The sequence below is a fragment of the Halomonas alimentaria genome, from assembly GCF_009902005.1.
Taxonomy (GTDB): Bacteria; Pseudomonadota; Gammaproteobacteria; order Pseudomonadales; family Halomonadaceae; genus Halomonas; species Halomonas alimentaria.
In genome coordinates, this window is record NZ_WUTT01000001.1 from 2,110,626 (window position 1) to 2,220,670 (window position 110,045).

At 65.4% G+C, this 110,045-nt stretch carries 109 protein-coding genes, 4 tRNA genes and 1 pseudogene (2 of these 114 cut by a window edge); 68 read left to right on the forward strand and 46 right to left on the reverse strand.

Annotation, left to right across the window (positions count from 1 at the left end; all coding sequences use genetic code 11):
* Positions 1–1,717: the 3' portion of a polysaccharide biosynthesis protein gene (locus GRB96_RS09955; protein ID WP_161431996.1), read on the forward strand. 257 nt of this gene lie to the left of the window's left edge; only the last 1,717 of its 1,974 coding nucleotides appear in the window; its start codon lies beyond the left edge, outside the window; its stop codon occupies positions 1,715–1,717.
* A 65-nt stretch (positions 1,718–1,782) separates the two neighbouring features.
* Here GRB96_RS09955 and GRB96_RS09960 read toward each other — a convergent pair whose 3' ends face one another.
* From GRB96_RS09960 to pilB, 5 genes are all read right to left on the reverse strand, one after another.
* Positions 1,783–2,637: a prepilin peptidase gene (locus GRB96_RS09960; RefSeq protein ID WP_161431997.1), complete on the reverse strand. Its 855-nt coding sequence runs from the start codon at positions 2,635–2,637 to the stop codon at positions 1,783–1,785.
* A gap of 71 nt (positions 2,638–2,708) precedes the next feature.
* Positions 2,709–2,900 carry a DUF2283 domain-containing protein gene (locus GRB96_RS09965; protein WP_089681197.1) on the reverse strand — a complete coding sequence of 64 codons (192 nt, stop codon included), beginning with the start codon at positions 2,898–2,900 and terminating at the stop codon, positions 2,709–2,711.
* A 2-nt stretch (positions 2,901–2,902) separates the two neighbouring features.
* Positions 2,903–3,163: a DUF4258 domain-containing protein gene (locus tag GRB96_RS09970; protein WP_240894151.1), complete on the reverse strand. Its 261-nt coding sequence runs from the start codon at positions 3,161–3,163 to the stop codon at positions 2,903–2,905.
* A 3-nt stretch (positions 3,164–3,166) separates the two neighbouring features.
* A complete protein-coding gene (locus tag GRB96_RS09975; RefSeq protein WP_161431998.1) occupies positions 3,167–4,402 on the reverse strand; it encodes a type II secretion system F family protein in 1,236 nt (411 codons plus the stop codon).
* Between the two features lie 174 nt (positions 4,403–4,576).
* Complete coding sequence (gene pilB, locus GRB96_RS09980) at positions 4,577–6,346, reverse strand: type IV-A pilus assembly ATPase PilB (protein WP_161431999.1); 1,770 nt, start codon at positions 6,344–6,346, stop codon at positions 4,577–4,579.
* 429 nt (positions 6,347–6,775) lie between these two features.
* On the opposite strand from pilB, the gene GRB96_RS15765 reads away from it, so the two are divergent.
* Positions 6,776–7,273, forward strand: coding sequence for a pilin (locus GRB96_RS15765; RefSeq protein WP_276608740.1), 498 nt, complete (start codon positions 6,776–6,778; stop codon positions 7,271–7,273).
* A gap of 109 nt (positions 7,274–7,382) precedes the next feature.
* Here the strand turns inward: GRB96_RS15765 and GRB96_RS09990 are convergent, their stop codons facing one another.
* Complete coding sequence (locus GRB96_RS09990; protein ID WP_161432000.1) at positions 7,383–9,116, reverse strand: PglL family O-oligosaccharyltransferase; 1,734 nt, start codon at positions 9,114–9,116, stop codon at positions 7,383–7,385.
* A 248-nt stretch (positions 9,117–9,364) separates the two neighbouring features.
* On the opposite strand from GRB96_RS09990, the gene GRB96_RS09995 reads away from it, so the two are divergent.
* The 4 genes from GRB96_RS09995 (at position 9,365) to GRB96_RS10010 (ending at position 11,821) form a co-directional block, all read left to right on the forward strand.
* Positions 9,365–9,820 carry a phasin family protein gene (locus tag GRB96_RS09995; RefSeq protein ID WP_161432001.1) on the forward strand — a complete coding sequence of 152 codons (456 nt, stop codon included), beginning with the start codon at positions 9,365–9,367 and terminating at the stop codon, positions 9,818–9,820.
* A 238-nt stretch (positions 9,821–10,058) separates the two neighbouring features.
* Positions 10,059–11,261: an ISL3 family transposase gene (locus GRB96_RS10000; protein WP_205743519.1), complete on the forward strand. Its 1,203-nt coding sequence runs from the start codon at positions 10,059–10,061 to the stop codon at positions 11,259–11,261.
* Between the two features lie 82 nt (positions 11,262–11,343).
* Positions 11,344–11,580 carry a DUF4160 domain-containing protein gene (locus GRB96_RS10005; protein ID WP_161432002.1) on the forward strand — a complete coding sequence of 79 codons (237 nt, stop codon included), beginning with the start codon at positions 11,344–11,346 and terminating at the stop codon, positions 11,578–11,580.
* The gene (locus GRB96_RS10010; RefSeq protein WP_161432003.1) at positions 11,561–11,821 is read left to right on the forward strand and encodes a DUF2442 domain-containing protein; all 261 of its coding nucleotides are present in this window, start codon (positions 11,561–11,563) and stop codon (positions 11,819–11,821) included. Before GRB96_RS10005 ends, GRB96_RS10010 begins: the two co-directional genes overlap by 20 nt.
* Before the next feature lie 32 nt (positions 11,822–11,853).
* On the opposite strand, the gene GRB96_RS10015 is transcribed toward GRB96_RS10010, so the two are convergent.
* The 4 genes and pseudogenes from GRB96_RS10015 to GRB96_RS10030 all read right to left on the reverse strand — a co-directional run bounded on the left by GRB96_RS10015 (position 11,854) and on the right by GRB96_RS10030 (position 13,635).
* On the reverse strand, positions 11,854–12,558 hold the full coding sequence (locus tag GRB96_RS10015) for a transposase (protein ID WP_161432004.1): 705 nt from the start codon (positions 12,556–12,558) through the stop codon (positions 11,854–11,856).
* Between the two features lie 138 nt (positions 12,559–12,696).
* Positions 12,697–13,011: an addiction module antidote protein gene (locus tag GRB96_RS10020; RefSeq protein ID WP_161432005.1), complete on the reverse strand. Its 315-nt coding sequence runs from the start codon at positions 13,009–13,011 to the stop codon at positions 12,697–12,699.
* Between the two features lie 4 nt (positions 13,012–13,015).
* A pseudogene (locus GRB96_RS10025) lies at positions 13,016–13,258 on the reverse strand (type II toxin-antitoxin system RelE/ParE family toxin); the annotation flags it as partial.
* Positions 13,259–13,347: 89 nt separating this feature from the next.
* Positions 13,348–13,635, reverse strand: a complete 288-nt coding sequence (locus GRB96_RS10030; protein WP_161432006.1) for a transposase — start codon at positions 13,633–13,635, stop codon at positions 13,348–13,350.
* Between the two features lie 164 nt (positions 13,636–13,799).
* Here GRB96_RS10030 and GRB96_RS10035 point away from each other — a divergent pair, with 164 nt between their 5' ends.
* The 6 genes from GRB96_RS10035 (at position 13,800) to GRB96_RS10060 (ending at position 17,510) form a co-directional block, all read left to right on the forward strand.
* Entirely contained in the window at positions 13,800–15,245 is a 1,446-nt protein-coding gene (locus GRB96_RS10035) for an MBL fold metallo-hydrolase RNA specificity domain-containing protein (protein WP_161432007.1), read from the forward strand.
* 207 nt (positions 15,246–15,452) lie between these two features.
* Positions 15,453–15,863 carry an SRPBCC family protein gene (locus GRB96_RS10040; RefSeq protein ID WP_161432008.1) on the forward strand — a complete coding sequence of 137 codons (411 nt, stop codon included), beginning with the start codon at positions 15,453–15,455 and terminating at the stop codon, positions 15,861–15,863.
* 97 nt (positions 15,864–15,960) lie between these two features.
* Positions 15,961–16,431 (forward strand): large conductance mechanosensitive channel protein MscL, encoded by a 471-nt coding sequence (gene mscL, locus GRB96_RS10045; protein ID WP_161432009.1) that lies wholly within the window; start codon positions 15,961–15,963, stop codon positions 16,429–16,431.
* Between the two features lie 189 nt (positions 16,432–16,620).
* A complete protein-coding gene (locus tag GRB96_RS10050) occupies positions 16,621–16,878 on the forward strand; it encodes a type II toxin-antitoxin system RelB/DinJ family antitoxin (RefSeq protein WP_161432010.1) in 258 nt (85 codons plus the stop codon).
* Positions 16,878–17,150, forward strand: coding sequence for a type II toxin-antitoxin system YafQ family toxin (locus GRB96_RS10055; protein WP_161432011.1), 273 nt, complete (start codon positions 16,878–16,880; stop codon positions 17,148–17,150). The genes GRB96_RS10050 and GRB96_RS10055 overlap by 1 nt, the downstream gene beginning before the upstream one ends.
* 213 nt (positions 17,151–17,363) lie before the next feature.
* On the forward strand, positions 17,364–17,510 hold the full coding sequence (locus GRB96_RS10060) for a hypothetical protein (protein WP_161432012.1): 147 nt from the start codon (positions 17,364–17,366) through the stop codon (positions 17,508–17,510).
* Between the two features lie 17 nt (positions 17,511–17,527).
* Here GRB96_RS10060 and GRB96_RS10065 read toward each other — a convergent pair whose 3' ends face one another.
* The 7 genes from GRB96_RS10065 to mntA form a co-directional block, all read right to left on the reverse strand.
* Positions 17,528–17,812, reverse strand: a complete 285-nt coding sequence (locus GRB96_RS10065; RefSeq protein ID WP_161432013.1) for a type II toxin-antitoxin system RelE/ParE family toxin — start codon at positions 17,810–17,812, stop codon at positions 17,528–17,530.
* Positions 17,802–18,050 carry a type II toxin-antitoxin system Phd/YefM family antitoxin gene (locus tag GRB96_RS10070; RefSeq protein ID WP_161432014.1) on the reverse strand — a complete coding sequence of 83 codons (249 nt, stop codon included), beginning with the start codon at positions 18,048–18,050 and terminating at the stop codon, positions 17,802–17,804. Before GRB96_RS10070 ends, GRB96_RS10065 begins: the two co-directional genes overlap by 11 nt.
* An 89-nt stretch (positions 18,051–18,139) precedes the next feature.
* The gene (locus tag GRB96_RS10075) at positions 18,140–19,033 is read right to left on the reverse strand and encodes a DNA replication terminus site-binding protein (protein WP_161432015.1); all 894 of its coding nucleotides are present in this window, start codon (positions 19,031–19,033) and stop codon (positions 18,140–18,142) included.
* A gap of 2 nt (positions 19,034–19,035) precedes the next feature.
* Positions 19,036–19,266: a DNA gyrase inhibitor YacG gene (gene yacG / locus GRB96_RS10080; RefSeq protein ID WP_161432016.1), complete on the reverse strand. Its 231-nt coding sequence runs from the start codon at positions 19,264–19,266 to the stop codon at positions 19,036–19,038.
* A gap of 65 nt (positions 19,267–19,331) precedes the next feature.
* Entirely contained in the window at positions 19,332–19,952 is a 621-nt protein-coding gene (gene coaE, locus GRB96_RS10085) for a dephospho-CoA kinase (protein WP_161433078.1), read from the reverse strand.
* 23 nt (positions 19,953–19,975) lie between these two features.
* The gene (gene hepT, locus GRB96_RS10090; RefSeq protein WP_161432017.1) at positions 19,976–20,386 is read right to left on the reverse strand and encodes a type VII toxin-antitoxin system HepT family RNase toxin; all 411 of its coding nucleotides are present in this window, start codon (positions 20,384–20,386) and stop codon (positions 19,976–19,978) included.
* The gene (mntA, locus tag GRB96_RS10095; protein ID WP_161432018.1) at positions 20,376–20,786 is read right to left on the reverse strand and encodes a type VII toxin-antitoxin system MntA family adenylyltransferase antitoxin; all 411 of its coding nucleotides are present in this window, start codon (positions 20,784–20,786) and stop codon (positions 20,376–20,378) included. Before mntA ends, hepT begins: the two co-directional genes overlap by 11 nt.
* A gap of 121 nt (positions 20,787–20,907) precedes the next feature.
* On the opposite strand from mntA, the gene GRB96_RS10100 reads away from it, so the two are divergent.
* On the forward strand, positions 20,908–23,322 hold the full coding sequence (locus GRB96_RS10100) for a Lon protease family protein (protein WP_161432019.1): 2,415 nt from the start codon (positions 20,908–20,910) through the stop codon (positions 23,320–23,322).
* 34 nt (positions 23,323–23,356) lie between these two features.
* Entirely contained in the window at positions 23,357–24,136 is a 780-nt protein-coding gene (locus tag GRB96_RS10105) for a universal stress protein (protein ID WP_205743520.1), read from the forward strand.
* 2 nt (positions 24,137–24,138) lie between these two features.
* Here GRB96_RS10105 and GRB96_RS10110 read toward each other — a convergent pair whose 3' ends face one another.
* Positions 24,139–24,585, reverse strand: a complete 447-nt coding sequence (locus GRB96_RS10110; RefSeq protein ID WP_161432021.1) for a CopD family protein — start codon at positions 24,583–24,585, stop codon at positions 24,139–24,141.
* Positions 24,586–24,963: 378 nt separating this feature from the next.
* On the opposite strand from GRB96_RS10110, the gene GRB96_RS10115 reads away from it, so the two are divergent.
* The 3 genes from GRB96_RS10115 to GRB96_RS10125 all read left to right on the forward strand — a co-directional run bounded on the left by GRB96_RS10115 (position 24,964) and on the right by GRB96_RS10125 (position 26,657).
* On the forward strand, positions 24,964–25,545 hold the full coding sequence (locus tag GRB96_RS10115) for a YqhA family protein (protein ID WP_161432022.1): 582 nt from the start codon (positions 24,964–24,966) through the stop codon (positions 25,543–25,545).
* 53 nt (positions 25,546–25,598) lie between these two features.
* Positions 25,599–26,063, forward strand: a complete 465-nt coding sequence (locus tag GRB96_RS10120) for a hypothetical protein (protein ID WP_161432023.1) — start codon at positions 25,599–25,601, stop codon at positions 26,061–26,063.
* A gap of 120 nt (positions 26,064–26,183) precedes the next feature.
* Positions 26,184–26,657 carry a TerB family tellurite resistance protein gene (locus tag GRB96_RS10125; RefSeq protein ID WP_161432024.1) on the forward strand — a complete coding sequence of 158 codons (474 nt, stop codon included), beginning with the start codon at positions 26,184–26,186 and terminating at the stop codon, positions 26,655–26,657.
* A gap of 136 nt (positions 26,658–26,793) precedes the next feature.
* Here GRB96_RS10125 and nadS read toward each other — a convergent pair whose 3' ends face one another.
* Positions 26,794–27,078 carry a NadS family protein gene (gene nadS / locus GRB96_RS10130; protein WP_161432025.1) on the reverse strand — a complete coding sequence of 95 codons (285 nt, stop codon included), beginning with the start codon at positions 27,076–27,078 and terminating at the stop codon, positions 26,794–26,796.
* A 324-nt stretch (positions 27,079–27,402) separates the two neighbouring features.
* On the opposite strand from nadS, the gene aptA reads away from it, so the two are divergent.
* Both aptA and GRB96_RS10140 read left to right on the forward strand, forming a co-directional pair.
* Entirely contained in the window at positions 27,403–28,683 is a 1,281-nt protein-coding gene (aptA, locus tag GRB96_RS10135; RefSeq protein WP_240894256.1) for an omega-aminotransferase AptA, read from the forward strand.
* Between the two features lie 226 nt (positions 28,684–28,909).
* Positions 28,910–30,154 carry an NAD(P)/FAD-dependent oxidoreductase gene (locus GRB96_RS10140; RefSeq protein ID WP_161432027.1) on the forward strand — a complete coding sequence of 415 codons (1,245 nt, stop codon included), beginning with the start codon at positions 28,910–28,912 and terminating at the stop codon, positions 30,152–30,154.
* A 33-nt stretch (positions 30,155–30,187) separates the two neighbouring features.
* On the opposite strand, the gene GRB96_RS10145 is transcribed toward GRB96_RS10140, so the two are convergent.
* The gene (locus GRB96_RS10145; RefSeq protein WP_161432028.1) at positions 30,188–30,607 is read right to left on the reverse strand and encodes a hypothetical protein; all 420 of its coding nucleotides are present in this window, start codon (positions 30,605–30,607) and stop codon (positions 30,188–30,190) included.
* Between the two features lie 257 nt (positions 30,608–30,864).
* Entirely contained in the window at positions 30,865–31,773 is a 909-nt protein-coding gene (locus GRB96_RS10150) for a DMT family transporter (protein WP_161432029.1), read from the reverse strand.
* A 126-nt stretch (positions 31,774–31,899) separates the two neighbouring features.
* Here GRB96_RS10150 and pyrC point away from each other — a divergent pair, with 126 nt between their 5' ends.
* Positions 31,900–32,940 (forward strand): dihydroorotase, encoded by a 1,041-nt coding sequence (pyrC, locus tag GRB96_RS10155; RefSeq protein ID WP_161432030.1) that lies wholly within the window; start codon positions 31,900–31,902, stop codon positions 32,938–32,940.
* 168 nt (positions 32,941–33,108) lie between these two features.
* Here the strand turns inward: pyrC and GRB96_RS10160 are convergent, their stop codons facing one another.
* From GRB96_RS10160 to folD, 4 genes are all read right to left on the reverse strand, one after another.
* Positions 33,109–34,035: an alpha/beta hydrolase gene (locus GRB96_RS10160; protein WP_205743521.1), complete on the reverse strand. Its 927-nt coding sequence runs from the start codon at positions 34,033–34,035 to the stop codon at positions 33,109–33,111.
* Positions 34,036–34,066: 31 nt separating this feature from the next.
* Entirely contained in the window at positions 34,067–34,801 is a 735-nt protein-coding gene (mtnN, locus tag GRB96_RS10165) for a 5'-methylthioadenosine/S-adenosylhomocysteine nucleosidase (RefSeq protein WP_161432031.1), read from the reverse strand.
* On the reverse strand, positions 34,798–35,262 hold the full coding sequence (locus tag GRB96_RS10170; protein WP_161432032.1) for an S-ribosylhomocysteine lyase: 465 nt from the start codon (positions 35,260–35,262) through the stop codon (positions 34,798–34,800). Before GRB96_RS10170 ends, mtnN begins: the two co-directional genes overlap by 4 nt.
* A gap of 66 nt (positions 35,263–35,328) precedes the next feature.
* Positions 35,329–36,186: a bifunctional methylenetetrahydrofolate dehydrogenase/methenyltetrahydrofolate cyclohydrolase FolD gene (folD, locus tag GRB96_RS10175; RefSeq protein ID WP_161432033.1), complete on the reverse strand. Its 858-nt coding sequence runs from the start codon at positions 36,184–36,186 to the stop codon at positions 35,329–35,331.
* Between the two features lie 192 nt (positions 36,187–36,378).
* Here folD and GRB96_RS10180 point away from each other — a divergent pair.
* The 10 genes from GRB96_RS10180 to GRB96_RS10225 all read left to right on the forward strand — a co-directional run bounded on the left by GRB96_RS10180 (position 36,379) and on the right by GRB96_RS10225 (position 46,567).
* Positions 36,379–36,455: transfer RNA gene (locus tag GRB96_RS10180), tRNA-Pro, on the forward strand.
* 68 nt (positions 36,456–36,523) lie between these two features.
* A tRNA-Arg gene (locus GRB96_RS10185) sits at positions 36,524–36,600 on the forward strand.
* 45 nt (positions 36,601–36,645) lie between these two features.
* Positions 36,646–36,720: transfer RNA gene (locus GRB96_RS10190), tRNA-His, on the forward strand.
* Positions 36,721–37,078: 358 nt separating this feature from the next.
* A complete protein-coding gene (gene tig / locus GRB96_RS10195) occupies positions 37,079–38,443 on the forward strand; it encodes a trigger factor (protein ID WP_161432034.1) in 1,365 nt (454 codons plus the stop codon).
* A gap of 80 nt (positions 38,444–38,523) precedes the next feature.
* Positions 38,524–39,144 carry an ATP-dependent Clp endopeptidase proteolytic subunit ClpP gene (gene clpP / locus GRB96_RS10200; RefSeq protein WP_161432035.1) on the forward strand — a complete coding sequence of 207 codons (621 nt, stop codon included), beginning with the start codon at positions 38,524–38,526 and terminating at the stop codon, positions 39,142–39,144.
* 109 nt (positions 39,145–39,253) lie between these two features.
* On the forward strand, positions 39,254–40,534 hold the full coding sequence (gene clpX / locus GRB96_RS10205) for an ATP-dependent Clp protease ATP-binding subunit ClpX (RefSeq protein WP_161432036.1): 1,281 nt from the start codon (positions 39,254–39,256) through the stop codon (positions 40,532–40,534).
* A 168-nt stretch (positions 40,535–40,702) separates the two neighbouring features.
* Positions 40,703–43,108, forward strand: coding sequence for an endopeptidase La (gene lon, locus GRB96_RS10210; protein WP_161432037.1), 2,406 nt, complete (start codon positions 40,703–40,705; stop codon positions 43,106–43,108).
* Between the two features lie 177 nt (positions 43,109–43,285).
* Positions 43,286–43,558: an HU family DNA-binding protein gene (locus GRB96_RS10215; RefSeq protein ID WP_027962884.1), complete on the forward strand. Its 273-nt coding sequence runs from the start codon at positions 43,286–43,288 to the stop codon at positions 43,556–43,558.
* Between the two features lie 160 nt (positions 43,559–43,718).
* Positions 43,719–45,536 (forward strand): SurA N-terminal domain-containing protein, encoded by a 1,818-nt coding sequence (locus GRB96_RS10220; protein WP_161432038.1) that lies wholly within the window; start codon positions 43,719–43,721, stop codon positions 45,534–45,536.
* Positions 45,533–46,567, forward strand: coding sequence for a GTP-binding protein (locus GRB96_RS10225; RefSeq protein ID WP_161432039.1), 1,035 nt, complete (start codon positions 45,533–45,535; stop codon positions 46,565–46,567). Before GRB96_RS10220 ends, GRB96_RS10225 begins: the two co-directional genes overlap by 4 nt.
* Here the strand turns inward: GRB96_RS10225 and GRB96_RS10230 are convergent.
* Together GRB96_RS10230 and GRB96_RS10235 are read right to left on the reverse strand one after the other, a co-directional pair.
* Entirely contained in the window at positions 46,559–47,320 is a 762-nt protein-coding gene (locus GRB96_RS10230; protein ID WP_161432040.1) for a UDP-2,3-diacylglucosamine diphosphatase, read from the reverse strand. The genes GRB96_RS10225 and GRB96_RS10230 overlap by 9 nt on opposite strands.
* 79 nt (positions 47,321–47,399) lie before the next feature.
* A complete protein-coding gene (locus GRB96_RS10235; RefSeq protein WP_161432041.1) occupies positions 47,400–47,897 on the reverse strand; it encodes a peptidylprolyl isomerase in 498 nt (165 codons plus the stop codon).
* A gap of 306 nt (positions 47,898–48,203) precedes the next feature.
* Between GRB96_RS10235 and GRB96_RS10240 the strand changes: the two genes are divergently transcribed.
* The 8 genes from GRB96_RS10240 to GRB96_RS10275 all read left to right on the forward strand — a co-directional run bounded on the left by GRB96_RS10240 (position 48,204) and on the right by GRB96_RS10275 (position 61,434).
* A complete protein-coding gene (locus tag GRB96_RS10240; protein ID WP_161432042.1) occupies positions 48,204–49,916 on the forward strand; it encodes a glutamine--tRNA ligase/YqeY domain fusion protein in 1,713 nt (570 codons plus the stop codon).
* Between the two features lies 1 nt (position 49,917).
* Entirely contained in the window at positions 49,918–51,315 is a 1,398-nt protein-coding gene (gene cysS, locus GRB96_RS10245) for a cysteine--tRNA ligase (protein ID WP_161432043.1), read from the forward strand.
* Positions 51,316–51,521: 206 nt separating this feature from the next.
* Positions 51,522–52,877 (forward strand): type II toxin-antitoxin system HipA family toxin, encoded by a 1,356-nt coding sequence (locus tag GRB96_RS10250; RefSeq protein WP_338074027.1) that lies wholly within the window; start codon positions 51,522–51,524, stop codon positions 52,875–52,877.
* Positions 52,874–53,179, forward strand: coding sequence for a helix-turn-helix domain-containing protein (locus tag GRB96_RS10255; RefSeq protein WP_161432044.1), 306 nt, complete (start codon positions 52,874–52,876; stop codon positions 53,177–53,179). Before GRB96_RS10250 ends, GRB96_RS10255 begins: the two co-directional genes overlap by 4 nt.
* 12 nt (positions 53,180–53,191) lie before the next feature.
* On the forward strand, positions 53,192–54,736 hold the full coding sequence (locus GRB96_RS10260; RefSeq protein ID WP_161432045.1) for a TIGR02677 family protein: 1,545 nt from the start codon (positions 53,192–53,194) through the stop codon (positions 54,734–54,736).
* Positions 54,724–56,016: a TIGR02678 family protein gene (locus GRB96_RS10265; protein ID WP_161432046.1), complete on the forward strand. Its 1,293-nt coding sequence runs from the start codon at positions 54,724–54,726 to the stop codon at positions 56,014–56,016. The genes GRB96_RS10260 and GRB96_RS10265 overlap by 13 nt, the downstream gene beginning before the upstream one ends.
* A gap of 13 nt (positions 56,017–56,029) precedes the next feature.
* The gene (locus tag GRB96_RS10270) at positions 56,030–60,184 is read left to right on the forward strand and encodes a TIGR02680 family protein (RefSeq protein ID WP_205743522.1); all 4,155 of its coding nucleotides are present in this window, start codon (positions 56,030–56,032) and stop codon (positions 60,182–60,184) included.
* Positions 60,184–61,434: a TIGR02679 family protein gene (locus tag GRB96_RS10275; protein WP_161432048.1), complete on the forward strand. Its 1,251-nt coding sequence runs from the start codon at positions 60,184–60,186 to the stop codon at positions 61,432–61,434. Before GRB96_RS10270 ends, GRB96_RS10275 begins: the two co-directional genes overlap by 1 nt.
* Here GRB96_RS10275 and GRB96_RS10280 read toward each other — a convergent pair.
* Positions 61,419–62,396: a DUF1853 family protein gene (locus GRB96_RS10280; RefSeq protein WP_161432049.1), complete on the reverse strand. Its 978-nt coding sequence runs from the start codon at positions 62,394–62,396 to the stop codon at positions 61,419–61,421. The genes GRB96_RS10275 and GRB96_RS10280 overlap by 16 nt on opposite strands.
* Before the next feature lie 97 nt (positions 62,397–62,493).
* Here GRB96_RS10280 and osmF point away from each other — a divergent pair, with 97 nt between their 5' ends.
* The 11 genes from osmF (at position 62,494) to GRB96_RS10335 (ending at position 74,110) form a co-directional block, all read left to right on the forward strand.
* The gene (osmF, locus tag GRB96_RS10285; protein ID WP_161432050.1) at positions 62,494–63,405 is read left to right on the forward strand and encodes a glycine betaine ABC transporter substrate-binding protein OsmF; all 912 of its coding nucleotides are present in this window, start codon (positions 62,494–62,496) and stop codon (positions 63,403–63,405) included.
* A gap of 7 nt (positions 63,406–63,412) precedes the next feature.
* Entirely contained in the window at positions 63,413–64,591 is a 1,179-nt protein-coding gene (locus GRB96_RS10290) for an ABC transporter permease (protein ID WP_240894258.1), read from the forward strand.
* Positions 64,588–65,544 carry an ABC transporter ATP-binding protein gene (locus tag GRB96_RS10295; protein WP_161432052.1) on the forward strand — a complete coding sequence of 319 codons (957 nt, stop codon included), beginning with the start codon at positions 64,588–64,590 and terminating at the stop codon, positions 65,542–65,544. Before GRB96_RS10290 ends, GRB96_RS10295 begins: the two co-directional genes overlap by 4 nt.
* Positions 65,545–65,546: 2 nt before the next feature.
* A complete protein-coding gene (locus tag GRB96_RS10300; RefSeq protein WP_161433081.1) occupies positions 65,547–66,272 on the forward strand; it encodes an ABC transporter permease in 726 nt (241 codons plus the stop codon).
* Positions 66,273–66,437: 165 nt separating this feature from the next.
* Complete coding sequence (locus GRB96_RS10305) at positions 66,438–67,649, forward strand: thiamine pyrophosphate-dependent dehydrogenase E1 component subunit alpha (protein ID WP_161432053.1); 1,212 nt, start codon at positions 66,438–66,440, stop codon at positions 67,647–67,649.
* Between the two features lies 1 nt (position 67,650).
* Entirely contained in the window at positions 67,651–68,628 is a 978-nt protein-coding gene (locus tag GRB96_RS10310; protein WP_161432054.1) for an alpha-ketoacid dehydrogenase subunit beta, read from the forward strand.
* Positions 68,629–68,665: 37 nt separating this feature from the next.
* Positions 68,666–70,309 (forward strand): dihydrolipoyllysine-residue acetyltransferase, encoded by a 1,644-nt coding sequence (locus GRB96_RS10315; protein WP_161432055.1) that lies wholly within the window; start codon positions 68,666–68,668, stop codon positions 70,307–70,309.
* 5 nt (positions 70,310–70,314) lie between these two features.
* Positions 70,315–72,138: a protein kinase domain-containing protein gene (locus GRB96_RS10320; RefSeq protein WP_161432056.1), complete on the forward strand. Its 1,824-nt coding sequence runs from the start codon at positions 70,315–70,317 to the stop codon at positions 72,136–72,138.
* Positions 72,139–72,218: 80 nt separating this feature from the next.
* Positions 72,219–72,611 carry an antitoxin Xre-like helix-turn-helix domain-containing protein gene (locus GRB96_RS10325; protein WP_338074055.1) on the forward strand — a complete coding sequence of 131 codons (393 nt, stop codon included), beginning with the start codon at positions 72,219–72,221 and terminating at the stop codon, positions 72,609–72,611.
* A complete protein-coding gene (locus GRB96_RS10330) occupies positions 72,605–73,297 on the forward strand; it encodes an RES family NAD+ phosphorylase (RefSeq protein ID WP_338074029.1) in 693 nt (230 codons plus the stop codon). The genes GRB96_RS10325 and GRB96_RS10330 overlap by 7 nt, the downstream gene beginning before the upstream one ends.
* A 12-nt stretch (positions 73,298–73,309) precedes the next feature.
* Complete coding sequence (locus GRB96_RS10335; RefSeq protein WP_161432058.1) at positions 73,310–74,110, forward strand: hypothetical protein; 801 nt, start codon at positions 73,310–73,312, stop codon at positions 74,108–74,110.
* Positions 74,111–74,124: 14 nt separating this feature from the next.
* On the opposite strand, the gene GRB96_RS10340 is transcribed toward GRB96_RS10335, so the two are convergent.
* The 4 genes from GRB96_RS10340 to GRB96_RS10355 all read right to left on the reverse strand — a co-directional run bounded on the left by GRB96_RS10340 (position 74,125) and on the right by GRB96_RS10355 (position 77,610).
* Complete coding sequence (locus GRB96_RS10340; RefSeq protein ID WP_161432059.1) at positions 74,125–74,661, reverse strand: winged helix DNA-binding protein; 537 nt, start codon at positions 74,659–74,661, stop codon at positions 74,125–74,127.
* Positions 74,662–74,663: 2 nt separating this feature from the next.
* Entirely contained in the window at positions 74,664–75,959 is a 1,296-nt protein-coding gene (locus tag GRB96_RS10345; RefSeq protein WP_161432060.1) for a TRAP transporter large permease, read from the reverse strand.
* A 16-nt stretch (positions 75,960–75,975) separates the two neighbouring features.
* Positions 75,976–76,527: a TRAP transporter small permease gene (locus GRB96_RS10350; protein WP_161432061.1), complete on the reverse strand. Its 552-nt coding sequence runs from the start codon at positions 76,525–76,527 to the stop codon at positions 75,976–75,978.
* A gap of 78 nt (positions 76,528–76,605) precedes the next feature.
* On the reverse strand, positions 76,606–77,610 hold the full coding sequence (locus GRB96_RS10355) for a TRAP transporter substrate-binding protein (protein ID WP_161432062.1): 1,005 nt from the start codon (positions 77,608–77,610) through the stop codon (positions 76,606–76,608).
* A gap of 201 nt (positions 77,611–77,811) precedes the next feature.
* Between GRB96_RS10355 and GRB96_RS10360 the strand changes: the two genes are divergently transcribed.
* The 3 genes from GRB96_RS10360 to GRB96_RS10370 are packed head-to-tail and all read left to right on the forward strand — an operon-like array spanning position 77,812 to position 80,245.
* Positions 77,812–78,573, forward strand: coding sequence for a 5-oxoprolinase subunit PxpA (locus tag GRB96_RS10360; protein ID WP_161432063.1), 762 nt, complete (start codon positions 77,812–77,814; stop codon positions 78,571–78,573).
* Complete coding sequence (gene pxpB / locus GRB96_RS10365; RefSeq protein WP_240894153.1) at positions 78,570–79,304, forward strand: 5-oxoprolinase subunit PxpB; 735 nt, start codon at positions 78,570–78,572, stop codon at positions 79,302–79,304. Before GRB96_RS10360 ends, pxpB begins: the two co-directional genes overlap by 4 nt.
* Entirely contained in the window at positions 79,301–80,245 is a 945-nt protein-coding gene (locus tag GRB96_RS10370) for a 5-oxoprolinase subunit C family protein (RefSeq protein WP_205743523.1), read from the forward strand. Before pxpB ends, GRB96_RS10370 begins: the two co-directional genes overlap by 4 nt.
* Positions 80,246–80,251: 6 nt before the next feature.
* Here GRB96_RS10370 and GRB96_RS10375 read toward each other — a convergent pair whose 3' ends face one another.
* Positions 80,252–80,464 carry a ribbon-helix-helix protein, CopG family gene (locus tag GRB96_RS10375; protein WP_161432064.1) on the reverse strand — a complete coding sequence of 71 codons (213 nt, stop codon included), beginning with the start codon at positions 80,462–80,464 and terminating at the stop codon, positions 80,252–80,254.
* A gap of 171 nt (positions 80,465–80,635) precedes the next feature.
* Between GRB96_RS10375 and sugE the strand changes: the two genes are divergently transcribed.
* On the forward strand, positions 80,636–80,950 hold the full coding sequence (gene sugE / locus GRB96_RS10380; protein WP_161432065.1) for a quaternary ammonium compound efflux SMR transporter SugE: 315 nt from the start codon (positions 80,636–80,638) through the stop codon (positions 80,948–80,950).
* A 14-nt stretch (positions 80,951–80,964) separates the two neighbouring features.
* On the opposite strand, the gene csiR is transcribed toward sugE, so the two are convergent.
* A complete protein-coding gene (gene csiR, locus GRB96_RS10385) occupies positions 80,965–81,669 on the reverse strand; it encodes a DNA-binding transcriptional regulator CsiR (RefSeq protein WP_161432066.1) in 705 nt (234 codons plus the stop codon).
* A gap of 63 nt (positions 81,670–81,732) precedes the next feature.
* Positions 81,733–83,481 (reverse strand): SulP family inorganic anion transporter, encoded by a 1,749-nt coding sequence (locus tag GRB96_RS10390; protein ID WP_161432067.1) that lies wholly within the window; start codon positions 83,479–83,481, stop codon positions 81,733–81,735.
* Between the two features lie 129 nt (positions 83,482–83,610).
* On the opposite strand from GRB96_RS10390, the gene GRB96_RS10395 reads away from it, so the two are divergent.
* The gene (locus tag GRB96_RS10395; RefSeq protein WP_161432068.1) at positions 83,611–84,885 is read left to right on the forward strand and encodes an O-acetylhomoserine aminocarboxypropyltransferase/cysteine synthase family protein; all 1,275 of its coding nucleotides are present in this window, start codon (positions 83,611–83,613) and stop codon (positions 84,883–84,885) included.
* Between the two features lie 156 nt (positions 84,886–85,041).
* Here GRB96_RS10395 and rarD read toward each other — a convergent pair whose 3' ends face one another.
* Complete coding sequence (gene rarD / locus GRB96_RS10400) at positions 85,042–85,944, reverse strand: EamA family transporter RarD (protein ID WP_161432069.1); 903 nt, start codon at positions 85,942–85,944, stop codon at positions 85,042–85,044.
* Between the two features lie 129 nt (positions 85,945–86,073).
* Between rarD and GRB96_RS10405 the strand changes: the two genes are divergently transcribed.
* Both GRB96_RS10405 and GRB96_RS10410 read left to right on the forward strand, forming a co-directional pair.
* Complete coding sequence (locus GRB96_RS10405; RefSeq protein ID WP_161432070.1) at positions 86,074–86,889, forward strand: amidohydrolase; 816 nt, start codon at positions 86,074–86,076, stop codon at positions 86,887–86,889.
* A complete protein-coding gene (locus GRB96_RS10410) occupies positions 86,889–87,587 on the forward strand; it encodes a pseudouridine synthase (RefSeq protein WP_161432071.1) in 699 nt (232 codons plus the stop codon). The genes GRB96_RS10405 and GRB96_RS10410 overlap by 1 nt, the downstream gene beginning before the upstream one ends.
* Here the strand turns inward: GRB96_RS10410 and GRB96_RS10415 are convergent.
* From GRB96_RS10415 to gloB, 7 genes are all read right to left on the reverse strand, one after another.
* Positions 87,584–89,356, reverse strand: a complete 1,773-nt coding sequence (locus GRB96_RS10415) for a sensor domain-containing diguanylate cyclase (protein WP_161432072.1) — start codon at positions 89,354–89,356, stop codon at positions 87,584–87,586. The genes GRB96_RS10410 and GRB96_RS10415 overlap by 4 nt on opposite strands.
* Before the next feature lie 79 nt (positions 89,357–89,435).
* Positions 89,436–91,022 (reverse strand): ABC transporter ATP-binding protein, encoded by a 1,587-nt coding sequence (locus GRB96_RS10420; RefSeq protein ID WP_161432073.1) that lies wholly within the window; start codon positions 91,020–91,022, stop codon positions 89,436–89,438.
* Positions 91,015–92,082, reverse strand: a complete 1,068-nt coding sequence (locus GRB96_RS10425; protein WP_161432074.1) for an ABC transporter permease — start codon at positions 92,080–92,082, stop codon at positions 91,015–91,017. Before GRB96_RS10425 ends, GRB96_RS10420 begins: the two co-directional genes overlap by 8 nt.
* Before the next feature lie 4 nt (positions 92,083–92,086).
* Positions 92,087–93,160, reverse strand: coding sequence for a microcin C ABC transporter permease YejB (locus GRB96_RS10430; RefSeq protein WP_161432075.1), 1,074 nt, complete (start codon positions 93,158–93,160; stop codon positions 92,087–92,089).
* Positions 93,161–93,208: 48 nt separating this feature from the next.
* A complete protein-coding gene (locus GRB96_RS10435; RefSeq protein ID WP_161432076.1) occupies positions 93,209–95,086 on the reverse strand; it encodes an extracellular solute-binding protein in 1,878 nt (625 codons plus the stop codon).
* A gap of 142 nt (positions 95,087–95,228) precedes the next feature.
* A complete protein-coding gene (locus GRB96_RS10440) occupies positions 95,229–96,422 on the reverse strand; it encodes a transglycosylase SLT domain-containing protein (RefSeq protein ID WP_161432077.1) in 1,194 nt (397 codons plus the stop codon).
* Positions 96,423–96,495: 73 nt separating this feature from the next.
* The gene (gloB, locus tag GRB96_RS10445) at positions 96,496–97,263 is read right to left on the reverse strand and encodes a hydroxyacylglutathione hydrolase (protein ID WP_161432078.1); all 768 of its coding nucleotides are present in this window, start codon (positions 97,261–97,263) and stop codon (positions 96,496–96,498) included.
* A 68-nt stretch (positions 97,264–97,331) separates the two neighbouring features.
* Here gloB and GRB96_RS10450 point away from each other — a divergent pair, with 68 nt between their 5' ends.
* The 3 genes from GRB96_RS10450 to nudC are packed head-to-tail and all read left to right on the forward strand — an operon-like array spanning position 97,332 to position 99,682.
* On the forward strand, positions 97,332–98,132 hold the full coding sequence (locus GRB96_RS10450) for a class I SAM-dependent methyltransferase (RefSeq protein ID WP_161432079.1): 801 nt from the start codon (positions 97,332–97,334) through the stop codon (positions 98,130–98,132).
* A gap of 39 nt (positions 98,133–98,171) precedes the next feature.
* Positions 98,172–98,912 (forward strand): DNA polymerase III subunit epsilon, encoded by a 741-nt coding sequence (gene dnaQ, locus GRB96_RS10455; protein WP_161432080.1) that lies wholly within the window; start codon positions 98,172–98,174, stop codon positions 98,910–98,912.
* On the forward strand, positions 98,912–99,682 hold the full coding sequence (nudC, locus tag GRB96_RS10460) for an NAD(+) diphosphatase (RefSeq protein ID WP_161432081.1): 771 nt from the start codon (positions 98,912–98,914) through the stop codon (positions 99,680–99,682). Before dnaQ ends, nudC begins: the two co-directional genes overlap by 1 nt.
* 46 nt (positions 99,683–99,728) lie before the next feature.
* Here the strand turns inward: nudC and GRB96_RS10465 are convergent, their stop codons facing one another.
* Positions 99,729–100,040, reverse strand: a complete 312-nt coding sequence (locus tag GRB96_RS10465; RefSeq protein WP_161432082.1) for an SCP2 sterol-binding domain-containing protein — start codon at positions 100,038–100,040, stop codon at positions 99,729–99,731.
* 142 nt (positions 100,041–100,182) lie between these two features.
* On the opposite strand from GRB96_RS10465, the gene sohB reads away from it, so the two are divergent.
* On the forward strand, positions 100,183–101,223 hold the full coding sequence (gene sohB, locus GRB96_RS10470) for a protease SohB (RefSeq protein WP_161432083.1): 1,041 nt from the start codon (positions 100,183–100,185) through the stop codon (positions 101,221–101,223).
* 33 nt (positions 101,224–101,256) lie between these two features.
* Here sohB and GRB96_RS10475 read toward each other — a convergent pair whose 3' ends face one another.
* Positions 101,257–101,583, reverse strand: coding sequence for an ArsR/SmtB family transcription factor (locus GRB96_RS10475; protein ID WP_161432084.1), 327 nt, complete (start codon positions 101,581–101,583; stop codon positions 101,257–101,259).
* 254 nt (positions 101,584–101,837) lie between these two features.
* Here GRB96_RS10475 and GRB96_RS10480 point away from each other — a divergent pair, with 254 nt between their 5' ends.
* From GRB96_RS10480 to GRB96_RS10490, 3 genes are all read left to right on the forward strand, one after another.
* Positions 101,838–103,769, forward strand: a complete 1,932-nt coding sequence (locus tag GRB96_RS10480) for a propionyl-CoA synthetase (protein WP_276608760.1) — start codon at positions 101,838–101,840, stop codon at positions 103,767–103,769.
* A gap of 224 nt (positions 103,770–103,993) precedes the next feature.
* Positions 103,994–104,677, forward strand: a complete 684-nt coding sequence (locus tag GRB96_RS10485; protein ID WP_161432086.1) for a 7-cyano-7-deazaguanine/7-aminomethyl-7-deazaguanine transporter — start codon at positions 103,994–103,996, stop codon at positions 104,675–104,677.
* Positions 104,678–104,712: 35 nt separating this feature from the next.
* Positions 104,713–105,501: an alpha/beta fold hydrolase gene (locus tag GRB96_RS10490; RefSeq protein WP_161432087.1), complete on the forward strand. Its 789-nt coding sequence runs from the start codon at positions 104,713–104,715 to the stop codon at positions 105,499–105,501.
* Between the two features lie 3 nt (positions 105,502–105,504).
* Here GRB96_RS10490 and GRB96_RS10495 read toward each other — a convergent pair whose 3' ends face one another.
* Positions 105,505–106,698 (reverse strand): ABC transporter substrate-binding protein, encoded by a 1,194-nt coding sequence (locus GRB96_RS10495; protein WP_161432088.1) that lies wholly within the window; start codon positions 106,696–106,698, stop codon positions 105,505–105,507.
* A gap of 146 nt (positions 106,699–106,844) precedes the next feature.
* Between GRB96_RS10495 and GRB96_RS10500 the strand changes: the two genes are divergently transcribed.
* From GRB96_RS10500 to GRB96_RS10520, 5 genes are all read left to right on the forward strand, one after another.
* On the forward strand, positions 106,845–108,551 hold the full coding sequence (locus tag GRB96_RS10500) for a potassium/proton antiporter (RefSeq protein ID WP_161432089.1): 1,707 nt from the start codon (positions 106,845–106,847) through the stop codon (positions 108,549–108,551).
* Positions 108,552–108,625: 74 nt separating this feature from the next.
* A tRNA-Ser gene (locus tag GRB96_RS10505) sits at positions 108,626–108,715 on the forward strand.
* Positions 108,716–108,810: 95 nt separating this feature from the next.
* Positions 108,811–109,368, forward strand: a complete 558-nt coding sequence (locus GRB96_RS10510) for a YaeQ family protein (protein WP_161432090.1) — start codon at positions 108,811–108,813, stop codon at positions 109,366–109,368.
* 105 nt (positions 109,369–109,473) lie between these two features.
* Complete coding sequence (locus tag GRB96_RS10515) at positions 109,474–109,929, forward strand: NUDIX hydrolase (RefSeq protein WP_161432091.1); 456 nt, start codon at positions 109,474–109,476, stop codon at positions 109,927–109,929.
* A gap of 109 nt (positions 109,930–110,038) precedes the next feature.
* Positions 110,039–110,045 carry the start of a Bax inhibitor-1/YccA family protein gene (locus GRB96_RS10520; RefSeq protein WP_161432092.1) on the forward strand. 668 nt of this gene lie beyond the right edge of the window, so only the first 7 of its 675 coding nucleotides appear in the window; the start codon lies at positions 110,039–110,041; its stop codon lies beyond the right edge, outside the window.

Genomic DNA, 110,045 nt, shown 5'->3' on the forward strand with positions numbered 1-110,045 from the left:
GTCGCTGTGGGCGGTGGTCAAGGGTTCGCTGCTCATGGCGGTGCTGATGTGGGCGGCGGCATACTTCTATGGCTGGGAAAGCTTCCCGCGCTCGGTCCCGATCAACTTCGCCCTGGTCACCCTGGTGTATGTGGGTGGCACCCGCCTGCTGGTGCGCAGCTACTACCAGTGGCTGATCAAGCACTACATCAAGAAGGAGTCGGTGGCCATCTACGGCGCCGGCGGGGCCGGGCACCAGCTGGCCATGGCGCTCTCCAGCGGGCACGAGTACTATGTCGCTGCCTTCCTGGATGACTCCCCGGCGCTGTGGCAGAGCATCATCAAGGGCGTGAAGGTGCATAACCCGGCCCATTTTAAGGACGTGGCCGCAGAGCTGGGCATCACGCGCGTGCTGCTGGCCATGCCCTCTGCCAGCAAGGCCCAGCGCAAGCAGGCGCTGGATCAGTTGGTCGACCTGCCGGTGCACGTGCAAACGGTGCCCTCCATGCCGGAGATCGTCGCCGGGGAGGCCAGCATGGATCAGCTGCAAGAGGTGGAGCTTGAGGACCTGCTGGGCCGCGACCCGGTGCCACCGCGGCGGGAGTTGGTCGATGCCAGCGTGCGTGGCAAGGTGGTGATGGTTACTGGTGCCGGTGGCTCCATCGGCAGCGAGATGTGTCGCCAGGTGATGCGTGGCGGGCCCAGCGCGCTGATCCTGTTCGAGGTCTGCGAGTACGGCCTGTACGCCATCGAGCACGAGCTCGAGGCCATGCGTATCGAGATGGGCGCCAGTTTCCCCCTCGTCGCGCTGCTCGGCAACGTGTGCGATCGCAACCGGGTGGAAGCAGCCATCCGCCACTATGGGGTTCAGACCCTCTACCACGCCGCCGCCTACAAGCACGTGCCCATCGTCGAGAACAACGTACTGGAGGGCGTGCGCAACAACGTGCACGGCACCCGGGTGGTGGCGGAGAGCGCCGCCCGGCTTGGCGTGGAGCGCTGCGTGCTGATCTCCACCGACAAGGCGGTGCGCCCCACCAACGTGATGGGCGCCACCAAGCGCATGGCCGAGTTGGTGCTGCAGGACCTGGCCAGCTGCTATGCGTTGAAGGAGGGCCACCGCACCATCTTCAGCATGGTGCGCTTCGGCAATGTGCTGGGTTCCAGCGGCTCGGTGGTGCCGCTGTTCCGCCGCCAGCTGGAGCAGGGCGGGCCGCTTACTGTCACCCATCCAGAGATCACCCGCTTCTTCATGACCATTCCCGAGGCGGCACTGCTGGTCATCCAGGCCGGCTCCATGGCGGAAGGCGGCGATGTGTTCGTGCTGGACATGGGCGATTCGGTGAAGATCGTCGACCTGGCTAGGCGCATGATCCAGCTCACCGGCCTGGAGGTGAAGGACGAGGAGAACCCCGATGGCGACATCGAGGTGATGTTCAGCGGCCTGCGCCCCGGCGAGAAGCTCTATGAGGAGCTGCTGATCGGCGACAGCGTGGTCGGCACCCAGCACCCCAAGATCCTGCGCGCCCACGAGGAGGTGCTCCCGCATCGAGAGCTGGTGGCGTTGCTGGAGGAGTTACGTGAGGCAGAGCGAGAGTTGGATAGCAGTCGCGCCTGTGCTGTGCTCAAGCGTGGTGTGAGCGGCTTCGCGCATAGCGGAGATATGGTGGATCTGTTGCCGAATGGGTGTGGGAAGTCAGGCAACACCATTGTGGAGGTGATCGCGGCGAGGCATTGAGCTGCTGGCTTTCTTGATGATCAGAAGCCGCCGTCTCGAGAGATCGAGGCGGCGGCTTCGTTGTTTTACAGCAGAAAAAACCGCCCATACATCGCCATCAGCGGCTCGCCACCCAGCAGGGTGATCCAGCCGGCGAGTGCCAGGTAGGGGCCGAAGGGCATGGGGGCGCCGCGCAGCTTGGGCACGGCGAGCTGGATCAGGATGCCGAGCACCGCGCCGACGCCGGCGGAGAGGATCAGCAGTAGCGGCAGGTATTGCCAGCCCATCCAGGCGCCCAGGGCGGCGAGCAGCTTGAAGTCGCCGTAGCCCATGCCCTCCTTGCCGGTGATCAGCTTGAAGGCCCAGTAGAAGCTCCATAGCACCAGGTACCCGGCCATGGCGCCGATCACCGCGCTTTCCAGCATCAGCGGCTGGAAGAGTAGCTGGTAGAGAAGGCCCGCCCACAAGAGCGGCAGGGTGAGGGAATCCGGCAGTAGCTGGGTGCGCAGGTCGATCACCGCCATGGCCAGCAGCGAGAGGCACGCCCCGAGGATAAACAGCCCCTGCCAGGTGGCGCCGAACAGCACCGCCACGGCGAACGCCAGGGCACCGCCGGCCAGCTCCACCAGCGGATACTGGGGGCTGATGCGGGCATGGCAGTTGGCGCAGCGCCCGCGGCGCTTCAGCCAGCCGAGCACCGGGATGTTGTCGTGCCAGGCGATCGGGTGCTCGCAACTCGGGCACATGGAACGCGGGGTAACCAGGTTGAAGGGTTCGTGGTGCTCCTCGGGCAGCTCCAGCGCCTCGCGCGCCTCGGCCCGCCAGCCGCGCATCAGCATCACCGGCAGGCGGGCGATCACCACGTTGAGGAAGCTGCCGAGGCAGAGGCCGATGAAGGCGGTGAGGGGATAGAGGAGGGAAGGGGGGAGGTCGAGCACCAAGGCTTCCTTAGGCAGATCGCCGATAAATCGGGCTCCCACAGTGTCGGCCTATGGTGCCCGGTGAAGAATTGTCAGGCCGCTTCGCTCTTGAGCAACGGCCAGGCGCCCTGCTTGGAAGCCTCCAGAATCACGACCTCGACGATGGAGCCATCCTCGGCATAGCTGATATGGGTGTTCCAGTCCTGCGAGGCTTCCCGGACGATGGGCTTATCGGCCAGGTGCAGCACCAGAATATCGTCGGCTTCGTCGTAGGTGGTACGCATGGTCATGGCTCCCACTGGAAGTGATGCATCACGGTCTTCACGATCAGTCTATCTTCGATAATCACCGCAGCACAGACCAGGTTGTCGTTCCGGCCCGGAAATGTCTTGGCGATCCACATCCGGAACTCGTCTTTGGATCGGATCGTGCCATGCTCAAGCAGATCGAGTAACTGATCCTGGTTGATATACCGCTCTGCCATGCGCTCGGCGGCGTGGCGAGTCACATGGACTGGTAGCCCGAAACGTTGGGAGAACATCTCCATGCCTCAAATCACGCTTCCCAGCTCGAAGATCGGCAGGTACATGGAGATCACCAGGCCGCCGACGAGTACGCCGAGCACCACGATGATAAACGGCTCCAGCAGCGAGGTGAGGGTGTCAACCATGTTATCGACCTCTTCCTCGTAGTAGTCGGCGACGCGGTTGAGCATGGCGTCCAGGGAGCCTGCTTCCTCGCCAATGCCGACCATCTGCACCGCCAGAGGCGGGAACTGTTCGGTCATGCGCATGGCGAAGGCGAGCTGCTGGCCGGTTGCGACGTCCTCGCGGATCTGGCCCACGGCACGCTCGTAGACCTTGTTGCCGGTGGCGCCGGCGGCGGTGTCCAGGGCCTCCACCAGTGGCACGCCGGCGCCGAAGGTGGTGGCCAGGGTGCGCGAGTAGCGCGCCACGGCGGACTTGTCCAGGATCTGGCCGATCACCGGGATCTTCAGCGACCAGGCGTGCATGCGGTAGGCAAAGCTCTCGGATCGCTTCACCCCGGTGCGGATAAAGAAGATGAAGGCCGCGATGCCGACAATGAACCACCACCAGTAGGCCTGGGCGAACTCCGACAGCGAGATGGTCATGCGGGTCATGGCTGGCAGTTCGGCGCCGAAGCCGTGGAACAGGCTCTCGAACTGCGGCACCACCTTGATCAGCAGCAGAGCGGTAACGCCAATACCTACCGCGATAACCGCGGCGGGATACCACAGCGCCTTCTTTACCCGCGACTTGAGCGACTCCACCTTCTCCTTGTAGGTGGCCACGCGTTCGAGCATTCGATCCAGCGAGCCGGACTGCTCACCGGCCGCCACCAGGTTGCAGAACAGCTTGTCGAAGTGCTGCGGATGGCGCTGCATCGCCTCGGAGAAGCTGGCGCCGGCGCCCACGTCGTTCATCAGCTCCTGTACCAGGGCGCTCATGGCGGGTTTCTTCATGCTCTCCGCCACTACCTGAAAGGCCTGCAGGATCGGCACGCCGGCACGGATCATGGTGGCCATCTGGCGGGCGAACAGCATGATGTCGCGGGGCTTGATCTTGCCCATGCCGCCGCCGATCCCTCCCTTGCGGCGTACGTTCTTGACGATGATGTTCTGGCCGCCGAGGATCCGCTCGACCTCCTGCTTCTGGGCGGCGATGATCTCGCCGCCCACCTTGCGCCCGCCGGGGCCCTTGCCGGTCCAGTTCCAGCGGTAGAGCTTGGTCTTCTGGTTAGACCTGAGTTTGGTTGCCGTGGCCATGGTGTGTTCCCTGTTCCTTGCGAATGCTGTTGTTGGAGCCCGATTATTGTGGGAGCCCGGTTATTGTGGGAGCCCGATTTATCGGCGATAGCGGCGTTGCCCAGGCCTGCGGCCTCCATCGTCGAGGCGTCGAACCGGCAGAATCTGCGCTCCTACAGTGGCTTTCTCTCAGCGTTAATCCTTCGTCACCCTGAACACTTCCGCCAGGCTGGTCACGCCCTGCATCGCCTTGAGCAGGGCGCTGCGGCGCAGGTCCGGGTGGCCTTCCTCGCGGGCCTGGGTGTCGAAATCCATGGAGTTGCCGTTGCGCATGATCAGCTGGCTCATGGCGTTGCTGATCGGTACCACCTCGTAGATACCCACGCGGCCCTTGAAGCCCTTGGTGCAGTGCTTGCAGCCCACCGGTTCGAAGATGGTGGCGTCAGCGATCTCCTCGGGCGTGAAGCCCTGTTGCTCCAATACCTCGTGGGGAATATCCGCGGGCTGCTTGCAGTGCTTGCATAGCCGTCGCGCCAGGCGCTGGGCGATGATCAGGCTCACGGAGCTGGCGATATTGAATGGCGCCAGGCCCATGTTGGCGAGACGCGTGAGCGTTTCTGCCGCCGAGTTGGTGTGCACGGTGGAGAGCACCAGGTGGCCGGTCTGGGAGGCCTTCACGGCGATCTCGGCGGTCTCCAGGTCACGGATCTCACCCACCATCACCACATCCGGATCCTGCCGCAAGAAGGCGCGCAGGGCGCTGGCGAAGTCGAGCCCGATCTTGGGCAGCACGTTGACCTGATTGACCCCGGGCACCTTGATCTCCACCGGGTCCTCGGCGGTGCAGATGTTGCGCTCCACCTCGTTCAAGATATTGATGCCGGTATAGAGCGTTACCGTCTTGCCGCTGCCGGTGGGGCCCGTGACCAGGATCATACCCTGAGGCTGGTCCAACACCGTCTCGTACATCGCCTTTTGCTCGGGGGTGAAGCCGAGCTGCTCGATGCCGATCTGCGCCGAAGTGGGGTCGAGGATACGAAGCACCACCTTCTCGCCGTATACCGTGGGCAGCGAGTTGACGCGGAAGTCGATGGAGCGCGACTTGGAGAGGCGCAGCTTGATGGCGCCGTCCTGTGGCAGGCGGCGTTCTGAGATGTCGAGGCGCGACATCACCTTGAGGCGCGCGGCGATGCGGGTGCGCATGGCGAAGGGCGGATGAGCCACGTCGTGGAGCATGCCGTCGATGCGAAAACGCACCCGGTAGCTGGTCTCGTAGGGCTCGAAGTGGATATCCGAGGCACCGCGGTTGATGGCGTCGAGCAGGATCTTGTTGACGAATTTGATGATCGGCGCGTCTTCCCGGGCCGACTGTGCGTCGGCATGGATATCCACCTCGCCGCTGCCATCCTCGTCGCCATAGCCCAGCTCGCCGATGGCGTCGTCCACGCCCTTGAGCGAGTCGAGCATGCTCTTCTCGCTATTGGCGAGATAGCCCTCCAGCACCGGCACCAACTGGTCCACCGGGGCGAGGATCCCCTCCGGCGTCAGGCCCGTGGCGAACTGCAGCTCGTCGAGCTGTGCCAGGGTGGAGGGGTAGGGCACCGCCACGGTGAGGCGGTGGCCGTGCTGGATCAGCGGCAGCACCTTTAGCTTACGCAGGATCTTCTCGGGGAAGCGCTCGGCCTTGGGCAGCGTCTCCGCGCGGATGGCGTCCAGGTCCATGATCGGCAGGCCATACTCCCAAGCCGCGGTCAGCGTGGCCTGGCGGGCTGAGACCAACCCGGTATCGATCACATGCTCCAGCAGCGACACCTCGCTCTCCCGAGCCTCCTCCTCGGCGCGCACCGCTGCGGCGTGGGTGAGCCGCCCATCCGCCACCAGCCGCCGCGCCAGGCCGCGCAGCCCACTGGTTTCGGGCTCGGCGGCGTGCAGTGAAGCATTGGGTGGGGAGCGGTAGTCGTTCATGGCGTCTCGCTGTGGCGATGAAAGGCGTTCAGTGCCTTGTGTAAAAGGCTGGCTATCCCCTGGGGAGCCCGATGTGTCTGTGGGAGCCCGATTTATCGGCGATCAAGGCTGACAAATGCCATGTCGGCATCACAATATGCCCCATTCTAGCCCCTCGCCGCCCCCGCGCCCACCCACATGCCCCAAGGCGAACCACGCGAATTCAACCCTGTCCGCCGGCCCGTCTTCTGCCCAGCACAAAATATTGATCCCGCACAGGAAGAAAATCGCCTCTCGGGCTACCCTTCACCTTGCAAGAGGGCGGTTCGTAACTTAATGTAATCTTAGGTGCCGGATCATGGGTGCCGAGCGTGTGAATCGGGCGGCTCGCCGCCCACTGCAACCCGAAGGGCCTTCGGGCCGGACGGACAGGAGCAAAGGGGCAAGACGATGAAAAAACATGAGATGCTGAAAACGAAGCGCAGTCAGGGTGGTTTTACCCTGATAGAATTGATGATCGTGGTGGCGATTGTTGGTATTTTGGCGGCAATTGCAATCCCTCGATATCAGGATTATGTTACTCGTTCTCAAGTTACTGAAGGATTAAACCTAGCTGGGCCTGCAAAGATAGCCATTGCTGAATTTTTTCAGACTGGCGGGACGTCAGCATCTCTAAGTAATCCAGCAACAGCAAATGATATTGTTGGTTACAGTGGGGCGGTTAGCAAATACGTTCAGAGTATAACAGTAGGTGTGGATGCTGCTGCCTCCGATCCCATAATTACCATTCTTTATGATAACCCTCCAGCTGATGGAATGGGTTCTGGAACCGGTGATAAGACCTTGATTCTTACTGGTCTTGAAAGGAATGGTGCATTTGACTGGGAATGTACGCAGGGTGCGAACTCTGATAATGACTCCGCTGTTCCCTCTGAGTGTAGGAACTAGAGTATCAGGTGTTAAATCTTGCGCTATAATAAGCAGCAGCTGACATTAATGTCGGCTGCTGCTTTATTTTTTAGAAGTGGTTGGCCGTGCTGGTGGGGTTTATTTTCTGCTAATTTTTTATGCTGTGAGTTTCACGAGAGCCTGGGAAAAGGTGATGTGATTGCTTTAAAAATTTCTCGAAGCTTTGTGTTTTCCCGAGGAGGTTGGAGGAAATAATAATGTTTATATATAGTTCATGATTGGGGTAAGTCTTTCTTGCCTTTTCTGCCCAAATAAAGTAGTCTTCCATGAGTTCATGAATTCTCATTTCAGATGCGGCATGAAATTGTTGTGACATTGCAATTGATTCAAGTGTGTGTCCTATTCCGAAGGGGTTGATTATTTTTGTTAGCACATTGAATTCTTGCCCTTGAGTTTCAATATAGGTCTTAGTCTGCCAGAGGGTATGTAAGTGCGTTCCCATAAAAACTCCCAGCGCCACCGGTATCAGTCCTCCCCCTAGCCGAACTCCAAACGTATACTTGTTCTCCTTTTTCTTCTCCCTCGAGCACCTATTTTCTGCCATTCCCATTAGCATCAAAAACACCAACCAATGTGCCTGACTATGGTAGAAGGGCAGTTCCAGCATGTTGTGAATGATCAATGGCAACATAAGTGCCACCAGTAGAAGCTTTTCCCCATTCGGCCCCTTGGTCACCAACCGCCAAAGCATCCAACTACCGAAACCAATCAGCCCCAGCAGCGGCAGTAGCCCGCCCTCGATGCCCCAGTAGAGCAATTCGTTATGCGGATGGGCGTAGGTCTGTGTGATGATGGGATCGACGATCTCCGGCTGGTTGCGTGGCAGGGCGGCGCGCCAGTCGGCGAAGCTGTGCAGGAAGTCATGCTGAAAGCGGCCATAGCCCCAGCCGGTCAGTGGCTCCTCCAGAATCATCTTCAGGCTATGCAGGTAGACCGGGATGCGCTCGCCGCCACCCTGTTCCAGCTTGCGGGCCACTGCGCCGCCACCTTCCGTTGTCAGCATGAATAGCACAGCGGCGATCGCGGTGCCGGCGAGCAGGGCGCCACTCCATTGCAGGAATCGACGACGATCCTGATGCCACAGGTAGCCCATCACCAGCGGCACGGCGATCAGAGTGCCCAGAAAGCCACTGCGCGAGGCGATGGTAAGCAGCAGGAAGGGAATAAACAGCGGTGCGAGCAGGGTAATGCCGCGTTGGACGTTGCTGCGTGCCTCGGCAAACAACCAGGCGGAGATTACTAACCCCGTTGCCAGGAAGCTCGCCATCACGTTGACCTGCTGGAAGACACCATACGGCCGGCCGGTCTCGACGGGGTAGCCCAGCCAGTTGCCCGGTTCCAGCACGAAGTGCTGCACATAGCCGAAGGCTGTCTCCAGTAGCACGCCGGAGAGGATCGCCATGCCGATCCACCACCAGTCGCGGCGGGTGAGCTGCAACTGGGCGATGCCCAGCAGTAGGATGGCCCCGGCGGTAACCGTCAGCATGCGGGGCAGGGCGATCAACGAGGCCTCGTTCCAGCTCCACAGGAAGGGAAGCCATAGCGCCAGAAGCAGCAGCCCCAGCCCCTTGTGGAAGGCGCTGAAGCGGATTACCCCGCGGCTCGCCGGCCACATGGCGATGGCCATCATCACCCCGAAGCCCATCCATACCGCGGCGTTGTGGGGCATGCGCAGCCCGGTGCCGCCCAGGTTGGGGAAGGTGACGTGCAACAGCACGGTAAAGGTGAAGAAGGCGGTGATGATAAACGCCTTGCGCAGGCGCGGGTTGGGTGCCTGGTCATCAGGCGCGGAGTGGTTCAAGGCCTCATCGGCGGCATGCATGGCGGTTCCCTGACATGAAGGACTTGGAGCTGTAGCGATTTGTAACTGGTAGTGTCACGTTTGCAGGCGTCGAGCGCAATCGGGGACAGACCCTGATCGCAATCGGGGACAGACCCTGATTGTCGCTGCGGGTTCTGCCGGGCAGCCGATGTTGCACTGCACAATCATGGGTGCTATTGTTGCGTTGCAGCAGAGCGGGGCCTTCATCCTGAGATCCCGTTCCCATCAGCCAGAACCGGGAGTTCACCATGACCAACGCCTTCAACTTCGATTCCAAGCAATTCGACACCGCTCAGCTCGAGTCGCTGTTCTTCGCCCCGGCCCGCGCCTATGCCGCGCTGTCCATCGACCTGACCGAGAAGCTGGTCAACGCCCAGCTCGAGGCCACCAAGGCCTACACCGACACCAGCCTGGCGCAGCTGCGCAACCTGGTGGAAGTGAAAGACGCCGAGGGCCTCAAGAGCTACCTGGAAGGCCAGCAGCAGGTCGCCAAGGAGCTGACCGAGCGCCTGAAGGGCGACGCCGAGAAGGTCGTGGCCCTGCAGCAGGAGTTCGTGCAGGAGAGCCAGAAGCTGACCGAGAGCAGCGTCAAGCAGGTGCAGGAATCTGCCAAGCAGGTCACCGAGTCTGCCGCCAGCGCCACCAGCAAGGCCGCCAAGGAAGCCGCCCCGGCTGCCAAGGCCAAGACTGCCGCCCAGGCGTAAGTCTCCGGCCCGCACTGCGGGCTGATAGAGCTGGAAGACCCCAACAGGCCGCCGATCATATGATCGGCGGCCTGTTGTGTTTTTGGGTCTTAATCGGGGACAGACCCCAATTTCTGGTTCTTCGCAGACTGGCGTGAAAGCGAAGCAATCTTAGGAAAAGGCGGGGATAGAGAAACGGCGGTAAATCCGAGTAAGCTGATATTCGCCAAAACGTCAGCCTACGGATACCGCCGTTGCCATGGATGCTACCCCGCTCTGCCTATTCTGGAAAGGTTTCACCGTCGCTCACCACGCATTTCTGGATGAGCAAACGCTACGCCTCACGCTGGCCCCTGATGACAGGGTCCCTCCCGTCTGCAGCGGCTGTGACCACGCCTGCTTCCTCGTTCATGACGTGCACCATCGTCGCGTCCGTGAGGCACCGTTGCTGATTTACCGGGTGGAGCTGGAGGTGCCGGTGCGTCGCCTGCGCTGTCCCGTCTGTGGCCCAACACGCGAACGCATTGACTGGTTGCCGGGCCGCTCACCGGTGACCACGACGCTGCGGCAGTGGGTGGAGCGTCTGGTGACGTTGCTGCCGATCCGGCATGTCGCCGATTTGGTCGGCCTGCACTGGCATACCGTCAAGACCATCGACAAGAAGCGCCTGCAGCGTGACTTGCCGGCGCCGGATCCGACCCGGTTGCGGCGCCTGATGATGGACGAGTTCGCCCTGCACAAGGGGCACCGCTACGCCACGGTGATCGCCTGTGCTGACACCCAGCAGGTGGTGTGGGTCGGCGAAGGCCGCTCCCGCGAGGCGATCCGGCCGTTCTTCGAATGGCTGGGCGAGGCGCGTGAACAGATCGAGGCGGTCGCCATGGACATGAACGCCTCCTTCGATCTCGAAGTGAAAGCCCAGTGTCCCAATGCCGAGGTGGTCTACGATCGCTTCCATGTGGTGGCCAAGTACGGGCGCGAGGTGATGGACCGGGTGCGCGTCGATCAGGCCAATCAGCTACGCGACGACAAGGCGGCCCGCAAGGTTATCAAGGGCAGCCGCTGGCTGCTGCTACGCAACCAGGACAACCTCAAGCCGGAGCAGGCGGTGAAGCTGGAAGAGCTGCTGGCCGCCAATGCCTCACTGACCAAGGTTTATCTGCTCAAGGACCAGCTCAAGACACTGTGGTTTGCCGAGGACGAGGCGACGGCACGCAGCGGTTGGCAAGAGTGGGCCGGTATGGCGTTGAGCAGCGGCATCGACGCCCTGATCCGCTTCACCCGGAAGCTGGAACCCTACCTGGACGGTATCGTCTCCAGTGCTCGCCACCGGCTGAACACCAGCGTGCTCGAGGGCATGAACAACCGGATCAAGGTCATCAAAAGGATGGCCTATGGGTACCGCGACACGGAATACTTCTTCCTGAAGATCCGTGCCGCGTTTCCCGGCAAAATGCGATGAACCCAATTTCTCACCATGCCGTCGTTTGGCGTATGAAGGATCCGCTATGCTTGAGTAGCTTGGGCTTTTCTGGGGAGTGGTGATGCCAACCGTCCTGCGCTGTGATGGCTACAGGTTCTATTTCTACAGCCATGAGCCCGATGAACCGCCCCATGTACATGTCGACCACGGCAGTGCGACGGCCAAGGTATGGCTGCATGATGCGGTGGTTGCGCGTAATATTGGATTTTCTGCCAAGGAGCTCGGTCGGATACAGCGGATGGTCCGTGAGCGTGAGCAAGAATTGCGGGAGGCATGGCATGCATTCTTTGGTATCTGACAACGACCTGCGAGTCATGAGCGTGCAAATCGATGATAATCGTCTCACCGTCGAACTGATGGATGGTAGAGCGATCTCCGTGCCACTGGCCTGGTTCCCGCGGCTCTGCTCGGCGACTCCAGCGCAACGTAACAACTGGGAGCTTGCTGGCGGTGGTTACGGCATCCATTGGCCCGACCTTGATGAGGATCTAAGCACCGAGGGCCTGCTGAAGGGCGCCAGGGCACCTCATCCTGCCTAATCGGCATGCCTAATCGGGGACAGACCCCCATTTCAGTCGACATCCGGTGGCGGCTTGGGCTTGCGGCCGGGCGTTCCCGGTACGGTGCGGCGTCCCAGCAGCTCGGCGACCTGTTGCTGGAAGTGCGTTGTGCCCAGCACCAGGCCGCTGTGGGTGACCCGACGGATCTCGTCGATCCGGTCTTTCGCCAGCTGACCACGAAACAGCTCGCGGTAGGCCTGACGCCGCGCGGCGGAGGAGGCGCCCAGGTCGTGCAGGGCAGCATGTGGCGTGACGATGGGGTCGGGGCTGCCCTGGGCGTTGGCGGCGTAGCTCGACCAGCGGTAGTCGGCAGGATGGGCCACCATGCCGGCCCGCACCGGGTTGAGCTCGATATAGGCATGGCAGGTCAGCAGGTAGCGGAATTCTCCCACCAGGCATGAGCGGAAACGACCCTCGAAGAGCGCGCCGGTACGCCGATAGCGGCGGTTGAAGCGTTGTGCATAGACCTGGCCGAGGCGTTTCATCATGGCGCTGATGGCTTGCGGGTCGCCCCGTGGCGTGGCCAGCAGATGGACGTGGTTGGTCATCAGCACGTAGGCGTGGATGGCGATGCCGTTGTCGTGGCTAGCCTCCTCGAGCAGCTGCAGGTAGGCCAGGCAGTCTTCGGGGTCGGCGAAGCAGACGCTGCGGTTGTGGCCCCGCTGGATCAGATGCAGCGGGGTGCCGGGAAGCAGCAGGCGGGCGCGACGGGTCATGGCGTTGCTCGTGACGGCGGCGGTTGCTGTCAGCGTCGACCATGCAGGGGACGATGGCCGTCAGTGAAAATCGACGGTAGCTGGGTTAATCGGGGACAGACCCCCATTTCCCTTTTCCCTCTTCGCACGCTGCCCAAATCAGCTTGGGGTATGTGGCCGAGAGAGTGGTTCGATGGCCAGTCGCAGCCCCAGGGCATTAGCGACCTTGCTGATGGTAGAGAAAGCGGGGTTGCCTTCCCCGGAGAGCGCCTTGTAAAGCCCTTCCCGGCTCATGCCGACTTGCTTGGCCAACTGGCTCATGTTGCGGGCGCGGGCGATATCGCCCAGCGCGGCGGCGAGAAGAGCAGGGTCGTTCTCTTCCATCACCGCTTCCAGATAGGCGGCGATTTCCTCCTCGGTCTGGAGGTACTCGGCAGTGTCGTAGTGGGTGAATGTCACGTGTTGAGTCCCCATGGGATCACTCCTTCCATTGCGCGGCAATGATTTTGGCCTGTTCGATGTCACGTGGCTGGGTGCTTTTGTCGCCCCCACAGAGTAACACCACGACCACTGGGCCTCTGGCCAGGTAGTAGACGCGGTAGCCCGGGCCGAGAGGAATACGCAATTCCGATATGCCTTCGCCTACTGGCTTTACGTCGCCAGGGTTGCCCAGACTGAGCCGCCTGAGGCGGGCGGCAATCTTGGTACGTGCTCGCGTATCACGGAGGCTCCGTAGTCATTGATCAAAGACATCGGTCTTTATGAGCTCGATCATATGTCAACTGTAGTTGGCATGTTTATGGGTGTCAACTACAGTTTACACATGGTCGGTAATCTCGGTACGGTACCTAATCGGGGACAGCCCCCCATTTCGCTGATGGCTTGCGGGTCGCCCCGTGGCGTGGCCAGCAGATGGACGTGGTTGGTCATCAGCACGTAGGCGTGGATGGCGATGCCGTTGTCGTGGCTGGCCTCCTCGAGCAGCTGCAGGTAGGCCAGGCAGTCTTCGGGGTCGGCGAAGCAGACGCTGCGGTTGTGGTCCCGCTGGATCAGATGCAGCGGGGTGCCGGGAAGCAGCAGACGGGCGCGACGGGTCATGGCGTTGCTCGTGACGGCGGCGGTTGCTGTCAGCGTCGACCATGAAAGGGGCGATGGCCGTCAGTGAGAGTCGACGGTAGCTGTAGGTGATTCGCTAATCGGGGTCCGTCCCCGGTTTTCAACGCCTACACTGTCGGTAACTCACCGGCAGGGAGGCCTCGTGCATGTCTGGTTATTCTCAGCTTTCCCCTCATCCTTCCCACCATCTTTCTCACCATGGCGGCGCCAGCGGGGTGACCGGCAGCTGCCATCGCCTGCAGATCAGTGACGACCGTGCGCTGCTGGTAGACTGCGGGCTCTTCCAGGGCCAGGATGCCGACCACGTCGACAGCTTCGAGCAGCTCAAGGTGAGCTTCCCGGTCGATGACGTGCTGGCGCTGGTGGTGACCCATGTGCATATCGACCATATCGGCCGGCTGCCCTACCTGCTGGCGGCGGGGTATCGCGGGCCGATCCTCTGCTCGGTGCCATCGGCGCGGCTGCTGCCACTGGTGATCGAGGATGCGCTGAAGATCGGCTTCACCCGCGACCGGGCGTTGATCGAGCGCTTCCTGGCCGAGGTGGCGGGGCGGCTGGTGGCGCTTCCCTACCGGGAGTGGCACACCCTGGTGGACGATGCGCGCCACCGGGTGCGAGTCAAGCTCAAGCGCGCCGGGCATATCCTGGGTTCCTGCTATGTGGAGGTGGATGTGCTCGACCGGCAGCGCGGCGATACCCAGCGCACGCTGTTCTCCGGCGACCTGGGCGCGCCCTATGCGCCGCTGCTCTCGGCGCCAGAGCCGCCCTGGGGCTGCGACAGCCTGGTGCTGGAGAGCACCTACGGCGATCGCCGCCACGAGGATCGCCGCCACCGCCGCGGGCGGCTCAAGGCGGCCATCGATCAGGCGCTGGAGAATGGCGGTACGGTGGTGATCCCGGCGTTCAGCATCGGCCGCACCCAGGAGCTGCTTTATGAACTGGAGGCGCTGATCCATCAGGCGGGCAGCCGACGCTTGCGGGAGCTGGAAATCATCGTCGATTCGCCCCTGGCGGCGCGCTTCACCGAGGTTTATCGCGAGCTCAAGCCGTGGTGGGACGCCGAGGCCCACGCCCGGCTGCGGGCGGGGCGCCATCCGCTCAGCTTCGAGAATCTTTATACCGTTAGCTCCCACGAGGAACACGAGCGGACTGTGGCCTATCTGGCCGAGAGCCATCGCCCGGCGGTGGTGATCGCAGCCAGTGGCATGGTGAGTGGCGGGCGGGTGGTCAACTACCTCAAACGCATGCTGGGTGACCCGCGTCACTGTGTGCTGTTTACCGGCTACCAGGGCACCGGCACGCCGGGGCGCGATATCCTGCGTTACGGGCCGCGCGGCGGCTGGGTGGCACTCGACGGCGAGCGCATCGATATTCGCGCCAGGGTGGAGACGGTCTCGGGCTACTCGGCCCACGCCGATCAGCACGACCTGCTCAACTTCGTGCGCCGTATGCGCCGCCCGCCGCGGCATATCCGCCTGGTGCATGGCGAGCGCCACGCCCAGCAGGCGTTGCGCGAGGTGCTGCTGGCCTGGGCGGCAGAGCAAGGGCATGTGATGGAGGTGACGCTGGGAGTGGAGCTTGGCGATGGCTGAAATTCCAACAAGGCAATGGCAGTTACCGTGTCGCCCTTTGTGGGAGCGCAGATTCTGCGCGATGGCTGATCGCCGATAAATCGGGCTCCCACAATACCCTTGGCTCTCTGCGATAGACCTGGATTTACCCAACCCGGGTTTTCCCAATATCGGGGCTAGCTGCGATACTCTGCCGCTGAGCCCGATCACCGTTGCAGGGAGCACGCCATGGCCACCATTGAACACTCCACGATCCTCGCGGCGCCACCGGGGCGGGTCTTCGCGTTGCTGGAGCGGGTGGAGGACTTCGCCGACTACTCTGACCTGATCCACAGCATCGAGGCGCTGGGCGAGGATCGCTACCGCTGGCACGTGCATGCCGTGGGGCGCGACTGGCACTTCGACGTGGAGATCACCGAGCGGCGCGCGCCGGAGGCGCTGGCCTGGGCCTCGCTGGACGGCGTGGAGAATCAGGGGCGTTATCGCTTGCGGCCGGTGGAGGGCGGCACCGAGGTCAACCTGACCCTGACCTACAAGCTGCGCAACAAGCTGCTCGAGAAGGCGGTGAACAAGGCCGCCACGCCGCTGGTTGGCCGGGTAAGCCGGCAGATTCTGGAAAGGGTGGCGGAGAGGTTGTAAGAGCACCCAGCATCTTTCGAACTATACTCAACCTGCCTGGCTTGTCGGCACCGTCGCAGGGGCGGCGGGATGGCCGCATCCACAGGGAGGGCGACAGATGTTCAAGGAGTTCAAGGAGTTTGCCGTACGCGGCAATGTGGTCGACATGGCGGTGGGTATCATCATCGGTGGGGCCTTCGGCACTATTGTCACCAGTCTGGTGAATGATGTGCTGATGCCGCCGATTGGCCTGCTGATGGGCGGGGTCGACTTTTCCAATATCTTCCTGGTGCTGAAGGGCGAGGGGCCCTATGCCACCCCGGTGGATGCCGCCGCCGACGGCGCGGTGACCCTGAATATCGGGCTGTTCGTCAATAACGTGATCAGCTTCCTGATCGTCGCGTTTGCTGTGTTCCTGCTGGTGAAGGGCATCAATCGCCTGCGCCGCCAGGAGGCTGTGGCGCCAACCGAACCGGCGGCGCCACCCGAGGATATCCTGCTGCTGCGCCAGATCCGCGACAGCCTGGTCGAGCGGGGCGATAACAGCCCGGGGGAGCCTGTCGACCCGGCCCCCACGAAGATGGGCTGAATCAGTCGTTGTGAGATCGGGGCCGGCGCCATGCCGGCCCCGCGCTTTTGTGGGCTATCGATCACCCCGTGTGGGATGAAAACAAAGTGTCATCCTTGAAAATAGAGAGTCATCCTCCGGTGATGACAAGGTTGCGTAGCCCAGCTATAATGTAGCTACATCGTAGCTACGCAAGAAAAGGAGAGAATCATGAGTGCTGATACCGTGGTTCGAGCCCGCATCGACAGTGAAACCAAAGAGCGCGCCACCGCCGCCCTGGAGGCCATGGGTCTGTCCGTGTCCGACGCCATCCGCCTACTGATGCTGCGGATCGCCGACGAAAAGCGCCTGCCGTTTGCCGTGCAGGTGCCGAACGCCACCACGGCCAAGGCTCTGGAAGATCTGGAAGCCGGCAAGGGCAAGCGCTTTGATAGCGCGGATGCACTGTTCGATGACTTGGGCATCTGATGCTGACCCCAGTCCGTTCCAGCCAGTTCAAACGCGATGTGAAGCGGGTCCAGAAGCGCGGCAAGGACATGAACAAGCTGCGGTGCTTGCTGGGCCTGCTGCTCAAGCAAGCTCCCTTGCCAGATACCTACCAGGATCACCCGTTACGGGGGAACCGGAAGGGCTATCGAGATGCCCACATCGAACCCGATTGGTTGCTGCTGTATCGCGTAGAGGGCGACGAGTTGCATTTGGCTCGTACTGGTAGCCACGCTGATCTCTTCCGCGAGTAGGCAAGGCAAGAGAGGATGATACTTTACCTTGCTGACATGACGGCTCCTTACCATAAATCAAAGGGTTATACACCATCATAGGATGATATTCTTTTTTCATCCCACACCCCGGACAGATGTGCAAATTCTATTAGCCGGCTATCTAGCTGGTTGGCGGTGGCGGGACTATGATAATGCCTGAGGAGGCCGCGGGCTTCCCTTGAGGATAAGATCATGATCAAGGCGCTGTTCTGGTGTTTCCTGGTGCTGTTCTCGCAGCTGTGGCTGCTGCGCTGGGTCGATGGGCGGGTGCTGGGGATGCAGTTCGGTGACAAGGTAGAGCGGGAAGAACTGCCGGAAGAGGTGCGGCCGGAGGGCTGACGTCCTGGTGGTTGTTGCTACTGTCGTCTGGCGGCCTTGAGATAGACGCTGTTTCGGTCCCGCTTGCCGACGGCGATGACCAGCACGACCAGTTCGCTGCCACGTACCTCATAGACAAGCCGGAAGCCCGCGCTGCGTAGCTTGATCTTGTAGCGGTTCTGGCTGCCAGACAGGCGAGAGGCGGGGATGGTGGGAGACTCGATGATGGCCTGGAGCTTCTTCTTGAACTGCTCACGGACGCTGGCATCGAGATTGTGCCACTCCTTCAGCGCCTCGGCGCGAAAGCGCAGTTCATAGCTCACCCATTGTCACCTTGATCTCCGGCTGGTCCCGCCGCTCGTCAGCAATGCGGTTGAGCTCGGCATCTTCGAGCTTCTCCAACAGCTCTTCGTAGACCGCGGCCGGAATGCAATAGAAGGCGGGCTCATTGCGGTTCAGCACGGCTACGGGGAAGCCTTCTCCGGCTGCCACGGTGGCCATGGGGTTCTTCTTCAATTCCGAGATGCTGGCGGTTGTGGTTGCCAGGATATGGTGGGGCATGAGGAACCCTCCTTGTTTGCTTACGCAACTCATTCTAGACCTGTTACAAGTCTTTTAACAGGTCTTTTGGGGGTCTGTCCCCGATTAACTCAGCGGTACCGGTAGACCCTCAGGCTGGGCAGGAAGGCCTCGTCCTCAAGGCGTTCGTCACGGCGGCGGGCGCGGGTGCGTGCCTCGGGGGGCTGCAGCGGCGGGAGGTTGTGGTCGGGCAGACGGCCGTCGGGGGTGGGGATAAACAGCGGCAGGGCGACATTCATGGCGCGGCGGGTGCGGCCGTCGTCGAGGGGCTCTCGATAGAAGAGGTTGGCGCGCATCAGTGGCGCCTGACGCTGCACCTGGGCCAGAGGCTCGCCGCTGGGCAGGCCCGCCAGCTTGCGCAGTTGTATGCGGATATGCGGTGCGTCGCTGTCGAGGGCCAGCAGCTTCTGTTCGGCCTCGGCCACCGTGAGCTTCTTGATCGAGCGCCCGCTCGAATACCAGGCCAGGCGCACCCGGGCCAGTGGCGCCTCGCTTGCCGGGATGGCCCGCCAGCACTGCTTGAGGTGCACTCGGGCGAGCCCCTCGCCGCGCAGGTGGTCGTGCAGGGCGGGGTGGCGGAAGGGGAGCACTGCCTTGGCCTCGGGAATCAGCGCCGGCACCTGGTCGCGAATCTTGGCGGTCAGGGCGGCGAACTCGGCCTTGGCCGTGTTGGCAGCCGCCACGGCCTCCATCACGCTCTCACTCGCCGCCACCAGACCGATATGCGCGCGTGTGGCGCGGCCGTCCTGACCATCCTGATACCAGACATCCTGCAGTGCCCCGCGCAGCCACTCCTCGGCACGGGAGTGTTCGACCGGCTCGGGCTCGCCGAAGATCCAGCAGGCGCCGGGGGCACTGGCATACGCTTCGGCGACCTCGGCGGTGCGCTCGATCAGGGCGTCGAAGACCGCCTCCAACTCGGCGAGCAGGCGGTACTCCGGCGGCTGGATGTGGGGCGCCGTCATTCTTATTGCTCGTCCTGGAAGGCGCGCTCGGCGCGCATGATCATCTCGTCGATCTCGGTCTCGTCCATGGCCGGCTCACCGGCGATGCGGTGGCTGCCATCGGCCCAGGCGCCGAGATCGATCAGCCGGCAGCGCTCGCTGCAGAAGGGGCGGTAGGGGTTGTCCTCGCGCCATTCGACCTTCTTGCGGCACTGGGGGCAGGCGACTTCCAGGGGGCGGTTTGAATCGGTCATGGGGCTCCGGGGGGTGGTTCAGTGTAAGTGTCAGTAGGCGCTGAGGTGGCTTGTGGGAGCTGAATTTATTCGCGATGGGGGGTGAGGGCCAGCTCACGGTACTGCCGATCCAGCTCGGCGACCTGGCGGCGCATCTCGGTTTCGCTGCCGCCATTATCCAGCACGTCGTCGGCGCGGGCCAGGCGTTCGGCGCGGGGCATCTGGGCGGCGACGATGGCGCGTGCCTGGGCGGCGTCGACGTCATCGCGGGCGGCGGTGCGCTCGATCTGCAGCGCCTCGGGGACGTCGATCACCAGGGCGCGGTCGGCCATCTGATACTGGCCGGACTCGAACAGCAGCGGCGAGACCAGCAGCACGTAGGGTGCTCCGCCGGCAGCGAGGCGCTCGAGATGGGCGATCAACCGCTCGCGGATGCGCGGGTGGGTGACCGACTCCAGCCAGCGCCGTTCGTTTTCGCTCTCATCCTTGAACACGATCTCGCGCAGCGCCCGGCGGTCGAGGCTGCCGTCTGCGTTAAGTACCCCGCTGCCGAACCGCTCGGCGATCTCGGCCAGGGCCGGCTCGCCGGGCTCGACCACCTCGCGGGCGACGTCGTCGGCGTCCACCCAAGGCGCACCCAACGCCTCGAAGGCGCGTGCCACGGTGGACTTGCCCGAGGCGATGCCGCCGGTCAGGCCGATGATCAGGGCCATGCTGAATCTCCTTCTGGCTAGGCCAGCTCGATCAGGCGTCGAGCGTAGGCCAGCAGGTCGTCGGTATGTTTTTCGATAATGGCGACCACAATTGGGATCTGCACCGCCTGGTAATCGTGAACGGCGATATTGCGAAAGCCGGTCATCTGTTTCATGGCAGTGGCCAGGCTTCCATCGATGACTTTCTCACGCGCCAGGATGTCGAAGACATCCCTGGCGCCCTGGGGCAGCCCCAGCCGGTGTGTTCGTATCAGCCGGTTGCCGGCATCTATGGTGGCTTCACAGGCCCGTTGCAGGTTCAGGATGGCGGCGTCCTGACGGGTCAGGTCATCCAGAAAAGTCTCAGGATCCTTGGCGTACTCCTCCCGAGCACGTGCCACGCAACGTTCGATGGTGGCTGCCTTGTTCAACAGGACGTCATCGGCCATGCACACTGCCTCGTTGCTTGATGTCATCGATCAGTCCCCGCCGCTGGATGGCGAGGTCCCAGTATTCGCTCTGCACCATCAGCTCGAACTCGTCGGCTTCTGACCCGCATGACCAGAGCCGTCTACCCTCGCTCATCACCTGCTGCTGGAGCACCGTAGAGGCCTGCCGCAGGTCGATCAGGTCGACTTCGCATTGCAGACGCTCGGCGAGCTCACCGGCCAGCGCCCAACGCCGGGCGGCACTCAGCGGCTTGGGCAGCAGGATGGCGATGTCTGCGTCGCTCTGTTCGGTTGCATGTCCCGTGGCCTGGCTGCCGAACAGATAGATTGCCTGCAGCTCGGGCAGGGCCTCTCTCAGGTACTCGATGCTGGTGGTGAGATGGATGGATGCCTGGGGCATGCCTGTCTCCTGGGCTTGTGCCATGACTTCAGTCTAACACCTTGACCTGGGTGCTGGCGGCAAGCCCGCTCCTGCTCCATGGTTGTTCTATCAGCCATGGATGTTGGAACAGGAGAGGATGATGGTCGAGCCGCTTGGCGTGACGCAGGTGTTTCAGGCGTGTTCGGAGGAGGCGTTCACTTTCGAGGTCTCGAGCGAACTGGAGTCGCTGGATCTGCTGGCCGGCCACGAGCGGGCCCGTGAGGCGCTGGCCTTCGGCACGGCGATCCGCAGCGACGGCTTCAACCTGTTCGTGCTCGGCCAGCCGGGGCACGGCAAGCACAACCTGGTGGGGCGCTACCTGAACGAGCGCTCCAGCAACGACCCGTCGCCGCCGGACTGGTGCTACCTCTACAACTTCGAGGACCCCTCGGTACCGCTCTACCTGCAGCTGCCCCCGGGGCTGGGCCGCCAGCTGCGCGGTGATATCGAGGCGCTGACCGATGAACTGCGCGGGGCGATCCCGGCGGTGTTCGAGAGCGACGAGTACCAGAATCGCCTGCAGGAGATGAAGCAGGCCATGGGCGAGCGCCAGCGTGATGCCATCGAGGCGATCCGCCGCGAGGCTCGCGAGCAGGGCGTGCTGCTGCTTTCCACTCCCAACGGCTTCACCTTCGCCCCCGCCGATGGCGACAACGACAAGATGATGTCGCCCCAGGAGTACGAGAAACTGCCCAAGGAGGAGCGCGAGCGCATCGAGCATACGGTGGAGATCCTGCAGCGCAAGCTGACCCAGACGATCCGTCGCATGCCCCGCCTTGCCAAGGAGCTGCGTGAGCAGGTCCAGCAGCTCAACGAGGAGGTGCTGCAGAGCGCCATCGGAGCGCCGCTGGCGGAGCTGGAGGAGCGCTATGCGGACGAGGAGGGCGTCATCGCCCATCTGACGGCAATCCGCGAGGCGATCCTGCAGCACGCCGAGGCCTTTACCGCCGATGACCCCGAGATACCGCCGGAGGCGATCTTCAGTCGGTTCTACATCAACCTTCTGGTCGACAACGCCGATACCCAGGGCGCCCCGGTGATCTATCAGGACCTGCCGGGCCACCAGCACCTGGTGGGGCGCATCGAGCACCATGTGCACAATGGCACCCTGCTTACCGACTTCTCTCTCATCCGCGCCGGGGCGCTGCATCGTGCCAACGGCGGCTATCTGGTGCTGGATATCCGCGGGCTGCTGACCCAGCCCGGCGCCTGGGAGACCCTCAAGCGGGTCCTGCATGCCGGCGAGATTCGCACTGAGTCGCTGGAGCAGGCCTACGGGCTGATCAGTACCGTGAGCCTGGAGCCCCAGCCGATCCCTCTGGACGTCAAGATCGTGCTGCTCGGCGAGCGGCTCCTCTACTACCTGCTCTGCGAACACGACCCGGAGTTCCTGGAGCTGTTCAAGGTGCAGGTGGACCTGGAGGATGAGCTCGAGCGCAACGAGGAGAGCCTCGCCCTCTATGCACGGATGATCGCCACCCTGGCCCGGGAGGCGGCGCTTGCGCCGCTGGATCGTAGCGGCGTGGCGGCCACCATCGAGCGCGCCAGCCGGCTGGCCGACGATCAGCAGCGCCTGACCGCACGCCATCGCGACCTGCATGACCTGCTGATGGAGGCCGATCACTGGGCCACCGTGGCGGGTTCCAGCGTGATCCAGCGCGAGCATGTGGAGAAGGCGGTGGCCCAACAGCTGTGGCGGGCCGGGCGTATCCGCGAGCGCAGCCATGAGCAGATCACCCGCGGCACCCATATGATCGCCACCGAGGGGCGTGTGGTGGGGCAGGTCAACGGCCTCTCGGTGCTGGCATTGGGCGACTTCGCCTTCGGCCAGCCCACCCGAATCACCGCCACCGCGCGGCCCGGCAGCGGCCAGGTGGTGGATATCGAGCGCGAGGCGCGCCTGGGAGGGCGCATCCACTCCAAGGCGGTGATGATCCTGTCGCGCTACCTGGCCGGTCGCTATGCCCGGGAGGCACCGCTGTCGCTGTCGGCGAGCCTCGCCTTCGAGCAGTCCTACGGCGGCATCGAGGGCGACAGCGCCTCGGTGGCCGAGGTGTGTGTGCTGGTCTCGGCTATCACCCGGGTGGGGCTCGACCAGGCCTTCGCGGTCACCGGCTCCATAAACCAGCACGGCGAGGTGCAGGCGGTGGGCGGCGTCAACGAGAAGATCGAGGGTTTCTTCGATGTCTGCCGCGCACGCGGCGAGCTGAACGGCCAGGCGGTGATCCTGCCGGCCACCAACGTCGAGCACCTGATGCTCAAGCGCGAGGTGCGCAAGGCGATGGCGGCGGGCACGTTTCGAATCTACGCGGTGCGCCACGTGGATGAGGCGCTCGCCCTGCTCACCGGCGAGACACTTGGCGAGGCCGACGCGGAGGGCAACTTCCCGGCGGAGAGCCTAAACGGTCGGGTCCAGGCGCGCCTGGCGGCCTTCCAGGCCGTGGTCAAGGCCGCCTCCAGTGATGGCGAGGAAGGTGCCGCCGACGGCGGCGAGGAGGGCGGCGATGCCTCGTGAAGTGATGCCTCGTGAAACGATGCCTCGTGAAACGATGCCCCATGAATCGAAAGCCCCGCTGGAGCAGGCGGTAGGTACCGAGGCGCTACGCGTACTGGCACTGCTGGATGACTCCCGCCAGGGGCTGGCGGCGCTGCAGGCCGCGGCGGCCCTGGCCGAGCAGGTGCGTGCCGAGCTGGTGGCGCTGTTTGTCGAGGACCTGGACCTGCTGCACTGTGCCGCCTTCCCGTTCTCCCGGGAGGTGGGCGCCAGCAGCGGCGTGGCGCGACCGCTCAGCCTGGAGCTTATGGAGTCGAGTCTGACCCGGCAGGTGCACCGGGTGGAGCGGGCGCTGCATCAGGCCGCGGCGGGCAGGGAGCTGCGCCATCGACTGCAGGTCAGCCGGGGGCAGGTGGCAAGCGAGGCCCTGGCCGAGGCGTCGCCCGGCGATGTGCTGGTACTGGGCAAGGCGGGCCTGTCGGCGCGTTGGGGCAGCCGGCTGGGCTCCACCAGCCGACGGCTGATCCTGGAAGCGCCCTGCACGGTGATCATCTGGGATGAGCGCCACCCGCCGGAACCGGGGCCGCTACGTTACTTTCGCGGCGAAGCGCCGGTGCTGCCCTGGGGTGAGACGCCGGAGGAGGCGGTGCGCCGCCATCCGTTGTTCCTGGGCCGCGAGGAGCTGGCTTCCATGGACGCGCCGACGCTGGAACGCTTCCTGGCCCGCGCCCGCCGCGGCGCTCTGGCCATCACGCGTAAGCGCCTTGTTGCGCTGCTCGAACAGGATGCCGACCTGCTGGCCCGCATCCCGGTGCCCATCGTGGTAGTGCCGTGAGCTTACATTCCCCAGCTGACCCGGAACGATAGCCCGGTGGCCACGAAGGCCACCGAGAGCAGGGTGACCGCGGCGATATGCCAGCCCATCAGCGGCAGGGTGGCGGGAGAGAGCCTGGGGATGACCCGGAAGCGGGCATGAGCGGCGACCAGGGCGGTGAGCAGAAGAAGCAGCAGCTTGATGCGGATAAGGTGGGCGATGGGGCCGGCGTCCAGGTCGAACCACAGCGAAAGCGAAGGCACCTTCTGCCAGGCCAGCCACAGCCCGGTCACGATCTGCACCAGCAGCGCTGGCATGCCGAGTTTCTCGTAGCCCTGCTCGAACCAGTGCAGCGAGGCGACGTCGCGGCCCTTCAATACCCGGGGCAGGATGGTGAAGGCGAGCACCAGGTGGCCACCGGTCCAGATGGTGGCGCCGAGCAGGTGCAGAAGCAGCAGGGTGGCGGTCATGTCGCCCTCCTTTGGCGAGAATGATTTTCGCTTATTCTACGGGATCGTTGTCGCCCGGCTATCTCTCCAAGGGGGTAGGAAGACCTTGGGTGAGCCCGGTGCTGTGGGAGCCCGGTGTTGTGGGAGCCCGGTGTTGTGGGAGCCCGATTTATCGGCGATTGGAAGCCCCCGTCATCGCGAATAAATTCAGCTCCCACAGGGGGAGTCCATCTCGTGTGGGAGCCCGGTTTACAGGGGGAGCCTGATTTATCGGCGATTAGCGTTGTGGGAGCCCGATTTATCGGCGATTGGAAGCCTCCGCCATCGCGAATAAATTCAGCTCCCACAAAGCACCTCAGCACCATCAGAAACCTGGATTAGACCAACGACGGAGTTGCCATGACCACGCCATCGAACACACCCCCGGAGCCCCGGGACAATAACTCGCTCCAGGCGAAGAGCGGCCGCTACGAACGCATCTTCGAGCGCTTCCTGTGGAACAGCCGACTGCTGGTGATGCTGGCGGTGGTGCCGAGCCTGCTGGGGGCGCTGGTGCTGTTCATCATCGGTACCCTGGATATCCTCAAGCTCACGGTGACCGCCGCGACCTATTACCTGGTCGGCGGGCAGCCCGATATCCACGAGACGGTGGTGCCGAGCGTGGTGATGGCGGTGGACATCTACCTGGTGGCTATCGTGCTGCTGATATTCGGCCTGGGGGTGTATCGGCTATTCGTGTCGCCGATCGAGCCGGCCGAGTCGCACCCGGCCTCGAACCCCTTCAATGTCTCGTCCTTCGACGAGCTCAAGGACAAGATCGCCCGGGTGGTGATCCTGGCGGTGATTATCGAGTTCTTTCGCGCGGTGGTGGATATCACCTTCGAGACACCGCTGGATGCCATCTACCTGGCGCTCTCTGTGCTGGCCCTGGCCGGAGCCCTCTACCTGATGAGTCGCGCTCACAAGCACCATCGGGAGTAGGCTCGCCGACGCTATGGCACAATACTCCTTTTGATGTTCGACAAGGATCGCCAATGGCGTATGTGCTGGTGATGGGCGGTCTCGCCCTCTCGGTAAGCTTCACCTTGGGCTGGGCGCTATGGCGTCTGGGCCGTGCTGCCTTGGGCTGGTTGGGCGGTGGCCCCGCGGCGGGCAAATCGAAGGTCAAGCCGCGAGCCCGCAAGCCTGCGGTGAGGAAGCCGGCCGCCAGCAAGGCGGCGACCCCGCGTAAGACGAGCACCCGGCAGTCGGCCAAGACGCCCAGCGAGCCCTGGGCACTCACCCGCTGGCTGGCGGCGCGTCACTCCCTTTTACCCCTGGCCAGCCTGGCACTGATGCTCTATGCCCTGGGGCGTGTCGTGGTGTTCGGCCTTCAGCACCGTCCGGTGGAAGCGCCGGCATCATTCCCCCAGGTTGTCGACGTGGTGGGCTGGACGGCGGCGGCGCTGCTGGGCCTGGCGCTGCTCTCCCTGCTGGCACGCTGGCGTTGCCGCGATTAACCCTTCGCCCCCCTGGGTCAGCCTCCCTCCTAGGTGGGGTCAGAGGGCTGTCCCCCAAAGGCTGGCGAACCCGAGGGCGGCTGGCGAGTCTCACGCTGAACCGACCATAAGGAGAACCCTGTGTTAGCCAATATCCAGCGATTCTTTCAGGAGATGCTCGCCGAGGGGGAGGGTGGTGCCGGTCGCGAGGCGCCGAGCCTGGAGCTTGCCGCGGCGGCACTGCTCTGTGAGGTGATGCGCGCCGACTACGAGGTGACGCCGGAGGAGCTCGACACCCTGCGGGCTCAGCTGCGCGACCATCTGCGGGTCAGTGATGAGGCCCTTGACGAGCTGATGATCCTGGCCCAGGAGGAGGTCGACGGCGCCGTGGATCACTACCAGTTCGTCTCCCTGATCAAGGAGCACTATGACTACGACAGGCGCTGTGAGCTGGTGCGCATGATGTGGGCCCTGGCGCTGGCCGACGGTGAGCAGCATCACCTGGAGGAGCACCGCATCCGCCAGCTGGCCGATCTGCTGCACGTCAGTCATGGCGACTTCATCCGCACCAAGCTGCAGGTACAGGAGCAGGGTGGGGTCTCGGCAGGCGGTTAAGCTGGCTCCTCAGCATCTCTGTGCTGTCGAGTGGAGAAAGGCATTCTGTCCGGACATCATCATTTATCGATGGTGACTGAAAGGCGTGCCATGTCCCGCACTGGGAATCTAGAGCATGGCGTGCATTTTGGATAAGTCAGTGGGAAGCCAGATCGTTGAAGAGTGCCGGGTTGTCGCGAAGCGTCGCTAGCACCTTGGCCGCCAGGCCTGTGGGGTTACGGCGCTTGGTTTCCCAGCTTCTGATGGTGTCGACGCTAGTGCCCATGGCGCTGGCAAACTCGGCCTGAGAGACATGCAACTGGGCCCTGATGGCCTTCACGTCGGCGACCTCATGGCGCGTGACGCGGCTGGCTTGGGTCCGGCCCTGCTTGATGTCGACGGCTTCCTGCAGCGATGTCTGGAGTTCGTCAAAGATGCTCATTCTGAAGGCCGATGTGTTGATATATGTACAAAGTACATCTTTCGGCCGTATATGTCGATCATGCTCCATCTCTCACGGCGTCATGGGGCGTTATGCCGTAACTTCGATAAAGAGATAGCTCATGCTCGTCTTCAGCCAGAGGGTGCGACGAGGAAGTCCCGCTGTTATGTTTTATTTAACACTCAGGATGAGCCATGCTAGAGGGACAACAAGACGTTTCTCCGAGGAGCCTTCGCTATGCTGGAAACCCGTTCCGCCCGTCAGGACGCGGCGCATGACCACTCGACCCGCGCCGAGCATGCCGCGATCAACCGCCACTTCTGGATGCCGTTCAGCGCCAACCGCGACTTTCATGCCAATCCGCGGCTGATCACCGGTGCCGAGGGGCGCTATTTCATCGACGATAGCGGCCGCCGGCTGTTCGACTCCCTCTCGGGGTTGTGGACCTGCGGCGCCGGCCACAATCGCGAGGAGATCCAGCAGGCCGTGGCCCGCCAGCTCGGCACACTCGACTATGCTCCGGGCTTCCAGGTGGCGCATCCGCTGGCGTTCCAACTGGCCGAGAAGATCGCCGAGATCACGCCGCCGGGACTGGATCATGTGTTCTTCACCGACTCCGGCTCCGAGTCGGCGGATACCGCGGTGAAGATGGCCAAGGCCTACTGGCGTGCCAGGGGGCGCCCCGAGAAGACCCGCCTGATCGGTCGCGCCAAGGGCTATCACGGCGTGAACGTGGGTGGCACCAGCCTGGGTGGCATCGGCGGCAACCGCAAGCACTATGGCCAGCTGATGGAGGTCAGCCATCTGCCGCACACCCTGCAGCCGCAGCTCGCCTTTACCCGTGGCCAGGCCGAGAGCGGTGCCGAGCTTGCCGATGCGCTGCTCGAGCATATCGCCCTACATGACGCCTCCAATGTCGCTGCGGTGATTGTCGAGCCGATGTCCGGTTCCGCCGGGGTGATCGTGCCGCCCAAAGGGTATCTCGAGCGGCTACGCGAGATCTGCACTGCCCACGACATCCTGCTGATCTTCGACGAGGTGATCACTGCCTTCGGTCGCAGCGGGGCGCGCACCGGTGCCGAGGCCTTCGGCGTGGTGCCCGACATGATGACCATCGCCAAGCAGCTCACCAACGGCGCGGTGCCCATGGGCGCGGTGATCGCCTCAACCGAGATCTACGACACCTTCATGCACGCCGGCGGCCCCGAGCACGCCATCGAGTTCCCCCACGGCTACACCTACAGTGCCCACCCGGTGGCCTGCGCCGCCGGCCTGGCGGCACTCGAGCTGTTCGAGCGCGAGGACTTCCCCGCCCAGGTACGTGCCATCGCCCCGGCGTTCGAGGCGAAGCTGCATGCGCTGAAGGGGCGTTCCCATGTGGTGGATATCCGCAACCACGGCCTGGCCGGGGCTATCCAGCTCGCTCCGCGCGACGGGGACCCGACGATTCGCCCCCGCGATGCTCACCTGGCGTTGTGGGAGGCGGGTTTCTATGTCCGCTACGGCGGCGACACCCTGCAGTTCGGCCCGCCCTTCGCCAGCACCGAGGCTGAATTGGAGCGGTTGTTCGATGCGGTGGCCACGGTGCTGGACTCGATAGACTAAGGTTTTCCCTCTTTCTGGGTAATCCATCTAGAGAATGGGTTTAAAACGGGATTAAATCATGTCATGCGAGATCTCTTTGGCATCCTGACCTGCTGGTGCAACGTTATGATGCGCTGAGTGTTCAGCCACCGTGTCGTCGGTCGACCGGGTGGCGCTTGAGCGTCTATCGTTGAGTCAGGCCTCGCCGCAGGGTGAGGCCTGTGTCCTTTTCCAGGAGGTGTTGGTGATGTCTCGTGAAATCGTGGTTCTGGGTGCCGGCATGGTCGGCGTATCGGTGGCCTGGCATCTGGTGCGCCAGGGCCATTCGGTGACGCTGGTGGATCGCCGCGAGCCCGGTCGCGAGACCTCGTTCGGCAATGCCGGCATCATCCAGCGCGAGGCGGTGCGCCCCTATGCGTTCCCGCGCGATCTCGGCACCCTGATGCGGGTGCTGCCCAACCGCGAGGTGGATATTCGCTATCGCCCTGCGGGCATGGTTGGGGCGGCGAGCCCGCTGCTGCAGTACTGGATCAACTCTGGCAAGTCCCGCTACGCGAAGATCGTGCCGGAGTACGCCTCGTTGATCATGCGCTGCCTGGAGACCCATGCCCCGATGGTCGAGGCCGCCGGTGCCGACCATCTGGTGCGTCGTGACGGCTGGTTGGAGCTCTATCACACCCAGAAGGCCTTCGATGAGCGTATCGCCGAGGCGCGCGAGAACCGCGAGCGCTTCGGCGTGGAATTCGAGGTGCTCGACGCCGCCGGCCTGTATGCCAAGGAGCCGCACCTGAAAAAGGGGTTGGTGGGTGCCATCCACTGGATCCAGCCGTGGACGGTGGCGGATCCCGGCGCCCTGGTGCAGGCCTATGCCGAGCACTTCCAGCAGCAGGGCGGCCGCTTTGTGCAGGCCGAGGTCAGGGGTGTCGAGAAGGGCGGCAAGGGCTGGAAGGTGACCACCGACGGCGAGACGCTGGAGTCCGAGCAACTGGTGGTTGCCATGGGGCCCTGGAGCGACAAGCTGCTTTCGCGCCTGGGCATCTCGGTGCCGCTGTTCGTCAAGCGCGGCTACCACATGCACTACGCCAGCGCCGACGAGAATGCCCACCTCAACCACTGGATCATGGATGCCGAGACCGGCTTCCTGCTCGAGCCGATGCGGGCGGGCATTCGCCTGACCACCGGGGCGGAGCTGGCCGACCTGGATGCGCCGCCCAGGTTTAAGCAGCTCAAGGCGGCGGAGCAGGCCGCCAGGAAGATCTATCCGCTGGGTGATCGTCGCGACCCGGAGCCCTGGAAGGGCGCGCGCCCCTGCTTGCCCGACATGAAGCCGATCATCGGCCCGGCGCCCGGGCAGGAGGGGATGTGGCTGGCCTTCGGCCATGGCCACCAGGGCTTCACCCTGGGTCCGGTGACTGGACTGCTCCTGAGCCAGATGATGGCGGGTGAGACGCCCGAGGTGGATATGGCGCCGTTCAGTGCCACGCGCTTCTGAAACGCCTTCGAGACATGGGTGCCGCGGGGTGTGCTAGGCCTTGCGGCGCTGCTTGACCTGGTGGGTGCCCAGCTTGACCAGCATTGTGACAATGAATACCAGCCAGCCGGCGGTGGCTACCACGTTGAAGAGCAGCAGTTTCTGAACGCCACTCAGGGGCGTGAAGATCAGTTCGAAGGTGACCCCGAACAGGAAGGCGATGAACAGCGGCAGCGCCAGGATGTGCATCCACATCTCGGTGCGCCGCTTTCTGACGTGATAGCGCCGCAGCAATACCCGCGTCGGCCGGTGCACGAAGGTGACCAGTACGGTGGTGCCGAGCAGCAGCAGGGCTGCCAGGGTCGGCTCCAGGTTGCCCAGCTGGGCCGACAGGCTGATCGACCAGTAGACGACCAGCCACATCAGGCCGGCCAGGGTGGCGGCCAGATCGGCATAGTGGCGAACCTTGGGCATCGTCTCTCCCTCGTGAAGCTGGCCCTCGTCAAATCTGGCGGCATGATACGGGATTTTGTCGCCGGCTGGCGAGTTATGGCCGCCTTTTGTGGGAGCCCAGATTCTGGGCGATGGCGCCTTTTGTGGGAGCCCAGATTCTGGGCGATGGCGCCGTCAGGCGCCTGGCGGAGTTGCTGAGGCCTCTTCGATCGCCGATGAATCGGGCTCCCACAACACCGTGCTCCCACAAGGTAACTTCGGCGCCTCAAAGGCTGTCCCTATTTTCGGTAGTCCCCGGCAGTACGCAGCACCAGCTTCCTTACCCAGTACCAGCGATTGATCAGTAGAGCGGCGAAGATCAGTGAGCAGCCGGCGAGCTGCAACAGACTCATTGTCTCGCCGTACCAGGCGGCGGCCAGCAGCACTGTCCATACTGCCTCGAGCATCAGGATGACGGCGGCGTGGCTCGGCGTGGTCAGGCCCTGGGCGTAGACCTGCAGGAAGAAGCGCAGGGTACTGGCGAGCAGCACGCTGGCCGCCAGCCAGCCCAGGGTGACGCCGCCGATACGCGCAGGCCAGGGTTCGATCAGCGCCGAGACCAGACCCAGCAGGATGCCGACCACCGTGAGCTGGATGGCGGTGAGCGGCAGGGCGGGAAGGTGGCGCACCACTCGGGTATTGACGTTGATCAGCAGCGAGAACAGCACGGCGGAGGTGGCGATCAACCACTGGCTGGGCTCCAGGCGCAGGCCGGCATTGAGCGAGAGCAGGGCGAAGCCGGCCAGGGCGATGGGCAGCGCGATCCAGGTGGTGCGCGGCGGGCGGTCGCCGAATAGTAACTTCGCCACGATCGGTACCAGCAAGATGCCCAGGCTGTTGATGAAGGCGCTCTCGCCGAGGTGGTTCGAGTGGTAGAGCCCCATGATCCAGAAGCTCAGGGCGCCGCTGAACAGCAGGCCGACACCGGCGCCGGCGGCGAAGTCCCGGGCGGAGAGGCGGCGCAGGGCCGGCAGGGCGAACAGCGCCAGCAGCAGCCCGGCCAGCAGGAAGCGCGTGCCGATGAACAGCAGCGGCGGCATGCCGTCCAGCGCCTCCTTGGAGAAGATCCAGCCGGCGGCGGCGAGCAGGGTGACGGTGAGTAGCAGCAGGTCGGCCCGCAGCGGGCTGCGTTCGAGGGAGTCGGCCATGGAAGTCCCGGTGGTCAAGCGAAGCCCATAGGTTAGCAGACTAGCGGCCATCGGGCTCTGCCTCGCCAGGCAGCATTGGGTATACTGGCGCCACGCCGATTTGAACCCGCCAACACAGGATCCGCCGTGACTACCCTGACCCTGACTCGCCCCGACGACTGGCATCTCCATCTGCGCGACGACCAGGCGCTGGCCGCCGTGGTCGAGGCCTCCGCTCGCCAGATGGGCCGTGCCATCATCATGCCCAACCTGAAGCCGCCGGTGACCACCACCGAGCAGGCCCTGGCCTATCGCGAGCGGATCCTGGCGGCGCTGCCCGAGGGGAGCCGCTTTCAGCCGCTGATGACGCTCTACCTCACCGACAACACGCCCGCCGAGGAGATCGAACGTGCCCATGCCAGTGGCCTGGTGCAGGCGGTGAAGCTCTATCCCGCCGGCGCCACCACCAACTCCGACTCCGGGGTCACCGATATCACCCTGTGTGACGATGCCATTGCTGCCATGGAGCGCCTGGGTATTCCGCTGCTGATGCATGGCGAGGTCACCGATGCCGAGATCGATATCTTCGATCGCGAGGCGGTGTTCATCGAGCAGGTGCTCAAGCCGCTACTGGAGCGACACCCGGCCCTCAAGGTGGTGTTCGAGCATATCACCACCGCCGAGGCAGCCGATTTCGTCGCCGCGGCGCCGGCCAACGTGGGCGCCACCATCACCGCCCACCACCTGCTGTTCAACCGTAACCACATGCTGGTCGGCGGCATCCGGCCGCACTACTACTGCCTGCCGATCCTCAAGCGCGAGCGGCACCGCCAGGCGCTGCTGGCCGCGGCCACCTCGGGCAGCCCGAAGTTCTTCCTGGGTACCGACAGCGCGCCCCACGCCCAGGGCGACAAGGAGAGCGCCTGCGGCTGTGCGGGTGCCTATACCGCGCCGGCGGCGATCGAGTACTACGCCACGGCCTTCGAGCAGGCCGGTGCCATCGAGCGTCTGGAGGGCTTCGCCAGCCACCATGGCCCGGACTTCTACGGCCTGCCGCGCAACAGCGATACCGTCACCCTGGTCCGCGAGCCCTGGCAACTGCCCGAGTCGCTGCCCTATGCCGGTGGTGCCCGCATCGTGCCGCTGATGGCCGGCGAGACGCTGGAGTGGAAGCTGGCCGGCGAATAGGCAGCCCGTTACCTCCTCTATTGGCGGTAAGCAGGGCTACCACGAGAGGTAGTTTCTGTTGGCGGCAGTCCCTGGGGCTGCCGCGAGCAACGGTAATGCACCGCATGAGTTGCTTTTGATCGATTCAAGCAACACCTGTGGTGCTTTTGAGTTCGTCAGACGAATCGTCTAGCGACCTGGGTGACTAACCTGGCGCTTCAGGAAGTCGAGGCCGGCCTCGATGGCACTGCCACGGGTAAGGAAACTGAGGAAGTGGCCGCGACCGTGCTGGAGGAAGAGCTCGGCTTCACCGCCCTGGGCCCTCAGCGCCTGGTAGAAGTCGGTGGCATGATCCACCGGGACCAGGCGGTCCCAGGTGCCGTGGAACAGGAAGAAGGGCGGCGGCTTGCTCTGGATCTGTCTGGCCGGGGAGGCAAGCCGATACTGCTCGGGCACCTCGGCGCGGGTGCCCCCCAGAAACTGCACTACCAGCTTGCCATCATCGAATTTGAACAGGTCGGTGGGTGTGCCGCCCGCGACGACAGCCGCCAGCCGGGTGTGGTCGCCTCCGTGGGGCTTGGCCAACGGGCCGTGGCTGCCGGCCAGGGCGAGCAGGCTTACCAGGTGCGCCCCCGAGGAGAAGCCGACCCCGACGATGCGATCGGTATCCACGCGCCACGCCTCGGCGTTGGCATGCAGCCAGGCCATGGCCTGCTGGAGGTCGTGCAGCTGGGCGGGGAAGCGGTAGTCGGGGGCGAAGCGGTGCTCGATATTCAGCGTGACGAAGCCGCGCCGGGTAAGGGCCTCGGCGATCTCTTCCATGTCGTCCGGCGTGCGATTCCGCCAGCCGCCGCCGTGAACCAGCAGGGCGGCCGGGCGTAGGTTGTCGCTTTCGCCCCGGGGCAGGCGCACCCGCGCACTGAGCGGCTCCGGCCAGTCGTCGGGGGTGTAGCGCCGCTCACCCAGGTCGCGAAACTCGCCCAGTTCGGTGTTCGGCTGGGCGGTGTCGCGGGCGACCAACTCGTGACCGTCGCTTCCCAGGTGGGTGTTGGCACAGCCGGCGAGGCCCAGGCTGGCCAGCAGCAGGGCGCCTCGCCACCAGGTCGTGGCTGCCATCACCACAGGCGCCCGCCGCCGCGCCATCGCCTCAGGCGCCCGCCACTGCAGTCTCACGCTTTCGATCGGCCAGGCGAGCCACCATCGCCTCGATCATCTTCGAGGAGTGCAGGGCGGCCTTCTCCAGGAACTGCTCGAAGGAGAGGTGGTTGTCGCCGCCGCCGGCGATATCGGAGAGGGCGCGGATCACCACGAAGGGGCAGTCGTAGAGATGACAGGTCTGGGCGATGGCCGCGGCCTCCATCTCGGCGGCGAGCATGGTGGGGAAGCGCTGGCGGGTCTGGGCCACCAGGTTGGGGCAGGCCATGAACACATCGCCGGTGGCGATCAGCCCCTCGACCACATTGACCTCGCCCAGCGCCTCGACACACTCCCGGGCCAGGTGGACCAGGCGCTCGTCGGGCAGGTAGGCCGCGGGCATGTCGGGGACCTGGCCGTGCTCGTAGCCGAACACTACGGCGTCGACGTCATGGTGTCGCACCTCGCTGGAGACGACGATATCGCCGATCGCAAGCCCCGCGCCGAAGCCACCGGCGGAGCCGGTGTTGATGATCGCCTCGGGCTTGTACATGTCGAGCAGCAGGGTGGTACCGACGGCGGCATTCACCTTGCCGATGCCCGACTGCAGGATCACCACCTCGACGCCATGCAGCAGGCCGCTATGGAAGGTGTTGCCGACATGGGTGTGGGTCTCGCGCCCCTCGAGCAGGGAGGCGAGCCGTGCCACCTCCTGGCTCATGGCGCCGATGATGCCGATGCGCTTCATGCGAAGACCTGGCTCCACTCGTCGCGCTTGGCCAGGAAGCCACGCGCGATCTGTTTGGCGCCTTCCAGGCTGTGGCTGGCGGCCCAGCCGCACTGCATCTCGTTGCAGGCCGGGACTTCGCTGGCCTCGAGCACGTCCTTGAGGGTCTTCTCGACCAGCTCGAGCACACCGTCGTAGTCGTCGTGGTTAAGCATCGCCCAGTAGAAGCCGGTCTGGCAGCCCATGGGGCTGATGTCGACGACCTTGTCTGTGTGGTTGCGCGACATTTCTGCCATCAGGTGCTCCAGGGAGTGCAGGCCGGGCATCTCCATATGATCTTGGTTGGGCTGGCAGATGCGCATGTCGTACTTGTGGATGGTGTCGCCGTGCTCGCCGGTCTTGACGTCGGCCAGGCGCACGTAGGGAGCCTTCACCTTGGTGTGGTCGAGGTTGAAGCTTTCGACGTTCATCTTGTCGCTCATGAAATCCTCATTCTGCTGTGGGGTCAGACCCCTAAGTGTGCTTTGGGGTCTGACCCTTGGGGAAAATTAGCTGGCGTCGTGGAGGTCGGCGGCCTGCAGGGTGTTCTCCAGCAGGCTGGCCACGGTCATGGGGCCGACGCCGCCGGGGACGGGGGTGATCCAGGCGGCACGCTTCGCGGCGGCCTCGAAGTCGACATCGCCGATCAGGCGGCCGTCCTCCTGGCGGTTGATGCCCACGTCGATGACGATGGCGCCCTCCTTGACCCACTCCCCCTTGACCAGGCCGGGCTTGCCCACCGCCACGATCAGGACATCGGCACGGCGCACATGTTCCTCGAGGTTGCGCGTGAAGCGGTGACAGACGGTGGTGGTGCAACCGGCGATCATCAGCTCCAGGGACATGGGGCGGCCGACAATATTGGAGGCACCGACCACGGTGGCGTCCAGGCCGCGGATCGCCAGGCCGGTCTCCTCGAACAGCGTCATCACGCCCTTGGGCGTGCAGGGGCGCAGCAGTGGCAGGCGCTGGGCCAGGCGGCCCAGGTTGTAGGGGTGGAAGCCGTCCACGTCCTTGTCCGGGCGGATGCGCTCGAGGAGGGGGCGGGCATCGAGTTGCTCGGGCAGCGGCAGCTGGACCAGGATGCCATCCACGGCCGGGTCGGCGTTGAGGCGGTCGATCAGCGCCTCGAGCTCGCTCTGGGTGGTATCGGCGGGCAGCTGGTGACGAAACGATTCGATACCGGCCTCGACACAGGCGTTGTGCTTGTTGCGCACATAGACCGCGGAGGCGGGGTCCTCTCCGACCAGTATGACGGCAAGGCCCGGCGCTCGCCCTCCGGCCTCGCGGCGAGCCTGCACCTGGCGGGCGACCTGCTGGCGAACACGGGCGGCTATGGCTTTGCCATCGATCAGTTGCGCGGTCATCGAGGATCCTCTGGGTGGCTGGAAGGGGTGGCTGAAAAAGCAGAGGCGTGATTTTCGCATGCCGAGGCCTCGAAACAAAGCGGGCGATACCGGCAGCTGGCACGTATTTACTTGACCGGGCGGGAAAGTCACGTAGAATACGCAGCGCTCGACGAGGCCTCTGCGGCGGCGTCCAGCCCGCTTGATCGCCGGCGGAGTGTAGCGCAGCCTGGTAGCGCGCCTGCTTTGGGAGCAGGATGTCGGGGGTTCGAATCCCTCCACTCCGACCACAACTTCTTGAATGTCTTGCGGTTTTTTGACATCGAGGGTTGCGGCGAGGCGACCTGGAACGTAGAATGCGCCCATAGCTCAATTGGATAGAGCAACGGCCTTCTAAGCCGTAGGCTGCAGGTTCGAGTCCTGCTGGGCGCGCCAACCGGGTGCGGTAGCAGGAAGTCGATACGAGCAACTGTCGATGTGGTGGATGTAGCTCAGTGGTAGAGCCCCGGATTGTGGCTCCGGTGGTCGTGGGTTCGATCCCCATCATCCACCCCACGCCTTGACTCCTCTGCAAGACCCTCCGAACGTGCTCCAGCGTAATACCCCACAGATAGATAGCCTTCGACAGACACTCTCCATGAGAGCGTCAGATCAGCGTGGCTGGCTCGTATCCAACTCATATCCTCAAGTCGCATCCTCCAGTCGCTCTCTTGTTCGGTTCATGGTCCGCAGCACCCGGTCGCCCTGTCGTCGGCGATTTTTGGCGTGGATGCGTCGCCGAGCCTTGTAATCTCTCGTGTCGCCCCCATTTCTCTCGCCATGGCGCTTGCCAGTGCCGGGTGGGATTCATAAAATCCCCCCTTTGAATTTCCATTCACGCAACACGATGCCCCCAGTCGGTAGAGGACATTTCATGCAAGTTTCCGTCGATACGACCTCCCAGATCGAACGCCGCATCACGGTTCAAGTGCCGGCCGCCGAGATCGATGAGGCCGTCAACGCCCGTCTTAAGGATGCCGCCAAGAACGTTCGTATGGACGGTTTTCGTCGGGGCAAGGTGCCGATGTCGGTGATTCGTCAGCGCTACGGCAGCGACGTGCGCAACGAGGTGGTGGGCGAGGTGATGCGTGAGCGCTACGTGCGCGCCATCTCCGAGAACGAGCTCAATCCGGCCGGCTTCCCGCAGATCGAGCCCACCGTCAACGAGGCGGGCAAGGATCTGGAGTTCGTGGCGACCCTGGAGGTCTACCCGGAGGTCGAGCTGGCCCCCATCGAGGGCACCGAGGTCGAGCGTCCCGTGGTCGAGGTGACCGAGGCCGACGTCGACGAGATGATCGACACCCTGCGCAAGCAGAACGCTGCCTGGGACGAGGTCGAGCGTGCCGCCGAGGATGGCGACCAGCTGACCATCGACTTCCAGGGCTTCCTGGGAGAAGAGCCCTTCGAGGGCGGCAGCGCCGAGGGTCACGACCTGGTGATCGGTTCCGGCAGCTTCATCCCCGGTTTCGAGGAGCAGCTGATCGGTGCCCAGGCGGGCGAAGAGAAGGAGATCAAGGTCACCTTCCCCGAGGACTACCAGGCCGAGAACCTGGCCGGTCAGGAAGCGACCTTCAAGGTCACGGTCCATACGGTGAAGGGCAAGACCCTGCCCGAGGTGGATGCCGAGTTCGTCCAGAAGTTTGGCGTCGAGGACGGTGATCTCGACAAGTTCCGCACCGAGGTCAAGAAGAACATGACCCGCGAGGCGAGCCAGGCCGTCGACAACCGTGTCAAGCAGCAGGTGCTGACCGCGCTGCAGAAGGCCAACGAGATTCCGGTGCCCCAGGCGCTGGTTCAGCAGGAGACCGATGGCCTCAAGCGTCAGGCGGCCCAGCAGTTCGGCCTGGGCGAGGACTTCGACGTCTCCCAGCTGCCCAACGAGCTGTTCGAGGAGCAGGCCCGTAGCCGCGTCGAGGTGGGTCTGCTGCTGGCCGAGGTGATCAAGTCCAACGAGCTGGAGGCCAGCGACGACGAGATCCGCGCCAAGGTCCAGGAGCTCGCCGAGCAGTATCAGGAGCCCGAGCAGGTAGTCGAGCACTACATGGGCAACGACCAGCTCAAGACCCAGGTCAAGTCCGCTATCCTCGAAGAGAAGGCCGTGGACGTGCTGCTGGCCCAGGCCACCGTCAAGGACGTCGAGATGTCCTACCAGGACGTGCTGGCAGCGGCCCAGCAGCAGGAAGAGGCCGACGAGGAAGAGGGCAGCGAGGAGGCCGGCGAGCAAGAGCGCCAGGCCTGATCGATGTCCTCGCGCCCCGGTTCATGCCGGGGCGCCGCTTCTCTTCGCTTCCATTCATCGGATGCAAGGACAACACGCAGATGAGCAACGAGTTCGATATCCAGAATGCCGGCGGCCTGGTGCCCATGGTGGTCGAGCAGAGCGCGCGCGGCGAGCGTGCCTACGACATCTATTCCCGCCTGCTCAAGGAGCGTGTGATCTTCCTGGTGGGTCCGGTGGAAGACTACATGGCCAACCTGGTGGTGGCGCAGCTGTTGTTCCTGGAGTCCGAGAACCCGGACAAGGACATCCATCTGTACATCAACTCGCCGGGTGGCTCGGTTACGGCGGGCATGTCGATCTACGACACCATGCAGTTCGTCAAGCCCGACGTCTCCACCGTGTGCATCGGCCAGGCGGCGAGCATGGGTGCGCTGCTGCTGGCCGGCGGCACGGCGGGCAAGCGCTTCTGCCTGCCCAACTCGCGGATGATGATCCACCAGCCGCTGGGTGGCTACCAGGGCCAGGCCTCGGACATCGAGATCCACACCCGTGAGATCCTCGGTATCCGCGACAAGCTCAACCGCATCCTGGCGCAGCATACCGGTCAGGACATCGAGACCATCGCCCGGGATACCGACCGCGATAACTTCATGGACGGCAACCAGGCCGCGGAGTATGGCCTGATCGACGCCGTGCTGGATAAGCGGCCCACATCCTGATAGCGTGATTTGCATTACACGCTGAATGTTCCCGGCGGTGCAGTCCGCCGTTGTGAGCTCGGTGGCGCCGGCCCTGGCGGGTGCCACCAACATGAAAAGAGGTAAGCGAATGGCCGACGGCAAAGGCAAGGACGACGGTGGCAAGCTGCTCTACTGCTCGTTCTGCGGCAAGAATCAGAACGAGGTGCGCAAGCTCATTGCCGGCCCGTCCGTCTATATCTGTGATGAGTGTGTCGACCTCTGCAATGACATCATTCGCGAGGAGGTGCTCGATGCCGATGCCGAGAGCGACGACGAGCGTCTGCCGACGCCTCGCGAGATCCGTCACACCCTCGATGATTATGTGATCGGCCAGGACCGCGCCAAGATGGTGCTGTCCGTTGCGGTCTACAACCACTACAAGCGCCTGAGCTCCGACGTGAAGAAAGACGACGTCGAGCTGGGCAAGTCGAACATCCTGCTGATCGGCCCCACCGGCAGCGGCAAGACGCTGCTCGCCGAGACCATGGCGCGGCTGCTCAATGTGCCGTTCACCATTGCCGATGCCACTACGCTGACCGAGGCCGGCTACGTGGGCGAGGATGTCGAGAACATCATCCAGAAGCTGCTGCAGAAGTGCGACTACGATGTGGAGAAGGCCGAGCGCGGCATCGTCTACATCGACGAGATCGACAAGATCTCGCGCAAGTCGGACAACCCCTCCATCACCCGTGACGTCTCGGGGGAGGGCGTGCAGCAGGCGCTGCTGAAGCTGATCGAGGGCACCACCGCCTCGGTGCCGCCCCAGGGGGGCCGCAAGCATCCGCAGCAGGAGTTCCTGCAGGTTCACACCGGCAACATCCTGTTCATCGTCGGCGGTGCCTTCGCCGGTCTCGACAAGGTGATCCGCGACCGCGCCGAGAAGGGCGGTATCGGCTTCAATGCCGAGGTCAAGAGCAAGGATGACAGCAAGCCGGTGGGCGATATCCTGGCCACCGTGGAGCCCGAGGACCTGGTCAAGTTCGGCCTGATTCCGGAGTTCGTCGGTCGTCTGCCGGTGATCGCCACCCTGACCGAGCTCACCGAGGATGCGCTGATCGAGATCCTCACCGAGCCCAAGAACTCGTTGATCAAGCAGTACGCCAAGCTGTTCGAGATGGAAGGCGTCGAACTCGAGTTCCGCGACGACGCCCTGCGGGCGGTGGCCGGCAAGGCCATGGCGCGTAAGACCGGCGCCCGCGGCCTGCGCTCGATCCTCGAGTCGGTGCTGCTCGACACCATGTACGAGATTCCCTCGCTGGAGGGCGTCAGCAAGGTGGTGATCGACGCCTCGGTGATCGGCGGCGAGAGCGAACCGCTGTTGATCTATTCGCAGCAGCAGGAAGCCGCCAGCGACGGTACCGACGGCTGATCGATCGGGAACCATCCCACGGGAGCGCCCTGTCTCCATCGCCGGCCCGGCCGGCTGGAGTCGCGGCAGCTCCCGTTTTTTTTGCCCTCTCGGCTCCTGCCTTGCAAAGTCACCCGGTCGCCCCCATTCCATGGGGCATCCCTTCGTTTTCTTTGAGGTACGTCTGCGATGCAGCAGAACGCTGATCAGACCCTGAGTCTGCCCCTTTTGCCGCTGCGGGACGTGGTCGTCTACCCGCAGATGGTCATTCCCCTGTTCGTGGGTCGCGAGAAGTCGATCCAGGCGCTCGACGCCGCCATGAGTGCCGACAAGAGAGTGCTGCTGGTTGCCCAGCGCGAGGCCAGCAAGGACGATCCCGACCGCGACGACCTCTTCGCCATCGGCACCGTGGCCGAGATCATGCAGCTACTCAAGCTCCCCGACGGCACCGTCAAGGTGCTGATCGAGGGCGTGTCGCGCGCCGATGTCGGCGAGCTGCAGGCCGGTGAGGAGTACACCAGCGCCGAGGCGTTGCTGCGCGAGAGCGTGCCGCTCACCGAGCGCGAGCAGGAGGCGCTGGTGCGCGTGCTGCTCAACCAGTTCGAGCAGTACGTCAAGATGTCGAAGAAGGTGCCCAACGAGGTGCTCAATTCGCTCTCCGGCATCGAGGACCCCAGCCGCCTGGTGGACACCATCTGCGCGCACCTGTCGCTGAAGATCGACGACAAGCAGCAGCTGCTGGAGATGGACAAGGTCCGCGATCGCATCGAGCACCTGATGGCGCTGATCGAGTCCGAAATCGACCTGCTGCAGGTGGAAAAGCGCATCCGCTCGCGGGTCAAGGACCAGATGGAGAAGTCCCAGCGCGAGTACTATCTCAACGAGCAGATGAAGGCCATCCAGAAGGAGATGGGCGAGCTCGAGAACTTGCCCAACGAGGCCGAGAAGTACGAGCAGGCCATCGAGGAGTCCGGCATGCCCAAGGAGGCCCGTGAGAAGGCCGTCCAGGAGCTGGGCAAGCTGAAGATGATGTCGCCGAACTCCGCCGAGGCCACCGTGGTGCGCTCCTACCTGGACTGGCTGGTGTCGGTGCCCTGGAAGAAGCGCACCCGGGTCAAGCATGACCTGGTCCATGCCCAGAAGGTGCTGGACGAGGACCACTATGGCCTCGACGAGGTCAAGGCGCGCATCCTCGAGTACCTGGCGGTGCACAAGCGGGTCAAGAAGCTCAAGGGGCCGGTGCTCTGCCTGGTGGGCCCGCCCGGGGTGGGCAAGACCTCGCTGGGCAAGTCCATCGCCCGGGCCACCAACCGCAAGTACGTGCGCCTGGCGCTGGGCGGGGTGCGTGACGAGTCCGAGATCCGCGGTCACCGGCGTACCTACATCGGTTCGCTGCCCGGCAAGATCGTGCAGCGCATGTCCCGCGCCGGGGTCAGGAACCCGCTGTTCCTGCTCGACGAGGTCGACAAGATCGGCATGGATCACCGCGGCGACCCCGCCTCGGCGCTGCTCGAGGTGCTCGATCCGGAGCAGAACGATACCTTCAGCGACCACTATCTGGAGCTGGACTACGACCTCTCCGAGACGCTGTTCATCTGCACCGCCAACTCCATGAACATCCCCGGCCCGCTGCTCGACCGCATGGAGGTGATTCGCCTGCCCGGCTACACCGAGGACGAGAAGCTGGCCATCGCCAAGCGCTACCTGGCGCCCAAGCAGCTCAAGGCCAACGGTTTCAAGGAGGAGGAGCTGGCATTCTCCGACGAGGCGCTGCTCGAGCTGATTCGCTACTACAGCCGCGAGGCCGGGGTGCGCGAGCTGGAGCGCCAGATCGCCAAGGTGTGTCGCAAGGTGCTTCGCGTGCGCCTCGAGAAGGAGAGCCAGGAGGGCGCCCAGGCACCCATGCTGCTGGCCGCCGCGGATATCGAGGAGTATGCTGGGGTGCGCCGCTACAGCTACGGCCTGGCCGACCAGGAGGATCAAGTCGGTCGCGTGACCGGGCTGGCCTGGACCTCGGTGGGGGGCGAGCTGCTCAACATCGAGTCGGTGGTGACTCCGGGCAAGGGGCGCGTCAACAAGACCGGCTCGCTGGGCGACGTGATGAAGGAATCGGTGAGTGCTGCCCACACCGTGGTTCGCGCCCGAGCGCTCTCCCTGGGCATCGACCCCGAGCGCTTCGAGAAGGAAGACTTGCATATCCACGTGCCGGAGGGCGCCACGCCCAAGGATGGTCCCAGCGCGGGTATCGCCATGGTCACCGCCATGGTCTCAGCCTACACCGGCCGCCCGGTGCGCTGCGATGTGGCCATGACCGGCGAGGTCAATCTGCGCGGCGAAGTGATGCCCATCGGCGGCCTGAAGGAGAAATTGCTGGCCGCCAGGCGCGGTGGTATAAAGACCGTGCTGGTGCCCGAGGAAAACCGCCGGGACCTCAAGGAGGTACCGGATAATATCAAGGAGGCTCTGGATATCAGGCCGGTACGCTGGATCGACGAGGTGCTTGAGGTGGCTTTAGCTAAAAGGAATGAGGAATCCGAGGGGGAATCCCGTTCCGAAGATGCCGCTTCAGCGCAGTCAATGATCAGCACGCATTGAGGTCAATTTCCCCACCATTATTCTGCTCAAAGCCCGATATGGTGGGGCTCTGCCCCGAATGTTGCTTGACAGCGCTTTCTCCGCATTGCTATAAATTACCTTATGCTGTGATCGTGTTTGTCGGTTGAAACACCGGCTCGATTGGAGCCAATTTCCGAAAAAGTCAAGGGGTGAAGTGTGAACAAGTCTGAGCTGATCGAAGCCATCGCCGCGTCTGCCGATATTCCCAAGGCTTCCGCCGCGCGTGCTCTGGATGCCATGGTGGATTCCGTGACCGATAGCCTCAAGAAAGGCGACAGTGTTTCCCTCGTCGGTTTCGGTACCTTCCATGTGAAGGAGCGTGCCGCTCGTACCGGTCGCAACCCTCAGACCGGCCAGCCGATCGAGATCAAGGCGGCCAAGGTGCCCGGTTTCAAGGCCGGCAAGGCGCTGAAGGATTCCGTCAACTGATCCTGCGTCGACCCGAGATGCGCGCCGCCCGCGCCGCTGATGGTTGACCGCTGATGGTTGATTGATACAGGCGCATCGCCCCCGGCGGTGCGCCTGTCTTCGTTTACCGACCCCAATCCCTGATAGCTATTCATTTCGAGGCAACACTTCCGAGGCCAGCATGCTGCAAAGTATTCGAGACCGCTCCCGAAGCTGGGGAGCCAAGATCATCGTCGGGGCAGTGGTCGTGACCATGGCGCTGTTCGGCGTTGAATCGCTGGTAGGCCTGTTCGGCAACAGCGGTGATGAGGTCGCCGAGGTCAACGGTGAACCGATCATGCGCCAGGAGCTCGAGCTCTCCGTCCAGCGGGCCATCCGCAGCGGCCAGGTCCCCCCGGAGCAGGAGCGCGCGCTGCGTGGCCAGATGCTCGACGAGCTGATCACCGACAAGGTGCTGAACCAGTATGCCGATGAGGGCGGTTTGCACCTCTCCGAGGAGCAGCTCGACCAGATCATTGTCTCGCTGCCCGAGTTCCAGGATCAGGAGGGACGCTTCGACAGCGAGCTGTTCCGCAACCGCCTGGCCAGTGCTGGCTATACGCCGGTGGGCTTCCGCGACCAGCTGCGCCGCGACATGAAGCAGCAGCAGCTGCAGCAGGGGCTGGCATTCAGCGACTTTACCCTGGAGAGTGAAGAGCAGCGCCTGGCCGAACTGCAGCGCCAGACACGGACCTTCCGCCATGCGACCCTGGATGCCGGATCGCTGGAGGAGGAGATCGTCCCCTCCGAGGCGGCCATCGAGGCGTATTATGCGGATCATCGGGATGACTTCCGCCGGCCCGAGCAGGTGCGCCTGAGCTACGTGGTGCTCGACCGCCAGGCGATGGCCGAACAGGTGGAGGTCGACGAGGAGGCGCTGCGCGACGCCTGGCGCGAGCAGACCGCCGACGCCGATCGCCGTCTTTCGCACATCATGCTGACCTTCGGTGATGAGCGTACCCGCGAGGAGGCGATGGCCGAGCTGGAAGAGGTCCAGGCGCGCCTCGCCGAGGGCGAGTCCTTCGCCGACCTGGCCGCTCGGGTGTCCGATGACACCGTCTCCGCGGAGCAAGGGGGCGATCTGGGCGTGGTCAGTCGTGGCTTCTTCGGTGTGGCCTTCGACGAAGCCGCCTTCTCTCTGGATGAGGGGGAAGTCTCGGAGATCGTCGAAACCGACAACGGCCTGCACCTGCTGACCGTGACCGCGCTTGAGCGTGAGTCGTTCGAGTCGAGGCGTGATGAGCTGCGCCGTGAGCTGGCCCTCAGCCGAGTTTCCGGCGAGTTCAACGACAGGGCACAGCAGCTGATCGACGAGAGCTTCGCCGCCGATGACCTGCAGGGTGTCGCCGAGGATCTGGGGCTCGAGCTGCAGACCAGCGACTGGGTTTCCCGCGACGACGCCGAAGGCGTGCTCTCCGAGCCAGGCGTGATGTCCCAGGCGTTCAGCGCCGACGTGCTCGAGGAGGGCTACAACAGCGAGGTGATCGAGCTGGACAACGATCGCCGTATGGTTCTTCGCGTGGCAGAACACCGTGAGGCGACCACGCTGCCGTTGGCTGAGGTGCGCGACGAGGTTGCCGCCGAGGTCGAGAGGGAGATGCGTCGTGATGCGCTGCGTGCCCGGGCCGATGAGCTGGTTGCCGCCCTGCGTGACGGCGATTCGGTCGACCTCGATTGGCAGCAGGCCGAGGAGGTCAGCCGTCAGCAGAGCCAGGGACTGTCGCGCACGCTGGTGGACGCGGCCTTCCGGGTGCCGGCCCCCGAGGGTGATGCCCCGACCTATGGCGCGGTGGTCGATGGCGATCGCGCCGTGATCATCGCCCTTCAGTCGGTGGGTGAAGGCGAGGTCGACGAGCAGGTCGAGCAGTTCGTCTCCTCCATGGCCGAGCGCCTGCGGGCCCAGGCCGCCATCCAGGGGCTGATCGAGCATCTGCGCAGCGAGGCCGAGATCAAGCGGTGAAGGATATCCCCGTCCACCTGATCACCGGCTTTCTGGGCAGCGGCAAGAGCACGCTCATCCATCACCTGATCGACCAGAAGCCTGCCGGGGAGCGCTGGGCGGTGCTGGTGAACGAGTTCGGCCAGGTGGGCATCGACCAGGCGATGTTCGATGAGCGGGATGACCTGGTGGTCAAGGGGCTTCCTGGCGGCTGCCTCTGCTGCCAGCTGGCCTTCGTGATGCAGGCGACCCTGGTCAACCTGCTCCATCGCTATCGGCCGGACCGGCTGATCATCGAGCCCTCGGGGCTGGGTCATCCGGCGGGGCTGCTTGAGGTACTTCGCGGGGAAGCCTTTGACGACGTGCTGGCGGTTCAGGACATCATCACCGTGCTGGATCCGCGCCGCCTCGACGACCCTCGCTCCCGTGAACACGAGACCTTCCGTGACCAGCTGGCCATCGCGGATGCCGTGGCGCTGACCATGGTCGACCTGGCAACGCCCAGCCAGCGCGCCGCCGCCGAGGCCCTGCTGGCCGAGAGCTGGCCGGCCAAGAAGTGGGTACGACCGGCCTCCCATGGCGAGCTGCCTCTGGCACTGCTGCTGGAGGGGGCGGGTGGAAGCCGAGTGCCATCCCGGTCGTCACCCGACAGCGAGGCGCATCGCCAGTTGCGCGAAGTGGCAGGCCCCAGTCTTGTGCTGGAGGGATTCGGCGAAGCCACGCCGACGCCTGGGCAGCCCGTGCGTCAGCAAGGTGAATCGCTGGGCTATGCCACCCTGGGATGGCGCTGGCAACCGGAGGATCGCTTCGACCTGGATCGCATCACGGCGCTGCTCTGCGAGTTGCCGGTGCGGCTGCGGATCAAGGGGGTACTGCATACCGATGCCGGCTGGAAGCGCTACAACCGTGCCGATGGCACGGTGAGCCTGGAAGAGGCCGGCTGGCGACAGGATTCCCGGCTGGAGATCATCGGTGAGGCGGGTAGCCTGCCAGAGGCGGCGGCCCTGGAGGCCCGTCTTGCTGCCTGCCGACTTGCGCCGCCTTCACTCTAGGGGAATCTCGCGCAACTCCGGCTCCCCATCACCGCTGACCACGATCTCCCACCCCTTGTCGGGCTGCCAGTCGCCCAGCACGAAGCGCTGCGCGGGCTGACCATCTACCTCGAGTTCATGCACCGCCGGGCGGTGGGTGTGGCCATGGATCAGGGTGGTGACGCCGTGCTCGGCCATCACCTTCACCACCTCCTCGGGCGTTACATCCATGATGTCCTCGGCCTTGTTGGAGTTGGCCTCACCGGACTGGGCACGCAGCTGGCTGGCCAGGGCAACGCGCTGGTCGATGGGCATCGACAGCACCTGCTGCTGCCACAGCGGATGGCGGGCCTGGGTGCGGAAGGCCTGGTAGGCCTCGTCCCGCGTGCACAGGCTGTCGCCATGCATCAGCAGCACGGGCTTGCCGCCCAGCTCGACCACGCTGGGATCCTCCAGCAGGGTGGCGCCGGCCTCGCGGGCGAAGCGCTCACCCAGCAGGAAGTCGCGGTTGCCATGCATCAGGAAGATCTCGGTACCGTACTCGGCCAGGCGCTTGAGCGCACGGGCGATACGCGCCGCCAGGTCGGCATTGCCGCTGGGGTCAACGCCGGCGAGGTCCAGCAGGTCATCGCCGATCCACGCCTCGAAGAAGTCACCGAGGATATAGAGGGCATCGCTGCCGCAGGCGCGCTCCTCCAGCCAGCGCAGGAAGCCCTCGGTGATCTCGGGGGCGCCGGGGTGAAGGTGCAGGTCGGAAATCAGCAGGGTGGCCATGGTGATGGGTTCCCGGGTCGTGCGTCGCAAGGCAAGACGCCCGCACGGGGCGGGCGCCAGATGGGGCGGGGCAGGTGGATCAATCTTCCTTGACGTAGGCCTTCTCGATGATCACATCCTGGGCCGGCACGTCGGCGTGCATGCCGCGGCGGGTGGTCTCGACATTCTTGATCTTCTCGACCACGTCCATGCCGTCGACCACGCGTCCGAACACGCAGTAGCCCCAGCCCTGGATGGACTTGCCGCTGTGGTTGAGGAAGGTGTTGTCGGCGACGTTGATGAAGAACTGGGCGGTGGCGGAGTGCGGATCCTGAGTGCGCGCCATGGCCAGGGTGCCCTTCTCGTTGGCCAGGCCGTTGTCGGCCTCATTCTCGATCGGGTCACGGGCGGGCTTCTGGTTGAAGTCCTCGTCGAAGCCGCCGCCCTGGACCATGAAGCCCTCGATCACGCGGTGGAAGAGGGTGCCGTCGTAGAAGCCATCGCGCACATACTGTTCGAAGTTGGCGGCGGTCTTGGGGGCCTTCTCGTAGTCGAGCTCGACGCTGATGTCACCGTAGGTGGTCTGCAGAACGATCATGGCTAAGTTCCTGTGTGCTAAAGGGGCTTCGCCTTGGCGTTGCCCATGGACGTGGCGCTATAATAACGGTTTTGCTTCCATGCGCGAAGCGAGTCCGCTCGAACCGGAGCTGATCGTGATGGCCTGCTAGTGAGGGGCGCCGGGGACAAGCCGAAGAGGAGGTCCTACGCCAGGGATGGCGTCGGTAGCGCCCAGGGATGGGTTCACAGCGCCTCCTCGCAGGCTTGTCGCCGGATCAGCCCCGAGCGGTTCAGGCTCAACATCACCGATCCGCCCCCTCCCAAACCAGAGGCTGTTCTTCTCAACATGTCCACCGAAACCACCAGCGCCCCGAATTTCATCCGCAATCAGATTCGCGAGGAGCTCGAGGCCGGGCGTACCGGCAAGATCGTGACCCGCTTCCCGCCGGAGCCCAACGGCTTCCTGCATATCGGGCACGCCAAGTCGATCTGTCTCAACTTCGGGCTGGCCGAGCAGTTCGGTGGCGACTGTCATCTGCGCTTCGATGACACCAACCCGGCCAAGGAGGAGCAGGCCTATATCGATGCCATCAAGGAGGACGTCAGCTGGCTGGGCTTCGAGTGGGCAGGGGAGGTGCGCTTCGCCTCCGGCTACTTCGACCAGCTCTACGCCTGGGCCCAGCACCTGATCCGCGAGGGCAAGGCCTATGTCGACGACCTCTCGCCGGACGAGATCCGCGAATACCGCGGCACCCTGACCGAGCCGGGTCGCCCGAGCCCCTATCGCAAGCGTAGCCCCGAGGAGAACCTCGACCTGCTGGAGCGCATGCGCACCGGCGAGTTTGCCGAGGGCGAGAAGGTGCTGCGGGCGAAGATCGACATGGCCTCGCCCAATATCAACCTGCGCGACCCGATCCTCTACCGCATTCGCCATGCCACGCACCACCAGACCGGCGACAAGTGGAAGATCTATCCCTCCTACGACTTCACCCATGGGCAGTCCGACGCCATCGAGGGGATCACCCACTCCATCTGCACCCTGGAGTTCGAGGATCACCGCCCGCTCTACGAGTGGTTCCTCGACAACCTGCCGGTGCCCTGCAAGCCGCGACAGATCGAGTTCGCGCGGCTCAACCTCAACTACACCCTGACCTCCAAGCGCAAGCTCAAGCTGCTGGTGGACGAGGGCATCGTGGATGGCTGGGACGATCCGCGCCTGCCGACCATCTCCGGGATGCGTCGCCGCGGCTATACGCCGGCGTCGATCCGCAAGTTCTGCGAGATGATCGGGGTGACCCGCGCCGACGGCGGCCTGGTGGATATCGCCATGCTCTACCACGCTATCCGCGCCGACCTCGAGGACAATGCGCCGCGGGCCATGGCCGTGCTCAAGCCGCTCAAGGTGGTGCTGACCAACGTCCCGGAAGGCCACGAGGAGACCTACGAGGTCCCCGGCCATCCGGCGCGCGAGGACATGGCCGTACGTAAGGTGCCCTTCACCCGCGAGATCTATATCGATCGCGACGACTTCATGGAGGAGCCGCCCAAGAAGTTCTTCCGCCTGGCGCCGGGCAAGGAGGTGCGGCTGCGCAACTCCTACGTGATCCGCTGCGACGAGGTGGTCAAGGACGACGCCGGCGAGATCACCGAGCTGCGCTGCTCCGTGGACTTCGACACCCTGGGCAAGAACCCGGAAGGGCGCAAGGTCAAGGGCGTGATCCACTGGGTCAGTGCCGAGCACGGGGTGCCCATGGAGGTACGCCTCTATGACAACCTCTTCCTCGAGGAGCAACCGGACAAGGACAAGGACGCCGACTTCCTGGAGCACCTCAACCCCGAGTCGCTGGTGGTCTGCCAGGCCGTGGGTGAACCCAGCCTGGCCGAGGTCGACCCCGAGAGCCGCTTCCAGTTCGAGCGCGTGGGCTACTTCTGTGCCGACCGCCACGCCTGCCGTGATGGCAAGCTGGTGTTCAACCGCACCGTGGGGCTGAAGGACACCTGGGCCAAGGTTCAGAAGAAGGAAGCCCAGAAGAACGTCCAGGACAAGCAGAAGGGCTGACATGCAGATCTACAACACGCTGACCCGTCGCAAGGAACCCTTCACGCCGATCGAGCCGGGCAAGGTGCGCATGTATGTCTGCGGCATGACGGTCTACGACTACTGCCACCTGGGCCATGCCCGGGTGATGGTGGCCTTCGACGTCATTACCCGCTATCTGCGCCACCGCGGCTATGACGTCACCTATGTGCGCAACGTCACCGATATCGACGACAAGATCCTGCGCCGGGCCGACGAGAACGGCGAGACGATCTCGTCGCTCACCGAGCGCATGATCGAGGCGATGCACGAGGACGAGGCGCGCCTTTCCGTGCTGCCGCCGGATCACGAGCCGCGGGCCACCCGGCATATCGACGATATCCTCGCCATGATCGAGACGCTGATCAGTAAGGGGTACGCCTATGCGGCGGACAACGGCGACGTCTACTTCCGGGTACGCCGCTTCGAGGGCTACGGCAAGCTCAACAACCGCGACCTCGACGAGATGCGTTCGGGAGCCCGCGTCGAGGTGGACGAGCACAAGGAGGACCCGCTCGACTTCGTGCTCTGGAAGGCGGCCAAGCCCGGCGAGGCGAGCTGGCCATCGCCCTGGGGCGAGGGACGCCCGGGCTGGCATATCGAGTGCTCGGCGATGTCGAAGTGCTGCCTGGGCGAGACCTTCGATATCCACGGCGGCGGGCCGGACCTGACCTTCCCGCACCACGAGAACGAGATCGCCCAGTCCGAGGCAGCCAACGGCAAGCCGTTCGTGAATACCTGGATGCATGCCGGGGCGGTGCGGGTGAACCACGAGAAGATGTCCAAGTCGCTGGGTAACTTCTTCACCATCCGCGAGGTGCTCGAGCACCACGACCCCGAGGTGGTGCGCTACCTGCTGGTGGCAAGCCACTACCGCAGCGCGATCAACTATGCGCCGGAGTCCCTGGCCGAGGCCCGCAAGTCGCTTGAGCGCTTCTACAACTCTCTTGAAGGGCTGGCGCTTGAAGGCGTCGAATCATCAGGCGAGGTGGATGGCCGCTTCAACGAGCGCTTTACCGCCGCCATGGACGACGACTTCAACACCCCCGAGGCGCTCTCGGTGCTCTTCGACCTGGCTCGGGAGCTGAACCGGGCGAAGAAGGAAGCGCCCGGCGAGGCGCCGGCCCTGGCGGCAGAGCTCAGGCGCCTGGGGGCCGTGCTCGGCCTGCTTCAGCAGGATCCGGCCACCTTCCTCAAGGCCGGTGCCGGCGACCTGCCGCTCTCTGAGGAGCAGATCCAGGCGAAGATCGACGAGCGCGCCGAGGCCAAGAAGGCGAAGGACTTCGCCGCCGCCGACGCCATTCGCGACGAGCTCGCCGCCCTTGGCATCATCCTCAAGGATTCTCGCAAAGGCACCGGCTGGGTGTTCGAAAGGCCCTGATCATTGCCGGTTTTCAAGACCGGTATGTCCACGCCTCATGCCGCCGCCCGGCTCCCTGAACCGACTTGCAGGGAGCCGGGCGCCGGCATTTTTTCGCCTTCCAGTATGTGCAGTTTCTTGCGCAAAAAGCAGAATTCCATGGAAAGTGTGCGTGATACTTCGCATAATGTATGACGTGTTGTCATGTTTGAGTGGAATACTGCACATTGACTGCCTTGAAGCTTACCTTGCAAATCCATTTCGACAAGACCTGGCACGATGCCGCCCAGGTGTCACTGCCAGATCCGGAGCGCGGGACCTTTGGCGTGTCCAGGCTTCGATACGAAACTGACTATGCCGTCGAGTGGATGTTTCACGATGACTTACATGCCACCAGCTTGGTGCTGCCGGTAGAGCTGATGCTGACGCATGAGTCTCCGCGTTGGTTCGGTTTCCTGGAGGACATCATGCCGGCGGGGGCCAGCCGTCGCTTCTGGGTGGACTATCTCGGTATCCAGCACCTTTCGAGCGGACGACAGGATACGGAGCTACTGGCTCGCGGCACCATTGCGCCGGTGGGTAACCTTCGCGTCAAGGAGGCAGTTCCCGACAATCGCCTGAGAGATGCCCTCGGTGAACGACGCTTCCCGGTGCAGAGCGTGGTGGAACGGGATGTCGACTTTCTGGAGTATGCCCAGCAGATGGGCGCGGCTAGCGGCGGGGCCACAGGTGCCGGTGGCGAGGCTCCCAAGCTGCTGTTCCGGCTTACCGCGGACGAGCAGGTCTGGATCGATACCTGGCAGGATGAGGTCCATTGCGCGGACCTGCCGATGTTGGTGAAGTTTCCCCGCGGCCGCCGTAGTGCCGATGACTGCGATATCCTGCGTGCCGAGTATCACTACTACAAGGAGCTCGCCGCTCTTGGCATCGACACCATCGAAACCGACGCCATGCGATTGATCGAGGGCGAGCGCTATCCCTCGCTGTGGCTGCCGCGCTTCGATATGCACTACCGAGACGGGGCCTGGATTCGGTACGGTCTGGAATCTGTTTACTCCTTGCTGGGGGCGTCGCCTGGCACCTTCCTTCGCCATGGTGAGACCCTACGTCGCCTGGTGGCGCTGCTTCAGGGCCAGTACCGTATCCGCGAAGGGGGTGAGGCCTTCGACACCCGGGCCTTCGTCATCGAATGGGTGCGGCGTGATCTGCTGAACATCGCGTTCGGCAACTCCGACAACCACGGCCGCAATACGGCGCTGCTGAAACGCCCCGAGGGAGTTTGGCTCTCACCGGTCTACGATTTCGCCCCGATGCGAGCCGATTCCGAGGGCGTCACGCGGACCACCCAGTGGGGCCCGCCACTTGAGGCTGGGGGCGAATACGACTGGCACGCCGTTGCGAAATCTCTGTCGGATCTCGTGGAGCCCGATCAGCTGATGGAGGCGCTCCGGCAGCTGGCAGGCGATCTCGAAGGGCTCGATGAGCGCCTGGCCTTGCGCGGCGTTCCCTCTCGAATTCTGGATATGCCATCGGTAGGGTTACGGTCCCTTGGCACGCGCCTCAAGCGCTGGGGGTTGTTGTGAAGCCACGCCATGTCGATGACCGTGAAGCGGCGCTGGTGGCGTTGCTCCAGCGCTTCTATGCAAGCGAGCTGAGCGACGGTCAGCTGTTGCGTGCCCTGCGTCGGGACGTGCTGGGTCTCTCCCAGACCCGCTACGCGGCTCTGGTCGGCATCAGCCGTCGCACCCTCTCCGACCTGGAGGGCGACAAGGGCAATGTCACCCTGGAGCTGAAGAACCGCGTCTTCCGGCCCCTGGGGCTGGAGGTCACCTTGCTGCCGCGCAAGCGAGCCCTGCTGGCGCAGGCCCTGCCACCCACCAAGTAAATGGGAGCCCGCTTGGACTACACCCCCTTTAGCTATGTCACTGCCGAAAAGGCTGAGCTCTACCGGAGGGTGATGCGCGCCTTCGTGGAGGCAAAGTCGCACTTCCTGGTGCATCTGCGCCCGGAGGATGTGCAGCAGCAGATCGGCGAGCCGGAACTGGCCAGCGTGCAGTCGGCGCTGACCCAGCTGGTGGCCTGGGGCAACCTGGATGCCGAACGTGACAATGCCCGGGTGACCAGTGTCGAGGACTACTATCGCGCGCTCTACGTCTATCAGATTACCCGCCAGGGCGAAGCCGTGGAGGCGGCCCTGGCCACCTTCGAGCAGGAGCTGGGGCGGCGCGGGGCCCTGCAGAGCGTGGCGCTGGAGGATATCCGTACTCGCCTGCGCGCCCTGCTGACCCTGGCACAGAGCGAGTCGCCCTCGGCCACCGAGAGCCAGCTGCTGCTGCGCGACTTGGCCGGCGTCTTCGCCGATCTGGCCGAGAATGCCCGGGCCTTCATGACCGGACTGAACCGCACCCTGGAGGGGCAGGGCAGTGATGCCGATGCCTTCCTGCTCTACAAGGAGCGGGTGATCGGCTATATCGAGCGTTTCCTGGGGGACCTGACTACCTCTTCCGGTGAGATCGCCGAGCTGATTCGCGCATTGGATGGCGACGGCGATGCGCAAGCGCCCGTGGCGCGATTGCTGCGCCAGGCTGCCGAGCGCGAGCTCCTCGATCTGGCGCCCGGAGAATCTCCCGATGATGATGAGCGTGCCCGGGCCTTCGCCGAGGCGTGGCGGCGTTGGCACGGTCACTGGGAGGGCTTGCGCGCCTGGTTCCTCGACCAGCCGGGGCGTCAGGCTCAGGCCCGCCTGCTGCGCAGCAGTGCTCGTCGTGCGGTGACCCAATTGCTGGAGATGGTCGGCCGGCTCAACGAGCGGCGCATGGCGCGCAGCGACCGCTCCGCTGACTTTCGCACCCTGGCACGCTGGTTTCTGGAGTGTGATGGCGACCGCGATGCGCATCGCCTTTGGCGAACTGCCTTCGGCCTGACGCCGGCCCGCCATCTGGTGGTCGACGCCGAAACCGCGGAGGCGTGGCAACAGTCTCCGGTACCGGCCAGTACGCCCTGGGCGGTGGCCCCGGGCATTCAGGTGCAGGCGCGGCTGCGCGCCACCGGCAGCTACCAGAAGCCCGGGGCGCCGCCCAAGCTGCGCAGCCGCGCCCGGGAGCGCGAGTTGCTGGCCCGTCAGTTGGCCGAGGAGGCCAGTGTGGCACGTGCCGCGCGGCGGCAGCTGGTGGAGCGGCGAGCCGAGCGGCTCTCGGAACTGGGTGAGCTGGACGATGGCGCCTTTCGCCTGCTGCTCAACCTGCTCGGCGATGCCCTCGCGGCGAGTCCCGGCGATGATTCCCCGGTGACGACCACCACCGGCGACGGTAGCCTGCGCATCACCCTGGCGCCGCTGGGGCCCGAGACCGCCGCGACCCTGCACACGGCAGGCGGCGTACTCCGTGGCCGTGACTATCGCCTGGAGATCGTCGATCTGGAGGAGGACGCATGGAGGAGCTGAGCGATGCCCTGACGCGCCAGCGCCAGGAGGAGCAGCGCCGCGCTTTGCGTGCGCTGCTGGCGAGGCCACTGATCCGCAGCGATGATAGCGCCTTCCCCCTGATTCGCCGTCACACGGCCAGCCTGCGCGACTGGCTGGCCCGGGAGGCCGGCTGGCACGTGCAGAGCGAGCGTGACTTCGTGCGCCTGCACAAGCGCCCCGCTGATCTCCAAGACCCGACTCGCCCAGCGACGGTAGGGCGGGGGACCCAGCGCAAGACCTTCAATCGTCGGCGCTATGCACTGTTCTGCCTATTGCTGGCGGATCTCGAACGCGGCGATGCCCAGATCACCCTGGGCCGCCTGGGGGAGGGACTGGGGCAGGCGGTCGATGATCCTGCCCTGGCCGAGCGCGGGCTGGCCTTCTCCCTGGACCATCAGGAGGCACGCCGCGACCTGGTGGTGGTCGTGCGCCTGCTGATGGAACTCGGGGTGCTGGTGCGCGTGGCCGGTGACGAGGAGCAATTCCTGCGTCGTGGCCTGGAGGGCGATGTGCTCTATGACGTGGACCGTCGACTGCTGGCCGCCCTGCTGGTCACCGCCCGAGGCCCTTCCCTGGTGGCCCTGAACGGTGCTGATGCCGAGCTGGATCTTGAGGGTCGTCTCCACGCCCTTAGCGAGACCTTCGTGCCGGATACCCCCGATGGGCGCAATCGCGAGCTGCGTCACCGCCTGGCACGACGGCTGCTGGATGACCCGGTGGTCTACCTGGAGTCCCTCGATGAGGAGGAGGCCGCCTATCTGACTAATCAACGCGGGCCCATGCTGCGTCGCCTGCAGCAGGCCACGGGACTGGTGGCCGAGGTACGCGCCGAAGGACTGGCCCTGGTGGATCCCGAGGGCGAGCTCACCGACGAGAAGATTCCGGCGGAGGGCACCGAGGGACATCTGGCGTTGTTGATGGCTGAGCGACTGGCCGAGGACGCCCCCGCTGAAAGTGGCCCCAAGGGCGTTACCCTAGAGGAGGCGGAGGCCTGGATCCTTCAATGGCAGCGCGACTACCGTCGCTACTGGCGCAAGTCCGCCTGTGAGCCGGGCGCCGCCCATGGCCTGGCACGCCAGACCCTGGCCCGCCTGGCGGCGCTGGGTCTGGTCCGGCGCCAGGCTCAGCATGAAGGTGGCCGAATTCTGCCGCTGCCGGCACTGGGGCGCTTTCGCGTGCATGCACCAACACTGCCGGATGCCTCCGGTACCCCTCGATACGCCCAATCCGATCTGTCCGAGTCCTTCACCGATGACTGAGCCTTCCGTCCCGATGAGCGAGCTTCCCGAACCGCAGAGTACCCGCTGGCAGCCCCTGCGCTGTGGCCTGGTGGAGATCTTCTACTACGACGAGGAGGTCTTTCACTTCCACGACGGGCGGCTGCTGCTGCGTGGCAACAACGGTACCGGCAAGTCCAAGGTGATGGCGCTGACCCTGCCGTTTCTGCTCGATGGCCAGCTGCTTCCCTCGCGGGTGGAGCCCGATGGCGACAGCGCCAAGCGCATGGAGTGGAATCTGCTGGTGGGAGAGTATCAGGAACGCCTGGGCTACACCTGGCTTGAGTTCGGGCGCCTGGGGGATGAGGGGCCCGAGACCTTTACCGTGGGCTGTGGCCTCAAGGCAGTCGCGGGGCGACCAGTGCGCTCCTGGTTCTTCACCACGTCACAACGTGTCGGAAGAGAGCTCTTCCTGATCGATAACGGGAGAAGCGTGAGTCGTGAGCGCCTCGGCCAGGCGCTGGGCAATGTGGGGCAGCTGTATGATCGTGCCGCTGACTATCGGCGTGCCATCGATGAACGGCTCTTTCATCTGGGCGAGCAGCGCTACGGGGCACTGCTCGACCTGCTGCTGCAGCTGCGCCAGCCACAACTGGCCAAGAAGCCTGACCCCAATCGTCTCTCCCAGGCCCTCAGCGATGCTCTGCCACCCCTCGGACGAGGCCTGATTGGCGAGGTGGCCGAGGCCTATCGCAGCCTGGATGTCTACCGCGAGGAGATACAGGGGCTGGAGGAGACGGCCCGTGCGGTGGAGGCCTTCCTGGGCCACTACCGCCACTATGCCGGCATCGCGGTGCGCCGCCGGGCCGACTTCCTGACCACTGCCCATGCCGACTATGAGAGGGTGCGCCTGCAGCTGGGCCGCGATCGCCAGGCCCACGCAGAGGGGCTGGAGAGTCGCGAGGCGCTAGGTGAGTCCCGCGAGCTTCTCGCCGAGCAGCAGCGAGAGCTGGCGGCACGCCAGCGCACCCTGGAGGCCAGCGACGCCATGCGCTCGGCGGAGGCGCTGCGCAATGCCGATGAGTTGGCGCGTCAGCGCCGCGCCAGGGCCGATTTGGAAAGCCGGCGGCTGGCGAGAGAGCGCGAGAGCGACCGGCGAGCCGAGGCCCGCTTGCTGGAGGCCGAAGCGTCCCTGGAGAACGGCGCCGCCAATCTGGAGGCGCGCCGCGACGAGAGCGCGGCACTGGCCGATGCGGCGGGTGTGGGCGGCGACCATCGTCGAGAAATCGCCACGCGATTATCCGCGGAAACGGGCGAGCAGGTGCCTCCCGATGCCCGGGGTGTGGAGTCGCTGCAGCAGGCGCTGCGGGACCTGCAGCGTCGTCGCGAGGAGGGCGTGAAACACCTCAACCGCCGCCTCGATGAGATCGACAAGGCCGAGCGGGCCTTCCACCGGGTGGAGGATGCGGTGCGCCGGGAGGAGGAGACCCTGGCGAGTCGCGAGGAAGAGTGCCAGGAGGCGACCAGCGCGCGTGCCGAAGCCGCCGAGTCCCTTCAGGCAACTTGGCGGGAACACCTTGCCGCCCTGAAGGAGCTTAAACCCGAAGACCCCGAGGCGCTGCTCGCCGAGCTCGCTCCCTGGTGCGATCACCTGAGCGGTGATGACCCCGCCGAGGCTGGGCTCTCCATGGCCCGGGATGCCCGGCGCGAGGCGCTGGGCCAGCAACGTCATACGCTGGAACAACGGCATCGAGAGTTGGACCTCGAGCGCAGCGAACTCGAGCAAGAGCGACAGCGTTTGGAAACAGGTGAAGCGCGAGTGCCGCCCGCGCCCCACACCCGTGGCGAGGGAAACCGCGATGCTCGTCCCGGTGCACCGCTTTGGCAGCTGGTGGACTTTCAGGCAGGCCTCGAGGCAAGTCAGCGCGCCGGCCTGGAGGCGGCCCTGGAGGCCTCCGGGCTACTGGATGCCTGGGTGATGCCAGATGGCGAGCTGCTCGCCCCCGATACCTGGGATACCCTGCTTACGCCACTTGCCGATGGTGCCATACGACCGGGGAAGGAGAGCCTGGCCACTGTGCTTTGTCCCGACCTTCCCGAGCACTCTCCGGTGAGTCTGGCGGTGGTCGAGACGCTGCTGGCCGGCATCGGCCTGGGCGTATCCGAGGGCTTCGCCTGGGTGAGTCCCGAAGGTGCCTGGCGGCTGGGGCCGCTCGGTGGGCAGTGGGGCAAGGACGAGGCACTCTATATCGGCCACGCCGCCCGGGAGTCGGCCCGCCAGCGCCGGCTGGCAGAGATTGCCCAGATGCTGGAGGGCCTTGCCAAGGAGGCTGACGGCATCACCGCCGAGCTCGAGCACCTCGATGCGTGTCTCGAGGTCATCGATCAGGAGTGGCAGGGTCGTCCTAGTGCCCAGGCGCTGCGTGATGCCCACGCCGCCGAGGCGGCAGCGCGGCGCGCTCGGGATACGCAAGCCGCGCGTCTGGAGCACGCCCAGGCCAGGCGGGAAGAGGCCCTCGAGGCGCTGGAGGCCCAGCGCGGTGAGCTGTATATCGCCGCCGAGGATCTGCGTCTTCCCGCCGAGCGCGAGCCCCTGGCCCGCCTTCAGTCCGCGCTCAATGACTACCGGCTCGCCATCAGCGAACTGCTGCAGGCCATCACGTCCTGGCAGCAGGCCAGGCTCCGTTGTGACGAGCTGAAGGAAGAGCACCAGCTGGCTCGTGAGGCGTTGGCCCAGGCCGAGCGGGAGCAGGCCGAGGCCGAGGAGCAGGCTAGTGAGGCGGAGGTGCGCCGGGATACCTTGCGCGACACCATGGGGGCTGAGGTGCAGGAGCTGGAGCGCCAGCTGGCGGCCATTCAGGAGCGCAGCGAGGCGTTGGCCACCGAGCAGCGTGAGCTCGACACACGCCACGAGACCCTGCTCGGCGAGGTGGCACGCCTCGCCGAGAAGGTCACCCAGGGCGAGCAGCGCCTGGGCGAACTGGACGAACGTCGGGCAGGAAGGATCGCTGACTTCCGGTCCCTGGTGGAGGAGGGACTGCTGCGGGTGGCTGCGCCGGAGCGTTTCATGGACGAGGAGGCGCCTGGCTCCTGGGCGGCAGACCCTGCTGTGCGCCTGGCCCGGTCTGCTGCCCAGGCCACTGCCGCTATCAATGCCGACGACGAGAGCTGGCACGCCCACCAGGGGCGGCTGCACGAGCACATCAAGCTGCTCACCGATGTGCTCTCCCGCGGCGGTCACGACTGCATCGCCGAAGCCCGGGACGACCTGTTGCTGGTGCGTATCGTCTTCCAGGGGCGTCGCCAGGATCCCGATGCCCTGCATCGCCAGCTCAACGAGGAGATCAGTCAACGCCAGGCGCTGCTCAATGCCCGGGAGCGTGAGCTGCTCGAGAACTACCTGATCGACGAGGTGGCCAGCCACATCCAGGAGCGCATCACCGACACCGAGCGTCACGTCCGCGAGATGAACGGCGAGCTGGAGAGTCGGCCGACCAGTACCGGGATGCGGCTGCGTATCCGCTGGCAGCCACTTGGCGAGGGGCAGAGCGCCGGCGGCATGACGGCCCCGGCGGGGCTGGAGGATGTCTGCCAGCGGCTGCGGCGTCAGGCCCTGGATGCCTGGTCGGTGGAGGATCGCGAGGTGGTGGGGGACTTCCTGCGCCGACGCATCGAGGAGGCCCGGGCCAATGACGAGGGCGGCGCCCTGCAGGAGATCCTCGAGCGCGCCCTGGATTACCGCTTCTGGCACCGCTTCGTGGTGGAACGCCATCAGAACGGCCAGTGGCGCCCGGCCTATGGTCCGGCCTCCGGGGGCGAGCGCGCCCTGGTGATCACCTTGCCGCTGTTCGCCGCCGCGGCCAGCCACTATGGCAGCGCCCATGAGCAGGCGCCGCGTCTGGTGATGCTCGACGAAGTGTTTGCGGGGATCGACGACGACGCCCGGGCCAAGAGCATGGGGCTGTTGGCCCAGTTCGATCTCGACGCCGTGATGACCTCGGAGCGGGAGTGGGGCTGTTACCCGGACGTGCCGGGGCTGGCCATCGCCCAGCTGGTGCGCCGCGAAGGGGTCGATGCCGTACATGTCACCCGCTGGAAATGGGACGGCAAGAGCCGGACAAGAGACGAGGTTCCTGTCAGCCAAGCTCCGCAAGAAGTTGCGGAACCCGCGGAGACGTCAGCGCCGGGCGGAATGGACAGCCTGTTTTGATGGACCTCGCGCGCCTCAAGCGGCTGCTGGGCGGCCCAGAGCTTGCCCGTTTGCGTCAGCGCCTGAGAGGCAAGCTGCTGCGCGAGGGGGGTGGCCGCCTGACCCTGAGCCAGGCCAGCGAGCTGGAGCGTGCGGCGGTGGAACGCCTGCTAGGGCGGCCTCCCCGTCGGGGGAAGTCGCTGAGCGTGGATCTTGAAGCGCTCTCTCGTGCGCTGGCCCGGGCCGGTGTGGCAAGCGACCTGCGACACGCACTGGAGGCGCTGGATGGCCCGCTGGTTGATGCTCGGACCGAGCGCGATGCGGCACGCCAGCGCTGGGACGAGCTGCTTGACGCCTATCATCCTGACACCGAACGGCTGGGGGTGAGCGACTGGCTTGCGGACCTGCGCCGGGGCGGCCAGCTCAAGCGCCTGACCGGTGGTAGTGAAGAGCAGGGCGCTCATCTACTCGAACAGGCACTCTCGGTACTCGAGCGTCTGCCGGCACAGGGGATGACACTGAGCACCCTTGCCGCCGAGTGTCTGGGTGATGCCCACGCACTGGATGCCGGCCAGCCGGTCTCGGCCCTGGTACGCCGCGCCCTGGCCCGCCACTGGCGTGGGGGTGTGGCGCTGGAGCATCCGGATGAGCGCTCAACCTGGGCCCATGCCGGTGTGCTGCTGGGCGGCGATATCACCAGTGCGGTGCTGACCCTGGGCCTTCCCGTGCGTGGCAGTGAAGGTGTGGATGCGGCGCTTGAACACTACCTTCGGGTTGCTGAGCCCACCTGGTTGACCTTACGTCAGCTGCTGCGTCATCCCCCGGAGTGGGACGTTGAGGGACGTGATGTCTTCGTCTGTGAAAACCCGGCAGTGGTCGCTGAAGCCGCCGAACGGTTGGGGACCGGGTGCGCTCCGCTGGTGACCACCTGGGGGCGTCCCGGTGCCGCCGTGCTCACGCTGCTCGAACAGCTGGAGGCTGCCGGCGCGGTGCTGTACTACCACGGTGACTTCGACTGGCCGGGCATCAGTATCGCCAACGCCCTGCTGGCGCGATTCGCCATGCGACCCTGGCGGATGGGGGGAGCCGATCTGGAGGCCTGTGCTCATCTCGAGGGCAAGCCGTTGGAGGGCAAGCCCCTCGAGGCCGTGTGGGATTCGCAGTTGCGCAGTGCCATGGAAAGTCGAGACCGCGCGCTGCATGAGGAGCAGCTGATCGAGATTATATTAGGCGACCTGCGGTTGCCGCCGGAACCTCAGTTGTCGGGATAGGGCGGCAGCGGGATCTGCCGCGGCCAGTCGTCGGCGACCAGGAAGAGACGGTGCCAGCCGGCGTCGGGGTGCCACAGGGCGACCTGCAGCGGGGCGGCCGAGAGCCGGAAGTGATCGATGAGCTGAGCCTCCAGGTCGCCCAGGCACAGCAGCTGCTCGGGCCGGGGCAGGGCGAGCCAATGGGGCTTGTGAAGCCAAGTGCCATGGGTGCCGCGGGGCAGGCCGTCACGGTAGCGGTGCCAGTCCCGCCAGTAGAGCCAGCATCCACGGAGGTGATCGTGAGTCGCCTCCCGCGGGGGCGGCAAGGGGTGTTGCCATGGGGCGAAGAGCACGCCGGGCATGGCTACCTGGCGCTGAAGTTTGGCCAGCCCGTCGTCCCCGTGGCGGTGTGATCCCAGTTTGGCCCTGATGGCGTTCCGTGTCTCGGGCAGGTCGGTCAGGCGCAGCTGGTGGCGGTGCAGGTGCTCGCGCTTGCCGGCCAGGCTGTCGGCGCCCCCGGGGCCGATCCAGCGCGCCTGATTCTGGGGCTCGCCCGGCCCCTCGAAAAGCCCCAGATAGAACTTGATGGCCACTTCTAGGTGGGTGATCGAGGCCTCGCCATGGCGTCGATAGAGCAGGTCCAGTTCGCCGAGGGTCAGCTTGCCGCTCATGATGCGCAGGTTGTGGGCGAGCAGTTCGGTGCCCGGTGCCCAGGCCAGCAGGAACTGCCAGAGCCGCTCGTGGTAGAGCCCCATGCGGCCATTGAGCGTGTTGCAGACGCATCGCTCCAGCGGCTGCGGCCATGCCTCCAGGGTATCCAGCCAGCGGGCGGTGCGCTCGTCGTCTTCCAGGCCCAGGGTTTCCCGACTCGGGCGGCCCGGCCAGGGCATGCGTATCAGGTCGGGGACCAGCAGCACCCACGCCAGATCGCGCACCAACGGGTGATGGCAGCGGTCCAGCAGGGGCAGGGCATCGGTGGGCATGCAAGCTTCCTGTGCGTTGGCGGTGGAACACTGCAGGTATTCCCAGGTTTCCTTATACTTCAGCGTACATCCATGAACCGCCAGGTGGTATTTCGCCATGCGACACGCCCTGCTTCCCATCGCCAGCCTCGCCGCCGCCATTTCACTTGCCGCCACGCCTCTGCATGCCCAGGAACCGGTCACGGTCTCCTCCAAGATCGATACCGAGGGTTCGGTGCTGGGCGAGCTGATCATTCAGCGCCTCGAGGCCGGCGGTGTCGAGGTGGAGGAGCGCCTGCAACTGGGCGCCACCAGTATCGTGCGCGAGGCGCTGCTGGCCGGCGAGGTCGATCTCTACCCCGAGTACACCGGCAACGGGGCGTTCTTCTTCGACATGACCGACAGCGACGTTTGGCACGATCCCCAGGCCGCCTATGAGACGGTCCGTGAGCTGGACGCCGAGAACGGCCTGACCTGGCTGACGCCGGCGTCGGCCAACAACACCTGGGCGATGAGCGTACGCGGCGAACTGGCCCGCGAGCACGAGCTGGCGACCCTGGAGGACCTGGCTCGCTACCTGGACGAGGGCGGTGAGTTCAAGTTCGCCGCCAGTGCCGAGTTTGTGGAATCCGAGCAGGCGCTGCCGGCGTTCCAGCAGGCCTATGGCTTCGAACTGGACGATGATCAGCTGCTGGTGCTCTCCGGGGGCAACACCGCCTCCACCATGCGCGCGGCCGCACAGCAGACCAGCGGCGTCAATGCCGCCATGACCTATGGCACCGACGGCGGCCTCAAGGCGCTCGATCTGGTGGTGCTGGAGGATACCCTGGGCGTTCAGCCGGTCTATCAGCCGGCGCCGGTGATGCGTTCCGAGGTGCTGGAGGCCTGGCCGGAGATCGAGAACCTGCTGGCGCCGGTCTTCGAGGCCCTGGACCTCGATACCCTGCAGCGGCTCAATGGGGACGTGGCGGTGAATGGGCGTGCCCCGGCCGAGGTGGCCGCCGACTTCCTCTCCAGCCTGGAGGAGTAGGCGAGTGCTGCGCAGGGACGCGCCTATCAACCGAGTGATGCTGTCGCTGGCGCTGGTCGCGCTGGTGACCTGGCTTTCGCTCCCTCTGGGGAGCATCGCCCCCAACCGCATCGTGCCCGGCACGGCCCACGTCATCACATCAGCCATCGGCTGGCCGCTGGCGCTGGTGAGCTGCCTGCCGCTGCTGGGCCTGCTGGCGCTGGCCTGGCGGCCCGGCCGGAATGGCTATCGTCTGGCGCTGGGCCTGACCCTGTTGCTGCTGCTGACGCTGCCGGCCTGGCTGGCGCTGATGGCGGCATGGCACCTCGACCCCGAGCTGCCCCAGGCGCGGCTGGGTATCGGCGCGGCCTGGTGGCTGATGCTGTTCTGGCTCTCGCTGCTGTTGATCGAGCTGCGGACGCGCCTCGCCCTGGCTGGCTGGCGGTTGGCGCTGCTGATGCTGCCCGTGCTGGGCGGCTGGTGGTTGGCGGCCGGCTGGCTCGAGCCACTGGCGCTGTGGCAGGAGCTCTCGGGTCGCCGCAGTGCGTTCGTCGAGGCGGTGGTCGACCACCTGCTGCTGGTGGGTGGTGCCGTGGGGGCGAGCCTGCTGCTGGGCACGGGCATTGCCCTGGCCATGCGCCAGAATCCGCGTGTCGAGCGTATCGGCTTCGCGCTTCTCAACTTCCTGCAGACCATTCCCAGCCTGGCACTGTTCGGCCTGCTGCTGGCGCCGCTGGCCTGGCTCGCCTCTCGGTTCGAGTGGCTCGCCGCATTCGGGGTGAGCGGGATCGGCTGGGCACCGGCCTTCCTGGCGCTGCTCGGCTACAGCCTCTTGCCCATGGTGCGTAATACCTTCGTCGCCCTCTCCGAGGTGGACCCCGGCGTGCTGGAGGCGGCGCGCGGCATGGGCATGAGCCGTGGCCAGGTGTTTCGCCAGGTGCGCCTGCCCCTGGCCCTGCCGGTGGTCATCGAGGGCGTGCGCATCACCACCGTCCAGGCGATCGGCTTGACCGCCGTGGCAGCGCTGATCGGCGCCGGTGGCCTGGGCACCTTCATCTTCCAGGGGCTGGGTCAGGCGGCCATGGATCTGGTGCTGCTCGGCGCCCTGCCGATACTGGCCATTGCGCTGGCCGCCGATGCCCTGCTGGGTGCCCTGACGCGGCGTCTCGATCACCGCACCGACCTGGCCCCGGGAGCCACCCCATGATCGAACTCAAGAGTGTCACCAAGCGTTTCGGTGGCGAGACGGCGGTGGACGCCATCTCGTTGACGGTGAATCGGGGCGAGCTGTGCGCCCTGGTGGGCACCTCGGGCTGTGGCAAGTCCACCACTCTGCGCATGATCAACCGCCTGATCGAGCATGATGGCGGTGAGATCCATATCGATGGGCGGCCGATTCGCGAGTTCGACGGGCGGATCCTGCGCCGCCGGATCGGCTATGCCATCCAGAGTACCGGGCTCTTTCCGCACTGGACCGTGGCCCGGAACATCGGCCTGGTGCCGCGGCTGCTCAAGTGGCCGGCGGACCGGGTCAACGCGCGTGTAGAGGAGCTGATGGCGCTGCTCGGGCTTTCCGTCGAGCAGTTCGCCGACAAGTACCCGTCCCAGCTGTCGGGTGGCCAGGCCCAGCGCGTGGGGGTGGCTCGGGCGCTGGCGGCGGATCCCGATATCCTGCTGATGGACGAGCCCTTCGGCGCCCTGGACCCGATCACCCGTGAGGGCCTGCAGGCCGAGCTGCGCGACCTTCAGTCACGCCTGCAGAAGACCATCGTCTTCGTGACCCACGACATGGATGAGGCCCTGGCGCTGGCGGACCGCCTGGTGGTGATGAATGCCGGACGCATCGTCCAGCAAGGCAGGCCCCTCGAGCTACTGCGGGCGCCGGCCGATGACTTTGTGGCGTCACTGCTGGGCGGGGATGATCGCGGTCTCAAGGAGGCCGCCATCACCAGGGTGGCCGAGCGCATGCAACCGCTCTCGCCGCGTCTGCTGCCCCAGGCCCGAGTGCACCGGGATGATACCCTGCGCCAGGCCCTGGCGGTGATGTTCCGTGAACATGCCGACAGGCTGGCGGTGGTCGACGACGAGGCGATGCCGGTCGGGGAGCTCTCGCTACGGCGTATCGTCGGGGCGGGTCGCGAGGGAGGCAGTGACACGTGAGCATGGCCCTCCTGACACGCTGGTCCGCGCCGCTGGTATGGCTCGCCCTGCTGCTGGCCCTGGCAGTGGGGGGCGAGTGGCTCGAGCCGCTGCTGCGCTGGAGCGAACCCGATGCCCGCCGGGTGCTCTACCCCCAGGCCGACCTGCTGACCCTGCTGGCGCGCCATGTGCAGGTGGTGGCGATCGCCTCCGGCCTGGCAGTGGTGATTGGGGTTGGCGCGGCAATCCTGGTGACGCGCCCCGGGGGGCGCGATTTCCTGCCCCTGGTGGCGCAGTTCGCCTCCATGGGGCAGACCTTCCCGCCGGTGGCGGTGTTGGCCCTGGCGGTGCCAGTGCTGGGCTTCGGTACCTGGCCGATCATCGTGGCGCTGCTGCTCTATGGGTTGCTGCCGATCGTGCGCAATACCCTGGCGGGACTGGAAGGGCTCGACCCCGCGGTTGAGGAGGCCGCTCGCGGCATGGGCATGGGCGGTGGCCAGCGGCTATGGCAGGTGGAGCTGCCCCTCGCGGCACCGATCATCCTCGCCGGCATCCGCACCTCGGTGACCGTCAACATCGCCACGGCGGCGCTGGGGGCCACAGTGGGGGCGAGCAACCTCGGCGCGCCGATCATCGCCGGCATCGTCAACGGCAATACCGCCTATATCCTTCAGGGCGCCGTGATGATCGGCCTGCTGGCGCTGGCAGTTGATAGCTTGTTTGCCCGGTTGGTGCCAGCAAGTCAGTAATATCGTCTGCTGATATCGACCAAAGGTGAAGGCCTTTCTGCTGTCGATACTCGCCAGTTTACGTTAACGTCATCTCGGGCTGCGTTGACCCCTCGGGAGTGATCCTCCTGGCAAGGGGCGAGACAAGCGACAACACTGCCCTCAAAAGGGGTAGAGGATGCCAAGATGACAACGACACAAGATATCCATTCGCCGCAGTTCCTCAGCGGCGACGAGTTCTCCATTCCCACCTTCCGCCTGCTGACGCAGGACGGCAGCCTGTATGACGGCGCCGAGGCGCCCGAGCTCTCCCGCGAGCAGGCGCTGAAGATCTATCACGCCATGGTGGCCACCCGGGTGCTCGACGAGCGCATGATGGCGGCTCAGCGCCAGGGCCGGCTGTCGTTCTACATGCAGTGCACCGGCGAGGAGGCCGCGGTCATCGGTGCCACGGCGGCGCTCGATGATGCCGACATGATCATGGCCCAGTACCGCGAGCAGGGGGCGCTGGTCTATCGCGGCTTCAGCTACGACGAGTTCATGAACCAGCTGTTCGGCAACGAGCTCGACTACGGCAAGGGGCGGCAGATGCCGATCCACTACGGCTCGCGCAAGCTGCACTACATGACCATCTCCTCGCCGCTGGCCACCCAGATTCCCCAGGCCGCCGGCTACGCCTACGGTCAGAAGCTCACCGGCGAGGGGCACTGCACGCTGTGCTTCTTCGGCGAGGGCGCCGCCTCAGAAGGTGACTTCCACGCCGCGCTCAACATGGCCGCGGTGCACGAGGTGCCGGTGATCTTCTTCTGCCGCAACAATGGCTACGCGATCTCCACCCCCTCCATCGAGCAGTTCGCCGCGGACGGCGTGGCGCCGCGGGCCTTTGGCTACCGCATGCACGTGATCCGCGTCGACGGCAACGACATCCTGGCGGTGCTGTCGGCGACCTGCGAGGCGCGGCGCATCGCCGTGGAGCACAACAAGCCGGTACTGATCGAGGCGATGAGCTATCGTCTGGCGGCCCACTCCTCCTCGGACGACCCCTCCGGCTATCGCTCGAAGAAGGAGGAGGAGGCCTGGCGCGAGAAGGATCCGATCCTGCGCATGCAGCACTGGTTGACCGAGCAGGGGTGGTGGAACGACGACGAGGAGAAGGCGCTGCAGGAGTCGCTGCGCCGCGAGGTGCTTGAGACCATGAAGCGCGCCGAGAAGCGCCCGCCACCCCCGCTGGACAGCCTGGTCAGCGATGTCTATGCCGACGTCACCCCGGCCCTGCAGCGCCAGCTCGACCGCCTCAAGACCCATATCCGCCAGTATCCGGAGAGCTACCCGAAGGGGGCGCGCTCCCTGGACCCGGACGTGAAGGTCCGCGACGACGCCAGCCAGGGAGGGGAGTGAGATGCCGACCATGAACATGCTGCAGGCGATCAACAACGCCCTGGATATCGCCATGGCCGAGGACGACAAGGTGCTCTGCTTCGGCGAGGACGTCGGCATCTTCGGCGGCGTCTTCCGCGCCACCAGCCACCTGCAGGAGAAGTACGGCCGCACGCGCTGCTTCAACACGCCGCTGGTCGAGCAGGGCATCCTCGGCTTCGCCAATGGCCTGGCCGCCCAGGGCTCGGTGCCGGTGGCGGAGATCCAGTTCGCCGACTACATCTTTCCGGCCTTCGACCAGATCGTCAACGAGACCGCCAAGTTCCGCTACCGCTCGGGCGACCTGTTCAACGTCGGTGGCCTGACCATCCGTGCTCCCTACGGTGGCGGCATCTCCGGCGGGCTCTACCACTCCCAGTCGCCGGAGGCCTACTTCGCGCATACCCCGGGGCTCAAGATTGCGGTGCCGCGCAATCCCTATCAGGCCAAGGGACTCCTGCTGGCGGCGATCCGCGATCCCGACCCGGTGCTGTTCTTCGAGCCCAAGCGGCTCTATCGCGCCTCCACCGGCGAGGTGCCGGAGGAGGACTATCAGCTGCCCCTCGGCGAGGCGGAGGTGACCCGCGAGGGCACCGACGTCACCGTGCTCGGCTGGGGTGCGCAGATGGAGGTGATCGACCGCGCCGTGGAGCTGGCCGAGAAGGAGGGCATCTCCTGCGAGGTGATCGACCTGCGCTCGATCCTGCCCTGGGACGAGGAGAGCGTGGTGGAGTCGGTGCTCAAGACCGGGCGGCTGGTGATCACCCACGAGGCGCCGCTGACCGGTGGCTTCGCCGGCGAGATCGCCGCGACAGTGCAGGAGCGCTGCTTCCTCTACCTGGAGTCGCCCATCGCCCGGGTGACCGGCCTGGATACCCCCTTCCCGCTGACGCTGGAGAAGGAGTACCTGCCGGACCACCTCAAGGTGTTCGAAGCGATCAGGGCCAGTGTGGCCTTCTGATCCGATATCGGAAGCGACCAGTCGAGGAGACGACGAGATGAGCGATTTCATGCTGCCCGATATCGGCGAAGGTATCGTGGAGTGCGAGGTAGTGGAGTGGCGCGTGGCCGAGGGTGACGTGATCGAGGAGGACCAGCCGGTGGTCGAGGTGATGACCGACAAGGCGCTGGTGGAGATCACCGCGCCGGAGGCGGGACGCATTACCCGGCTGCATGTGGCGAAGGGCGACACGGCCCGTGTGCATGCGCCGCTGTTCGCCTATGAGGCGGAGGGTGAGACAACTAGCGCGGCGGCTGCCGAGCCGTCGGCCGGTGCCGCGGAGAAAGTAGCCGCGCCGGAGCCCTCGCCTGCGCCGGCTGCCACCGGAGGCAAGACCAAGGACTTTATCCTGCCCGATGTGGGGGAGGGGATCGTCGAGTGCGAGGTGGTCGAGTGGCGGGTCCAGGAGGGCGAGACCATCGCCGAGGACCAACCGGTGGTCGATGTGATGACCGACAAGGCGCTGGTTGAAATCACCGCGCCCGAGGCGGGGGTGGTGAGCAAGCTGCATGTCGCCCAGGGCGAGATCGCCCGGGTCCATGCGCCGCTCTATGCCTATCGCCCGGAACATGCCGAAGGCGAGGGTAGCGAGGTTTCCGGCGCCGCCGAGCCAGAGCCGAAGCCTGTGACCCGAAGTGTATCGTCCGCCGATAGTGGCGATGCACGGGAGGCAAAGCCTGGCCGGGGCCCCTCAGAGCCTGGCCGGGGCCCCTATGGACGGATCCCCGCGGCGCCGGCGGTACGACGGCTGCTGCGCGAGCACGGCCTCTCCCTGGAAGCGGTCCCCGGCAGCGGCAAGCAGGGGCGCGTGCTCAAGGAGGATGTGCTGAGCTATCTAGAGAAGGGCAAGCTAGAGAAGGGCGAGTTCGAGCAAGGCAAGGCGAGCGCCGCCGGCGAGAAGGCGACGGCCGCTTCCTCTGCGCCCCCCGCCCAGGGAGAGCCCCGGGTGGAACCGCTGCGTGGGGTGCGCGCGGTGATGGCCAGACGCATGGTGGAGGCGGCCAGCACCATTCCCCACTTCCAGTATGGGGAGGAGATCGATGTCACCGAGTTGCTGGCGCTGCGCGAGCGGTTGAAGCCGATGGCCGAGGCCGAGGGGGTGCGCCTGACGCTGATGCCCTTCTTCATGAAGGCCATGGCGCTGGCGGTGCGCGAAGCGCCGATCCTCAACGCCCGGCTCAACGACGCCGGCGACGAGATCCACTACCTGCCGTCGGTGAACGTCGGCATGGCGGTGGATAGCCGTGCGGGACTGCTGGTGCCCAACGTCAAGGGCGTGGAGCGCCTCTCGCTGCTCGGCATCGCCGCCGAGGTGGCGCGGCTTACCCAGGCGGCGCGCTCGGGCAAGGTGGCCCAGGAGGACCTGCGGGAGGGCACCATCAGCATCTCCAATATCGGGGCCCTGGGCGGTACCTATGCTGCCCCCATCATCAACGCCCCGGAGCTGGCTATCGTCGCCATCGGCAAGACCCAGTGGCTGCCGCGCTTCGATGCCGAGGATCAGGTGGTCAAGCGGGCGATCATGACGGTGACCTGGGCGGGCGATCACCGGGTCATCGACGGTGGCACCATCGCGCGCTTCTGCAACGCCTGGAAGGGCTACCTCGAAGCACCCGAGACGATGCTGCTGAACTTGAGCTGATGCCCATGCCTCAGGCGCCCTTGCAGCAGTTCTATATCCCCGAGGAGCAGTCGGTCTACCTGCTCAGCCAGGATGACGCCCGCAAGCTCAAGGCGTGGGTGGCGCTCTGCCAGGAGCAGCTGGAGCAGCTCGGCTACCGGGATATCGAGCTGGTCGGCAAGGGCGCCTACGGTTTCGTCTTCGCCGGGGTCACCGCCCTGGGGGACCAGTACGTCTTCAAGTTCACCCGGGTCAACCTGCCCCAGCATCTGCAGGATCGCCTCGAGGAGGAGGCCTTCATGCTGGAGCAGGTCGACCATCCGCGGGTGCCGCGGTTGATCGCCTATCAGCGGGTGCGGCACCAGTCGATCCTGGTGATGCAGCGCGCGCCGGGCTTGAACCTCGAGGAGGTCTCGCTGCGTGAGGGGCGACTCTCGCCTCGGCTGGTCGTGCGCATCGCCGACCAACTCGCCGATATCCTGCGCGCCCTGCGGCGCGAGTCGGGCCCCGCCGGAAAGCCCATCGTGCATGGCGATATCAAGCCCTCCAACCTGGTCTTCGATGCCCGCGACGAGACCATCGCCCTGATCGACTGGGGCTCCTCGGTGTTCGCCCAGCTCGATGCCAACCAGCAGTTCGTGGCTTCCAATGTCATGGAGCTGATGTCCGACAACCTGCAGCAGACCAATGCCCGGCTGGGGGATGTCTACTTCATCGGCGAGGAGCAGTTGAACGGGGCGCTCTCCTCGCCGCGCTTCGACGAGCAGGGAGCGGCCGGCACCCTGTATGCGCTGGCCTCGGCGCAGTCCTGTCGCTTCGGCTATCACGCCATCCCGGCCACCTCCTTGGGTCTGCCGGTGGAGTTCGCGCGCATGCTCGACGGCATGCTGGATCCTGACCCGCGTCTGCGGCTCAAGGCAGGCGACCACTTCATTCGCGAGATGCCGCGCCTGGCGCGCACCGTGATGATCGACCTGCCCGAGACGGCCGAGGTGGCGCTGGTACCGGTATGGGCGCGCCCCGCCAGCCGCGAGATCGACACCGTAGTGTACAGCTCGCGCAAGGCATTCCTGCGCGAGGAGGGCGCTCCGGAGACCCTCAACGATGTCAATGACGTGCAGCTGGATCGCTACTACAAGAACTTCATGCAGGGCATGGGGGAGACCGAGAAGGCCTTCCTCGCCGCGGTGAGTCGCCTCGGCCGCTATCCGGTAGTGGGCGGGCTCGCGGTGCGCTGGGAGAGCGACGGGGTGTATATCGACACCACCCTGAACCTGCACGATCCGGCGCTGAAGCCGGCCTTCATCGCCGCGGTCAACAACATGGTCAACCTGGCCCGGGCCATCTACCGCCGGGGGATCTTCAAGAGCTGCCTGTTCAATGCACGCGATACCCTGCACCTGGAGCGTGAGAGCCCGGAGCAGCCATTCGTGAACGAGCCGGGCATGCGGCTGCACTACGAGGTCAGCGCGGTGCCGGAACTGGAGGATCGGGCGCGCCTGCACAGTTACTTCGAGGATGGCCCCGACCCCGAGGAGTTCCTGGTGCTGCCCGAGGCGATCATCACCTCCCTGGAGGCCCTCAACGATATCCACCACACCGGCATGATCATCTTCGAGGCGCTGCCGGCGCATCTCAAGATCCACAGCTACTACCGCCTGCTGGATCCCTCTCGCGAGGCCGAGTTTCGTGCCCGGCTGGAGGAGATCCTCGCTGCCGTGGGGCTGATCGAGGGGCTCGGCGTCTCCGGCTTCATGAAGATGCCCTACAAGGACACCCGCTTCTTCCCTCATGTGGAGCGCCAGCCGGAACGGTTCTACCCGCGCAATCCACGTCAGGTCTTCGACTAGAACGTTCCGTGTCTGGTGGTGGAGTTATGCTATTATTGTGTCTGTAGATACATAGCGTTAAGGGGTTAACCATGGCCACCATGGAAGCACCGGCAACCGACAGGTCGAAAAGTGCCACCGGATTGAAGACTGCCGTCGCGATCCTGGAGAAATGGGGAGCGAGCGGTGAACAGGTCGCGGCAATCCTGAGGGTATCGCGCAGTACTTATGCCCGGGCCAAGCGAGCTGACCCCGAGTGGCGGGTCAGCCTGGACGAGGATCAGCTGACGCGTGTCAGCCTGGTGCTTAACCTCCATGCAAGCCTGCGGGTCCTCTTCGACAATCCCCGCAACCTCTATGGCTTCATGGCCATGGCCAACCATAATGCGCCGTTCCATGGACGCTCGCCGCTCGAGGTGATCTCGGGTGGCGACATGCTGGTGCTCTACGATGTCTTTCGCCATATCGATAGCCTGCGAGGCGCCCAGTGGTAGCACTGTCATCGCTACCGCGGCTGGAGGCGAGTGCGCAGCAGGGCTATCGCCTGGTCAACTCCAAGTTCCCACCCATCCACCTCTTCGACGATGTCGCCAGTGCGGATGAGTTCCAGGCTCTCCATGAGCTCCAGGCATTGACCAACCCCCGGCTACGCGCCGAGGTGGGGGATCTGAGTCTGCTGCCCATCGAGGAGATTCCCTTTGATACCCCGGGCTGCTCCTATGCCGTGGCACCTTTCACCCACGTCAATCCGGCAGGGTCGCGCTTCAGCTCGGGAGAGTACGGTGTGCTATATATTGCCGATGCCATGGCTACGGCACTGTCCGAGGTGCGGCATCATCAGGAGGCCTACTGGCGCAATCTGCCCGATCTTAACTATGAGCGCTTCGTGTTGCGGGGCTTGAACTGCCGATTCCACGAGACAGCCATGCTGGATGCTCTCGGACTCCCCGCAACTCATCCGATCTATGACCCGGACGACTACACGGCGGCCCGGACATTGGGGCAAGGCGTTAAACGCGCCGGCCTGCCGGGGCTTCGTTACCGCTCGGTACGCCGTCCCGGTGCTGCCTGTTGTGCGCTGCTTACCCCGAAACCGGTGATCTCTATGGTCCAGACCGCTCACTATGAGATGGTCTGGAATGGCACCATCACCGGCGTTAACCGGCTGTCCTCCCCCTGAACAGGAACCCAGATGTTAGAGCCCATGCTGTTCAAGCTGCTGGCCACCGCCGGCATCGTCATCCTCGTCGCCCTGGCGGTGGCCCGGGTGGGGCCGCGCCTGGGCGGCATCCTCGCCGGCACCCCGGTGATCCTGGGGCCTGGGTATTTCTTCATGCTGCGCGAACAGGCTCCGGCCTTCGTGCAGGAGGCGGTTCTCTCGACGCTGCATGCGCTGGTGGCCACACTGCTGTTCACGGTGTGCTTCGTGATCAGCGCCGCCCGGCTGTCGGCGGTGAAGAGCCTGGGGCTCGCCAGCCTGCTGTGGGTGCCGGCAGCCATGCTGTTTACCCAGCTGCCCGGCGGGCTGATGGGCGCCCTGGGCGCCTACCTGGCGGTGCTGGTGGTGGCCGAAGGGATCAATCGCTGGCTCAGCCTGGGACAGCCGGTGGTGGTGGCGAGCTCGGGGTGGCTCGACCTGCTGCTGCGGGGGCTGCTGGCCGGTGGCCTGGTGAGCCTTGCCACCACCCTCGCCGCCCGGGCGGGACCGGGCTTCTCCGGCATCATCCTGGGCTTTCCGGCCGGCATCCTGACCATCGCCTGGGCACTGCATGAACGCTACGGGGCGGAGGTGGCGCGCATGACGGTGAGCATGACTCAGCGCGGCATGCTCAGCCTGCTGGCCTTCTGTGCGGTGAGCTATCTCGGCGTGGGACGGTTACCCGGGATGGTGGTATTCGCGCTCTCCCTGGCGGCCTCGATGGCCACCAGCTCGCTGCTGTTCATGTTCAGCCTGTGGCGGGCGCGGCGACTCTACGCCCGCGAGGCGGGCTGAGACCGCCTCGCGGGCTATAGCGAGGCTGCCGCCCGGGCGGCCTGGTCGTAGAGACCCGACATGGCGCGCAGCATGCCGGCCAGCCGGCTGGTCTCCTCGGGTTCGATACCCAGCGAGGAGAGCGACTCGATCAGACAGTCCTCACGAATCTCGGCATAGCGCTGGCAGGTGCTGCGCCCGACATCGGTGGTGCGGAAGAAGGTCTCCTTGCCATGCTTCTCACCGCGCACCAGTTCCAGCTTAGTGAGTTTCTTCAGCGCGTAGGTCACGGTATGGCTGTCCTCGACGTTGAGTACCAGACAGATGTCTGAGAGTCGCTTGGCGCGCTTGCGATGGTTCACGCTGTGCAGCACCAGCACGTCCAGGGGTCCCAGCTCCGGGTAACCGGCCGCGGTCATGCAGCGCACCATCCAGCGGGTGAAGGCGTGGGACGCGATGATCAGGCCGAACTCGAACTCCGACTGCTCCTGGGCCCGGTGCGAGAGGTGCTCCGAGGAGACGATGGGGCCGCTGGTGCGGCCCTTGGGGGAGGAGGGGGCGGATACTGGCATGTCTAGTTGCTCATGGCGTTGGGCAGGTAGGTGACGATCGCGGGGAACAGGCTGATCAGCACCACCCCGAGCATCATCAGGAAGAAGAACGGCATGGCAGCCCAGGCGATGGACAGGATATTGCGTCCGGTCATGCCCTGGAGCACGAAGAGGTTGAACCCCACCGGCGGCGTGATCTGCGACATCTCCACCACGATCACCAGGAAGATGCCGAACCATATCAGGTCGATACCTGCCGCTTCCACCATGGGCAGCATGATCGAGGTGGTCAGCACCACCACCGAGATACCGTCAAGGAAGCAGCCCAGCAGGACGAAGAACAGAGTCAGCGCGGCCAGCAGCATCCAGGGCGACAGGTCCATGGTGCCTATCCAGGCAGCCAGGTCGCTGGGCAGGCCGGTGAAGCCCATGGCAGCAGTCAGGAACGAGGCGCCGGCGAGGATGAAGGCGATCATGGTCGAGGTACGCACCGCGCCGAGCAGGGCATCGCGGAAGGTGGTGCGGTTCATGTTGCCCTGTACGCGTGCCAGGATCAGCGAGAGTACGACACCCACGGCGGCCGCCTCGGTGGGGGAGGCCAGGCCGGTGTAGATGGAGCCGATGACGCCGACGATCAGCGCCAGCATGGGAATCAGGCGGCGTGCGCGGCGCAGCTTCTCGGCCAGTGGCAGGCTCTCCTCGGCGGGCGGGACGCGATCCGGATAGCGCCAGGACCACAGCATCAGGTAGAGGCCGAACAGCGAGATCAGCATCAGGCCGGGCAGGATACCGGCCATGAACAGGCGCGAGATGGACTGGTCGGTGGCCACGCCGAACACGATCAGGATGATCGACGGCGGAATCAGCAGCCCCAGGGTGGCGGAGCCGGCCAGGGTGCCGATGATCAGGCTCTCGTCGTAGCCGCGGCGGGTCAGTTCGGGAATGGTCATCTTGCCCATGGTGGCGCAGGTGGCCGCCGAGGAGCCGGAGACCGCGGCGAACAGTCCGCAGCCCACCACGTTGGTATGCAGCAGGCGGCCGGGGATGCGCTGCATCCAGGGCGACAGGCCGGTGAACATGTCATCGGCCAGGCGCGAGCGGAACAGGATCTCGCCCATCCAGATGAACATCGGCAGGGCGGTCAGCTCCCAGCTGTAGCTGGAGCCCCAGATATCCGAAGCCATGACATCGCCGGTGGGAATCGAGGTGAACTGGGAAAGGCCCAGCCAGCCCAGGGCGAGTAGCGAGAAGCCTACCCAGACACCGCTGCCGAGCAGCAGCAGCAGGGCGCCGAAGAGGACCAGCATCATGATAAGCATAGGGAGTCTCCAGGGCTCACTCGTGGCCGCTGTCGTCGATGGTGAAGGCGTGCGGCGCACGCACAGCGGCAATCAACGTCTGGACCAGGCTTTCGATCAGCACCAGGCAGAACAGCACCACGCCACTGAGCATGGCCGACTGGGGAATCCACAGCGGGATGCTGACGAGTCCGTAGGAGGTTTCGTTGAAGGCGATGCTGTCGTCGAGCAGCCAGTAGAGGTACCAGGCGAGATAGAGGGCAAGGGCCAGGGCGATGGAGAGGCAGAAGACCTCTACCCAGACGCGCAGCGCCGGGGGCAGGCGGCCGACCAGTAGGGTGACGCGAATATGGCCGCCGTGCACGAAGGTATAGGCGAGTCCCAGGAAGCTGGCGCCGACCAGCAGGAAACCGGAGATATCGGAAAGCCCGGGGATCGCCAGGCCGATCCGCTCGCCGCCGATGGCGGTGGCGATCTGGTCGATGATGCGGCCGACGATCTGGGCGGTAATCAACAGGCAGATCAGGGTCAGGCAGGCGGCGGCCAGATAGCCGCCGAGGTTATACAGTGGGCGTAGTCGATAGGTCATGGATGGCATCCCGTGGGGAGTTCGGCCGTGGAAAGCTCGGGATCGCCCCGGCCAGTGGCCGGGGCGGTCGGGTCGGGATTACTCCCGGGCGCTCTGGTAGGCCTCGAGGATCACCTGACCCTGTTCACCGGCGCTCTCGACCCACTCCTGGGTCATGGTCTCGCCCACTTCCTTGAGCTTCTCGGCCAGTGCCTCGCTGGGCTCGCTGACCACGATGCCGTTTTCCTCCAGCACAGCGATGGCGTCATCGGTCTCCTGGCGGCTCATCTCCCAGCCGCGGGTCTCGGCCTCGGCAGCGGCGTCGAGCAGTGCCTGCTGGGTGGCCTCATCCAGGCGCGAGAAGGCTTTCTCGCTGACGATGATCATGTTCTTCGGCAGCCACAGCTGGGCGTGATTGAAGTGGCTCAGGTAGTCCCAGGCCTTGGTGTCGGCGCCAGTGGCAGGCGAGGTGATCATGGCCTCGACGCGACCGGTGCTGAAGGCGGTGGGGATGTCGGGGACCTCGACCTGGGTAGGCACCGCGCCCACCAGCTGGGCGATGCGCTCGCTGGCGGTGTTGTAGGCGCGCATGCTCAGGTTCCTGAGGTCGTCGCCGCTCTCGATGGCCTGGTTGGTGTAGATGCCCTGGGGCGGCCACGGCACGGCGAACAGCAGGCGCAGGCCTTGCTGCTCGAGCTCCTCGGCGATGATCTCGCGAGAAGACTCCCACAGCGTCCAGGCATCCTCGTAGCTGGCGGCCAGATAGGGCACCGAGTCCACCTCGAAGATGGGGTTCTCGTTGGCCAGCCGCGACATGATCAGCTCGCCCATGGGCACGATGCCCCGGCGTACTGAGTTCTTGATTTCGGCGTGGCCGATCAGTGAGCCGTTTGAGTGCACGGTGATATCCAGCTCGCCGTCGGTGGCCTCGCGCACGTCGTCGGTGAACTCGCGAATGTTCACGGTATGGAAGGTGCGATCCCCATAGGGGGTGGGCATGTCCCACTCGGTGGCCGCCTGGGCAGAGGTGCCGAGGGTAGTCAGGCTGACGCCGAGGGCCGCGGCGGTGGCCAGGTGGGGAAGCCGCGATTGGATAGCAGGCATCGAGATGTCCTCGTGTAATGATCGTTGTTGTGAAGGTCACATGGGAGATGTCACCGACTACGCTTTCAGAGTGTAGTGGGTGGAAGGCCGAGAGGTTAGGCGCTGGCCGTTTGTCGAGTCAACGATACCTAGACGAATGGATGATGTGTTATGGGTAAAACGTTGATAAATTAATTCCATAATCTTGATCAGGAGACTCGCATGCCGTCACGTCCCTTGCTGCTCAATGCCGATATGGGCGAGAGCTTTGGCCCCTGGGTGATGGGGATGGATCATGAGGTGATGCCTCACGTCGACCTGGCCAACGTGGCCTGCGGCTTTCACGCCTCGGATCCCGATGTGATCCGCATGACGGTCCGCCTGGCCGCCAAGCATGGGGTGCGGATAGGCGCCCATCCCGCCTACCCGGACATGGTGGGCTTCGGCCGTCGCTCCATGGCCTGTTCGGCAGAGGAGGTGGAGAACCTGGTCCTCTATCAGCTGGGGGCGCTCTATGGGCTGTGTCGCGCCGAGGGCGTATCGGTGAACTATGTGAAACCCCATGGCGCCCTCTATAACGACATGGCCCGCGAACCCGAGATCATGGGGGCGGTGATGCGGGCGATACTCGCCTTCGACCCCGGCCTGCCGCTGATGACCATGGCCACCCGGGACACCCTTGCGGTGCGTGAACTGGCCGAAAAGCAGGGCGTCACCCTGTGGTTCGAGGCCTTCGCCGACCGCGCCTACGACAGCGAGGGCCGGCTGGTCTCCCGCCGCGAGCTGGGGGCGGTACACCACGACCCCGAGGTGATTGTCGATCAGGCGGTACGCATCGCCAGCGGCAAGCCGCTTGTCGCCAGCGACGGCAGCGACCTGATACTGGCGGCCGATACCCTCTGTGTGCATGGCGACAACCCCGAGTCCATCGCCGCGGTGAAGGCGATCCGCGAGGCCCTGTGCCGGCTCGGAGCCGAGGCATGAGTCGCGCGATGAACCGTAAGGAAGGATTGCCACGCATCGAGTCGGCCGGCCTGGATGGCTGGATGGTGCGGCTCTTCGAACGAATCGATGAGGAGAACCTGGCCTGGTTGGGCGCGCTGGCACGCCGCTGCGAGGCCGAGTTCGGTGCAATGCTGGTCGACCTGGTGCCGTCCTACACCACCCTGCTGGTGGTGTTCGACCCGCTTCGGCTCTCGCCTGCCTCGGCAAGGCAACGCCTGGCGGCGCTGCTTGTGGATCTCGAGCCGGAGACGGTGGCCGCGGGTGGTGAGGTGCGTGAACTGCCCACCTGGTATGACCCCAGCGTGGGCCCGGACCTCGAGCGAGTCGCGCGGCATGCCGGCATGAGCGTGGAGGCAGTGATCGACTGCCATGCCGGGCGGGAATATCGCGTCTTCGCCCTGGGGTTCGCCCCCGGCTTCGCCTTCATGGGGTTGCTCGATGAGCGCCTCGAGGTTCCGAGGCTCGACACGCCCCGCCAGAAGGTGCCGGTCAACAGTGTGGCCATCGCCGGGCGGCAGACCGCTGCCTACCCGGCGGTATCACCGGGCGGCTGGAACCTGCTCGGGCGCACTGCGGCACACCTGTTCGATCGTGACCGTGAGGGCTTCAGCCTGCTCAAGGTGGGGGACCGGGTACGCTTCGTGCCGGTGGATCGAGCCACCTTCGAACGCCAGGGCGGCGATGCGACGCCGGTGGAGTGTCACAAATGAGTAAATATACCGTTATCGGGCTTCGCGTCGAACATGCCGGCCCTCTGGCCCTCTTGCAGGACGCCGGCCGATTCGGCGTGCGCCGCCTTGGCGTGACCCAGGGCGGGCCGGCCGACCTGCACGGCTGGGCCTGGGCCAACCGCCTGGTCGACAATGCCTGGGGCACCCCGGCGCTGGAGATCACCTTCGGCGGTCTCAAGCTGGTTGCCGAGCGTGATCTGACGATCGCGGTGGCGGGGGGCGACCTGAGTGCCACCCTGGAGGGGAGGCCTCTTCCCCTGTGGCAGCCGGTAAGCCTGCGGGAAGGCCAGGCCCTGGCATTCGCTGCGCCGCGCAACGGCCTGAGGGCCTATCTGGCCGTGGCAGGGGGCTTCCAGGCCGAGCCGGTGCTGGGCAGCGTGAGCTGTGTGGTGCGTGAGGGGCTGGGCGGTTTCGATGGGCGCGGCGGCAAGCTCGCCGACGGTGACCGTCTGGCGGTGACCGCCGATGCTGGTCGACGCGTCCAGGAAAAGAGGGTACCCGCGGCGGAATGCCCGGACTATGCCTCGCCGGCAACGCTGGCGTTGCTGCCGGGTGCCCAGGTGGCGGATTTTACCGGTGACAGCCTGTTCGCCGCCTTCAACCGTCCCTGGCGGGTGGATGATCGTGCCGATCGCATGGGGGTGCGCCTGACCGGACCGAAGCTGACGTGCCGGATCGGTTCGTTGATCTCGGAAGGGATCGGACTGGGGGCGGTGCAGGTGCCCCCCGACGGGCAGCCCATCGCGCTGCTCAACGACCGTCAGACCATCGGCGGCTATCCGCGGCTGGGAGCGCTGACGCCGCTGTCGGCATCGCGCCTGGCCCAGTGTCTGCCGGGCCAGGAGGTGCGCCTGGCCGCCACCACGCTGGAGCGCGCGCTTTCCGGGCAACGCCGCTTCCGCGACGCCATGGCCGGCTGAACGCCCTCAGGCGCCCAGGCCGCTCTCGCGCAGCAGCTGGTCGATGCTGGTGGGCGCCCGGGAAGCCTGGCCGCCCTCCATCAGCAGCTCGGCCTCGAGTGCCGCGACGCCGCTTTCCAGGCAGCGTTCGATAAGTAGCGTCTTGCTCAGGCCGGTGGTCTGGACGAGGTGCTCGAGACGTTCATCCAGTTCACGCGGGAGTCGCAGTAGATGAGGCATGTCACGTTCTCCATTATTAGAGGCTTGCCGTGTTACCCGACATTGGCCATCCTTGCAGGCCTTCATGTCGCTACCATGACAGATTTTAAGGAGTGTGGCACCGGGACGACCCGGCTTGCCTTCCACGCTGCGGGGACGGCCTCGCCAAGCAAGGGATGAACGACCATGGGAATGGCCTGGACGCTACTGGTCCTGGCGGGGCTGCTGGAGGTGGCCTGGGCATTAGGGCTCAAGGCCTCGGAAGGTTTTACCCGGTTGTGGCCAAGCCTGTTTACCGTGACCACCATGCTGGTGAGTTTCTATCTGCTGGCCCAGGCCATGAAGGCACTGCCGGTGGGCACCGCCTATGCGGTGTGGGTGGGCATCGGGGCAGTGGGCACGGTGCTGCTCGGTATCCTGATCTACGGTGACAGCGCCTCTCCGCTGCGCCTGGCCAGCCTCGCGCTGGTGCTGGTGGGGCTGGTGGGCCTCAAGCTGGCGGGGTGATGCTGAGTAGGGGATCAGGTCAGCCCCTGATGGCGCATCGCCTCGGTGATGATCGGCACCGGTGTCATCAGGTGTTCGCGCATCATCTCGGTGGCGCGTTCGATATCCCGGGCCAGGATTACCTCGACCAGATCGGTGTGCTCCTGGTGCTTTCGGGCCAACGCCGCCTCGGAGAGCACCGTCTCCCGCAGCCAAAGATGGCGATAGCGCTCGACCTGGTCGAACAGGCTCTCGCGGATCTGCAGCAGGTGCGGTGACTGACAGCCGCTGACGATGGCGGTGTGGAAGGCCTGGTGGCGAGTGTCCCAGACGTCGAGCAGCTCGTCGGCGGAGTTCAGCTTCATGACCTTGGAGAGGGTGTGGGCCCGGGCCAGAATCTCCGCTTCCCAGCTGTCGTCGCCACGCTCGATGGCGAGCCGGAGCAGTAGCCCCTCGATCTGGGCCCGGGCATCGTAGAGATCGGCCAGCTCGGCCAGCGACATCGGTGCCACCCGAAAGCCGCGCTGGCTGATGGCCACCACCAGACGCTCCGCCACCAGTTGGGAGAGTGCCTCGCGCAGGGGGCCGACGCCCAGGTCGTAGCGCTCCTTCAGCCGGCTCATCAGCAGCTTCTCGCCGGGCTTGAAGACGTTGCGGATGATGTCCTTCTTCAGGCGGTGATAGGCGCTGATGCCGAGGTTCTCGCGGGTCGCCGCGTTGTCGAGAGTCGAAGAGTCCATGCTGTCGTCATTTTTTCCATGTGCCTGACATGATAGCCGAATATCGCCACTCTCGGTAATGCCTCACTGGGCCAGACCCGGCTCCTCGCTGTCAGCGTCGTCTGCCGGGCTCGGCTTGAGTGCCTGCCAGGCGGCATAGGTGCTGAGAAATACTCGGCCGGTCAGGTCATCCAGGAAGTCGCTGCGCTTGAGGCGGTCCATCACCGGGCCCTTGACCTCGGCCAGGTGCAGCGTCACTTCCGCCTCCCTGAGGCGCTCGTTGATGGCGTCCAGGCTCTCCAGTGCCGAGGCATCGATCAGGTTGACCGCCGAACAGATCAGCACCACGTGGTCCAGGCCCGGCTGGCGCGCCACCATGCGCAGCACCGTGTCCTCCAGGTAACGGGCATTGGCGAAATAGAGGCTCTCGTCGATGCGCAGGAAGGCCACGCTGCTCAGGGTCTCGACCTCGTGGCGCTGGGTGCTGCGGAAGTGTTCGGTATCCGGGATGCGACCCACCACCGCGCTGTGGGGGCGGCTGGTGCGGTAGAGGAAGAGCCCGATGGAGAGCAGTACGCCGCTGATGATGCCCGCCTCGACCCCCTCTACCAGCGTCAGCAGGATGGTGACCGCCATGGCCGAGAAGTCACTGCGCGAATAACGCCAGGTCTGGCGAATCAGCGGGATGTCCACCAGGGTGAGGATCGCCACGGTGATGGTGGCGGCCAGGGTGGCGATGGGCAGGTGGTGGAGCAGCGGGGTGAACAGCAGCGTCACCAGGCCGATGCCCAGGGCAGCGAAGAGTCCGGCCAGGGGGGTCTGGGCTCCCGCCTCGTCATTGATCACGGTGCGCGATAGTCCCCCGGTCACCGGCATCCCGGCGGTGAAGGCCGCGGCCAGATTGGCACCACCCAGTCCGACCAGTTCCTGGTTGGGGGAGATGCGCTGGCGCCGCTTGGCGGCGAGCATCTGGGCCATGGAGATCGATTCCACGAAGCCCACCACACTGATCAGCAGGGCGGGAATCAGCAGGGCGCTCCACAGGGTGAGGTCCATGCTCGGCAGGGTCAGCGGCGGCAGCCCGGCAGGAATGGCGCCGACCACGGCGACGCCGCGTTCGGCGAGCCCCAACTGCCAGCTGAGCAGGGTAGTGGCGACCACCGCCAGCACCGGGCCGCTGCGCGCCACCAGGCCGGCGGTGGAGGCGGCGAGCCCCAATCGCGTCAGCAGGCGGGTGGCATAACGGCGGCTGACGACCAGGAAGAGAAGGGTCCCCAGACCCATCGCCAGGGTGGGCCAGTGCAGCCGATGCAGCTGGCTGGCAAGGCTGGTCAGCAGGTCGAGGGCGTTGTAGCCGCTGGCCGAGATCCCCGCCAGGTGGGCCGTCTGGCTGATGGCGATCAGCACCGCGGAGGAGGAGAGGAAGCCGGCGATCACCGGGTGGCTCAGGAAGTTGGCGAAGAAGCCGAGGCGCAGCAGGCCCATGGCGACCAGCATCGCACCGGAGAGCAGCGACAGCACCAGCGCCGCCTGCAGGTAGGCGTCGCTGCCAGGCGTGGCCACATTGGAGAGCGCTGCGCCGGTCATCAGCGCGATGATCGCCACGGGGCCGATCGCTAGGGTGCGACTGGTGCCGAGCAGGGCGTAGAGCACCGCCGGCAGCAGGCTGGCGTAGAGCCCCACCACGGCGGGCAGTCCGGCGAGCAGGGCGTAGGCCAGTGACTGGGGGATCACCATGATAGTAACGATCAGCCCCGCCAACAGGTCGGCACCCAGCAGGCGAACGTTGTAGTGAGGCAGCCAGGTCAGTACCGGCAGATAGCGCTTGAGCATCCTGTCCCTGATCGGCTTGGGGAATAAGGCGTTAGCCTAAACGATATTAGTGCTTGCGTTCAGGGTTGGTTAGCATCGGGTGAAACCGACAACACCCCACAACAGCCCCACAACACGCAAGGACACGCCATGCAACGCGAAACCATCGCCCTCCATCACGGCTATGCCCCCGACGACCAGCATGCGGTGGCGGTACCGATCCACCAGACCACCTCTTTCTCCTTCGACAGCGCCCAGCATGCCGCGGACCTGTTCGACCTCAAGGTAGAGGGCAACATTTACTCGCGGATCATGAACCCCACCTGCGCGGTGCTCGAGCAGCGCGTGGCGGCGCTGGAGGGCGGCATCGCCGGCCTGGCGGTAGCCTCGGGCATGGCGGCGATCACCTACGCCATTCAGACCATCGCCGAGGCGGGGGACAATATCGTCTCCATCAGCGAGCTCTACGGCGGCACCTACAATCTCTTCGCTCATACCCTGCCGCGCCAGGGGATCCAGGTACGTTTCGCCGACAAGGATGATCTCGCCGGCCTCGAGGGACTGATCGACGAGCGCACCAAGGCGGTATTCTGCGAGAGTGTCGGCAACCCCTCCGGCGGCGTTGTCGACATGCAGGCCCTGGCCGAGATCGCCCATCGCCACGGTGTGCCGGTGATCGTCGACAACACCGTGCCCACGCCCTTCCTGTGGCGGCCCATCGAGCACGGCGCCGATATCGTCATCCACTCGGCCACCAAGTATATCGGCGGCCATGGGACCACCGTGGGTGGGGTGATCGTCGATTCCGGCAAGTTCCCCTGGGCCGACAACGCCGAGCGTTTCCCGCTGCTCAACCAACCGGATGTCTCCTATCACGGTGTCTGCTATACCCGTGACCTGGGCGAGGCGGCCTTCATCGGGCGCGCCCGCGTCGTCCCGCTGCGAAACATGGGGGCGGCACTCTCCGCGCAGGCGGCATGGCAGCTGCTGCAGGGCCTCGAGACCCTGGGACTGCGCATCGAGCGCATCTGCGACAATGCCCAGCGCATCGCCGAGTACCTGCAGGGCCACGACGCCGTGACCTGGGTGCAGTATGCCGGCCTCGAGAACCACAAGGACCACGCCCTGGCGCAGAAGTACATGGGCGGTCGCGCCTCGGGCATCCTCAGCTTCGGTATCAAGGGCGGCCGCGAAGCCGGCGCGCGCTTCTACGATGCCCTGGGGCTGGTATTGCGCCTGGTCAATATCGGCGACGCCAAGACCTGCTCGTCGATCCCGGCCGCCACCACCCACCGCCAGCTCAATGACGAGGAGCTGGTCAAGGCGGGCGTGACGCCGGACATGGTGCGCCTCTCCATCGGCATCGAGCATGTCGACGACATCATCGCCGACCTCGACCAGGCGCTGGCGGCGAGCCAGGCCTGATCTCGAGCAGGCTTATATCAATTGCCAAATGCGAGGGGCGCTGTGGATAAGCCATAGAGGAGGTCCTACGCCATGGATGGCGTCGGTAGCGCCCAGGGAGGGGTTCACAGCGCCTCCTCGAAGGCTTGTCCTTAGATCAGCCCCGAGCGATGGAGTCTATCGGACCTCACGCGGCCGGCTCTGCCATGCCGACCAGGAGTAGAGGGCCAGACCCGTCCAGATCAGCACGAAGGTGGCCAGCTGAACACCGGATAGCGGTTCGCCGAACACCAGCAGGGCGATCAGGAACTGGATGGTGGGATTGAGGTACATCAGGAAGCCCAGTGTTGCCAGGCGTAGTCGCCTGGCAGCCCCGGCGAAGGCGAGCAGCGGCAGGGCGGTGATCACTCCGCTGGCAATCAGCAGCAGGGTGGTTCTCGTGTCCCCCAGGAAGTGCGAGAGGTCGGCCTGGGTCAGCCAGCCCAGGGTGAGCAGCCCCAGCGGCAGCAGCAGCAGGGTCTCCACGAATAGCCCCGACAGGCCATCCAGGGGCACCTGCTTGCGCAGCAGGCCGTAGGTGCCGAAGGAGAAGGCCAGCGCCAGGCTGATCCACGGCAGCTCGCCCAGCATCACCAATTGCAGCACGATCGCCAGCGCGGCGAGGGCCACGGCCACCGCCTGCAGGCGGTGCATGGTCTCGCGCAGCACCAGCATGCCCAGGGCCACGTTGACCAGCGGGGTCATGAAGTAGCCGAGACTGGCCTGGAGCACATGGCGGGTCTCCACCGAGTAGATGTAGAGCCCCCAGTTGAGGGCGATCAGCAGGGCACAGCCCAGTACCCGCCCCAGGCGCCGCGGCTGCCCCAGGGCCTCGCGGATCGGCGCCCAGCGCCCGAGCAGGGTCACCAGGCCTACCAGAAACAGGCAGGACCATAACACCCGGTGGATCAGTATCTCGAAGGCGGGCACTCCCTCGAACAGCGCGAAGAACAGCGGGAAGCAGCCCCACATGGTGTAGGCAGCCAGTCCGAACATGACACCCTGGCGGGCTTGCGTGTCGGCGGTGGGCGTGGTGGTCATTTCTTGGCTCGTTGAGGATCAATCTGCCAACTTAGCAGCCTATTGAGCGTCATTCCACGGCCCAGGCTGACGCTGCCGGTGCAGTGGGGTAGTCTGGGCGCCAATATCGTCACCGCAAGGGGAAGAAGGATGAGCGAGCTGAGAACCACCCTGGTGCAGTGTGACCTGCGCTGGGAGGATCCGGTGGCCAACTGCCGGATGCTGGAGGAGACCCTGGGTGATCTTGGCGGCGAGCAGACCGATCTGATCGTGCTGCCGGAGATGTTCGCCACCGGCTTCACCATGAACTCCCGTGAGATGGCCGAGCCCATGGAGGAGAGCGCGACCGTGGCCTGGCTGCGCGAGCAGGCCTGGCAGCGGGGCTGCGTGGTCACCGGCAGCGTGGCGATCGTCGAGAATGGCGACTACTTCAATCGCCTGGTGTGGGCGCGGCCGGATGGCTCCTGTGCTACCTACGACAAGCGTCACCTGTTCCGCATGGCCGGCGAGCACGAGCGCTATGCCATGGGGCACGAGCGGGTGATCGTCGAGCTCAAGGGGTTTCGCATCCTGCTCAGTGTCTGTTACGACCTGCGCTTCCCGGTGTGGCTGCGACAGCAGCCCGGCCCGGACGAGCACTTCGAGTATGACGCCCTGCTGTGCGTGGCCAACTGGCCGGCGCCGCGTCGCCACCCGTGGCGTGTCCTGCTGCAGGCCCGGGCCATCGAGAACCTGTGCCCGGTGATCGGCGTGAATCGTGTCGGGGAGGACGCCAAGGGGCTGCCTTATGCCGGGGACTCCATGCTGATCGACGCCAAGGGCGAGGCGCTGATCGACGAGCCCAAGGGCGAAGCCTTCGTCAAGACCGCCAGCCTCTCCCTGGACGAGCTGCGGGCGTTTCGCGACAAGTTTCCCGCCTGGCGCGATGCCGACCATTTCAGTCTCGCCGATGGGGTGGGCAGCTGATGCGCCTCGACCGTTTCCTGAGTGAGTCCACCGAGCTGACCCGCAGCCTGGCCAAGAAGGCGATGCACCGCGGCGAGGTCAGCGTCGACGGTGAAGTGATCAAGAACCCGGCCACCCAGGTGGACGAGACCCGCCGGGTGACCTGGAACGGCCAGCCGCTCGCCCTGGTGGGGCTGCGCTACGTGATGCTGCACAAGCCGGGCGGCGTGGAGTGCACGGCGCGCCGGACCCTCTATCCCCGGGCCATCGACCTGATCGAGCTGCCCATGCTCGAGCGCCTGCAGACGGTAGGGCGCCTGGATGTGGATACCACCGGTCTGGTGCTGCTCACCGACGACGGCCAGTGGTCGCATCGTGTCACCTCGCCCAAGCGTCGCTGTGGCAAGGTCTACCGGGTGACCCTGGCCGACCCACTCGAGGATAGTGCCCTCGATGACGCCATCGCCCGCTTCGCCGAGGGACTGCTGCTCGACGGCGAGGAGAAGCCTACCCGCCCGGCCGAGCTCGCCATGCGCGAGCCGACCGTCGCCGAGCTGACCCTTTTCGAGGGCAAGTACCATCAGGTGAAGCGGATGTTCGCCGCCATCGGTCATCACGTTGTGGCCCTGCATCGTGAGTCCATCGGCCCGCTGTCGCTGGGCGAGTTGGCCGAGGGCGAGTGGCGTGAGCTGAGCGAGGAGGAGGTCGCGGCCTTCTAGCCAGCGGCGGCCGGCGGCAGTGGCTCAGCGGCGAGCGATGACCAGGTGGCGCTGCGATTGCGCCCCTGGTATTTCGCCTGGTAGAGCGCCTTGTCGGCCAGGCCCAGCAGGGCGATGGGTTCCCGGGAGTGGCAGGGATAGGTGGCCACGCCGCAGGAGAGGGTGACCGTCGGCAGCGCCTGGTCTCCGTGGTGCAGGGTCAGCCGTCGGACCCGTTCGACCAGCTCGCCGGCCCGGGCCTCGGCGCGTTCGGTCGTGGCGCCGGGCAGCAGGGCGACGAACTCCTCGCCTCCCATGCGACACACCACGTCGGCGTCGCGGAAGTGATCCTGGAGCAGTTCGGCCACCGCCATCAGCACACTGTCCCCCGCCTCGTGACCATACTGGTCGTTGATCTGCTTGAAGTGGTCCAGGTCGATCATGATCAGCGACAGCGGCACCCCGTCGCGGTCGGCGCGACTCGCCTCGTGCTGCATCAGCTCGTCGAAGTAACGACGATTCTTGAGCCCGGTGAGCGGGTCCTCGTAGGAGAAGCCCTCGAGCTTGCGCACCAGGCAGTCGAGCTTGGCGGTGCGTTCGCGTACCTGCTCCTCGAGGTGCCGGTTGAGACGCGACAGCTGGCGCTGGGTGCGGCGATAGTGCCACAGTGATACCCCCACGATCGCCAGCGAGAAGGCCAGCAGCCCCAGGCTGACCGGTACCTTGCGCCAGTCCAGCAGACCATGGGCCACCGCCATGTCTGCCATCAGCAGCCCCGCCATCAGCGCGAAGCTGCCGATGATCCAGCGCTGTTCGGTTTCCAGGCGCCGCAAGTGCCAGGCAGCCAGGGCCAGCATCAGCGGCAGGGTGATCGACAGCATCAGGTCGAAGGGGGGGAAGGTGCTGGCCACGGTCACCAGACCCAGCTGGCTGAGCCCCAGTGCGGCGCCGAGGTAGGCCAGATGCAGTCGCCAAAGTATGCCCATGAGGCGTTGCGGTGTTCCCGAAAGCCAGTGCGTGAGCAGCAGCCCCATCCCCACCGGCAGCGTGAAGTAGCCGGCGGCGGCCAGGCTGTCCCACAGCAGCGGTCGGTCGAGGAGCAGCTGACTGAACTGCGTCTCGGCGAGGATCATGGTGCTGGCCGCCAGCGAGAAGAGGGCCACCGCTCCCAGGCTCTGGCGCTGGGCCCCGATGAGCGCAAAGCTGCCTGCGAGCAGGGCCAGGAGCAGCGAGAAGGCGCTGATCAGCACATCGTCCCAGGCGCGATGCACGATCATCGTCAGTACATCCAGGCGATCCATGACCCTGGCCTCGCCCCACAGGCCGATATCGGTGTAGTCGGAGAAGATCCTGACGTGAAGCGTCTTGCCGGCGAAGTCCTCCGGCAACTCGATCATGTGCCAGGGCCAGCCGGCGAAGTGGCCGCGGCCCTGGTCGTCGAACTCGCCGTACTGGTAGAGCGGCTCCCCGTCCAGGAAGAACTGGGCGATCAGGTCGATGCTGTAGATGTAGATCACCGGGTCACGCCACTCCCCTTCGGGAAGCACCGTGCGCAACCACAGGTGCTCCTGACCGGCACGGCCGGGGGGATTGGACGGGAAGTCGATGGCATGCCATTCGCCGCTGCCGGCGTCATCGAGCCAGGCGGGGGTGCCGGAGGCATCCCGGGGAGAGTCTCCCCAGCGCCACTCCCAGCCGGTCAAGTCCCTGGGCGGCGCCGTGGCAGCAAGTAGTGCCTCGGACAGAAGCAGGCTCAGCAGAACGCTGACAGCAAGAATCAAGGGGCGCATCGGACACCCATGGATGAAAAGGATGCGCCGAGTATAGGTCAGGGCACGGGCCGCGGCCCTGTTCAAATGAAGGGGGCCATCAACGCATGCCGGATGCCAGGCCGGCGGCCTTGACCAGGGCTCGGGTATAGTCGGTTCGCGGGTTGGCCAGCACCTCGAGGCACTCGCCTTCCTCGATCAACTCGCCCTCCTTGAGCACCATGATGCGATGCGCCATGGCGCGCACCACTGCCAGGTCGTGACTGATGAAGAGGTAGCTCATGCCGCGGCGTGCCTGGAGGTCGCGCAGCAGGGCTACCAGCTGCTTCTGCACGGTGCGGTCGAGCGCCGAGGTGGGTTCGTCGAGTACCAGCAGGGCGGGTTCGAGGATGATCGCCCTGGCCACGGCGATGCGCTGACGCTGGCCACCGGAGAACTCGTGGGGGTAGCGGTCGGCGCAGTCGGCCGGCAGGCCCACTTCGCGCAGGGTATCGGCCACCCGGCGGCGCACCTCGCTCCCGGCGAGCTCCGGGTGGTGAAAGCGCAGCCCCTCGCTGACGATCTCGGCGACCGGCAGGCGGGGGGAGAGCGAGCCGTAGGGATCCTGGAAGACGATCTGCACCCGCTGTCGCATGCGGCGCAGGGCACCACCGGACAGGGTATCCAGTCGGGTGTCATCGAGGTGGATCTCGCCGTGGCTCTCCACCAGGCGCAGCAGTGCCATGGCAAGCGTCGTCTTGCCGGAACCGGATTCGCCGACGATGCCCAGCGTCTCGCCGCGACCCAGGGTGAGCGACAGTGGCCTGACCGCCTCGAAGGCTGGCGGGCGCGGCATGAAGAGCTTCTTGGGGCGCTGGAAGCGCACGCCCAGACGATCGGTGCGCAGCAGCGGCTGCCCCGCGCCGGCCGGCACGGGGCGCCCCTCGGGCTCGGCCGCAAGCAGGGTGCGGGTGTAGCCGCTCTGGGGTGAGGCGAACACACGCTCCACCGGCCCCGTCTCCTGCTCGCGGCCCTGGTAGAGCACGCAGACCCGGTCGGCGTGGCGACGCACCAGGTTGAGGTCGTGGGTGATGAACAGCATGCCCATGCCGTGGTGGTCGCGCAGCTCGGCGAGCAGGGCGAGGATCTCCTGCTGCACGGTGACGTCCAGTGCCGTGGTGGGCTCGTCGGCGATCAGCAGCTCCGGGTCATTGGCGATTGCCATGGCGATCATCACCCGCTGGCGCTGGCCGCCTGAGAGCTGGTGGGGCCAGGCGTCGGCGAGCTCCTCTGGGCGCGGCAACTTCACCTGGGCCAGCAGTTCGATGACCCGAGCACGTGCCGCACGGCCGGAGAGTCCCTGGTGCAGGCGCAGGGTCTCGCCGATCTGCTTGCCCACGGTGTGCAGGGGGTTGAGCGAGGTCATCGGCTCCTGGAACACGAAGCCCACCCGGCCGCCGCGCAGGCCCTGCCAGTCGCGGTGGCGCAGGCGTGCCAGGTCGGTATCACCCAGCCATCGGCCGCCGCTGACGCTGGCATTGCCCGGCAGCAGGTTCATGGCGCCCAGCGCCGACACCGACTTGCCGGAGCCGGACTCGCCCACCAATGCCAGGGTCTCGCCGCGCCCGACGCTGAGGCTGAGTCGGTCGACCACGGTGACGCCATCGAAGGCGATGGAGAACTCCTCGAGACGCAGCAGATCAGGCATCGGCTGGGCTCCTCCCGATATGCCGGGGGTCGAAGGCATCACGCAACCCCTCGCCGATGAATACCAGCAGCGAGAGCATCAGCGACAGGCTCACGAAGGCGGTGATGCCGAGCCAGGGGGCATGCAGGTTGTTCTTGCCCTGGGCCACCAGTTCACCCAGCGACGGCGAGCCCGGCGGCAGACCGAAGCCCAGGAAGTCCAGCGCGGTGAGGGTGGTGATGGCGCCGGTAAACAGGAAAGGGATGAAGGTCAGGGTGGCGACCATGGCATTGGGCAGCACGTGGCGCCACATGATCAGCCGCGGGGTCAGCCCCATGGCGCGGGCGGCGCGCACGTACTCCAGGTTGCGGGCGCGCAGGAACTCAGCGCGCACCACATCGACCAGGCCCAGCCAGGAGAACAGCAGCATGATGCCGAGCAGCCACCAGAAGCCGGGCTGCACGAAGCTGGCCAGGATGATCAGCAGGAAGAGCACCGGCAGCCCCTGCCAGATCTCGGTGAAGCGCTGGCCGATCAGGTCGGTCTTGCCACCGAAATAGCCCTGGATGCCGCCCACCAGCACGCCCATGGCCAGCGAACCGGCGGTGAGTACCAGGGCGAAGGCCACCGAGAGGCGGAAGCCGTAGATCACCCGTGCCAGCACATCGCGCCCCTGGTCGTCGGTCCCCAGCCAGTGGCGGGTGTCGGGCGGCGCCGGTGAGGGGCGCATCATCTGCATGTCCAGGGTCTGGTAGGAGAACGGGACCGGTGGCCACAGCGCCCAGCCGTGCTCCTCGATCTGGGCGCGCACGAAGGGGTCGTGATAGTCGGCGGTGGTGGGCAGGAAGCCGCCGAACTCGGTCTCGGGGTAGTCCACCAGCAGCGGCACGTACCACTCGCCCTGGTACTGCATCACCAGCGGCTTGTCATTGGCGATCAGCTCGGCGGCGAGGCTCACCACGAACAGCGCGGCGAAGATCCACAGCGAGACCCAGGCGCGGCGATTGGCGCGGAACACGCCGAAGCGGCGCCGGGTGATGGGCGAGAAGCGTTGCGCCAGGGGCGTTGCAGCATGGGCCATCGGCTCAGGACTCCCGTGTCTCGAAGTCGATGCGGGGGTCCACCCACACATAGGTCAGATCGGAGACCAGCTTCAGCAGCAGGCCGATCAGCGTGTACAGATAGAGGGTGCCGAAGATCACCGGATAGTCGCGCTGCATCACCGCCTCGAAGCCGAGCAGGCCGAGCCCCTCAAGCGAGAAGATCACCTCGATCAGCAGTGAGCCGGTGAAGAAGATCGATACCAGTGCGCCGGGCAGGCCGGCGATGATGATCAGCATGGCGTTGCGGAACACGTGTCCGTAGAGCACGCACTGGTCGCTGGCGCCCTTGGCCCTTGCGGTGAGCACATACTGCTTGTGGATCTCGTCCAGGAAGCTGTTCTTGGTGAGCATGGTCAGGGTGGCGAAGCTGCCGATGGTCATGGCGATCACGGGCAGGGTGATGTGCCAGACATAGTCCTTGACCTTGCCCCAGGCCGAGAGCTCGTCGAAGTTAGGCGAGGTGAGCCCGCGCAACGGGAAGAGGTCCCAGTAACTGCCCCCGGCGAACAGCACGATCAGCAGGATCGCGAACAGGAAGCCGGGGATGGCGTAGCCGACGATCACCAGTCCCGAGGTCCAGACGTCGAAGCGCGAGCCGTGGTGCAGCGCCTTGCGAATGCCCAGCGGGATGGAGATCAGGTAGACCAGCAGGGTAGTCCAGAGCCCCAGCGATACCGACACCGGCAGGCGTTCGATCATCAGCTCGATCACCGGTCGGTCGCGGAAGAAGCTCACCCCGAAGTCGAAGGTGGCATAGTCGGCCAGCATGCCCAGGAAACGCTCGTGGGCCGGCTGGTCGAAGCCGAACTGCGCCTCGAGCTGCTCGATGAAGCGCGGGTCGATGCCCCTGGCGCCGCGGGACTCGTCCTGGACCACCACCTCGCCGCCGCCGGTGTCCAGGCGCGTACTGGACATGCTGTCGACCCCTTCGAAGCGGGCCAGCATCTGGTCGATGGGCCCGCCGGGGGCGGCCTGCACGATGATGAAGTTGAGCAGCATGATGCCCAGCAGGGTGGGAATCATCAGCAGCAGGCGACGCAGGACATAATGGCTCACGTTCGCGGCCCTCTCCGGTTGCAGGTCACGTCGACGCTCGGCATCTCCCTAGCCTCCCCGTTGTCGACGTTCGATGGTCGCCGCGCGTTCGGGGTCCACCCACCAGGCCTCGAGGTCCATGCCGTACTCGGGAGATGGCTCGGGCCAGCCAAACTTGTCCCATACCGCGAGCCGCGTCTCGCCCGAGTGGTAGTGGGGGATGACGATGAAGCGATGGCGCAGTACCCGGTCCAGGGCGCGGGTGAGGGTGTTGAGCGTCTCACGGCTGTCGGCGCGGATCAGACGGTCAACCAGGTCGTCCACCACCGGGTCGGCCAGGCCCATCAGGTTGCGGCTCTGGGGCACCTCGGCGTAGTCGCTGGTCCAGAACTCGCGCTGTTCGTTGCCGGGGTTGTTGGACTGCGGGAACTGTCCGACCACCATGTCGAAATCGAAGCTGCGCAAGCGGTTGAGGTACTGGTTGATATCGACGATGCGGATGGTGCCACGGATGCCCAGGCGTGCCATGTTGCGCAGCATCGGCTGGACCACCCGCTCCATGCCGGTGTCGTAGAGCAGTACCTCCAGCTCCAGCGGCCGTCCCGAATCGGCATCCACCAGGCCGCCGTCGCGGACTTCAAAGCCCGCCTCGCGCAGCAGCACCAGGGCCAGGCGCAGCCGCTCGCGCAGCGTCTCGGGATGGTCCATGGGCAGCGGCTGGCTGAAGACGTCGTCGGGAAGCGCGTCACGCCAGGGCTCCAGCACCTCGAGCTCGGCGTCACTGGGCAGCCCCTCGGCGGCCATCTCGGAGTTCTGGAAGAAACTCTCGGTGCGCCGGTAGGCGTCGTAGAAGATGTTGGCGTTGAGCCAGGGGAAGTCGAAGGTCAGCGCCAGGGCCTCGCGGACCCTCGGGTCCTGGAACGTCTCCTTTCGCAGGTTGAAGATAAAGGCCTGCATCGGTGCCGGCTGGCCATCGGGCACGCTGACCTTGTTCACCAGCCCCTCCTCGAAGGCCGGGAAGTCGTAGCCGGTGGCCCAGGTGGCGGCACGGGCATCGACGCGGTAGTCGAGGATACCCGCCTTGAAGGCTTCCCAGGCAATGTCGCGGTCGCGGTAGTAGTCGTAGATGAGGCGATCGATGTTGTGGCGCCCTCGCTTCGCCGCAAGGTCGCGCCCCCAGTACTCCTCCACCCGCGCATAGACGATGCGCCTGCCCGGGTCGACCTCGGCGATGCGGTAGGGTCCGGAGCCGGGGTGGGCATCGAGGGTCGGAGAGGTGAAGTCACGCCCTTCCCAGTAGTGCTTGGGCAGCACCGGCAGCTGGCCGACGATCAGCGGCAGCTCCCGGGAGTGACTGGACGCAAAGTCGAAACGCACGGTGTCCTCGTCCAGGGCGGTGACGCTCTCCACGTCGGCGTAGTAGGCGCCGTAGAAGGGGTTGCCCTGCTCGGTCAGCAGGGTAAAGCTGAAGACCACATCTTCGGCGGTCACCGGCTCACCGTCGTGGAAACGCGCCTCGGACCGCAGGTCGAACTCGATCCACTCGCGTTCGGGGTCCAGCCGGATGCCCTCGGCCAGCAGGCCGTAGAGCGAGAAGGGTTCGTCGGGATTACCCTCCAGGAGGGTATCGTAGATACGCGAGACCCCGGCCGCCGGCGTGCCGCGGATGATGAAGGGGTTGGTGGAGTCGAAGCTGCCGCCTACCGCCGCCTGAGTCAGAGTGCCGCCTCTGGGTGCCTCGGGATTGACGTAGGGGAAGTGCTCGAAGCCTGCAGGGAGTCCGGGTTCACCGTAGAGGGCCAGGCCGTGGACGGTGGCCACCTCCTCGTCGGCCGGGGACTGGGCCACGGCCGGCAGGCCGCTCAGGCTCAACAGGCCAGCCAGCAGAATGGCAGCGGGCCGGGCGAAAGGCGTTACGGCAGCGGGCCGGCATGAAGGTATTGGCATTCTGACATCCCGTGTCGACAGTGACGCCGGCCAGTGCCGGCGTCGTACCCACTAGGCTTCGCCAGTTAAGGTGTCAGCCCCGGGCATGAAAGACAATACCTGCCTCCTGCTCGGCGGGGCCATCCACGGCCCCGGGGTGCGTTCAGCGCGAGGCGAGGCTGCGCGTCGGCAGCTCGAGCGCCTGTCCGGGCTGAATCAGGTTGCCGGCGATGCCGTTGGCCTGGCGCAGCTCGGCAACGCTGATGCCCTGGCGGGCGGCGATATCGGCCAGGGTGTCGCCGCGGCGTACCACGTAGCTGTCGTCGCCGGCCCCGGCGCTTGCCAAGGACGAAGCGGGCGATGCCAGGCGGGCCATCAGTGCGTCGGCTCGCTCGCTGGGCACCAGCAGTACCCGGTCGTTGCCGGGATGGATGGCGCCACCGGTCACTCCCGGGTTGAGCTCGGCGATGGTGACCTGGGAGACGCCGGCGAGGCGGGCGGCCTCGTCCAGGCGCATCGGGCGCTCCACGGGGATCTTGGCGAAGGCCGGGGCGTCCTCGATCTCGGGGAGGGCGACCTGGTAGTCGTCAGGGGCGTTGATGATGGCGGCGATGGCCTTGAGCTTGGGGACGTAGTTCATGGTCTCCCGTGGCAGCGAGAGGCTCCAGTAGTCGCCACCCTTGCCCTGGGCCATGGCCCGGCGACGGGCCTTGTTGACGGTGCCGGCACCGGCATTGTAGGCCGCCAGGGAGAGCTCGATGTCCCCCTCGTACCACTGGTCTGCCTGATACTCGATATAGTCCAGGGCCGCATAGGTGGAGGCCACCACATCGAGGCGTCCGTCGTAGCCGCGCTGGCGGGATAGCCCCAGGGAGTCGCCGGTGCGTGGCATGAACTGCCACAGGCCGGCGGCGCCGCGATGGGAGCGTGCGGCCGGGTCGAAGGAGCTTTCGATGAAGGGGATCAGGGCGATCTCCCCGGGCAGACCCCGCTCCTCGACCTTCTCGGTGATCCAGGCCAGCCAGGGGCGGGCACGCTCGGTGATTTCGGCAATGTTGTGCGGGGACTGCCGGTAGTGGTCGATCCAGGCCTGCACGCGTGGATCGTGCAGGTCGTCCTGCCACTGGAAGCTGTCGCGCAACCGGCTCCAGGCGTCACGGGTCTCCAGCGCCAGGGCGTCCCAGAAGTGCTGGGTCATGTCGCCGGGGGCGGGCTGAATCGCGCCGTGCTGTGCGGTGCCGGCGGAGTGCTCGAGCGTGGCGGCCTGGCTGTGGGCGCCGGCGGTCATCAGGGCGCCCAGCAGGGCAGCGCTGCTGGCGAAGGCGAATAGCCTGCGGCGAGTGGTGTGGTAGGTCATCCGGAAGTGTTCCTCCAAGGCGCGTCGAGGCCGTCCGATCGTGTCGGAGGCATGTGGCGTCCAGGGATCGAGTTCAGAAGTTGTCCTTCCAGGCGCGCAGGGTGGCGAAGGTCGCCTCGTCGCTGTCGACGTCGCCATGGGCCGAGGCGGCCTGGCGTACGCCGGCATCTGCCACGCGCAGGAAGGGATTGATGCGTTTCTCGCGGGCCATGGAAGTGGGCAGGGTGGGGCGCTCAAGCTCCCTGGCCCGCTGGCACTCCTCCATGGCCTGGGCCACGTCCGGGTTGTGGGGGTCGGCGGCCAGTGCAAAGCGCAGATTGGCCTGGGTATATTCATGAGCGGCGAACACCAGGGTGTCGTCGGGCAGGGCAGCAAGCTTTTCCAGCGAGGCGTGCATCTGCTCTGGCGTGCCCTCGAAGAGGCGGCCACAGCCTGCGCTGAACAGGGCATCGCCGCCGAACAGCAGCGGCGGGATGCCGGCGGTGAAGAAGGCGATATGATCCAGGGTGTGCCCGGGTACCGCGATCACCTCGAACAGCCGTCCCATGACGCGAACCTCATCCCCTTCGGTCACCGGGGTATCGATGCCGCCGATGGACTCGTTGTCGGGCCCGATCACTCGCGGGGAATAGCGCTCGATGAGCTCGGCAAGGCCGCCGGTGTGGTCCCGGTGATGATGAGTGATCAGCACCGTGGAGAGCGTCAGCGACTCGCGCTCGAGCAGTTCGATGACCGGGGCGGCATCGCCCGGGTCTACCACGCACACATCGGGGGTCGTGTCCTGGCGCAGAAGCCAGATATAGTTATCGCTAAAGGCGGGAATCGGTGTCACGCTCAACATGGGCTGAGTGTCCTGAATGGGCATGAACGGTTCGCAAAATCCAGCCAATATGAAGAGCAGGAAGGGACATGTCAACCGAGACCAGCGCCCAGCGCCTTGCCGCGCTGTACCGAGAGGGCCAGGCCTTCTGGTCCTCACCGGCGGGTCAGGCCGTGCGTCACGCCGAGCGAGCCTGCCTGGGGCCGGCCTGCGAGAGGCTCTTCGGCGTGCACAGCCTCGAACTCGGTTTCGGTGATCTGCTGGCCGACATGTGCCCGGTGCGCCATCCACTGAGCTGGGCCCCCACCCGCGAGCTGGCAGAGACTTCCTCCACCCTGGTCTGCGCTCCCGATGCGCTGCCGCTCCCCGATGACAGCCTCAGCCTGGTAGTGGTGCACCATCTGCTGGAGGTTGCCCCGGACCCCCACCACATGCTGCAGGAGGCGGCGCGGGTGACCGCCGACGAGGGGCGGCTCATCCTCTTCGGCTGGATGCCTTTCTCCGCCGGGGGCATGGGGCGGCTGTCGCCGGCCCGGCGACGGGCGCTGCCGTGGCGCGGCCAGTGGCGCGCTCCGGGACGATTGCGGGACTGGCTGGCGTTTGTCGACTTCGAGATCGAGCGGGTAGACTACTGCGCTTTCCACCTGCCTGGCCGGCTGCCCCGAAACACGTTATTCGAGACGCTGGGTCGCCGTCACAATCTGCCGTTGGGCGACAGCTACATGATCCAGGCGTGCCGCCGACCGCAGCTTATCCAGTCTCGGGGAAGCCGACTGCGCTTTACCGCGCCCCTCGGGGGCTCGGCGTTAGGCGCGGCCCGCCTGAATGCCGACGCAGAGGCTCCTCGAGAGGGCGCTTGCCACAAGCAGAGGAGGCCAGCGCTTGAGTGAGCCAGACCTCGGCGATTTACCAGTCTTGAGAGAGAAGTGATGCGTCAGATTGTTCTTGATACGGAAACCACGGGTATCGACCCCAGGGAGGGCCACCGGCTGATCGAGATCGGCGCGGTGGAGATGGTCAACCGCCGGCTGACCGGGCGGACCTACCACCAGTTCATCAATCCCGAGCGCGAGATCGAGGCAGAGGCGATCTCGGTACACGGTATCACCAATGAACGGGTCGCCGACGAACCGCGTTTCGCCGAGATCGTGGATGACTTCTGGGCCTTTATCGAAGGCGCCGAACTGGTCATCCACAACGCCCCTTTCGACGTGGGCTTCATCGACCACGAGCTGTCGATGCTAGATAGTGCTCGTGGCGAGTCACGCCTGGGGCCGGTTGCCGAGCATTGTCGCATCCTGGATACCCTGCAGATGGCTCGGGACAAGCACCCCGGTCAGCGCAACAGCCTGGACGCGCTGTGCAAGCGCTACGAGATCGACAACGGCCACCGTGTCCTCCACGGCGCCTTGCTCGACGCCGAGATCCTGGCGGAGGTCTACCTGGCCATGACCGGCGGGCAGACCGCGCTGCTGCTGGATGCCTCCATGGGCGCGGAGGGCAGCCGGCAGGCGGGGATCCAGCGGCGTCCGGTAGAGCTTTCCGGGGGGCAGCTGAGGGTATCGGCTCCCAGTGACGAAGAGCTCGCCGCCCATCGCCAGAAGCTGGCGCGGATCCGCGAGGCGGCAGGCGAATGCCTTTGGGACAGTATCGAGGGGATCGTGCACTGATGTTGCGTCGTGAGCTGCCTCTGGATGCCCGGCAGGGCCATGTGATTCGCCTGGCCGAGGGACGTATCGCCCCCGCGCCCGATGGCGGTGTGCTGCAGCCGGTGATGCCCTGGACGGCGCAGATGCAGCCGCTGGGCTACTGGCAGGATGTGCCGCTGGCGCTCTCCCTCGAGGCGCAGGCCGGCAGCGACTGGCCGACCGCCCGTGACTGGCTGGCGCGCTTGCCCGAGTCTCGCTTCCCGCTGGTCTCCACGGCCCTCCAGGTGGGCGCCTGGTTGCGTGACCATCGGTTCTGCGGCCGTTGCGGGGCACCGTCCGAGCGACTCGACGCCGAGTTCGCGATGCACTGCCACGCCTGCGGGCACCGCAACTATCCGCGCATCTCACCCTGCATCATTACCCTGGTGACCCACGGCGAGGCCCTGCTGCTGGCGCGCAGCCCACGCTTCCCGCCGGGGCGTTACTCGACGCTTGCCGGGTTCATCGAACCGGGAGAATCGGCGGAGGAGGCGGTACGCCGCGAGATCTTCGAAGAGGTGGGGATTGCCGTGGGACGGGTTCGCTATTTTCGCAGCCAGGCCTGGCCCTTTCCCCACTCGCTGATGCTGGGCTTCTTCGCGGAGGCGGCCAGTCGGCGCATCCGTATCGACGGCGTGGAGATCGCCGATGCCGCCTGGTTCTCCCCACGCCAGCTGCCCCAGCTGCCGCCGCTCTATTCGATCTCACGGGCGCTCATCGAGACCCATCTGGCCGAGGTGGCGGCACGCTAGCGAGGCAGCGGGTCATCGAGGACCGCGCGGCACATCACGGTGGGGGTCATTCGGCAGGGAACAGGCTGGTCAGCTTGGTAGCCAGCATCACGTTACCGGTGGCCTTCAGCTTGCCGGTCATGAAGGCGGTCATGCCGTTGACCTCGCCGGTCATCAGGCCCTTGAGCGTCGCAGTGCTCATGGACAGGCTGACGGACGGGTCGTCATGTTCTCCTTCCGCGACGCTCAGCTCGCCATCCTTGATGACCAGGTAGTGGCTGTCGGCATCATCGAAGTGGAACTGGAAGACCTCGTCCATGCCGCTGGCGGCCTGCGGGTCGAAGCGGGAGGTCAGCGTGTCGAGGGTGGACTGGCTCATTCGTGGCTCCTGATGGGTGTTTGACCCCGGGAGCGTATTTAAAACGATTGTTTAAATCAAGCGGGCCGACAGACCGCCGACGCACTCGAGGGGCGGAGGCCGCTCACGCTATCGAGCGGTCGGGGCCGCAGAGGAGGCGACGATGGGAGATTGGCTGGCGGATTTCGGACTGTTCCTGGCCCAGTTGCTGAGCCTGGTGATGGTCGTCGGGCTCGCGGTCGTGGTGGTGGGCAAGCTGCGCGGCGACGCGGGCAGTGACTCGCGACTCAAGCTCGAGGAGCTCAACCGGGGACACGATGCCCGAAGGCGGCGGCTGCGCCTGGCGGCCACTGAACCGGGGGGCCGCAAGCGCCTGGTAAAGGCGTTTCGCCGTGAGGACAAGGCGCGTGGCAAGGCTGGCAAGGGGGAGCAGGGGCAGGGCCGCCCGACGGTCTGGCTGCTCGACTTCCACGGTGATATCCGGGCCAGCGGTACCGGCCGCTTTGCCGAGGAGATCTCGGCGGTGATAGCAGCCGCGAAGTCGGGGGACGAGGTAGTGGTGCGCCTGGAGTCCGCTGGTGGCCTGGTGCATGCCTATGGCCTGGCCGCCGCGGAACTCGATCGCCTGCGCGAGGCGGGACTGACCACCACCGTCTGCGTAGACAAGGTGGCTGCGAGTGGCGGCTATCTGATGGCATGCGGTGCAGACAGTGTCCGGGCGGCACCGCTGGCGGTGCTGGGGTCGATCGGCGTGGTGGCCCAGGTGCCCAATGTGCACCGCCTGCTAAAGCGTCACGACATCGATGTCGAGGTGCTGACCGCCGGACGCTACAAGCGGACCCTGACGGTACTCGGCGAGAATACTGAGGAGGGGCGCGAGAAGTTTCTCGACGACCTGGAGACGACACACGAACTCTTCAAGCGCCACGTGGCGAAGCGTCGCCCGGCACTGGATATCGAGGCGATCGCCACCGGGGAGGTCTGGTACGGCAGCGAGGCCCTCGACAAGGGGCTGGTCGATGCGCTGGGGACCAGCGAGGCCTATCTGGTGGAGCGCATGCGCGAGGCGAAGGTCATCCGGGTTCGGCTTGAACCACCGCGTCGGCTCGCCGAGCGCCTGGGGATGGCGGTATCGATGGGAATCGAGCGCGCACTGCTGCGCGGAGCGGAAGTGCTCGATGCCAGTCGCTGGCAGAAGCGCTAGCCCCGGGAGCCACGGTCCGGGGATTTTTCCCGTTCAACTGTCAGCCATGCCGAGGTTGACCAGGGTGGCGATGATGGCCCTGGCACTCTCCCCCTGCAGCGAGTAGTAGATGGTCTGGGAGCTGCGACGCGTGGTCACCAGTTCCTCCCGGCGCAGGATCGCGAGATGCTGGGAGAGTGCCGACTGACTGAGGGTCAGTTGTGCATTGAGTTCGGTCACCGACATCTCGCCCCCGTCGAGCAGGCAGAGGATACGCAGTCGGTTGTCGTTGGCCATGGCCTTGAGCAGGGCCGTGGCGCTATCGATGGCGCCGCTGCCCCCTTTGATGAGTCTTTCTGCCTCGTGGCTGGGAGTGTGCATGGCGTGTCCCCGCGCTACGCGTGAGTGGAAAGGTCGAGTCGCACACGATGGCGCACCGTGACCGTATATTGAGTTTTACTCAAGCATAGCCTAGTCCCCGCCGAGCGCGCGCGTTGAATTGACGTCTTTTGCGAGTTGTTTTCGCGCCTGTTGTTGACAATAAAACTTCAGGCATTGCATCTTTCGTCGAAAATTAGCCTATCGTATGAGGGTGTTTCGGGGTTTGTGCTTTACAGTGTCAACAATCATCCGCACTGGACCGTGACAGGAACGCCATGAGCACCTACACCAACGAATTCCGCCGTTCGATTGACCACCCCGAGGCCTTCTGGGCCGAGCAGGCCCGACGCATTCCCTGGTTCAAGGAGCCCCAGCGCATTCTCGACTACGACGAGGCCAATCACGCGCGCTGGTACGGTGATGGCGAGCTGAACATCGCCTATGCCGCCCTCGACCATCATGTCGAGCAGGGCAGAGGAGAGCAGCCGGCTCTCCTCTGGGACTCTCCGGTAACCGACAGCAAGCGCACCATCACCTACCGCGAGATGCGCGACCAGGTGGCGAGCTTTGCGGGGGCGCTCAGGGACCTGGGTGTGGAGAAAGGCGACCGGGTGGTGATCTACATGCCCATGGTGCCCGAGGCCCTGGTGGCCATGTACGCCTGTGCCAGGCTCGGTGCCGTGCACTCGGTGGTGTTCGGTGGCTTCGCTCCCCATGAGCTGGCCGTGCGTATCGAGGATGCCGCTCCCAAGGTCGTGGTAGCGGCTTCCTGCGGCGTCGAGGTCAACAAGGTCCTGCCCTACAAGCCGATCATCGATGCGGCCATCGAGCAGAGTGCCCACAAGCCCGATGCCTGCGTGATCTTCCAGCGTGAGCAGCACGTTGCCGAACTGGGGCAGCGCGACCATGACTGGGCAGCCCTGGTGGAGAAGGCGACGCCTGCCGACTGCGTGCCGGTGAAGGGTACCGACCCGCTCTATGTGCTCTACACCTCCGGCACCACCGGCAAGCCCAAGGGCGTGGTCCGCGACACCGGCGGCTATGCGGTGGCGCTGGCCTACTCCATGGATGTGATCTACGACGTGGCCCCGGGTGAGGTGTTCTTCTCGGCTTCGGATGTGGGCTGGGTGGTTGGCCACTCCTATATCGTCTATGCGCCGCTGCTGCGCGGGGCTACCAGCGTGGTCTACGAGGGCAAGCCGGTTAAGACGCCCGATGCCGGTGCCTTCTGGCGGCTGATCGAGGAGTATCGGGTGAAGAGCTTCTTCACCGCGCCGACCGCCTTCCGCGCCATCAAGAAGGAGGACCCGGACGGCAAGCTGCTGGCCGAGTACGACATTTCCAGCCTCAAGGCGCTGTTCCTGGCCGGCGAGCGCCTCGACCCGCCCACCTTTCATTGGCTCGACGACCTGCTCGACGTGCCGGTGATCGACCACTGGTGGCAGACCGAGACCGGTTGGCCCATCGCCGCCAATCTGCACGGCCTGGAACCCATGCCTACCAAGGCGGGGAGTGCCACCGTGCCGGTGCCGGGGTTCGACGTGCAGATCCTCGATCGTGAGGGGGAGCAGGTTGGGCCCATGGAGCAGGGCAGCGTGGTGATCAAGCAGCCCATGCCGCCCGGTTGCCTGACCGGGGTGTGGGGTGACCCGCAACGCTTCCACGCGGCCTATATGGCGGCCTTCCCGGGCTACTATCTGACCGGGGACGGTGGTTATGTCGATGAAGATGGCTACCTGTTCATCATGGGACGCACCGATGACGTCATCAACGTCGCGGGCCATCGCCTCTCCACCGGCGAGATGGAAGAGGTCGTGGGCGCGCACCCTGCAGTGGCGGAGTGCACCGTCATCGGGATCCATGATGCGCTCAAGGGGCAGCTGCCGGTGGGCCTGGTGATTCCCAAGGATGGCTTCCATGGCCGCGAGGTGGAGCTGGAGGAGGAGCTGATTGCCCTGGTGCGTGAGAAGATCGGCCCCATCGCCTGTTTCAAGCAGGTGCTGGTGGTGGACCGCCTGCCCAAGACACGCTCCGGCAAGATCCTGCGCAAGCTGCTGCGCAATATCGCCGACGGCAAGGAGTTCGGCATACCCTCGACCATCGATGATCCGGCGAGCCTCGAGGAGATTCATGAGGCCATGAAGGCCCGCGAGGTCGGCGCCGCCCACGACGCCCGCCAGGTCTGACCCGCGAGCCATCCAGCGACAACGCACGCCGCCCCCCCCTGGGGCGGCGTGCTGCGTCTGGTAGGGCAGGGCTATCGCTTTGGGGTTAACGGCGAGAGCCCTATCTGTTGGGGTGGATGCATGGCCAGCGGGCGAGTCAGTCCGTATAATGCGCCCGCGCCGGCAGATGCCGGCGCCTTCCTGCATGAGGGTTCCCTCACCCCTCCACCAAAAAAGGACCCGAGATGTTCGTGCTTTCCGACTCCCAGTATCGCCGCTGCCTGGCGCTGCTCGTCACCTTCCATATCGCCGTGATCGCCGCCAGCAACTACCTGGTGCAGTTGCCCTTCACGCTATTTGGCTACCACACCACCTGGGGCGCCTTCAGCTTTCCCTTCATCTTCCTGGCCACCGACCTGACCGTGCGCCTCTTCGGCAAGGGGCCGGCTCGAGCCATCATCATGCGGGTGATGCTGCCGGCGCTGGTGATCTCCTATGTCGTCTCGGTGGTGTTCCCGCGTGGCGGCTTCGCCGGCGTGGAGGCCCTGGGCGAGTGGAACCTGTTCGTCGCCCGCATCGCTGTGGCCAGCTTCATGGCCTACGTGCTGGGGCAACTGCTCGACGTGCACGTGTTCGACCGCCTGCGGCGTCTGCGCGCCTGGTGGGTGGCGCCGGCAATCTCCACGGTGGCGGGCAATCTGGCCGATACCTTCGCCTTCTTTGCGATCGCCTTCCACAATAGCCCCGACGCCTTCATGGCGGCCAACTGGCTGGAGATCGCCTGGGTCGACTACGTGATCAAGCTGGTCATTAGCCTGCTGTTCTTCCTGCCGCTCTACGGGGTACTGCTGGCCTGGCTGAGCCGTCGCCTGGTGGCCGTCACCGGCAGCGACGATCTCGCACCCGAGGTGGCGCGTGCCCGCTACTGATACGCCAACCGACACTCCTGGACGAGGACTACCTCATGCCTATCGAGCTCAATTACCTGGATACCGGTGGCGCTGGCACGCCGCTGGTGGTCATCCACGGCCTGTTCGGCAGTGCCGACAACTGGCGCTCACATATCAAGGCCTGGGAGTCCAGTCGCCGGGTCGTGGCGGTGGACCTGCGTAACCATGGTCGTTCGCCGCATGTCACCGGGATGGGCTATGCGGAGATGGCCGGAGATGTGCTGGCGCTGCTCGACCGCCTGTCTATTCCGTGCGCCCATCTACTCGGCCACTCCATGGGCGGCAAGGTCGTGATTTCCCTGGCCCGTCTGGCGCCCGAGCGCGTGGCGTCGCTGATCGTCGGCGACATCGCGCCGGTGGCCTATGGACACGACCACGACAGCGTATTCGCGGGGCTGCGCCGGGTGGTGGAGGGCCGCCCGGCCAATCGCCGCGAGGCCGATGCGTTGCTGGCCGAACATGTCAGCGAGAAGGCCGTGCGACTGTTCCTGGCCACGAATCTGGTGCGCGGCGAGCCAGAGGGCATGGCACTGCGCCTGGGGCTGGACGAGATCCAGGATGACTACGAGTCGATCATGGGAGAGCCGGCCGGCAGCGAGCCCTTCACCGGGCCGACCCTGGTGCTGCGAGGCCGCGATTCTCACTATGTCGCCGATGAGCACCTGCCGGCACTTCATGAGGTGCTGCCGGAGGCCCGGCTGGTGACGCTGGAAGCGGGGCACTGGCTGCATGCCGAACAGCCCGAGGCATTCCGTGAGTCCATCGATGAATTCCTCGCGGCCGTGGAGTCGGGTGCCGCCTGACCCTCAGTCGGCGCCGAGGTCCACCGCAAGACGTTCCAGCGGGCTGATCGATTCGATCAGCCCGTTTTCGTGGAGGTAAGCCTCGACCTGGCCATAGCGCCGACTGTCCAGCGCCGCGGGCTGGGCGCTCAGGCGCATCAGGGTGGCGTTCCAGGCGTCACGGTTGGCGGGGGTGTCGATGGTCGGCTCCAGTTCGACCAGGGCCTCCCATGCCATCTCGGGGTTCTCGATCATCCATAGGGTGGTGTCACGCAGGATGTCGACAAGCTCGATGATGGGCTCCCGGAGACGGGCCAGGCGGTCGCGGTTTGCCACAAGGATCAGCCCGTCGTGGAACGGGATGCCGTGCTTCTCGACGTTGAGCTGGCGGGTCGACACGCCGCGATCCGCCAGCTGGCGCGGCAGCGTCAGGCGCAGCGGCGTCACCAGGCCGTCCAGGGACTGTTCGGTCATGGCGGTGGCCAGGGCGAAGCCGGTCTCTACCATGCTCACCTCACCCTGGGCGATGCCGTGGGGGGCAATCAGGGCGGGAAGCAGGATGTCGCGGCCATCCTCGGTGGCGTACCCGAGGGTGAGCCCGGCGAGGTCCTCCGGTCCCTCGACGTCGGTGGATTCGCGGATCACCACGCCGGCCAGCGGGGTATCCGCCAGTGTTGCCACGCGAACAGCAGACTTGCCGCGCGCGACCTGGAGATGCAGCTGCAGCTGATGGGTGAGTGCCAGGTCGACCAGGTTGGCATCCAGGAGACGCAGCGGGGCACCGGGGTCGGCCGGGGTCGTGAGTTCCAGCTCCAGTCCCTCGCGCTGGGGCAGCCCGTTGCCCGCCGCCAGGATCAGGGCGGCATGATGCAGGCCGGGATACCAGTCGAGCATGATCGTCAGTGACTCGAGCGGCGGGGGTTCCAGCGGCTCGGCAGGCGCGTGGGTCACGCTGGGGACCGGCGTATCGGGCTCGGCTCCTGCCGTCTCGTCGACAGGCGGCTCCTCGATCCTGGGCAAGCTCGGGGTTGCCGTCTGTTGTTCGGGGGTGGCGTCGAGGTCGGGCACCATGACATCGCCACCGAGGGTCAGCGGAGCCTCGGGGGGCTCCAGGCTCTCTTCTGCCCAGGTCAGGGAGGTGAGTAGTCCCAGGGCCAGCAGCAGGCACAGGACGAGACGCGAACATCGCCAGAGAACAGAGGCAGGGTGGTTGGGCATTCACGGGCTCCGCGACGAGATAAGGGGGCGCTTGGCCGGAGCCAAGTGTATCCGCGACGCGGACTGTGTGGCCAGTTGCTCGCCATCGGCATCGCGCGGTCATAGGCCGCATGCGATAATGCAATGTCAGCCATCGAGAGGATGCCATGGACGTCATCAATACCCTGTTCTTCTTCACCGGGCTGCTGATCGCCTTGAGCGTGCTGGGCAGTCGACTTTCCAGCCTCATCGGGCTTCCCCTGCTGCTGATCTTCCTCGGCCTGGGAATGCTGGCTGGGGAAGAGGGGTTGCTGGGTATCCGCTTCGACAACTATCCATTGGCCTTCATCATCAGCCATCTCGCCCTGGCGATGATCCTTCTCGACGGCGGGCTTCGTACCCGCCTGAAGACCTTTCGCGTAGGCTTCAGGCCGGCCCTGTCGCTGGCCACCCTAGGGGTCTTCATCACCAGCGGCCTGGTTGGCCTTTTCGCCATGTGGGTCTTCGAGCTCACCCTGATCCAGGGGTTGCTGGTGGGGGCCATCGTTGGCTCGACCGACGCCGCGGCGGTGTTCTCCATGCTCAGCGGCCGAGGGCTGAACCTCAACGAGCGGGTCGGGGCGACACTCGAGATCGAATCCGGAACCAACGATCCCATGGCGATCTTCCTGACCATGGTGCTGGCCGAGCTGCTGGTCGGCCAGATCGATGGTCCCCTGGAGACCGGGCTGCTGCTGGTCGAGCAGTTCGGCCTGGGCCTGCTGATCGGTTTGGGGGCCGGCTGGTTGAGTGCGCGACTGCTGCGCTGGGTGGACCTGGCCCCCGGCCTCTATTCGCTGCTGGCCCTGTCGTTGGGGTTCTGCATCTTCGGCCTGACCAGCTTCCTCGGCGGCAGCGGTTTCCTGGCGATCTACCTGGCGGGCCTGATGATCGGTAACCAGAAGGGCCGTCATCTCAACTTCATCCTGCCGGTACACGATGGCCTGGCCTGGCTGAGCCAGATCGGACTGTTCCTGATGCTCGGCCTGCTGGTATCGCCCTCCGAGCTCCTTCACTATGCGTTGCCGGCGACGCTGGTCGGCCTGATGCTGATCTTCGTGGCGCGGCCGATCGCCGTGGTCATCGCGCTCAAGCCGTTCTTCAAGTTCCGCTGGCGCGAGGTCGGCTTCATCTCCTGGGTGGGGCTGCGTGGCGCGGTGCCCATCGTGCTGGCCATCTTCCCGGTCATCAGTGGGGTGGAGGGGGCCTCGCTGTACTTCAATGTGGCCTTTGCGGTCGTGCTGCTGTCGCTGCTGGTACAGGGAGGTACGCTGTCGCTGATGGCCCGCTGGACCCGCGTGTTGATGCCCAGCACGGTGACCCCCAACCATCGCGGCCCGCTGGGAATCCTGCCCGAGAACGACTACGAGATGTTCGTCTATCGAGTCGATAACGAGGACATCGCCGATACCCCCATCCGCCTGCTGCGCTTCCCCTCCGGTGCCCTGATCTCGGCGCTGTTTCGTGAGCACGCCATGCTGCACCCCAAGGGCAGTACCCGGCTGCAACTGGGCGATGTGCTGTGTGTGATCGGCCGCAGCGAGGACCTGCCGGCGCTGAACCGGCTGTTCAATGGCGAGGCCAAGCTCAAGCAGGAGCGTGCCTTCTTCGGTACCTTCACCTTCGACGGTGACGCCAGGATGCAGGACATTGCCGATGCCTACGGGCTGACCCTGAGTCCCGGCGAGCGGGAAATGAGCCTGAGTGACTTCGTGTCGTTGCGCGTCGGTGGCCACCCGGTGGTGGGTGACGACGTCGACTGGCATGGCATCCACTGGGTGGTCAGCGAGATGGAGGGCAACCGTGTGACCCGGGTCGGCCTGCGACTCTACTGATGGCCGCTAAGGCCTTGATCGCATTTGGCTCTTGACCGAGGCACGAAAACTGGTAATATTCTCCGCCGTAAGCCGGAGGGATGGCAGAGCGGTTGAATGCACCGGTCTTGAAAACCGGCAAGGGTTAACGCCCTTCCAGGGTTCGAATCCCTGTCCCTCCGCCATTACACTAGGAAAAGCCACTGTTTACAGTGGCTTTTTTTATAGGCAGCGGTGTTCTGGAGCTGGCTATCATGCACGTTTCCTTGAGGCCACCCGAATGGCACTGAAAGCCACCATTTTCAAGGCAAGGCTCCAGATTGCCGATATGGATCGCCACTACTACGGCGAACATTCTCTCACCCTTGCCCGCCATCCGTCGGAGACCGACGAGCGCATGATGCTCCGCGTGCTGGCCTACGCGCGACATGCCCATGAGGATCTTGCCTTCGGCCGCGGCGTCAGTACCGACGACGAGCCCGATCTGTGGATCCGCAACCTGAGCGGCGAGATCGAGCTCTGGATTCAGCTGGGTCAGCCGGATGAGCGCGAGATTCGCCGTGCCTGCGGCCGCGCGCGGCAGGTGGTGCTCTATACCTACAGCGGCCAAGGCGCCAGGGTCTGGTGGGAACAGCTGGGCAGAAAGCTGGCGAGCCTAGGTAATCTCAGCGTCTACGACATTCCCCCGGAGAGCATGGCAGTACTTGGCCAGCTGGCGGGCCGCGGCATGGATCTCAATATCACCATTCAGGATGGCGCCATCTGGTTGGCCAATGCGGAGACGGCGCTAGAGGTCAACGTCGAGGCGCGCCAGGAAGCCGTCCCGAGTCGGATGTAAGCGAGCCAAAGCCTGAGCGGGTACCGGCCCGCGTAGATCATCGTCTTGCGACGAGCGTCGGTAACTCTCAGAGTAGGTAAACATCCCTGTCGCCGTGAGTCCCGCATGTCGATTACCGAAGCCCCCCACGTCTTGACCCGCCCGATTCCCGCGGTCTCCACCGCCCTGATCTGGAACGACCGCATCCTGATGGTGCGTCGTGCCCATGCGCCCAACGCAGGGCGGCTGGCTCTTCCTGGCGGCAAGGTCGAGCCAGGGGATACGTTGCAGGCCGCCGCCGAACGCGAACTCCTCGAGGAGACTGGGCTGCAAGCGCGTGCCGGGGAGGTCTTTACCGCCATCGATGTGTTCGACCATGAGATCGACGGTAGTCTGCGCGGCCACTATGTGATCATCGTCCTGCGCATGGAGTGGCAGGGCGGCGAGGAGGCCGCCGCCAGCGATGCCACGGAGCTGGTCTGGCTGGATGAAGAGGCGCTGGAGGCCGCAGGTAGCGATGTCTGTTCCACAGCAGCGGGTGTTGCCAGGGCCTTGCTGCGGGGGGCACATTTGGGGGCATGAGTGCAGAAACAGCGTTGAGTGCTGTTCCCTCAAGCTCTTGCGTGCGGAACTTCCAGGCGGCATGCTAGTCCACTGGCAAGATCAATTGACGACAGGGAGCACAGGATCAATGGCCT

Coding starts and splice junctions, on each gene's coding strand:
- GRB96_RS09965 (WP_089681197.1), bottom strand. CDS start 2,900: ATGCGTACCACCTACGACGAAGCCGACGATATTCTGGTGCTGCACCTG.
- GRB96_RS09970 (WP_240894151.1), bottom strand. CDS start 3,163: ATGGAGATGTTCTCCCAACGTTTCGGGCTACCAGTCCATGTGACTCGC.
- GRB96_RS09975 (WP_161431998.1), bottom strand. CDS start 4,402: ATGGCCACGGCAACCAAACTCAGGTCTAACCAGAAGACCAAGCTCTAC.
- pilB (WP_161431999.1), bottom strand. CDS start 6,346: ATGAACGACTACCGCTCCCCACCCAATGCTTCACTGCACGCCGCCGAG.
- GRB96_RS15765 (WP_276608740.1), top strand. CDS start 6,776: ATGAAAAAACATGAGATGCTGAAAACGAAGCGCAGTCAGGGTGGTTTT.
- GRB96_RS09990 (WP_161432000.1), bottom strand. CDS start 9,116: ATGCATGCCGCCGATGAGGCCTTGAACCACTCCGCGCCTGATGACCAG.
- GRB96_RS09995 (WP_161432001.1), top strand. CDS start 9,365: ATGACCAACGCCTTCAACTTCGATTCCAAGCAATTCGACACCGCTCAG.
- GRB96_RS10000 (WP_205743519.1), top strand. CDS start 10,059: ATGGATGCTACCCCGCTCTGCCTATTCTGGAAAGGTTTCACCGTCGCT.
- GRB96_RS10005 (WP_161432002.1), top strand. CDS start 11,344: ATGCCAACCGTCCTGCGCTGTGATGGCTACAGGTTCTATTTCTACAGC.
- GRB96_RS10010 (WP_161432003.1), top strand. CDS start 11,561: ATGCATTCTTTGGTATCTGACAACGACCTGCGAGTCATGAGCGTGCAA.
- GRB96_RS10015 (WP_161432004.1), bottom strand. CDS start 12,558: ATGACCCGTCGCGCCCGCCTGCTGCTTCCCGGCACCCCGCTGCATCTG.
- GRB96_RS10020 (WP_161432005.1), bottom strand. CDS start 13,011: ATGGGGACTCAACACGTGACATTCACCCACTACGACACTGCCGAGTAC.
- GRB96_RS10030 (WP_161432006.1), bottom strand. CDS start 13,635: ATGACCCGTCGCGCCCGTCTGCTGCTTCCCGGCACCCCGCTGCATCTG.
- GRB96_RS10035 (WP_161432007.1), top strand. CDS start 13,800: ATGTCTGGTTATTCTCAGCTTTCCCCTCATCCTTCCCACCATCTTTCT.
- GRB96_RS10040 (WP_161432008.1), top strand. CDS start 15,453: ATGGCCACCATTGAACACTCCACGATCCTCGCGGCGCCACCGGGGCGG.
- mscL (WP_161432009.1), top strand. CDS start 15,961: ATGTTCAAGGAGTTCAAGGAGTTTGCCGTACGCGGCAATGTGGTCGAC.
- GRB96_RS10050 (WP_161432010.1), top strand. CDS start 16,621: ATGAGTGCTGATACCGTGGTTCGAGCCCGCATCGACAGTGAAACCAAA.
- GRB96_RS10055 (WP_161432011.1), top strand. CDS start 16,878: ATGCTGACCCCAGTCCGTTCCAGCCAGTTCAAACGCGATGTGAAGCGG.
- GRB96_RS10060 (WP_161432012.1), top strand. CDS start 17,364: ATGATCAAGGCGCTGTTCTGGTGTTTCCTGGTGCTGTTCTCGCAGCTG.
- GRB96_RS10070 (WP_161432014.1), bottom strand. CDS start 18,050: ATGCCCCACCATATCCTGGCAACCACAACCGCCAGCATCTCGGAATTG.
- GRB96_RS10075 (WP_161432015.1), bottom strand. CDS start 19,033: ATGACGGCGCCCCACATCCAGCCGCCGGAGTACCGCCTGCTCGCCGAG.
- yacG (WP_161432016.1), bottom strand. CDS start 19,266: ATGACCGATTCAAACCGCCCCCTGGAAGTCGCCTGCCCCCAGTGCCGC.
- hepT (WP_161432017.1), bottom strand. CDS start 20,386: ATGGCCGATGACGTCCTGTTGAACAAGGCAGCCACCATCGAACGTTGC.
- mntA (WP_161432018.1), bottom strand. CDS start 20,786: ATGCCCCAGGCATCCATCCATCTCACCACCAGCATCGAGTACCTGAGA.
- GRB96_RS10100 (WP_161432019.1), top strand. CDS start 20,908: ATGGTCGAGCCGCTTGGCGTGACGCAGGTGTTTCAGGCGTGTTCGGAG.
- GRB96_RS10105 (WP_205743520.1), top strand. CDS start 23,357: ATGCCCCATGAATCGAAAGCCCCGCTGGAGCAGGCGGTAGGTACCGAG.
- GRB96_RS10110 (WP_161432021.1), bottom strand. CDS start 24,585: ATGACCGCCACCCTGCTGCTTCTGCACCTGCTCGGCGCCACCATCTGG.
- GRB96_RS10115 (WP_161432022.1), top strand. CDS start 24,964: ATGACCACGCCATCGAACACACCCCCGGAGCCCCGGGACAATAACTCG.
- GRB96_RS10120 (WP_161432023.1), top strand. CDS start 25,599: ATGGCGTATGTGCTGGTGATGGGCGGTCTCGCCCTCTCGGTAAGCTTC.
- nadS (WP_161432025.1), bottom strand. CDS start 27,078: ATGAGCATCTTTGACGAACTCCAGACATCGCTGCAGGAAGCCGTCGAC.
- aptA (WP_240894256.1), top strand. CDS start 27,403: ATGCCGTTCAGCGCCAACCGCGACTTTCATGCCAATCCGCGGCTGATC.
- GRB96_RS10140 (WP_161432027.1), top strand. CDS start 28,910: ATGTCTCGTGAAATCGTGGTTCTGGGTGCCGGCATGGTCGGCGTATCG.
- GRB96_RS10145 (WP_161432028.1), bottom strand. CDS start 30,607: ATGCCCAAGGTTCGCCACTATGCCGATCTGGCCGCCACCCTGGCCGGC.
- GRB96_RS10150 (WP_161432029.1), bottom strand. CDS start 31,773: ATGGCCGACTCCCTCGAACGCAGCCCGCTGCGGGCCGACCTGCTGCTA.
- GRB96_RS10160 (WP_205743521.1), bottom strand. CDS start 34,035: ATGGCAGCCACGACCTGGTGGCGAGGCGCCCTGCTGCTGGCCAGCCTG.
- mtnN (WP_161432031.1), bottom strand. CDS start 34,801: ATGAAGCGCATCGGCATCATCGGCGCCATGAGCCAGGAGGTGGCACGG.
- GRB96_RS10170 (WP_161432032.1), bottom strand. CDS start 35,262: ATGAGCGACAAGATGAACGTCGAAAGCTTCAACCTCGACCACACCAAG.
- folD (WP_161432033.1), bottom strand. CDS start 36,186: ATGACCGCGCAACTGATCGATGGCAAAGCCATAGCCGCCCGTGTTCGC.
- tig (WP_161432034.1), top strand. CDS start 37,079: ATGCAAGTTTCCGTCGATACGACCTCCCAGATCGAACGCCGCATCACG.
- clpP (WP_161432035.1), top strand. CDS start 38,524: ATGAGCAACGAGTTCGATATCCAGAATGCCGGCGGCCTGGTGCCCATG.
- clpX (WP_161432036.1), top strand. CDS start 39,254: ATGGCCGACGGCAAAGGCAAGGACGACGGTGGCAAGCTGCTCTACTGC.
- lon (WP_161432037.1), top strand. CDS start 40,703: ATGCAGCAGAACGCTGATCAGACCCTGAGTCTGCCCCTTTTGCCGCTG.
- GRB96_RS10220 (WP_161432038.1), top strand. CDS start 43,719: ATGCTGCAAAGTATTCGAGACCGCTCCCGAAGCTGGGGAGCCAAGATC.
- GRB96_RS10230 (WP_161432040.1), bottom strand. CDS start 47,320: ATGGCCACCCTGCTGATTTCCGACCTGCACCTTCACCCCGGCGCCCCC.
- GRB96_RS10235 (WP_161432041.1), bottom strand. CDS start 47,897: ATGATCGTTCTGCAGACCACCTACGGTGACATCAGCGTCGAGCTCGAC.
- GRB96_RS10240 (WP_161432042.1), top strand. CDS start 48,204: ATGTCCACCGAAACCACCAGCGCCCCGAATTTCATCCGCAATCAGATT.
- cysS (WP_161432043.1), top strand. CDS start 49,918: ATGCAGATCTACAACACGCTGACCCGTCGCAAGGAACCCTTCACGCCG.
- GRB96_RS10265 (WP_161432046.1), top strand. CDS start 54,724: ATGGAGGAGCTGAGCGATGCCCTGACGCGCCAGCGCCAGGAGGAGCAG.
- GRB96_RS10270 (WP_205743522.1), top strand. CDS start 56,030: ATGAGCGAGCTTCCCGAACCGCAGAGTACCCGCTGGCAGCCCCTGCGC.
- GRB96_RS10275 (WP_161432048.1), top strand. CDS start 60,184: ATGGACCTCGCGCGCCTCAAGCGGCTGCTGGGCGGCCCAGAGCTTGCC.
- GRB96_RS10280 (WP_161432049.1), bottom strand. CDS start 62,396: ATGCCCACCGATGCCCTGCCCCTGCTGGACCGCTGCCATCACCCGTTG.
- osmF (WP_161432050.1), top strand. CDS start 62,494: ATGCGACACGCCCTGCTTCCCATCGCCAGCCTCGCCGCCGCCATTTCA.
- GRB96_RS10295 (WP_161432052.1), top strand. CDS start 64,588: ATGATCGAACTCAAGAGTGTCACCAAGCGTTTCGGTGGCGAGACGGCG.
- GRB96_RS10300 (WP_161433081.1), top strand. CDS start 65,547: ATGGCCCTCCTGACACGCTGGTCCGCGCCGCTGGTATGGCTCGCCCTG.
- GRB96_RS10305 (WP_161432053.1), top strand. CDS start 66,438: ATGACAACGACACAAGATATCCATTCGCCGCAGTTCCTCAGCGGCGAC.
- GRB96_RS10310 (WP_161432054.1), top strand. CDS start 67,651: ATGCCGACCATGAACATGCTGCAGGCGATCAACAACGCCCTGGATATC.
- GRB96_RS10315 (WP_161432055.1), top strand. CDS start 68,666: ATGAGCGATTTCATGCTGCCCGATATCGGCGAAGGTATCGTGGAGTGC.
- GRB96_RS10320 (WP_161432056.1), top strand. CDS start 70,315: ATGCCTCAGGCGCCCTTGCAGCAGTTCTATATCCCCGAGGAGCAGTCG.
- GRB96_RS10325 (WP_338074055.1), top strand. CDS start 72,219: ATGGAAGCACCGGCAACCGACAGGTCGAAAAGTGCCACCGGATTGAAG.
- GRB96_RS10335 (WP_161432058.1), top strand. CDS start 73,310: ATGTTAGAGCCCATGCTGTTCAAGCTGCTGGCCACCGCCGGCATCGTC.
- GRB96_RS10340 (WP_161432059.1), bottom strand. CDS start 74,661: ATGCCAGTATCCGCCCCCTCCTCCCCCAAGGGCCGCACCAGCGGCCCC.
- GRB96_RS10345 (WP_161432060.1), bottom strand. CDS start 75,959: ATGCTTATCATGATGCTGGTCCTCTTCGGCGCCCTGCTGCTGCTGCTC.
- GRB96_RS10350 (WP_161432061.1), bottom strand. CDS start 76,527: ATGACCTATCGACTACGCCCACTGTATAACCTCGGCGGCTATCTGGCC.
- GRB96_RS10355 (WP_161432062.1), bottom strand. CDS start 77,610: ATGCCTGCTATCCAATCGCGGCTTCCCCACCTGGCCACCGCCGCGGCC.
- GRB96_RS10360 (WP_161432063.1), top strand. CDS start 77,812: ATGCCGTCACGTCCCTTGCTGCTCAATGCCGATATGGGCGAGAGCTTT.
- pxpB (WP_240894153.1), top strand. CDS start 78,570: ATGAGTCGCGCGATGAACCGTAAGGAAGGATTGCCACGCATCGAGTCG.
- GRB96_RS10370 (WP_205743523.1), top strand. CDS start 79,301: ATGAGTAAATATACCGTTATCGGGCTTCGCGTCGAACATGCCGGCCCT.
- GRB96_RS10375 (WP_161432064.1), bottom strand. CDS start 80,464: ATGCCTCATCTACTGCGACTCCCGCGTGAACTGGATGAACGTCTCGAG.
- sugE (WP_161432065.1), top strand. CDS start 80,636: ATGGCCTGGACGCTACTGGTCCTGGCGGGGCTGCTGGAGGTGGCCTGG.
- csiR (WP_161432066.1), bottom strand. CDS start 81,669: ATGGACTCTTCGACTCTCGACAACGCGGCGACCCGCGAGAACCTCGGC.
- GRB96_RS10390 (WP_161432067.1), bottom strand. CDS start 83,481: ATGCTCAAGCGCTATCTGCCGGTACTGACCTGGCTGCCTCACTACAAC.
- GRB96_RS10395 (WP_161432068.1), top strand. CDS start 83,611: ATGCAACGCGAAACCATCGCCCTCCATCACGGCTATGCCCCCGACGAC.
- rarD (WP_161432069.1), bottom strand. CDS start 85,944: ATGACCACCACGCCCACCGCCGACACGCAAGCCCGCCAGGGTGTCATG.
- GRB96_RS10405 (WP_161432070.1), top strand. CDS start 86,074: ATGAGCGAGCTGAGAACCACCCTGGTGCAGTGTGACCTGCGCTGGGAG.
- GRB96_RS10410 (WP_161432071.1), top strand. CDS start 86,889: ATGCGCCTCGACCGTTTCCTGAGTGAGTCCACCGAGCTGACCCGCAGC.
- GRB96_RS10415 (WP_161432072.1), bottom strand. CDS start 89,356: ATGCGCCCCTTGATTCTTGCTGTCAGCGTTCTGCTGAGCCTGCTTCTG.
- GRB96_RS10420 (WP_161432073.1), bottom strand. CDS start 91,022: ATGCCTGATCTGCTGCGTCTCGAGGAGTTCTCCATCGCCTTCGATGGC.
- GRB96_RS10425 (WP_161432074.1), bottom strand. CDS start 92,082: ATGGCCCATGCTGCAACGCCCCTGGCGCAACGCTTCTCGCCCATCACC.
- GRB96_RS10435 (WP_161432076.1), bottom strand. CDS start 95,086: ATGCCAATACCTTCATGCCGGCCCGCTGCCGTAACGCCTTTCGCCCGG.
- GRB96_RS10440 (WP_161432077.1), bottom strand. CDS start 96,422: ATGACCTACCACACCACTCGCCGCAGGCTATTCGCCTTCGCCAGCAGC.
- gloB (WP_161432078.1), bottom strand. CDS start 97,263: ATGTTGAGCGTGACACCGATTCCCGCCTTTAGCGATAACTATATCTGG.
- GRB96_RS10450 (WP_161432079.1), top strand. CDS start 97,332: ATGTCAACCGAGACCAGCGCCCAGCGCCTTGCCGCGCTGTACCGAGAG.
- dnaQ (WP_161432080.1), top strand. CDS start 98,172: ATGCGTCAGATTGTTCTTGATACGGAAACCACGGGTATCGACCCCAGG.
- nudC (WP_161432081.1), top strand. CDS start 98,912: ATGTTGCGTCGTGAGCTGCCTCTGGATGCCCGGCAGGGCCATGTGATT.
- GRB96_RS10465 (WP_161432082.1), bottom strand. CDS start 100,040: ATGAGCCAGTCCACCCTCGACACGCTGACCTCCCGCTTCGACCCGCAG.
- sohB (WP_161432083.1), top strand. CDS start 100,183: ATGGGAGATTGGCTGGCGGATTTCGGACTGTTCCTGGCCCAGTTGCTG.
- GRB96_RS10475 (WP_161432084.1), bottom strand. CDS start 101,583: ATGCACACTCCCAGCCACGAGGCAGAAAGACTCATCAAAGGGGGCAGC.
- GRB96_RS10485 (WP_161432086.1), top strand. CDS start 103,994: ATGTTCGTGCTTTCCGACTCCCAGTATCGCCGCTGCCTGGCGCTGCTC.
- GRB96_RS10490 (WP_161432087.1), top strand. CDS start 104,713: ATGCCTATCGAGCTCAATTACCTGGATACCGGTGGCGCTGGCACGCCG.
- GRB96_RS10495 (WP_161432088.1), bottom strand. CDS start 106,698: ATGCCCAACCACCCTGCCTCTGTTCTCTGGCGATGTTCGCGTCTCGTC.
- GRB96_RS10500 (WP_161432089.1), top strand. CDS start 106,845: ATGGACGTCATCAATACCCTGTTCTTCTTCACCGGGCTGCTGATCGCC.
- GRB96_RS10510 (WP_161432090.1), top strand. CDS start 108,811: ATGGCACTGAAAGCCACCATTTTCAAGGCAAGGCTCCAGATTGCCGAT.
- GRB96_RS10515 (WP_161432091.1), top strand. CDS start 109,474: ATGTCGATTACCGAAGCCCCCCACGTCTTGACCCGCCCGATTCCCGCG.